The sequence below is a fragment of the Salipiger marinus genome (genome assembly GCF_035481585.1).
GTDB lineage: Bacteria > Pseudomonadota > Alphaproteobacteria > Rhodobacterales > Rhodobacteraceae > Salipiger > Salipiger marinus.
This window is the reverse complement of sequence record NZ_JAYKSL010000007.1, coordinates 1-114,275: the sequence shown is the minus strand read 5'-3', so window position 1 is coordinate 114,275 and position 114,275 is coordinate 1. Positions and strand designations below refer to the sequence as shown.

Genomic DNA, 114,275 nt, shown 5'->3' with positions numbered 1-114,275 from the left:
GCGGCGACTATCACACCGTCATCGACAAGGTGCTGGCCCATGCCGATTATGAGGCCTTGGTCGCCGAGCGCGACCGGCTGCGCGCGACAGGGCTTTGCGCGGGCATCGGCATCGCCGCCTGTTTGGAACCTTCGGGTGGCAATTCCTCGTTCGAGCCGCTGCTGAACGAAAAGAACCGCACCTCCACATGGATGGAGGCGGTGCGGATCAACGTGGATGCCACCGGGGCGATCACGGTGGCCATCCACACCACCTCTGCGGGGCAGGGGCATGAAACGCTGGTCTCCACCGTGGTGGGCGAGGCGCTGGAGGTCGACCCGGATCTGATCCGCGTGGTGCGTCCGGGCTCGCTGGAAAGCCTGCCGGGCAATTCGCCAGTTGGCAGCCGTATGGCGATCATGATGGGCGGCGCTGCGGTCAAGGCGGCAGAAACGCTGAAGGCGCAGGCCATTGCCATCGCCGCGCATCGCAGCGGTCTTGCCGCAGCAGATCTGCGCTGGTCCGATGCGGCGGTACACGGGCCTGAGGGTGTGGTGCTGAGCTGGGCCGAACTGGTCGACATCACCCATCGCCGCTTTCACGACCTGCCCGAGGGCATGTCGCCGGGTTTTGCGGCGCAGCACATCCTGCAGGTGCCGACCGGGACAGAGCTGCCAAAAGACGGGCGGGTGCAGATGTATCCTTGCTTTTCCTTCGAATTCCACCTTGTCCTGGTGGTCTTTGACCCGGTGCTCGCCAAGCCCGAGATCCGGCGATACGTCATCGGTCACGACTGCGGCACCGTCATCAACCCTCATATCGTCCGGGGCATGACGCTGGGTGGGATCGCTCACGGCATCGGCGCCGCCCTGCTGGAGGAATTCGCCTATGATGCGGATGGCCAGCTGATGACGCAGAGCTTTCTCGACTATCTCATGCCATCTTCGCACGAGATGCCGACGGTTGAGATCGTGCATCACTGCACGCCCTCGCCCCACACCGTCTTCGGTCAGAAAGGCTCTGGCGAAAGCGGTTATCTGGGGGCGCCCGCTGCCGTCTCCGGGGCGATCAACGACGCGGTGGCCCCCTGGGGCATCACCCTTTCCAAGCTTCCGATCCGCGCCAGTGCCATCAGCGACGCGCTGGCTGCAGCAGAAGAAACCCGACAGCAAGGCAAGACAGAATGATCATCGACAGTCACGCACATCTGGTTCCCCCCTCCCTGCTGGAGGAGATCCGCTCCCGCAAACACGACTTTCCCTCGCTTGAGGTGACAGAGGACGGCGACAGCCTTGCCTTTTCCTTCAGCGGCAACACCCGCACCCGGCCTGTGGCAGGCTTTCTGAGCAATGTCGAAAAGCGTCTCGCCTGGATGGACGAGAACGGCATCGACCGGCAGGTGGTGGGCGGCTGGCTCGACATGTTCGGCAATGACCTGCCTGCCGAGGAAGGGGCTGCATGGTCGCGGCTGATCAACAGCCACCTGCATGCAGCGGGTCAGGCGCATGAGGGGCGCTTCATCCCGCTGGCGACGGTGCCGCTGCAGGATGGCGCGCTGGCGGCAGAGGTGCTGCGCGAGGCACATGCGCATGGGTTCCGTGGCGCCATGATCGGCACCCAGCCCAAAGGTCGCGGCGGTGTGCTTGACGATCCCGATCTGGACCCGTTCTGGCAGGCGGCGCATGAGCTGGGCTCGGCCCTGTTCATCCACCCTGTGTTCGATGCCGGTGATGACCGGGTCAAAGCCTATGGCATGGAAAACGCCGTGGGTCGGATCACTGACACCCTGATCGCCGTATCGCGGCTGATCTACTCCGGAAAGGTCGAACGTTATCCGGGCGCAAAGTTCGTTATCGGCATCGGCGGTGCCGCGCTGCCCTTCGTCATCGGACGGCTGCGGCGCAACTATGCGCTGGCCAAGGACAAGCTGGCCGATCCCGACAAGGCGCTGTCGATGATGTATTACGACACGCTGGTGCATGAACCCGAGGCGCTGCGTCTCCTGGTCGACACGGTTGGCCCTGACCGGATCATGCTGGGATCCGACATGCCCTTCCCGATCGGCGATCCCGCTCCGCGGGAAATTCTGGCTGCCGCCGGGATCGAGGGCGATGCGCGGGACCGGATCGAATCCGGCACCGTGACGTCGCTGCTGAATCTGTGAACTCGGAGGAGGGACAGGCAGATGCAACTTGAACTCACCGGCAGTGAAACCGTTGGCGCCCCGCCGCAGCAGGTCTGGGACGCGCTCAACGACCCGAAGGTATTACAGGCCTGCATTCCCGGCTGCCGCCGCATGACGGAAACTGCACCCGACAGCTATGTGATGGAGGTTCATCTGAAGGTCGCCGCCGTGGGTGGCAGTTTCGAAGGTGCCGTGGCGCTGGAGGACAAGAAGGAGCCGGTAAGCGGCAACATCCGCGTCAGCGGTGAAGGCTCCATCGGCACCGGCACCGGGGCCGCCACGTTCACGCTAGAACCCGACGGGCAGGGCGGCACGGTGCTGCATTATGATGGCCGGGGCGAAATCGGCGGGTTGGTCGCGGGGGTCGGCCAGCGCATCCTGAAAAGTGTCGCCAAACATCTGGTGAAGCAGTTTTTCGGCGCTCTGAAGAAGCAGCTGGCCCCCGCGCCCGCTGCAGCACGATAAGGAGCCTGGCAATGCGTGACATGACGCAAAGCGCAAAGCTTCACCGCCAGCGGCGTGAGGGTGACGGGCTGCCGGTGGTGTTCCTGAACTCTCTCGCCGCCGATCTGGGCATGTGGGACGAGGTACTGGCGGGACTGCCGGGTCGCGCGGCCCTGACATGGGACATGCGCGGCCATGGCCGGTCGCCGATGACGCGTGAAAGCGGCGCGCCGGAGGTGTCGGCCCAGGATCTGGCCAATGACGTGCTGGACCTGATGCAGGCCGAAGGCATCGACCGCGCCGTGCTGTGTGGCCTGTCGCTCGGCGGGCTGGTTGCCATGGCGGCGGCGGAGATCGCGCCCGACCGGGTCGCGGGGCTGGTGCTTGCCAACACGGCAGTGGATTTTCCGCCTGCGTCGATGTGGCAGGACCGCCGCCACACCGCGCTCGACGAGGGCATGGCGGGACTGGCCGAGGCGACGCTGACGCGCTGGCTGACCGAGCGGTTCCGCGCCAGCCATCCGGAGCGCAGCGCACAGATCCTGCGGATGATCGCCGCCACCTCTCCGGAGGGGTATGCCGCCTGCTGTGCGGCGCTGGCCGGGGGAGATGGCAAGGCGGCGCTGCGCGACTTCGTCGGACCGGTGCTGGTGGTGGCGGGCGCGCATGATGTGTCTACTCCGGTGGCCCGTGCGCAGGAGATCGCGGATCTGGCACAGGCAGCAGAGCTTGTGACGCTGGATGCCGCGCATCTGTCTTCGGTTGAGGCGGGCGAGGCCTTTGCCAGCCATCTGGATGCGTTCCTGTGGCGGGTGGAGCGTGGCCGTGGCTGACCGTCGGCGCGTCATCATCGCCATTACCGGCGCCTCGGGCACGCTGCTGGGGGTGCGGCTGCTGGAACTGCTGCGCCCGCTGCCGGATGTGGAGACGCATCTGATCCTGTCGCCTGCAGCCCTGCGCACCATGGCGCTGGAAACTGATCTGGCGGTCGAAGATGTGCGGGGGCTTGCCGATGAGGTGCATGGCTTCCGCGACATCGGTGCTTCGGTCGCCAGCGGATCGTTCCGCCACGATGGCATGATCGTCGCGCCCTGTTCGGTCAAGACGCTGAGTGCCATCGCCCATTGCATGGCGGGCGATCTGATTACCCGGGCTGCGGATGTCTGTCTGAAAGAACGGCGGCGGCTGGTGCTGCTGTTTCGCGAAACGCCGCTGCATGCGGGGCATATCGACATCATGGCGCGGGCCACGGCCAGCGGCGCCATCGTGATGCCCGCCGTGCTGGGTCTCTATTACCGGCCGCAAAGCGTGGACGACGTCATCGACCATCTGGCCGGACGCGCGCTGGATCTTCTGGGGATCGAGGCGGGGCACGTGCGACGCTGGACCGGCGCCCGGCTCGATCCAGAACCCAGCGACAGGAATGAGGGCGGGCAAGACACCGCCGGGGAGGAAAACGACCATGACCAATCAGACACGGCGGGCCTATAACGACCTGCACGACCATATCGCCGAACTGGACCGTCAGGGCCTGCTGATCCGCGTCGACCGCGAGATCGACAAGGATGCTGAAATGCACCCGCTGGTGCGCTGGCAGTTCGTCGGGGGGATGAAGGAAGCCGATCGCAAGGCCTTTCTGTTCACCAACATCCGCGATGGCAAAGGCCGCGCTTACGAGATTCCGGTGATCGTGGGCGGGCTCGCGGCCAATCCGGCCATCTATGCCGTGGGCATGGACTGTCCGGTGGAGGAGATCGGCGCAAAGTGGAAAGACGCGCTGGCCCATCCCATTCCCCCGCGCGAGGTGGAAGCCGCGCCCTGCCATGACATCGTCGAGACCGGCGGGGTTCTGTCGCAGGAAGGTCACGGCATCGACATTCTGCCCATCCCGGTCTCCACGCCCGGTTTTGACAGCGCGCCGACCCTGTCGGCCACCAATGTCATCACTGTGGATCCCGAAACCGGGGTGCAGAACATGGGCACCTATCGCTGCGCGCTCAAGGCGCCGGATCGGCTGGTGGTGCGCATGGCGACCCGGGTCGGCGGCGCGGGCGGCTACCAGCATTACCTCAAGCATCAGCAGCAGGGCGATACCGAAATGCCGGTGGCCATCGTGCTGGGCTGCCCGCCCTGCGTGGCCTTCATGGGGCCGCAGAAGCTGCCGATCGGGGTGGATGAATTCGACGTGGCGGGCGGGCTTGCCGGACATGCGGTCGACGTGGTGCGTGCCCGCACCGTGCCTCTGCTGGTGCCCGCCGAGGCCGAGGTGGTGATCGAAGGCTATATCGACGTGACGCGGGTGGAACCCGAAGGCCCCTTCGGCGAAAGCCATGGCCATATCGCGCTGGAAGAATACAACATGCCGATGCGCGTGACCGCCGTGACCCGGCGGCGCGACGCGGTGATCCCGTCCTACATCAGTCAGGTCGCGCCCAGCGAATCCAGTGTCATCAAGCGGGTGGCTTATGAGCCGCTGTTCCTGTCCCATTTGCGCGACACGCTCAGCATCAAGGGCATCCGCAAGGTATCGCTGCACGAGCCGCTGACCGGGCTCTTGCGCGTCACCGTCATCACCGTCGACCGTGGCATCCCACGCACCGAAATCTGGCGGGCGCTTTATGGCGCGGCCTTCTTCAAGGGCGACTGTTCCAAGATCTGCATTGCAGTGGACGAGGATATCGACGTCGACAGCCCGGATTCCATCCTCTGGGCCATGTCCTACCGTACCAACCCGGTGCATGACATGCAGCTGCTGCCGCATCGCGGGCAAGGCCACGGCCCAAAGCGCGAGCACGCCGGCGAGGAAGATTCCACGCTGCTGATCGATGCGACGATGAAATCGCCGATGCCGCCGCTGGCCCTGCCAACGCGTCCCTACATGGAGCGCGCCCGCACCATCTGGGAGGAGATGGGGCTGCCGCCGCTCATGCCGCAGTCGCCTTGGCACGGGTATTCGCTGGGCGCCTGGCATGACTACTGGGAGGCGGCTGCCGACCGTGCGGCACGCGGCGGCTATCTTGAGAACGGGAAGATCAGCCTGCCGCAGCAGCGGCCCGGCCTGAAGCCCGAGACGAAGTTCGATCCCGACACCGGCGAGCCGATGTGAGCTTTCCGGAGGGGCAGCCAATGGCTGCCTCCGGCAATCCGCCCGGAAGAAGGCGGACCATCACCAACATCATCATTCATGGGAGGACTGACATGATCCGCAGGAGAGATTTGCTCAAGACGGGGGCCGCCGCCATGGCCCTGCTAAGCGCAGGGCCCGCGCTGGCCCAGGATTACCCCACCAAGCCCGTACACATGATCGTTCCGTTCGCGCAAGGCGGAGCAACCGATCAGGTGGCACGGCTGATCGCGGCACCGCTGGAGGAAAAGCTGGGCCAGCCGGTCGTCGTGGTCAACCAGCCCGGCGCGGGCGGAGCCGTGGGGCTTGCCAATCTCGCGCGGACCCGCGCAGATGGCTATACGATCGCCATCGGATCGGACTCCACTCTGGCCGCGCGGCCGCTGATGTCGGAAACTGGGTATGATTCCGACAGCTTCCAGATGATCGCCCGCGTGGTCGAGATTCCGTCCGGCGTGGCGGTGCGGGCTGACAGCCCGTGGCAAAGCCTTGGCGATCTTGTCGAAGCGCTGAAATCCGAACGTCTGACCTATTCCGGCTCCGGGGTCGCCTCGGGGCCGCATCTGGCCATGGCGGTGTTCCTTGACCAGCAGGGCGTTGAAGCGACCTTTGTCAATTCCGACTCCAATCAGGAGGGGATGGTGAAGCTCCTGTCCGGCGAGGTCGATTTCCTGACCGGCGGCGGCTCCAACTTCCCGGCCATGTTCAGCGAGAGCGGCGAAAGTGACATCCGCGTGCTGGGTCTGGCCGCAGGCGACCGCTGGCCCTTCCTGCCGGAGGTGCCAACCTACAAGGAGCAGGGCTTCGATTATCTGCGTTCGCAGTGGTTCGGCATCGTGGCGCCTGCCGGGGTGCCAGAAGAGGCGGTTGCCACTGTCTCCAGTGCCGTGGCTGAACTGGTCGAGGGCGAGGAGTTCCGCCAGCGGCTTGAGGAGTTCTATTTCAACCCCGCCTATCTGGACCCGGACGCCATGCGCGCACAGGTCGAGGAAGAAAAAGAGGGCATCCGGCCCGTGCTCGACAAGATCGGGCTGCTGGCCAACTGAGACGGCATCCGGCGGCCCGGTCGGGTCGCCGGTCCCGTCCCGTAACTGCGGGAGGAGATTATCATGAACTTGCGTCACCAGGATACGATCTCGGGCGTTGCACTGGCAGCGCTGGCCGCTGGGGTCATGCTCATGTCGCTTGGCATGGGCTCGGGGGCTGCAGGCGGTACGCTGGCCCCCAGCTTCTTTCCCATGGTCTGCGCCGCGGGGCTGGGACTCTGCGGAGTGATCCTGCTGGTCCGGGGCCTGCGGTCAGAGGGCCGGATGCCCCTGTTGCTGGACCAGCGCACCGCCATCGTCGGCCTGATGCTGGCCCTCGAGCTGTGGTGGTTTGACCTCATCGACTTCCGCGTCGCTGCCTGGGCCTTCACGCTCGTCACGATGCTGGTCTTCGGCATCCGCCGCCCGCTGCTGCTGGCGCTCTATCCCGTGGTGGTCTCAGCTGTGCTGTTTCTGACCTTCGCGCATGGCTTCAAAGTGGTGCTTCCGACATGGATCTGATCCAGTTTTCCGACGTGATGCAGGGGCTTAGCAATGTTGCCGACCCGTGGGTCATCACTTTCGTCTTCGTAGGCTCAGTGATCGGCATGATCTTCGGGGCAGCACCCGGGTTGACCGCACCCTCTGCCATCGCGCTGTTCCTGCCGGTGACCTATGCCATGGGCCCCACCTCTTCGATGGCGTTGCTGCTGGGCATCTACTGTTCGGGCTATTTCGCTGGCTCGATCCCGGCCATCCTCATCAATACGCCGGGCACCCCCAGTTCCGCGGCAACGGCACTGGACGGCTTCGCCATGGCGCGGGCAGGTGAAAGTGATAAGGCGCTGGTCACGGCGATCCTGTGCTCTTTCGTGGGCGGGCTGTTCTCGTTGCTGCTGCTGCTCAGCGTAGCGCCGCTGCTGGCCAAGGTGGCGCTCAGCTTCACCTCGGTGGAATATTTCGCCTTTGCTCTTGTGGGCATCGTCTGCGTGGCGGGAATCTCACGCGGGTCGATGGTCAAGGGGATGGCGGCGGCTCTGATCGGCATTCTCGCCAGCACCGTGGGTCTGGACCCCGTGTCGGGGGTGGGCCGTTTCATGTTCGGCGAGCCGAACCTGATGGCAGGCATTCCGGTCATCATCGCACTGATCGGCCTGTTCGCCATCGCGCAGATGCTGCTGCTGTGCCGCGACGGGAGCGACGATCAGGTGATCCTGCCCACCCAGCGCCGCGCGTCACAGATCGAGGTTCTAGGCGAGATCTGGCGCAACCGCTGGCTGGCCTTCAAATCTGCGCTGATCGGCAGTCTGATCGGAGTGCTGCCCGGCACCGGCCCCGCGGTCGCGTCGTGGATCAGCTACAGCGACGCGCTGCGCACCGCCAAGCCCGGCGACCGTTTCGGCAAAGGCGAGATCAAGGGCGTAATTTCCTGCGAGGTGTCGAACAACGCGGTCACCGGCGGCGCGCTGGTGCCGCTGCTGACCTTGGGCATCCCGGGCGATCCGGTGACGGCGGTCCTGATCGGGGCGCTGATGATCCAGGGCGTCCATACCGGGCCGTTCCTGATCCAGCAGAACGGTGATCTGTTCGTGTCCATCCTGCTTCTCCTGTTCGTGTCCAACGTGTTCATGGTCGCCATCGGCCTGTCAGCCCGCCGCATGGCCGCCAGCGTGCTGCGCATTCCGCCGGGGATCATGGTGCCCACCATCTGCATGATGGCAACGGCGGGGGCGTTTTCGATCCACAACAATGCATTTGATGTGCGGCTTGTGCTGATCTTCGGGGCGATCGGCTATCTGATGGTGCGCTTGGGCTTTCCGACCGCCCCGGCGGTCCTCGGCATCGTCCTGGGCCCGATCCTCGAAAAGAACCTGCGCAACGCGCTCACCGTCAGCGATATGGATTTCACCGTGTTCTTCACCCGCCCGATCAGCCTCGCTGCCTTTCTTGTGACCGCGATGCTGCTCTGGCTCTGGCTGGTTCCGCGCAAGCAGACTCAAGGGGGCAAGAACCCCGCCGGCTGATCAGCCGGAGATGGCCCGGAACCGGGCCAGCAGCGGCGCCAGCGCCGGATCCTCCGGCGCGACGCCCAGAGAGGCGGCAAGCACAGCCAAGTTGTGCTCTGCCGCCTTCGCGCAGTCAGGCTGTCGACCCCGAGGGCGGGGCAGGGCGTCCAGCACCTCCTGCACGACCTTCTCCGCTCCTAGCTCTAGCCGCTTCACCTCGTCGCGGAATCGTTCCTGCCGGTCTGGCACCGGGCCAAGTGACACGGCCTTGAGCCTGCGGCGCAGCGCGCGCAAAGGCTCCACCACCTCGTCGCGCCACCGTGCCACCGCCGCGTCGCTGCGGGCACTGTCCTGCGGGGTTAAAATGACCCCCTGCGATGCGAGGAACAGATGGTAGAGCAGCACGTTCACGTCGCCGCCCAGCCTGTCCTGCCAGTCCAGGCAGGCAGCCTGCGTCGCGGTATCCTGATAGAAGCCCAGAGAGAAGTCCCAGAGTGATGCGGTCATGCCTGCCTCCCAGTTGCTGCACGAGTGTGACGCGGATGGCGATTTGGAGCAACGGGCGCATCCTTTTACAATCGGTCGGCTGTCACCTAGCGGTCCCGACACGGCTCTTATTCCGCGGAGCCGTTGACTTGCCCCGGGATTTTTTCCTCCGCCGTCAGCTCTGAGCGGCGAGCCAATTGCGATCAGGTTGGTTGTCCCAAAAATCTTCCCAGCTTTGGTGCGATACGGGAGCCGCTCTCCGCCACCTCACATATGGCGGAGAGCGGCGGAGACGGGTCGAAAGGATAGAGATTCCCAAGGACCGGTCAGAAGTTGGATCGCCCCCGCCTTTCGCATGTGCTGAACGGAAAGGTGGGGGATGCGAAAGACATTGCCCCGTACGCCAAGCACAAGAGAAGATAGGAAATTCACGATACCATCGGCATCGACATTTCCAAAGACACACTTGACATCCACCGTCTTTCCGCCGGCAAGCACGTCCGGTTCGGCAATGATGACCTGTCCGGTCAGGGCACGGGCGCGGCCGGGGCCAGCACCTCTTCGAGCCAGTCGAGGAACACGGCAAGCCGCCGCAGACCCGAAGTGCGGGTCAGGAACAGTGCGGTGATGTCCAGCGGCGGCACGTCGAGCTTCCCCGCGAACAGCTCCACCAGCCGTCCGCTGGCCAGATCCTCCGCCACCATGAACTCCGAAAACCGCGCCACCCCCATGCCGCCCAGCACGAGGCTGCGCACCGCCTCGCCGTTTTCGGCATAGGCGGCGGCGGGCACCGTCACGGGCTGGCTCAGGCCGCGGAAGCGCAGCTGGTTGATATGGTCCGGGGTGGTGAAGCGCACCTGTTCCAGCCGCGCCAGATCCTCGGGCCGCCCCGGCAGGCCCTGCGCCGCCAGATAGGCGGGGGCGGCCACCAGATGCCACGAGGTCACGCCAAGACGCCGCCGCAGCATGTCGCTGTCTGAGAGCGTGCCGAAGCGGATCGCCACATCGGCATGGCTGTCGATCAGGTCGACCATGCGGTCGGTCATGTCGAGCGTGACCTCGACCTTGGGGTAGGCTGCGTGAAACTCCGCCAGCCGCGGCCCGAGGACATGCAGCATGAACGACACCGGCGCGTTGATCCGCAGCGGGCCGCGCGGCGCGCGGCTGCCGGTGGCAAGGTCGAACAGCCCCTCCGTGCGGGCCACGATGTCCTGCGCCGCCTGCAGAAGCTCGCGCCCTTCCGGGGTCAGTTCGATCATCCGGGTCGACCGGCGCAGCAGCGTCACGCCCAGCATCCGCTCCAGCCGGGTCACCGTCCGGCTCAGCGTCGAGGGCGCCACGCCAAGCCGCCGCCCGGCTTCGGCAAAGCCGCCATCTTCGACCACCGCGACAAAGGCGGCCAGATCGCGGGTCTGCGGCAAGTCGTGCATGTGACGCAAAGACCCCTCGCCTGTCTGCCTTCTCGCGCTTCAGTCTAGCCGGACCCGCCCCGCGCGAAAAGCCCCGGACCGGTGCCGCCCGCCGCGCTCAGCCGCCGGTGCCGAAATCGAAACTGTCCAGATCGCGGATATAGGCCTCGAAGAATTCGGTGAAGGTCTCGACCAGCGGCGGCAGCTTTTCATACGGCGGATAATACAGCATCAGGTTCAGCGGCGGGATCTGCCAGTCGGGCAGCACGATGTCGACCGTGCCCCGGTCCAGCCCGTCCCGCACAAGGAAATCCGGAAGATTGACCATGCCATTGCCCGACAGCGCCAGCGCATACAGGAATTCGCCGTTGTTCGACACCACGTCGGTGCCCGCCCGCACCGTGCGCCGCATCCCCCCACGGGTAAAGGTCCAGATCTCGGCGCTGCCCTTGTGGCCATAGGACAGGCACTGGTCGGGCTGCAGGTCGCCGGGATGGGCCGGGCGGGCGATGCGGTCGAAAAGGGCGGGCGCCGCCACCACCTGCCGTGGCACATGGCAGATCCGGCGCCAGATGGTCGATTTGTCCCCCGGAGGGTCGGAAATCCGGATCGCCAGATCGCAGCTGGCATCCAGAATATCGACAAGCGCGTCGGTCAGGTGCACGTCCAGCGCGATGTTGGGATAGGCGAGCCGGAAGCTGGCCACCAGCCCGGGCATCAGCCGCATGCCAAACGACATGGGCGCGTTGATCGCAAGCCGCCCGCGATCGGGCCGGGTGGTGCGGGTGACCTCCTCCGTGACCCGGTCGAATTCCTCGATCACCGGGCGGTAGCGCGCCGCGACCATGGCCCCGGCGCCGGTCAGCGACACCTGCCGCGTGGTGCGCAGCAGCAGCTGCTGGCCCAGATCGGCCTCCAGCTGCGCGATGATCCGCGTGATGGAGGCGGGCGTCATCCGCAGGCGGCGGGCCGCCCCGGCAAAGCTGCCCTGCGCCACCACGGTCAGGAAGACCCGGATCGGTTTCATGGTCTGCATGGGGGCATATTGTTATCATTCAACGCAACAGTAAATGCCATGCAGTTTCTATTCTTAAAAATGATCTTTGCGCCTACCTTGCTCTCAACAGGAATGACGTCTTGATGGAGACAAAGATGATCAAGGATATCAAAGGTCTGCACCACGTAACCTCGATGGCGGCGGATGCAGCGACCAACAACCGCTTCTTCACCGACACGCTGGGTCTGCGGCGGGTGAAGAAGACGGTCAATTTCGACGCGCCGGAGGTGTATCACCTGTATTACGGCGACGAGATCGGCACGCCCGGATCGGTGATGACCTATTTCCCCTTCGGCGACATGCCGCGCGGGCGCCGTGGCACCGGTGAGGTCGGGGTGACGGAATTTGCGGTCCCCGAAGGCGCGCTTGGCTTCTGGAAGGAGCGGCTGGCCCGGAGCGGCGTCAGGGGGCTGTCCGAAGGCAGCTTCCTTGGCGAAGCCCGCCTTGGCTTTGCCGGACCCGATGGCGACAGCTTCGCGCTGGTGGAAAGCGCCGCGCGCGGACGAACGGCTTGGACCGGGGCCGATGTGCCGCAGGATGCAGGCATCCTTGGCTTTCATGGCGCCCGGATGCGGCTGCGCGACAGCGCTGCCACGGCGGAACTGCTGAGCTTCATGGGCTATCAGAAGGACGAGACCGACGGGGCCGTGACCCGCTACCGGATCGAGGGCGGCAATGCCGCCGACACGATCGATCTGGAAACCGTGGCGGGCGGGCAGACTGCGGCGCAGGGCGCGGGATCGGTGCATCACATCGCCTTCGCGGTGGAAGATCGCGCGGCACAGGCCCGGGTGCGCGAGGCGCTTCTGGCCACCGGCTATCAGGTGACGCCGGTGATCGACCGGGATTATTTCTGGGCGATCTATTTCCGCACCCCCGGCGGCGTGCTGTTCGAGATCGCCACCAACGAGCCGGGCTTCGACCGCGACGAGGACACCGCCCGGCTTGGGCAGGCGCTGAAGCTGCCGACGCGGTACGAGCCGTTCCGCGACCGGATCGAGGATCTTTTGCCTGCGCTCGGAGCCTGAGCCATGAGCCTGAGCTATCATGCCCGCATGCGTGCCCCCGATGCGGGGGCACCGCTGATCTTTGCCTTTCACGGCACTGGCGGCGACGAAAATCAGTTCTTTGACCTTGTCCGGCAGATCCATCCCGGCGCGGGCATCGTCTCGCCGCGCGGGGACGTGTCCGAAGGCGGCGCTGCCCGGTTCTTCCGGCGCACCGGCGAAGGCGTCTATGACATGGCCGATCTGGCGCGGCGCACCGACCGGATGGCCGGGTTTGTCGCGGCGCAGAAGGCAGCGCATCCCGGTGTGCCGGTCTATGGCTTCGGCTATTCCAATGGCGCCAACATTCTGGCCTCGGTGGTGATGGCTGAGCCGCAGCTTTTTGACCGCGTGGGCCTGCTGCACCCGCTGGTGCCGTGGCAGCCCGCCCCGGTGGATCTGACGGGCCGCCGCGTGCTGGTCAGCGCCGGGCGCCGCGATCCGATCTGCCCGTGGCCGCAGAGCGAACGGCTGCTGCGCTGGTTCGCCGATCAGGGCGCCGAGGTCACCAGCGCGGTGCATGACGGCGGCCACGAGATCCGGCAGGCGGAGCTTGTGGCTCTGGCCGGGCTGCTGACCGGATGACCGCCGGGGCCTGCCACCTGCCGGACACGGGGGATCCGGCAGGACGGCACAGGCCCCGGCGCGAGGCTGCGGCGCCGCGGTCCTCTCGCGGCGGCAGGCTCTGCCGACCAAGGCAGAAGGGGGCAGCGCGGGCGGGGCGACGATGACCGGGCCGCGCTATATCTGGTGGACCTTCATCTCCTCCTCCAAGGACCGGATCGGGCAGGCCAAGGCGGACTGGAAGGCAGCCCGCTGGATCAACGGGCCATTCCGCCTGCCGCAGGGGAATGACGCGGAGGTCATTCCGATCAGCCCGGACCTGGACCGCACCCGCCCGCGCGAGCAGGGCTGAGCCTTGCAACAGGGGCCGCGCCGGGCCAGTCGTGCGTCTGGCGCAACGACCCTTTGTCAAGCTGTCTGTTCACGCAAAGCCTGTCCGAAGGCATCTTCCCGGCATTCGTCGCAACAGGAGATGCCTTGATGCCCCTTGCTCTTTGGGCGCTGACCATCAGCGCCTTTGCCGTCGGCACGACCGAGTTCGTGATTGTCGGCCTGCTTCCCACCATCGCCGCCGATCTGGGCGTGTCGCTGCCCTCTGCCGGGCTGCTGGTCAGCCTTTATGCCCTTGGCGTCACCATCGGCGCGCCGGTGCTGACCGCGCTGGCGGGCGGGCTGCCGCGCAAGACGCTGCTGCTGTCGCTGCTGGTGCTGTTTGTCGCCGGAAACGCCTTTGCCGCCTTTGCCCCCGGCTATGGCAGCCTTGTCGCCGCGCGCTTCCTGACCGGGCTTGCGCATGGCGTGTTCTTCGCCATCGCCTCGACCATCGCCACCAGCCTTGTGCCCCGGGAAAAGGAAAGCTCGGCCATCGCGCTGGTGTTTCTGGGCCTGACGGTGGCGCTGGTCACCGGCGTGCCGCTTGGCACATGGATCGGCCAGACCTTCGGCTGGCAGTCCACCTTTCTGGGCGTGGTCGTGCTGGGGCTGATCGGGCTGCTGGCCTCGGCCCGGCTGGTGCCGTCCAACCTGACGCAGGGCCCGCCCCCGACGCTGCGCGATCAGGCGCGGGTGCTGACCTCGCCCCGGCTGCTGCTGGTCTATCTGATCACGGCGGTCGGCTATGGCGGCAATTTCATCGCCTTCACCTATCTTGCGCCGATGCTGACCGATGTCACCGGTCTTGGAACTGGCGCGGTCAGCCTTGTGATCCTGCTTTATGGCGCCTCGGTGGCGGCGGGCAATATCATCGGCGGCAGGCTTGCCGACCGGATCGGCGCGATCCCGGCGCTGAGCGTGATCTTTCTGGGCCTGTCGGTGGTGCTTCTGGCGCTTGGCGCGGTGCTGACCTCGCCCCTTGCCGCCATCGCGGTGATCGCCGTCTGGGGCGGCTTCGCCTTCGCCAACGTGCCGCCGCTGCAGGCCTATACCGTGCAGATCGCGCGCGAGGTGGCGCCCGACGCGGTGGATGTGGCCTCGGGCCTGAATATCGGCGCCTTCAATCTTGGCATCGCGTTTGGCGCATGGGCGGGCGGGATTGCGGTGGAAAGCCTCGGCCTTGCCGCCACGCCCTATCTGGGCGCTGCGGTGGTCGTGCTGGGCCTTGGGCTGACCCGGCTGTCGGGCAGGCTTGACCGTGCCGCGCGTCCTGTTGCGGCGGAATGACAGGACGGACAGCTTGGCCCCCCGCCGCTGCGGGGGGTCACGGCGCGTGACTGCCCAGCGGACGCCCCTGCCCCGCCCCGGCCAGCTGCTGCAGCCAGCGGGCGAAATGCACCACCCGGCTGCGCGCCAGCCGTTCGGTGGAGATGTCCAGCCAGTAGCCATAGGGGCCGGTGACCACCACCGGATCGATCTGGATCAGCGCCCCGGACTGCAGCTCCGGTTCGATCATGTTGCGGTCGATCACGGCCAGCCCCGCCCCGGACACCGCCGCCTGCGTGACCATGTCCAGCGTGGCGAATTCCATCGCGTTTTCCGGCAGGTCGCGACGGTCATGCTGGGTGGAGGCGAACCAGTTGTCCCATGTCGGCAGCCGCAGCGCGCGGTCCAGCACATACAGAAGGCAGCTCTGCCGCAGCCGGTCGGGATCGGCCCAGAGATCGGGGGCGCAGACGGCGATATGCTGTTCGACCATCAGCCGCGTCGACACATGACGGTCGCGCGGATCGGCCCCGAAGCGGATCACGCAATCCACCCGCACGTTGTCATCGGCACTCAGATGCAGGGACAGATCCAGATCGGGAAAGCGCTGCCGGAACGACACCAGATGCCGCGACAGCCAGCGGGCGGAAAAGGTCGGCGGTGCCAGCAGCGTCAGCTTCTGGCGCGGCACGGTGGCCCGCGCTTCCATCACCGCCTCGTCCATGATGTCGAACGCCTCGGCGAGGCGTTCATGCAGCACCGCCCCGGCCTCGGTCAGTTCGATGGAATTGCCGATGCGGCGGAACAGCGGCAGATCAAGCGTGCTTTCCAGCTGCCGGATCTGGCGGCTGACCGCGCTTTGCGTCACGCCCAGCCGGTGCGCCCCTTCGGTAAAGCTCAGGCACTGGCCGACCGTGGCAAAGGCCCGCAGCGAGGTCAGGGTCGGGGAGGAGGGCATGAGAGAGGCAGCAGCCTTTGCACGGGAACGCGGGGCCTTCCCTTCGGAAGACCCCGGAACCTTGTGCCTGCGCCGGTCTGCCGTCAAGGCCCGGGGCGCCCGCGCCTAGAACGCGTCGCGACCGGGGGCCGCGTCGATCAGGTCGCGGGTATAGGGGTGGCGGGGCCGCGCCAGCACCTCGCTCGCCGGGCCGCGTTCCACCACATGCCCCTTGCTCAGCACCACGATCTCGTCGCTGATCTGGGCGGCCACGCGCAGGTCATGGGTGATGAAGACCACCGCAAGCGACAGCCGCTTGCGCAGATCCGCCAGCAGATCCAGCACCTGCGCCTGCACGGAGACATCCAGCGCCGACACGCTTTCATCGGCGATCAGCACGTCGGGCCGCATGGCCAGCGCCCGGGCAATGCCGATGCGCTGGCGCTGGCCGCCGGAAAACGCGGCGGGGCGGCGGTCATAGGCGCTGCGATCAAGCCCGACCAGTTCCAGAAGCTCCTTGGCGCGGGCCACCGCCTCGCTGCGGCTGGCGCCCGACAGGACGGCGGCGCGGGCGATCATCGGCCCGACCCGGCGGCGCGGGTTGAGCGAGCCGAACGGATCCTGAAAGATCATCTGCACCCGGCGCCGCATGCCGCGCAGGGCCTGTCCTTCCGCCGCCAGAATGTCCTCTCCGGCGACGGCGATGCGCCCGGAGCTGGGGTCAATGAGCCGGATCAGGGTCTTGGCGATGGTGGATTTGCCCGACCCGCTTTCGCCGACGATGGACAGAACCTGCCCCGGCGCCACCGACAGGCTGATGTCATGCAGCACCTGCACCGCGCCGTAACTGTGGTTCAGATGGCTGACCTCCAGCGCGGGGGCCACGCTGTCGGGCGCGGGGCGGTCATGCGGCACAAGGCTGGGCACCGCCGCGATCAGCGCCTTGGTATAGGCGTGCCGGGGCGATTTCAGCACCTGTTCGGCGCTGCCCAGTTCGACGATCTCGCCATGCCGCATCACCGCGATCCGGTCGGCGATGTCGGCCACCACGCCCAGATCATGGGTGATGAAGATGATGCCATGGCCGTGGCTGTCGCGCAGGTCGCGGATCAGCTTCAGCACCTGCGCCTGCGTGGTCACATCCAGCGCGGTGGTGGGTTCGTCGGCGATCAGCAGCTTGGGGCTCATCGCCAGCGCCATGGCGATCACCACCCGCTGGCACTGGCCGCCGGACAGCTGGTGCGGATAGGCGTGCAGGATGCGGTCGGGATCGGGCAGGTGCATCTCGTCCGCCAGCCGCCGCGCCTCGCGGGCGCGGTCGGTCTTTGACAGGTCGGAATGCAGTTCGAACACTTCCTCGATCTGCTGGGTCACGGTCAGCGCCGGGTTGAGCGAGGCCATGGGCTCCTGAAAGATCATGCCGATCTCGCGGCCCCGGATCTTCTGCCACTGCCGTTCCGACAGCTGCAGCAGATCCCGCCCGCCCATCATCGCGTGGCCCGATGCCACCTTCAGCCCCTTGGGGGCGGCGCCCATCAGCGTGGCGGTCAGCACCGACTTGCCGGATCCGGATTCCCCGACGATGCAGAGGATTTCCGCCGGTTTCACCTCCAGCGTCACGTCGCGCACCGCAAAGGGCCGGTCAGCGCCTTTCGGCAGGGAGACCGACAGGTTGCGGATCTGCAGCAGGGGGTGGGTCATGGGATCACTCATGCCTGGCGCTCCTTGGCGTCGTTGACTTCGCGCAGACCGTCCGCCAGCAGGCTCAGGCCCAGCGTCAGCGAGGAAATCGCGATACAGGGGAAGATCACCAGATGCGGAAAGGCGATGGCCATGCCCCGGCCTTCGTTGACCATGCCGCCCCAGTCCGGGGTCGGCGGCGGCAGACCCAGCCCCAGAAAGCCCAAGGTGCCGATGGTGATGGCGGTATATCCCAGCCGCAGGCAGAAATCGACGGCAAGCGGCCCGGTGGTGTTGGGCAGGATGTCGACAAAAAGGATGCGCAGCGTGCTTTCGCCCTGCGTGATCGCCGCCTTGACGAAATCGCGGCTGGCCACGTCGATGGTGATGGCGCGCACGATCCGGAAGATGGCGGGCGCCGAAGAGAAGGTGACCGCGATCACGATGTTCAGCGGCGAGGCGCCGATCACCACGATGATGACGATGTAAAGCACCAGCACCGGAAAGCTGAGCACGACATTGGCCAGATAGCACAGCACGGCATCGGTGCGCCCGCCCGCATAGCCCGCGACCAGCCCGAGGCTGAGCCCGAAGACATAGGCGGTCAGCGTGGCCAGCGTGGAATAGATCACCACGGTCTGCGCGCCCCAGATCAGCCGGGAGAAGATGTCGCGGCCCAGCATGTCGGTGCCCAGCAGGAAGAATTCGCCATTGGGTCCGCTGTTGAGCGGGCGCATCAGCGGCTGGATCGTCTGCAGCGGATCATAGGGGGCGATGAGCGGCGCAAGGATGGCGACCAGCAGCCAGCCAAAGGACAGCAGACCACCGATCAGGACCAGCGGCGTTGCAAGATAGCGGGACAGCGCCTTCATGCCTTGGCTCCCAGGTCGATGCGGGGGTTGAGCCAGCCATAGATCAGATCGGACAGGATCTGGCTGACCACGACGACAAGGACAGAGATCATGGCGCAGGCTTCGATCAGATAGATGTCCTGATTGAGCGCGGCGTCATAAAGCAGCGTGCCGAAGCCCTTGTAGGCATAGAACACCTCGACCACGATCACGCCCGACAGCAACCATGGCAGCTGCAGCATGATGACGGTCACCGGGGTGATGAGCGCGTTGCGCAGCGCGTGGCGCAGCACGATGCGCGACAGGCTGGCGCCCTTGAGCCGGGCGGTGCGGATGTAATGGGTGCCCATCACGTCCACCATCGACGCCCGGGTGACCCGCGCCAGATAGCCCATGGAATAAAGCCCAAGCACCGCGACCGGCAGGATCAGTTCGCGCAGCGAAAAGCCCGAGATCATGGTGCTGGCGCCGGGCAGCAGCCCCAGCCAGAACACGAAAATCCCCGACAGGAAGACGGCAGAGGCAAAATCGGGGATGGAGGTGGTCACCACCGAGATGACAGAGATCACCCGGTCCAGCAGCGAACCGGGGCGCATCCCGGCCAGCACGCCAAGGCTGAGGCCAAAGACCACGATGACCAGCAGCGCGCCCCCCGCCAGCACCGCCGAGGCGGCAAGGCGCGGCAGGATCATCTCCATCACCGGGGCGCGGAAATAGGTGGACTGCCCCCAGTCGCCGGTGACAAAATTCATGAGCCAGCGCAGATAGCGGATGAGGAACGGATCGTCATAGCCGTTCTGGGTCAGCCATGCCGCGCGCTGCTCGGCGGTGGAATACTGGCCCAGAACCTTGACCGCGACCTCCTCGATGTTCACCTCGAGTGCCAGAAAGATCAGGAACGAGACCGCCACCATCGTGGCGACCGCGATCGCGGTCTTTCGCATCAGAAAACTGCCCAGTGACACTGGAACTCCCCCCTCTTGTTGGTCCGGACGCGCTCCCCTGCGCGTCTGCGGGGGCCGGGCGCGCAGGCCCGGCCCCTGTGATGGCTGCCCTTACGCGAGCCAGACGCCATCCATGCGGAAGAAATCCGACGGATGCAGCACGAAGCCGCGCACGTTCGGCGCTGCCGCCGAAAAGCGGTTCGGCCAGTAGGGCTGCACCAGCACGGCATCGTCGCGCAGGATGGTCTCCACCTCGGTCATGGCGGCGCGGCGCTGCTCGGGATCGACCAGCGCCATGGCCTTGTTCAGCGCGGCGTCGAAGGCGGGATTGGCGTAATGGCTTTCATTCCATGCCCCGCCGGAGCGATAGGCCAGATCCAGCGTCATCGTGCCCAAGGGGCGGTGCGCCCAGTAGGTGACGCCAAAGGGCACCTTGTCCCAGATCGGCCAGTATTGCGACGCGGGCAGCACGTTCAGCTTCAGCCGGATTCCGGCTTCGGCCAGATTCTGCTGCAGCACCTGTGCGGTGTCCTGTTCCCATTTGCCTTGGGTGTTGCCCAGCGTCAGCTCCAGATCGAGCCCGTCGGGATAACCCGCCTCGGCCAGAAGCGCCTTGGCGGCGGCAACATCGCGGCCAATCGCCTCCACCGGCGCGTAATCGGCCTGCACCTGCGACACGTGGTAATTCGCGCCCAGATCCCCCTCGCCGCGATAGGCGATGGCCAGCATCTGCGCATTGTCGGCGGCCAGCTGCACCGCCTTGCGCACCCGGATGTCGTCAAACGGCGCCTGATCCACCTGCATGCGGATCGCCAGAGTATGGGCGGCCTTGCCGGTCAGGATCTGGATATTGGGCAGCGACTGCATCAGGTCATATTCGGCAATGGTCGCGCGATACAGCACGTCCACTTGCCCGCTCGACAGCGCGGCAAGATGGGTGGTGATGTCGGCGCCAAGGTCGATATATTGCAGCTCGTCCAGATAGGCGGGCTGGCCCCAGTAATCCTCGCGCTTGCGGAAGATGGCCTGACGGCCCACCTCGTGATTGACCAGCGAGAACGGGCCCGTGCCCACCGGGTTTTCCGCCCAGTTGCCGGAAAAGCCGCGATGCGCGATGGCGCAGGTGTGGGAATAAAGCTGTTCGGGCAGCGAGGCCACGGGCCGCGACAGGGTGATGCGGACCGCATGATCGCCGGTCTTTTCCACCTTGGTGATCGCCTCGAACGCGCTCTTGTTGGAGGATTGCGAGTCCGGCGCGATCCAGCGTTCGATGTTGAAGATCACGTCTTCCGGCAGGAAAGCATCGCCATTCGACCATGTGGCGCGTTCGTCGAGGTCAAAATCCCAGACGGTCAGATCGTCCGAAGCCGTCCAGCTTTTCGCCAGATAGGGATGGGTGATGTTGTTCTCGTCGACGAAGGTCAGGAATTCCAGACAGTTGCGGAAGAGGTTGGAGGATTCGATCCATGTCGCCATCATCGGATCGGTGATTTCCTGAATCTGGCAGGCAAAGCGCAGCCTGCCGCCGGATTTCGGCGTTTCTTGCGCGTGCAGCAGTCCCGGGGCCGCGCCTGCGGCGCCTACGGCGACCCCCAGCCATGCCATGCCGCGCAGAAAGCCGCGGCGGTCGATCCCGCCCGTGGCAAAGCGCTGCTGCAGGGCTTTTGCCTGCGGGTGCAGCGGCGTGCCGCTCAGTGTCTTGAACTCATCCATCCTCATCTCCCTTGGTCTGTCGTGTATGTGATGCCGTCCGTGCGGGCGCGGCGGACCTCCCCCGCCGCGCCTGCGGTCTGGTCAGGCCACGGCGTCGAGCCCGGTGGCAAAGCGGCCCGCCGCCGGACGCGGCGCGCGCGGAATGCGCTTTCCGGCGGTGTAGTCGTTGATCGGATCGCAGGGGGTATAATTCCGCTCGATCTCGAAAACCTCTTCGGCATCCAGATCGGTGGTCAGCGCGGCCAGCGCGCTGTCGACCTGCGCGCGGGTATCGGCCCCGACCAGCATCGCGGAAATCTCCGGCTTGCGCAGCACCCAGGCCTGCGCGACCTGCGCGGGGGTGAGGCCGCGCGCCTCCGCCACGCGGGCCACCGACATCGCCACATCGCGCGAGGCCGCGTCATTATACATCTCGGCGGTGAAGAAATCGGTCTTGTTGCGGATCGAGGACATGTCGCTGGTCAGGATGCCGCGCGCCAGCGGGCTGAACACCGACACGCCGATGCCCTGATCCATGCAGAACGGGATCATCTCGCGCTCTTCCTCGCGATAGGCGGCGTTGAGCTGCAGCTGCATGTTGATCGGACGCGCCCAGCCGTTGCGGTCACAGGCGGCGAGGATCTTGGCGAACTGCCATGTATACATGGTCGACACGCCGACATAGCGCGCCTTGCCCTGCCGCACGACATCGTTCAGCGCGTCCATGGTTTCTTCGATCGGGGTTTCCGTGTCGAAATAATGCAGCATGTAGATGTCGACATAATCGCTCTTCATCCGGGTCAGCGACCCTTCCAGCGCGTCGAACACATGTTTGCGGCTATGGCCGCTGTTGTTCACGCCCCCGCCGATCGGATAGCCAAGCTTTGTGGTCAGCACCAGTTCGTCGCGCCGGGCCAGACGGCGCAGCACGTTGCAGACGATCTCTTCCCCGGCACCGGCGGAATAGAAATCGGCAAGGTCGATGAAGTTGACGCCATGGTCCAGCGCATGGCCGATGATCGGCTCGGCTTCGGCCTCGTCGAAAATCCACGGCTTCCAGGATTTCGACCCCATGTTCATCGTGCCGAGGCAAAGCCGCGAGACCTTGAGGCCGGAGCGGCCAAGACGGGTATATTGCATTTGTTCAGTCTCTCGAAGATGTGGTTCACATGATCGCCGGAGAGGTCAGCCCCGGGGTGATGCGCGCTGCGGTCAGTCGCCGTAATGCACCCAGACGCCTTTGGTCTTGGTGTAGGACGACAGCGAATGGATCGCCATTTCCTTGCCCCAGCCGCTTTCCTTGAAACCGCCGAACGGCGCGGACAGCCCGTAACAGCCATAGCGGTTGACAAAGACCATCCCGGCCTCAAGCCGTTCGGCCATCCGGTGCGCGAGGCTGACATTGCCGGTATAGACCCCGGCGGCGAGGCCATAGGCGGTGTCATTGGCCAGCGAGACCGCTTCGTCGGCGGTGGCGAAGGGCGTGCAGGACAGCACCGGGCCAAAGATCTCTTCCTGCGCGATGCGCGCGGAATTCGGCACGTTGGAAAAGATCGTCGGGCGGATGAACAGGCCCTTGGCATTGTCGCCGCTGGTATCGGCCATGCCCCCGGCCACCAGTTCGGCCTCGGTCTTGCCGATCTCGATATAGTCCAGAATGCGCCGGAACTGCGCCTCGTTGCACTGCGCGCCCTGTTCGGTGCTGGCCAGCAGCGGATCGCCGCAGCGCACCGCGTCGGCTTTGGCGATCAGCTTTTCCAGAACATGGTCATAGATGCCCTTCTGGATCAGGAACCGCGTCGGTTCGGAGCATTTTTCGCCCTTCTGCGAAAACATCACATAAAAGGCGCGGTCGATCGCGGCGTCGAGATCGGGCGTGTCCTCGAAAAAGATGCAGGGCGACTTGCCCCCCAGTTCCAGCGTCACGGCTTTCAGGTTCGACTGGCCGGAATTCTGCACGATGCGCCGCCCGACCCCGGTGGAGCCGGTGAAGGACACCTTGTGGACATTGCGGCTCAGCGTCAGCTGGTTGGCGGCCTCGCCATCGCAGAGCACGAGATTCAGCAGACCCTTGGGCAGATCCAGGTCGCGGTCGATCAGTTCAAACAGATGCAGCGTGGCCAGCGGGGTATATTCCGAAGGCTTCATCACCACGGTATTGCCCATGGCGAGGGCGGGGGCGATTTTCAGGCTGGCCTGATAGAGCGGATAATTCCACGGCGCGATCAGCGCGCAGACGCCCACCGGATCCTTGGTGGTGAAATTCAGGAAACCGTCCTCGACCGGCGAGACCTCGCCATAGAACTTGTCGGTCCAGCCTGCGTAATATTCAAAGATCTCGGCGCAGGTGAAGATGTCGTCATTCAGCGCCTCAAGATAGGTCTTCCCATTGGCAAGGCTCTCCAGCAGCGCCAGCCGGGGGGCGTGGTCGCGGATCAGCCGGGCGATGGCCAGCAGCTGGTCGGCACGGGCCTTGCGCGAGGTCTTGCGGCTCCAGACCCCGCTCTGGTGGCAGCGATGCGCGGCTTGGGCCGCCGTCTCGATCTGGTCGGCATCGGCCAGCGCGATCTGGCACAGGGTCTGGCCGGTGGCGGGGTTTTTCACCTGCCACGCGGCCCCTGCCCCCGGCACCCAGTCGCCGTTGATATACTGTGTCTTGGCTGATGCGAGCCAGCGCGTGGCCCAGTCAAGATCCGTGTCCTGCAGCATGTCTTTCATGGTCGCCTTCGGGAATGGAGAGAATGTTTCGGGGGTCAGCGGCCTTCGGCCTCGGCGAGTTTGCGGCGCACGAGGTCAAGGTCACCGGCGGCGTCTTTGGCCACCTGCGCGGAATAGCTGTAGCCTTTCAGCTGCTTGAGCCGGATCAGCGAGGGCAGCAGGCTGGTGGCGTTGTCTTGGTTGCGCGCGATGTCGGGCCGCATGCCCTGCACGCAGTTGCGCCGGAGCGTGGCGATGCCGCTGTCCAGAACCGCGATCATGTCCAGCAGGCTGACGATCACCACCGCTTCCCACGGGTTGTAATCCATCTCGCCATGGTCCTGCGTCATGGCCATCGCCGCGCCGTGCCCCACCGCGATCATGCCGCATTGCGCCATGAATTCGGGCAGGGTCGGGTTGACCTTGCCGGGAATGGCGGAGGATCCGGGCTGCATCGCGGGCAGGCGAAGTTCCGACAGCCCGCCATGAGGGCCGGAGGCCATCAGCCGCAGATCCTTGGCAAAGCGGATCAGCATGCGCGCCAGCTGGTCGAGCGTGGCGCCAAGCGCCAGCAGCCGGTCATGCGCCTGACTGGCGGCAAACAGGTTGCCGGTGCGGACCAGATCCGCAGGCAGGCCCGCTGCGGCCAGATGATCGTTCAGCACCGGCAGGATGCGGGCAAAAAAGGCGGGGTCGCAGTCTTCGGCCCGGCCGATGATCGTGCCGCCCATCGACACCTCGCGCAGCGCGTCGGCATCCCGCGTCGCCCGGTCCAGATGGAAACGGAGCGTGGCAGAGACCCCGCCCAGATACTCCGCAAAGCCGATATCCACCGCATCCTGCAGGCAGGTCCGCGCCAGCTTGCGCAGCGGCGCCCATTCGGCGCCCAGCCGGTCCAGATCGGCGGCAAGCCCCTCCACCTCGGCGGCAAGCCCGGCAAAGACGTGGCGTGCTGCGATGTGGCAGGCGGTGGACAGGCAGTCGGCGGTCGAATGGTTCAGGTTCGCGTGGTCATTGGGATGGATCGGGGCATAGCTGCCATAGGCCGCGCCAAACCCCGCGCGGTTCGCCAGATTGGCCAGAACCTCGTTCAGGTTCATGTTGAACGAGATGCCGCCGCCGCCATGGACGGCATGCACCGGAAAGGCCTCGGGGCGGGGTGCCGCCAGCAGTTCCTGCGCGGCGGCCTGAAGCGCCGCGCCCATGGCAGGATCAAGCGCGCCGGTTTCCACATTGACCTGCGCCGCCGCCGCCTTGACATGCAGCATGGCGGTCAGCAGCGCCGGATAGTCGCAAAACCGGCCCTGCCCCGCCAGCGGATAAAGCTGGACGGCACGCTGCGTCTGGATGCCGAACACGGCCTCTGCCGGAACGGCAAGCATGCCGATGGTGTCGCGCTCCTCGCGCGTTGCCGTCTCGTGCGGTGTCATGAATCGGGCTCCCCCCTCGATGCCCGCAGAAAAGGCGATTTGAGCCTGCGGGACAAACGACTATTGTGCAAAGGTCATTCCAAAAAGGAATGACCCCGGCCCAAGCCCGGATTTTGTGTCAGAGGATATGCGAGGAAAGCTGCCGCGCCGCCTGCACCACGTTCTTGGAATAGACCCGCGCGCTCTGCACCGTCAGCGCCTCGCCGGTGAAGCAGGCGCTGATCGCCGCCACCGGCTCGCCCCGCCCGTTCACCACCGGGGCCGCCACGCAGCCGACATCCTGCTGGATCTCGTTGAGGCTGATCGCATAGCCAAGCCGGGCGGACCGCTGCAGGTCGCTGGCCAGCGCGGGCAGTTCGGCGGCGACACCGGGGGCCGCCAGCCCCTCGTCGCGCAGATAGCTCAGTTGGTCCTCCAGCGGGCGGGCCGCCAGAATGGCCTTGCCCGAGGCCGACAGGTGCATGGGCATGGTGCGCCCCACATAGGCGCTGAAGGTCTGGCTGGCCGGGGCGTCGAGCCGGGCAAGGATCACCACCTGATTGCCCACCGGCAGGCTGAGGAAGATCGAGCGGTGGATCTCGTTCTTCAGGATTTCGGCGATGGGGTAGAAATGCGGCACGAAAGGCTGGCGCGCATAGATCGCCGAGGACAGCTGGAACAGCCGCGAGCCCAGCACATAGGTCTTGCGCCGCCCGGGGGCGAGCGCGATCAGCCGGTGATGCAGCATCGCGTTGACGATCCGGTGCGCGCTGGCCTGCGCAAGGCCGGTGCGGTCGCAGATCTCGGACAGCTGCAGCGGCCATGACGCGGCTGACAGCACCTCGAGGATGGCGACGGAGGCGTCGATGGCCGGGGCGGCGGTTTTGTCCTGCTCTGTCATGGATGGTCCTGCTGCTGATCCGGGCTGTCTATCGCATAAGATTTCCATATCTGGAATAATAATTCCTGTTATGGAAATTCGTTGACAGTTTACCGCCTCCGCCCTCAGGTCCAGCCCGAAACCTGCCGGAGGGGCCGCGATGCGGATCGATCGCAACTTCATCAACAACCAGTTTCTGACCTCGGATGGCGAGGAACTGATCGCAGTGGTCAATCCGGCGACGGGGGCGCAGATCGCCCATGTGACCGCCGCCACCGCCGCCGAAGCCCGCGCCGGGGTCGATGCCGCCGCCCATGCGCAGCGCGGCTGGCGCAGGCTGACCAGCATCGAACGCGCGGGCCATCTGCGCGCCCTCGCCGACATGCTGGAGGCGCGCCGCGCCAAGATCGGCGAGGTTCTGGCGCTGGAATCGGGCAAAAGTCTTGAAGATGCCACCGCCGAAGTCTTCTATGCCGCCGAACTGACCCGCTATCACGCCGAATGGGCGCGCCGGATCGAAGGTGAAATCCTGCCCTCCGACAGCCCGGACGAGACACTGCTTCTGCAGCGCGAACCGATTGGCGTGGTCGTGGCGCTGATCCCGTTCAATTACCCGATCTATACGCTGATGCGGAAAATCGCGCCTGCGCTGATTACCGGCAATACGGTGGTGGCGCGGCCTTCGAACAATACCCCCGGATCGGCGCTGGAACTGGCGCGTGCGGTGCGTGACTGCGGCTTTCCGGAAGGCGCCATCAATATCCTCGCCATGACCCACCAGATTGCGCAGACCGTCTGCACCCATCCGAAAGTCGGGATGATCACCCTGACCGGCAGCGTTGGCGCGGGCCGCAAGGTGCTGGAATACAGTCAGGTGAACATCGCCAAATCCTCGCTGGAACTGGGCGGCAAGACCCCCGCGATCATTGAGGCAGATGCCGATCTAGACAAGGCCGCCGCCGCCATTGTCGCCTCGCGCACCACGCATTGCGGCCAGCTTTGCACCGCGGTGGAACGGGTCTATGTGCAGGAGAGCGTGCATGACCGCTTTGTGGATCTGCTGCGCGGGCATATGGCGGCGCGGGATTTTGGAGACCGGATGCGCCAGCCTTCGGCCATGGGGCCGCTGATCAACGCCAATTCCCGGCTGAACATTCACCAGATGGTGCAGCGCGCCATTGATGACGGCGCCAAGCTGGAAACCGGCGGGTTCATTCCCGAAGGTCCGGGCTGGTTCTATCCGGCGACCCTGCTGACGCAGTGCCGTCAGGATATGGAAATCGTTCAGGAAGAAGTGTTCGGCCCGGTCCTGCCGGTGCTTGGCTATGCCACCACCGCCGATGCGCTGGAGATGGCGAATGACCATCAGTTCGGCCTGTCTTCGGTGATCTATACCGAAAATTACCGCACCGCGATGCAAGTGGCCAACAACATCGAAGCGGGCGAAGTCTATGTCAACCGCACGCCCGCCGATCCCTATCAGGGATATCACGCGGGCTGGAAACGCTCGGGGCTGGGGGGGGATGACGGCAAGCATGGCATGCTGGATTTCACCCAGACCCGCCTTGTGATCCAGAGCTGGTGAGAGGGAGATCAGCATGAAACTCGTATCCTGCGAAACCTATATCGTCGCGGTGCCGCCGCCCCATATCGGCGGCATGTACTGGATTTTTGTCAGCCTGCGCACCGAAGACGGAATCGAGGGCGTGGGCGAGGTCTATGCCGCGACCTTCCACCCGAAGGTCATGGTGCCCGCGATCGAGGACGTGTTCGAACGCCTGCTCAGGGGCGAGGATCCGCATCACGTCGAGAAATTCTTCCGCCGCGCCTATTCCAGCGGATTCACCCAGCGCCCGGATCTGACCATGATGGGCATCGTGTCGGGGCTGGAAATGGCCTGCTGGGACATCATCGGTAAGGCGGCGGGCAAGCCGGTCTATGAGCTGATCGGCGGCAAGGTGCATGACCGGCTGCGGTGCTACAGCTATCTTTATCCCAAGAACGCCCGCGGCGAGCATGATTACAACAATCTCGACCTCAGCATCGACTGCGCGCTGGACTACATGGAACAGGGCTTCACCGCGCTGAAATTCGACCCCGCCGGGCCCTATACGGCCTATTCCGGGCATCAGCTGTCGCTGGAGGATATGGAGCGGTCCGAAACCTTCTGCCGGCGGATCCGCGAGGCGGTGGGCAACCGCTGCGATCTGCTGTTCGGCACCCATGGCCAGATGACCGTGTCGGGGGCGATCCGGCTGGCACGGCGGCTTGAAGCCTATGATCCGCTCTGGTTCGAAGAGCCGGTGCCGCCGGGCCAGAGCGAGGCCATGGGCCGCGTTGCCGATCACACCACGATTCCGATTGCGGCGGGTGAACGGCTGACCACGAAATACGAATTCCACGACCTGCTGCGCCACAATGGCGCGTCGATCCTGCAGATGAATCTGGGCCGCGTCGGCGGCATTCTGGAGGGCAAAAAGGTCGCGGCGCTGGCAGAGGTGCATTATGCGCAGATCGCGCCGCATCTTTACAACGGGCCGGTCGGCGCTGCGGCCAGCGTGCAACTGGCCACCGCCACGCCGAATTTCCTGATTCAGGAAAGCATCCGCCGCTGGGACGGCTTCCATGCCGAGGTGCTGGAGGAGGGGCTGACATGGCAGGATGGCTGGATCATTCCCTCCGACCGGCCCGGGCTTGGCATCACCCTGAACAAGGAGGTGATCGCGGCCCATTCGCCCTATTCCGATAAAAAGCTGCATCTCGCGATGTGGGACACGCCCCATGATTTCAAGGCGCAGTCCGATACCTCGTGGAAAGAGCCGCCCGAAAAGGCCTGAGCATGGATTACGATTACATCATCGTCGGGGCCGGATCCGCCGGATCCCTGCTTGCCGCGCGGCTGAGCGAGGATCCGGCAACCCGCGTCCTGCTGCTGGAAGCGGGCGGATCGGACCGGTCTTTCTGGTTCGACATGCCCGCAGGCTATGCGCGCAATTACTTCAACCCCGAAACCAACTGGATGTATTCCTCTGAACCGGAGCCGGAAATGGCGGGGCGGCGCATATACGCGCCGCGCGGCAAGGTGCAGGGCGGGTCCGGGTCCATCAATGCGATGATCTGGGTGCGCGGACAGTGCCGCGATTTTGACGACTGGGCGGCGGCGGGCAATCCGGGCTGGGGCTTTGACGACGTGCTGCCATGGTTCCGCAGGCTGGAACACCACCCGGCGGGCAATACCGACTGGCATTCGGCAGAGGGCCCGGTCGGCATCACCCCGATGAAGGGCAAGACACATCCGATCTGCGACCGGTTTCTGGCCGCCGCGCGCGAATTGCAGCTGCCGGTCTCCGATGATTTCAACGGCGCGCAGTTCGAAGGTGCCGGGATTTACGAGACCAATATCGCGGCGGGCAAGCGGCAGTCCAGCTCCAAGACCTATCTGACCCCGGCTTTGTCCCGCGCCAATCTGACCCTGCGCCTGAAGGTCGAGGTCACGCGGCTGGTGATCGACGACAGCGGACAGGTGACTGGCGTGGAACTCCGCTCGTCTGACGGAGTCGAAACACTCAAGGCGCGGCGCGAGGTGATCCTGTCGGCGGGGGCGATCGGGTCGCCCAAGATCCTGATGCTGTCGGGCATTGGCGATCCGGATGATCTGGCCGCGCAGGGCATTGCGGTGCGCGCGGCGCTGCCTGCGGTCGGCGCCAATCTGCAGGACCACCTTTGTGCCAGCTTCTATTACCGCTCCAGCGTGCCGACGCTGAATGACGAATTGCGCCCGTGGTGGGGCAAGCTCTGGGCCGGGATGCGCTATGTCCTGACCCGCAGCGGGCCGCTGGCGCTGAGCGTCAATCAGGCGGGGGGCTTTTTCCGCACCGACTCCGCCGAGGGCGTGCCGAACATCCAGCTTTATTTCAATCCGATGTCCTATCGCATTCCGGCCAATCCCAAGGCGCGGCTGGAGCCGGAGCCCTATCCGGGCTTCCTGCTGGCCTTCAATTCCTGCCGTCCGGACAGCCGGGGGCGGGTGACGCTGGCCTCTGCCGATCCGGCAGCGGCGCCGCTGATCCGCCCCAACTATCTGGCGACGGAGCGCGACCGGCGCGAGGTGATCGAGGCGAGCCGCCTGATCCGCCGGTTCATGCAGGCCCCGGCGCTGCGGGCGGTCACGGTGGAGGAGGTGACGCCCGGCCCCGGCTGCGAGAGCGACGCGCAGCTGCTGTCGCATCTGCGCGAGCAGGGCGGGTCGATCTATCACCTGTGCGGCACCTGCCGGATGGGGCCGGATGCGGCGGACTCGGTGGTGGATGCCGAACTGCGCGTGCATGGCCTGCGCGGGCTGCGGGTGGTTGATGCCTCGGTCTTTCCCAACATCACCTCCGGCAATATCAACGCGCCGGTCATGATGGTGGCCGAACGCGCCAGCGCGCTGATCCGGGGCAGCGCCGCCCTGCGGTAAGGCCGGGCGCAGGGCGGACCGCCCTGCGCCGCCTCAGGGCTCGTCCCTGCCAAAGCGCCGCGCGGCGGCAGGCAGGGCGGCGACGATCAGGAACACCCGCAGCACGTGATGGGCCGCGACCATGGCGGGATCGATCATCAGCGCCAGCGCCACCACGCCCAGTTCCGGCGCCCCGCCGGGCAGATAGGCCAGAAACAGCGGCGCCACCTCCTCGCCGGTCAGCGGCACCAGCAGCATGGCGCCCGCCAGCGATCCCACCGCAAGCGCTGCTCCCACCAGCGCCGCCAGCCCGCCATCGCGGGCGATCTGGCGCGGGGTATATTGCGCGAACCGCGCGCCCACGCCCGACCCGATCACCACCTGCGCCAGCACCGACAGCAGCGGCGGCACATGCACCGTCACCAGCCCGGTGGCATGCAGAAGCGCCGAGGCCAGCAGCGGCAGCATCAGCATGCCGGAGGGAAAGCGCAGGTGTTTCGCCGCAAACCAGCTGGCGAGGGCCGCCAGCGCCAGCAGCCCGTGCCGCAGCGGATCCAGCTGTTCGGCGCCGTGGAACATCGTGCTGTTGGCATCGGCAAGGTCGATCCCGGACAGGCCTTGGATGACCAGCGGCGCCGAGACCAGCAGCACCACCAGCCGCGCGGTATGGCAGAGCACCACGCGGTTGGTTTCCGCCCCGGCCTCCTCGGCGAGCATGGTGACCACCGACAGCCCGCCGGGGATCGCGGCGAACAGGGCCGTCTGCCGGGACATGTTGCCCCAGCGGCGGAACACGCCGTAGGCCAGCAGGAAAAAGCCGAGCGACAGCAGCGACATGGCGATCAGGCTCAGCACCCAGCTGCCCGACCGCGCCACCACGTCCTGCGTGAAGCCGGTGCCAAGCATGGTGCCGATGGCGACCATGGCGAAGCTGCGCCACGACGGCGGCAGCTTGGGCCGGAACCGGGTGGCCTGCGTGACCAGCGCCGAGGCGGCAAGGCTGCCCAGCACCCATGGCAGCGGCAGGTTCAGCGCAAAGAAGACCGCGCCGCCGCTGGCACCCATGGCGATGGTGGCAAGCCCCCGCAGGATGCCCGGGGGCAGCAGGCTCATGCGCCCGTCCGGCGCTGCCGGTGCCGCCGCAGCGATTTCAGCAGCGGCGCCCCGACCAGCACGAGGATCATCACCACAAAAAGCCCCATCGCGATCGGCCGCTCCATCAGATAGGCGAAGGGCCTGCCCCCCGAGATCTGCAAGGTCCGCACCAGTTCCCCTTCCATCATCCGTCCCAGCAGCAGGCCAATCACCGTGGCCGCCACCGGATAGTCATTGCGCCGCATCAGCCAGCCCAGCCCCGCAAAGGCCGCCACGGTGAGCGGCCCGGCGATGGTGCCGGTGATGCCATAGCCGCCCCATGCGCACATGGCCAGAACGCTGGGCACCAGATAGGCGAGCGGCACGCGCACCACCATCCCCAGCACCCGCAGCATCAGCAGCCCGATCACCGCCAGCAGCACGACCTGCCCCAGATTGCCGAGGATGATCGAATAGACGATGTCGGTCTGGTTGCGGATGAAGGACGGCCCGCCGATGATGTTGTGGAACGAGAACGCCGCCAGCAGCACCGCCGTGGCGGCACCCCCCGGGATCCCCAGCGCCAGCAGCGCCGTCATCGACCCCCCTTCGGAGCTGCTATTGGCGGATTCCGCCGCGATCACCCCGTCCGGGGCGCCCTTGCCAAAGATCTCGGGCGTCTTGGAGGTGCGCTTGGCCTCGCCATAAGAGACGAGGTTGGCCACCGAGGATCCCACGCCCGGGATCGCGCCGATCACTGCGCCGATCAGGCTGCCCCGGATCAGCACGCCGGGATGGCGGAAGGTCTCGGCGACCCCGCGCAGGATTTTCGGCAGCGAGATGTCGCGCTGGGTTTCGTCCTGCACCAGATAGCTGCCGCCGCGCAGGCGCAGCAGTTCGGAGGCGGCGAAGATGCCGATCATGGCGGGCACCACCGAAATCCCGTCCAGCAGATGCGGGTTGCCCACCGTGGTGCGCATGACGCCGGTGGTCGACATGCCGATCTGGCTGAGCATCAGCCCGAACGCGCCCGCCATCAGGCCCTTGGGCAGGCTGCTGTCGTTCAGCGTGGCGATCAGCGTCAGACCCCACAGCACCACGACCACCATTTCCATCGGGCCGATCTTCAGCACGAAGGCGGCCAGCGGGCCGATCAGCAGCAGCAGCAGGATGTAGCCGACAAAGGCACCAACCACCGAGGCGGCGAGCCCCAGCCCCAGCGCCTCGTTATGCTTGCCCTGCCGCGCCATGGGATAGCCGTCAAAGGCGGTGGCGATGGAGGAGGAGGATCCGGGGATGTTCATCAGGATCGCCGTGACCCCGCCGCCATAGGCGCCGCCGGTGAAGATCGAGGTCAGGAACAGCATGGCCTGCAGGAAATCCATGCCGAAGGTCACCGGCAGGAACACCGCCATGGCCATGGAGATCTGCAGGCCCGGGATGGAGCCGAAGATCAGGCCGATCAGCAGGCCGGGAATGACCCAGAGCCACGGGTCGATGCTGCTGAACAGCAGGCCCATGGCCTGCGAAAACGCGAAGGTGTCGATCATGTCACAGAACCAGCGTCAGCATCGGATAGGGGAAAAGCGCGCCGAAGGTCTTGACCAGCAGCAGCGTGAAGAGCGCGGCAAAAAGCGGCGGCTGCCAGAGCCCCTTGCCCCCGCTCATCACCACGCCCGCCCAGACGAAGGCAAAGGTCGCCACGTCAAAGCCCACATGCGTCAGCGCGTAGCAGAACACCGCAAACCCGGCGAGCAGCAGCAGATCCCCCCAGACCGAGGTGGTCTCGCCCGGTTCGGGGGCGGGACGGCGCAGGGCATTGACGATCAGCGCCACCGCCAGCAGCAGCATCGCGGCCCCGACGGGGGCGATCACCACAAGGTTGTTCAGCTTGGCCGACGCCTGAACCGCGCTCCAGCCGATATAGCCGGAAAGAGCCAGAATGATGCCGAGCAGGGCGGCATGGGTGGCGGGTAACCTCGCGCTCATCGCGGTCTCCTCCCGTGGGTTTGGCTGGAAAGGCGGGAGCCGAAGCTCCCGCCGTGGCATCACTCGTCGCCTTCGTAGCGCTTCAGGATGTCGAAGTTCGAGGTAATGATCTCGGACGTGCGCTCCGGGCCAAGCCATTCGGCGCCGATGTCCTGCGCCTCCAGCGAGGCGACAAATTCCGGATCCTCCAGCACGGCCTGATAGGCGTCGACCATCTTCTGGAAGCCGTCCGGGTTCTCTTCCTTGAAGGCGGCATGGGCGGCCAGCCCGCGCATGGATCCGGCCAGAACCGGCACGGCTTCGTGTCCGTCCTGTTCCAGTGCGGCGTTCAGCGTGGGCGCGTCCCAGTCCTTGCTGGCATTGTCGGCGGCCAGCGCCAGAGGCCGGATGTATTCGGCGATCGACAGCGTGCCATCGGCGGCCAGCACGGTCATGTCGACCTGCCCGCCCGCCACGGCGGTGCGCGCGGCACCCCCCGATTCATAGGTCACGACGCTGACCGCCGAAGGGTCGAGCCCATAGGCTTCGAGCGCGAGTTCAAGGTTGATCGCGCCGGTGGAGCCGGGCACCACCGAGACGCGCAGCGCGCCGGGGTTTTCCTTGGCCGCCGCCATGAATTCCGCCAGCGTGGTATAGGGCGTTTCGGCATTCACGGCGAAAAGGTCGTAGTCGTTCCACTGGCCGTTGATGAAGGCAAAATCCTCCAGCGTGTAATCGGCATCAAAGCGCAGCATCGCGTTGGCGATGTAGGGATGGATGGAGGTGGCAAGGAAGTAGCTGCCATCGCTGGGCATCTGGGTGAAGTAGGTATGCCCCACATGCCCGCCGCCGCCTTCCTGATTGATGACCGAAATCGGCACGCCCAGCTCTTCCTGCATGCGCTGCGCCAGCGCGCGGGCGGTCCGGTCGGCGGACCCGCCCGGCCCAAGCGCCACGACGAAGGTCAGCTTCTGCGGCGGCCAGTCGGTCTGTGCGGTGGCGGCCAGCGGCGTCAGCGCTGTGGCCAGCGTCAGCCCCAGTGCGGCGGTGGTGAAGTGGCGTCTTTGCATGGTCACGGTTCCTCCCAAGTGATCAAGCCGATTGATTGTAGTGCAATCTGATGGTCCTCAGTGTTAACGCTTTGCCTGTTTTTCTGTCAACCCTCCGCTTCTACTTGACAAACTAACGGATATAATTGATTTTTTCGCCAATCTGGTAGAGTCTGCCACAAAATCACTGTCTGTATGGGTGGTAAATTGTCAACAAAATCCGAAGAATCGCGGGGGCCGGTGCCCGAACGCCTCGCCACCGAACTGCGGGGGGATATTCTGGGCGGGCGGCTGCAGCCCGGCGCCCGGCTGGGAGAGGTGGCCTTGGCGGAGCGGTTCGAGGTCAGCCGCGGCCCGGTGCGCGCCGCGCTGAACCTGCTCAGCGAAACCGGCCTTGTGACGATTGTCCCCAATAGCGGCGCCCGCGTCCGCGTCATGAGCCGGGCCGATGCCCGCGCGCTTTATGAAGTGCGCGCGGCGCTGGAAAGCGAAGCCGCCATGCTCGCCGCCGCCAAGGCGGAGGCTGGCACCGCGCGGCGCTTTCGCGTGCTGCTAGACCAGCACGCGCAGGAGGTCGGCGCGCATCCGCAGGGCGCCTATCTGCAGGGGGCCGGGGATCGCGATTTCCATATGGTGACCGCGCAGATGGCCGCGAACCCGATCATCCTGCGCTATCTGACCCGCGAGCTTTATCCGCAGCTGTCGCTGCTGCGGGTCAAGCATCGCAACGTGACGGGGCGCGGCGCCAAGGCGCTGCGCGAGCATGAACGCATCGCCGCCGCCATCGCCGACGGGGATTCCGAAGTGGCGGGGCTGCTGATGCGCCGCCACATCCGCAACAGCTGGATCGCGCTCGAGGCGCAGCTCTCCGAGGCAGAGAAGGATACCGAATGACCCAGACCCGCATTCCCGCCGTGTTCATGCGTGGCGGCACCTCCAAGGCGCTGGTGCTCAAGCGCGCGGACCTGCCCAAGGATGAAACGCTCTGGCCGCAGATCTTTGCCGCCATGCTGGGTAGCCCCGATCCCAACCTGCGCCAGCTCAACGGCATGGGCGGCGGCATCTCGTCGCTCAGCAAGATCTGCGTCATCGGCCCCGCCACCCGCGACGATGCCGATATCGACTACACCTTCGCGCAGGTCGGCGTGGTCGATGACACCGTCGATTTCAGTGGCAATTGCGGCAACATGAGTTCCGCCATGGGCCCCTTTGCCTATGACGAGGGGCTGGTGGACGGCCCGCGCGACGGCGAGGCGGTGGTGCGCATCCACAACACCAATTCCGGCAAGGTCATCGTCGCCCGCTTCCCGGTGGCGCAGGGCGAGGCGGCGGTGACGGGCGAGGTCGAGATCCCTGGCGTCACCGGAACCGGCGCCTCGGTGGCGCTGGATTTCCTTGATCCCGGCGACACTTTCGGGCGCGGCACCCTGCCCAGTGGCGCAGGCTCGGATGCGCTGGTGCTGGCGGACGGGCGGCAGGTTCAGGTCACGATGATCGATGCCGCCGTGCCCGCCGTCTTTGTCAGCGCCGCCGATGTGGGCGGCGATACCGGCGCGCATCCCGCCGCGATTGATGCCGATGCCGCGCTGATGGCCCGTCTGGAAGAGATCCGGCAGCTTGCCTCGGTGCGGATGGGGCTGACCGACAGCCCGCAGGCGGCGGCGAAACGCATTGCCACGCCCAAGGTGGCCATGGTCGGCCCACCCGCCGCCTATGCCGACCTGACCGGGGCAACCCATGCGGCAGAGGCGCAGGATCTGCAGATCCGCATGATCTCTGCCGGACAGGCGCATCGCGCGGTGCCGGTCACCGGCGCGCTGGCGCTGTCCTGCGCTGCGGTCGTCGAGGGGTCGGTGGTGGCGGCCTGTCTGGCCCCCGGGGCTGATCCGCTGGCGCTCCGCATCGGCACGCCAAGCGGCATCGTCGGCACCGGTGCGCTGCGCGATCCGGCCTCTGGCACGATCACCGCCGCGCGCATCCTGCGCACCCAGCGGCGCCTGATGGAAGGCCGGGTGCTTGTGCCCGCCCCCGTCACCTCCCCCATTGAAACTGCCTGACGAAAGAGACCCTTCATGCTGAACCACGAGATCAACCGCGCCTTCAAGCACCGCATCCTCAGCGGCAGGCCCGTGCTTATGCCGGGTGCCGCCAACGCGCTGGCGGCCCGGATCATCGAGGACCAAGGCTTCGAGGCGGTCTATCTGTCGGGCGCGGGGCTGACCAACACCTATCTTGGCCTGCCCGATCTGGGCTTTGTCGGCCTGAACGAGATCGCGCAGCACACCGCGACGATCCGCGACGCGACCGAGCTTCCCATCGTGGTGGATGCGGACAATGGCTTTGGCAACGCGCTGAACGTGCGCCACACCATCCGCACGCTGGAACGCGCCGGGGCCAGCGCCGTGCAGCTGGAGGACCAGAAGACCCCCAAGCGCTGCGGGCATTTCTCCGGCAAGGAGGTGGTGCCGCTGGCCGAGGCGCGGACCCGCATCCGTGCCGCCGTCGACGCGCGGCAGGACGAGAACACGCTGATCGTGGCGCGCACCGATGCCCGCGCCACCGACGGCTATACCGAGGCGCTGGACCGCGCCGCCGCCTTTGTCGAGGAAGGCGCCGACATCACCTTTGTCGAGGCGCCGCAGTCGGTGGAGGAACTGCGCGGCATTCCCGCCGCGCTGAAGGGCACGCCGCAGCTGGTCAACCTTGTGGTCGGGGGGCGGACCCCGATCCTCGGGCTGGACGAGCTGGGCGAGATGGGTTTTTCGCTGGTGCTTTATGCCAATGTCGCGCTGCAGTCGGCGGTCTATGGCATGCAGGCGGCGCTGGGGCAGCTCAGGGCCGAGGGCCGCATGGATGAGGGCGGCCCGGTGGCGAGCTTTGCCGAACGCCAGCGTCTGGTCGGCAAGGATCTTTTTGACACGCTGGAAAAGCGCTACGCGGTCTGACCGCCCCGGCCGGATAAGAACGCCGTGCAGGTCGCCCCGGGCATGACTGGCCTAGCGTGCTTGCACGGCGATGCGCCCGGCAAGTGCTGCGGCGAAGGGCAGCAGAAATGCGGCGGCGGCGGGCAGGATCGCCGCGCCGAAAATCCCGTGCAGCGTCAGCCCGGCGGCAGGCCCCACGATCCATGCAAGCCCGGTCGCGGCGGAAAGCTGGCCCGCCGCCTGCCCCTGCGCCCGTGCCTCCAGCGACACCTGCGCCTGCAGGCTGGGGGTCAGCAGCCCCAGCCCGAAAGACAGGGTGCTGACCGCCGCGATGGTGCCCGCCACCCCCGGCGCCAAGGCCAGCGCCATCATCCCCGCCCCCGCCACCAGCGTGCCCGCCAGTGCGGTTGTTGCAGGCCCCAGCCCCGCCCGCGCCGCCAGACGGATGCCGCCCAGCGTGGCGATGGTGGCCACCAGCCCGGCAAAGGCGCCGCTGCGCACCGTCTCGCTGACCGACAGGGCGCCGCGTGCTTGCAGCAGGACCGGCAGCAGCGCATGGGCCATGGCCAGACCCGTCATCGCCAGCGCCGCGCAGATCACCAGACCGGAGGGCACCGTGCGCCGCATCCCCGCTGGCACCGTAGGTGGCGGGGGGGCCGCGTGGCGCGGGGGCGGGGCCAGCAGCACGCAGAGCCCACCCAGTGCCGCCACCACAAAAAGCGGCGCGATGGGACCGGCCAGCGGGATCAGCGGCAGCGCCAGTGCCGCCCCCGCCAGCGATCCCAGCGTGAAGGCGGTGCCCGGCAGCGACATGTCGCGGGTGCGGGTGGCGGGATCGGTGTCTGCCGCAAGATGGCTCACCGCCGCGGGCAGCGCGGCGCTGGCCACGCCGCCATAGAGCATCCGCGCCGCCGCCAGCGCCAGAAACAGCGCAAGGCCCATGACATGCCCGGCCTGCGCCGCCCAGAGCAGCAGCGCCAGCAGCAGAAAGGACAGCGCGCCCCCCGCCACGCCAATGCGGAAAACGCGGGCGGCGCCGATGCGGTCGGCCCGCGCGCCCCAGACCGGCGCCGTCAGCGGCACCATCAGCGCCCCCAGCGACAGGACCAGCCCGGCCTTGGCCTCGGTCAGGCCCACATCCAGCGCGACCGGCACCAGCACCGGCAGCAGCACCGCATTGCCGAAGGACAGGCTCGCCAGCCCCGCCCCCAGCACCAGCCGATCAGAGCAAAGCCGCCTCATTCCGGCAGCACCATCGGGCCGCGCCCGTCCGGCAGCGGAATGACGGTGAGCGGGCAGCCATAAAGCGCCTCAAGGCTGGCCCCGGTCACCACATCTTCGGGCGTGCCGTCGAACAGCACCTGCCCCGCGCGGATCCCCACCACCCGGTCGGCAAAGCGGCAGGCAAGGTTGATGTCATGCAGGACCATGACCACGGTCTGCCCGCTGTCCTGATTAAGCGCGCGCACCAGCCGCAGCACCTCGATCTGGTAGGGCAGGTCCAGAAAGGTGGTGGGCTCGTCCAGCAGCAGCACCGGCGTGTCCTGCGCCAGCGTCATGGCGATGAAGGCGCGCTGCCGCTGCCCGCCGGAGAGGGTGGCGGCGCGGCGCGCGGCAAGCGCGGTCAGCCCGGTGCGGTCCAGCGCGCGGTCGACCACGGCGCGGTCGGTGGCGGTCATCGGACGGAAGCTGCCCAGATGGGGGGTGCGCCCACGCTCCACAAGCCCGCGCACGGTGATGCCTTCGGGCAGGATCGGGCTTTGCGGCAGAAAGGCCAGCGCGCGGGCAATCTCGCGCCGCGACATCTGCGGCAGGGGCGTGCCGTTCAGGCTGACGCCGCCGCTGTCGGGGCTCACCAGCCCTGCCATGGCGCGCAGCGTCGTGGATTTGCCCGATCCGTTCTGCCCGATCAGCGCGGTGACCCGCCCGGGCGCGATGTCCAGCGCGATGCCGTCAAGGATCGCCCGCCCGGAGAGGTCAAGCCGCAGGTCGGAAAGGGTCAGGGCCATCAGCCACGCTCCCGTGTCGTGAGGATCAGAACCAGCATCGCCGGGCCGCCGACCAGTGCGGTGTAAAGCCCGGCAGGCAGGCTGCCGCCAAAGACCGTGGCACGCGCGGCCAGATCCGCCGCCAGCGCCAGCAGCGCCCCCAGCAGGGCCGCCTGCGGCAGGACCGGCCCGCCTTGGCGCAGCAGCGCCCGCGCCAGCGGCCCCGCCAGCAGCGCCACGAAAGGCAGGGGTCCGGTCAGCGCCACGGCGAAAGAGACCAGCACCGCCGCCAGACCCGCCGCCCCCAGCCGCAGCCCGCCCGGGGCCAGCCCCTGCGCCCGCGCCATGTCATCGCCCATGTCCATGCGCGCCAGCCCGAAGGACAGCCCGCCCGCCAGCGCACCGCCCGCCATGACCACCAGCGCCGCCATCGCCACGGCGCCCCAATGCGCGCTGGCAAAGCTGCCGGTCAGGAACCGCGCCGTCTCTCCGGCCTGCAGCCCGGGCGCCAGCGACAGCAGCACGTCGGTCAGCGCCAGCAGGGTCAGGTTCACCGCCACGCCGATCATCACCAGCGCCTGCGGCGGCATCCCGCCGCGCGCCGCAAGCCCGAGGATCAGCGCAGCGCTTGCCAGCCCGCCCGCGAGCGCTGCGGGCAGCACCAGCCCCAGCCCGCCGGTGACCGCGATGCTGGCCGCCACCGCCGCCGCCGCCCCGCCGCCAAAGCCCACCACATCCGGCGTGGCGAGCGGATTGCGCAGCACCGTCTGCAGCAGCGTGCCGGACAGGCCCAGCATCGCCCCCACCAGTGCGGCCAGCAGCACGCGCGGCAGGCGGATATGCAGCAGGATCGCGGCGCCGGTGGCGTCGCGCCCCGGCGCGCCGCCCGCCAGCAGCAGCAGCGCGGCCAGCAGCAGCCCCCCCAGCGCAAGGGCCATGGTGACGGTGCGCGCGCGGCTCATGCCTGCAGCCGCCGCGTCATCTGCCAGATCACCAGCGGCCCGCCGATCAGCGCGGCGCTAAGCCCGATGGGGATCGACAGGCCCGGGATCGCCACCCGCCCCCCCACATCGGCGGCCAGCACCAGCGCCGCACCCAGCAGGGCGGCGCGGAAGGTCAGCAGGCCGGTGCGCGCCTCGCCGCGCCCGCGGGCCAGCTGCGGCGCGATCAGCCCGACAAAGACCAGCGGCCCGGCAAGGATCACAGCCCCCGCCGACAGAAGCGCCACCGCCCCCAGCGACAGCGCGCGCGCCAGCAGGAGGGAGGTGCCAAGCGCGCGGGCGGCCTCGTCACCCATGGCCATGGCATCCAACTTCTGGGCTGCGGCGGCGGCGAGCGCCGCGCCGGGCAGCACCAGCAGCGCCCCCGCCGCCAGCGTCGGTGCGTCCACGGCGGCCACCGATCCCACGATCCAGCCGCGCCATGCGTCAAAGGCGAAGGGATCAAGCAGGATCATGCCGCGCAGCACCGCCGTGGCCATGCCTGCCAGCGCCGCGCCGCCAAGGATCAGGCCGATCCCGGTGTCGAGCCGCAGCCCCAGCGCAAGGATCAGCCCGGACACCACCGCCGCCCCCGCCGCCGCAGGTGCGATCAACCCCAGCCCCGACACCGCCCCGCCCAGCCAGAGCGTGCCGATGATCCCCAGCGCCGCACCCGCATTCACCCCCAGCAGGCCGGGTTCGGCGAGCGGATTGCGCGTCAGGCTCTGGATCACCGCCCCCGCCGCCCCCAGCGCACCCCCGGCCAGCAGCGCCGCCAGCGTGCGCGGCAGGCGCATCTGCGTCAGCAGGATGGTCTGGCTGTTGGCGGGATCGACCTGCCCCAGCGTGGCCAGCGCATCGGGCGGCAGCACGCCGCCCGCCCCCACCAGCAGCGAGACGAGTCCAAGGCACAGCAGTGCCGCCAGCGGAAGGCCGGTGCGGATCACGGCGCCAGCCCCGCCGCGCGGGCCGATGGCACGGGGGTGGCGGGGTCGCCATCCAGCGCGGGCGGAATCTCCTGTGCAAGCCAGTCCAGCGCATGACCGAGCGACAGCGCCGATCCATAGCTGAGCGCGGCGCTGATCTCGGGCGGGGCGACGAGTTCGCGCCCCTCTGCCGCCGCGCGCAGCGCCCCGCGCAGCGGATGGTCGCGCACAGCCGCCACGCCGCCGCCCAGATCGAGCCAGATCAGCAGATCCGCGTCAAGCGGGGCCGTCACCTCGGGGTCAAGCTCGGCGTAAAAGCTGCCGTGGTCGATGCGCCGCGCCGCCTGCGGCACCTCGAAGCCCAAGCGCGACAGCAGCCGCATCCGCGGATCGCGCGGGAACAGCAGCATGGGTCCGTCGGGCATGGCCATGGCCGCCGTCCGCCCCTGCCAGTCCGGGCGCGCCACCTCGGCCAGACGGGCGTCAAGCCCGGCGATCACCTCTGTCGCGCGCGCCTCGCGCCCGCTGGCCCGGCCGAAAACCTCGATCATGCTGCGCCAGTCATGGCCAAAATCCGCCACCCCCGCCTGCGGCGGCAGCACCGGGGCAAAGCGCGACAGGGTGCGATACTGCGCCTCGGTCAGGCCGGAATACATCGCCTCGATCAGATCGGGCTGAAGCCGCACGATGGCCTCCATGTCGATCTCGCCGCGCAGCGGCGTGCCGCCGGTGGCCAGCGGCGCCGCCCAAGGCCACAGGCCGCTGTCATCGCCGCCATACCAGACGCGATAGGCGACCGGCTGCACCCCCAGCGCCAGCCAGCTGTCGGCGCCGTTATAGGACAGCGAGACAATTCGCTGCGGCGTGCCCTCGATGCGGGTCGTGCCCCAGCGATGGGCGATCTCCACCTGCGCGGAGGCGGTCAGGGGCGACAAAAGCGCCGCACAGACACAGAGAAAGACGCGCAGAATCTCGACACCCATCGTTGCGGAGGCTATTCCTGAGTGAAACACTACGGTCGTGGTGTCACTTCAAGGCAGGCGGGTCAAGAAGCCGCCAACCCAGCTGGTCCGATCGTCCAAACCTGCTTCAAGGTGATCTCTGCATGGGGTTCCATCCGCATATGTATGCCTCCGTGCGGGGCTTCGATCTTGTCGATCCGCTGTGCAATCTGGTCTTTGACCAGATGACGGTCGATCTGTGGCGGGTGGTCGCGCAGGAGGGGGCGCGGGGCCGCTATGTGTCCATGCATCCGCGCATCGTGCTGCTGCTGCAGGGGGCCACGCTGTGCCTGCGCCAGAAGGACGGGCCGGAACGTCGCGCCGCCGCCTGTTTCATCCCCGCCGGGGTCGAGCTTTGGGGCCGGGTTGAGGCGCCCGGCGAGATGGCGCATGTGGACATCCACCTTGACCGCCGCGCGCTGCGGGGCCTGTCCGACCGGGCCGTGGCCCTGCCCGAGCCGATCCTGCTGCCGGATCTGGGGCCGCTGGCGCCGCTGGCGGATCTGCTGGCGCGCGAATGCCGCGATCCGCATCGCGATCCGGGCCATGTGGAACGGCTGGCCCAGCTGATCCTGCTGGAGCTTCTGCACCACGCCGCCCCGCGCGCGCCGGATCCCGCGCCAGAGCGGCAGGGCTGGGTCGCGGGGGTCGAGGCGCATGTGCTGAACCATCTGCGCGAAAAGCTGTCGGTGGACCGGCTGGCGCAGGTGGCGGGCATGTCGCGCACCAGCTTCAACCGCCGCTTCCGCGAGGTTCTGGGCAAGGCGCCCTATCAATGGGTGCTGGAAATGCGCTGCGCACAGGCGCAGCGGCTGATGACCAAGGGCCTGTCGCTGGCCGAGGTCGCGGATCTGTGCGGGTTTTCCGATCAGGCGCATTTCAACCGCGTCTTCAAATCGGTGACGGGCCAGACCCCCAATCTTTGGATGATCGGACCAGAGGCCGGGGCGCGCGGGTCGAATATCCAAGACAGCATATCCTGATAGTTTTTATCAGGCGCTATGACGGGCGGCCCTGGGGGCTGATGACTCGCGACCGACCACCAGAATAATAAAGGGACGCCGATGGCTTCGCAAAGTATGAAATGCCTCACGCTGACCGCCACGGCGCTGCTGCTGTGCGGCACCGCCCAGCCCGTGCTGGCGCAGGGGATGGATCTGGGCACGCTGGTGCTGGACACGTTCGAGGACAGCAATACCGAAGTCACCGCCGAGGACACCAATCCCGGCACCGCCACCGGCACCAAGGTTCCGGTGCGGCTGAGCGAGGTGCCGCAGGCCGTGGCCGTGCTGGGCCGCGACGAGATCGAGGCCTTTGGCGCCAACCGCGCCTCGGAGGCGCTGCGCTATACCGCTGGCGTGCAGACCGATGTCTTTGGCGATGACAATGATTACGACTGGCTGCTGATCCGCGGCTTTCAGGCCGACCAGACCGGCACCTATATCGACAACGCGCAGAACCTGTCCTTTGCCTTCGGCTCCTTCTACATCGATCCCTATACGCTGCAGCGGATCGAGGTGCTGCGCGGCGCCTCTTCGGCGCTTTATGGCGGCTCCAACCCCGGCGGGCTCGTCAACTATGTCTCCAAACGGCCCGGCGGGCATGTGGGCGAGGTCACGCTGGGCGCCAATGACGCGGGCGCGGGCTGGATCGAATTCGACCGCGGCGAGGATCTGGCAGAGGGCCGCGCGTGGCGCCTGACCGGACGGCTGGAGGCGGGCGACAAGTATGACGACCTGAACGAAGGCATCCGCGGCACGCTGGCGCCCTCGTTCAAGTTCACCACGCAGGGCGGCACCGAGATCACCTTCCTTGGCAATTTCCACCGCGCCAGCGAAAAGCACAACGGGTCGACCTTCCTGCCCTATTTCGGCACGGTAGAGAAGACCGACGAATTCGGCTATATCGACCCCGATGCCAATTTCTCGGATGGCGACTGGGACAGCTACGAACGCAAGCAGGCCACCGTGTCCGCCATCGCGGAGCATGAATTTGCCAATGGCTTCACCTTCACCGGCATCGGACGGCTGGGCTATGCTGATCTGGAGGAAAGCTACTATTATCCCTATGGCTATGCGGGCTTTGCGCAGACGCCGCAGGACGATCAGGGCACGCTGGCCATGATCCCCTTCCACCACGAGACCCTGACCAAGACCGCGCAGTTCGACGCGCGCTATTACGGCTCGGTCGTGGCGGGCGGGGCCACCCATGACCTGCTTTTCGGCATGGATGCGCGTCGCTATGTGATCGACGAGTTCCAGCAGTCCGGCAATGGCAGCAACACCGTGGTCAATCCCACCGAACCCGGCGACACGCCGGTGCTGGGCACACCCTTTGAGGACGGGATTTCCACGCAGAACCAGATCGGGATTTATGTGCAGGACCAGATCCGCTTCGGCGGCGGGTTCATCGGCACGCTGAACCTGCGCCGCGACTGGGTGCGCACCGAACGCTCCGGCACCGGCGCCTTTGACCGGGACGATGCCGAAACCTCGGGCCGCGCCGCCCTCGCCTATGAGTTTGCCAATGGTGTGACGCCCTATCTGACCTATTCGACCTTCTTCAATCCGATCATCGTTGCCCCCGCCGACGGCATCACCGAACCGGAAAGCGGCGACCAGTGGGAGGTGGGGGTGAAATGGGCCCCCGAAGGCGGGCGCTTCCACCTTGCTGCCGCCGCTTTCCAGATCGACCGAAACAACTACCAGACCGGCACGCACCCGAATTACGACCAGCTGGGCGAGGTGCGCTCCACCGGGGTGGAGATCGAGGGCGGCTATGCCTTCGACAACGGCTTCAGCCTGCGCGGTCAGGCGACATGGACCGATCTGGAGATCCGCGAGGACAGCAACGAAGATCTGGTCGGCAAGTCCCCGACGCTGGCCCCCGATTTTCAGGCGGCCTTGGCGGGCACCTATGATTTCGGCAACGGGCTGAGCCTTGGCGCCGGGCTGCGCTATACCGGGGAAAGCTACGCCAACGCGGACAACTCGCGGAAGGTGGACGATTTCCTGCTGGTGGACATGACCGCCGCCTATGAATTCGGCGATGGCTACGAGGCCCGGCTGGGCGTCACCAATGTCGGCGACAAGCGCCATGTCACCGCCTGTCGCGATCTCTTCGTCTGTTCCTATGGCAGCGGGCGCGAGATCTCCGTCGCCGTGACCAAGCAGTTCTGACCCAGCGCCGGGAGGATCCATGTTTCGCGCCACATTTCCCGAAGCCGCCCCCGTGCCGCCGCAGGATCTGACCGCGCCGCGCCCGGGCAACCTGTCGCGGGCGCGGGTGGTCTCGGTCACGCGCCTGTCGCCCAGCTACAGCCGCGTGACGGTGGCGGGGCCGGATCTGGCGCGCTTCGCAAGCGGCGGGCTGCATTTCCGCCTGCTGCTCGGCCCCGAAGGGGCGGGCTGGCCGCAGGTCGATGCGGGCGGTGCGCTGCACTGGCCGGGCGGCGCCAAGGCGTGGCATCGCCCGGTCTATACCTGCCGCAGCCTCACCGGGACCGAAAGCGGGGCAGAGTTGAGCTTTGACGTGTTCCGCCATGACGGCGGGCGGATCACCGCATGGTGCGACCGCCTGACCCCCGGCGCGGAGGTGGCGCTGACCGGCCCCGGCGGCGGCGGCCTGCCGCCCGCGCGTGGCTGGGTCGGGCTGGTGGGGGACGAAACCGCGCTGCCGGTGATGGCGCGGATCCTTGCCGCCCTGCCCCCGGCCACGCGCGGCCATGCGGTGCTGTTCGTGCCCGACCCTGCCGACCGGCAGGACATCCCCCATCCGGCGGGGGTCAGGCTGGACTGGGTGCTGCGGGGCCAGTGCGGGGACAGCCCGCTTGACCGGCTTGCCACGCTGGCATGGCCAGATGCCGACCGCTACGTGGTCTTTGCCGGAGAACAGGCGCAGGCCGTTCAGGCCCGGGCATGGCTGCCCCGGCAGGGGCTGGGCAAGACGGAGTTCGTCTCCGCCGCCTACTGGACCGCCGCCTGACCGCCCCGCGCGGCTCCGCCGTGGGACGGTCAGGAAAATCGCGGCCTGCGGCGCTGTCCCGCGCGGAGGCCTCTTGCCAAATCGCTCCGCGCCTCGCATGGGCTGGGCATGAAACCGCAAACCGCTCCTCTCGCGGCGCCCTTGGCCGCGCCCCAGCCCGACCGCCCCCTGCTGGGGGCGCTGCTGATGCTGGGCTTCTGCGCCACGGCGCCGCTGATCGACGTCGGCTCCAAGCTCGCGACGCGCAGCCTGCCCGTGGCGGAAATCACCGTGGCGCGCTTTGTGGTGCAGGGCGTGCTGATGCTGGCCTTGGCGCTGGTGCTGCGCATCCGCCTGCGCCTGACGCGGCGCGAACTGCTGCTGACCGTGGCCCGCGCGGCGCTGTCGCTGATCGCCACCATCGGCTTTGTCGGCGCCATGGTGCGCATGCCGATCGCCGATGCGCTGGCCATCGCGCAGATCGAGCCCTTCATCCTGATGTTTCTGGGCTGGGCGCTGCTGTCGGAAAGCGTGGGGCCGCGGCGCATTCTCGCCTCTGTCGTGGGGTTTGCCGGGGCGCTGCTGGTGGTGCAGCCCGGCCTTGCCACCTATGGCATCGCCGCGGTGCTGCCGCTGGTCACGGCGGTGTCCTTTGCCGGATACATGCTGGTCACGCGCCAGCTGCGCAGCCTTGCCCCGGTGGCGCAGCAGGCCACCACGGCCATGGCCGCCGTGGTGATCGGCCTGCCCTTCCTGTGGATCCTGCCTGACAGTCTGGGCGGCGGCGCGGTCTGGCCGGAAGGTGCGGCATGGCTTTATCTGGGCGGCATGGGGATGGCGGCGACGCTGGCGCATATCTTCCTGACCTATGCGCTGCGGCTGGCGCCTTCGGCCCTGATCGCGCCGCTGGGATATGTGGAGCTTGCCTCGGCCACCCTGCTGGGCTGGCTGGTCTTCGGGGATTTCCCGGCCCCCATGGTCTGGGCGGGGATCGCGCTGATCGTGGCCTCGGGGCTTTATCTCATCCACCGCGAACAGCTGGCGCATCGCCGCCCGCAGGGTCCGGCCAGTCCGCCGCTCTGACCCCGATCCGCCGCTAGGTGCTCGGCCCGCAGTCGCGGGCCAGCCGGTCAAGAAAGGCGTCGATGCGGGTGGCGCGGACGGCGCGGGGATGGAGCAGCGCCACGACATCGGCATCGGGCAGCGCCCAGTCCGGCAGCAGGCGGATCAGGCGGCCCGCCGCAAGGTCGGGTGCCACGCTCCATTCCGAGCGTTCGATGAGGCCATGCCCCTCCAGCGCCCAGATCCGCAGCACCTCGCCATCGTTGCAGGCAAAGTCCGGGCGGAGGCGCAGTCGGGTTTCGCGCCCGTCGCTGCGTGTCAGCCGCCACAGGCTTGCATCCGCCCGGTCCTCGCGGATCACGCCAACCCGATGCGCCGCGATCTCCTCCGGCTGCTCCGGCCTGCCGTGCCGGTCCAGATAGCCGGGGGCCGCCACCAGAAAGCGCCGGTTCGGCGCCAGCACCCGCTGGGTGATCCCCAGATCGGGCAGCCGCCCGACATGCACCAGCACGTCCCAGAGACCGGTCCGCATCGCGCCCAAGGGATCCTCGCTAAGCCTCAGGTCGCAGCGCAGGGCGGGATGTTCCGCCGCAAAGCGCATCAGCACCGGCGCGACATGCAGGCGCCCGTAGCCGAAAGGCGCGATGACGTTGAGCGGCCCTTCGATCCGGCCCGCGCGCGACGTCATCTCGTCTGACAGCGTCTCGATCTCGGCAAGGATCTCGCGGGCGCGCGCCACCAGATGCGCGCCCTCCGCCGTCAGGCGCAGCGGGCCGCGCCCGCGATCGACCAGCCGCAGATGCAGCCGCGCCTCGATCTGGGCCAGACGCTGCGACACGGCGGGCGGGGACACGTTCAGCCCGCGCGCCGCCCCGGCAAGGCTGGACGCGCCGGCAAGGCTGACAAGAAAGCGCAGATCGGCGAGGTCGAACATTAAGCCTAAGCTTAATCCAAGATTGCCCAAGGGTGAATGGGCACTGAAGGCGGTGCCGTGCTAGACCGGGCGCGTGCCACGAGGAGAGACCCATGACCGACGCCACCACCTTGCGTGACCTGACCACCCCGGCCCTGCTGCTTGACGAGGGGCGCATGATGCGCAACATCGCGCGGCTTGCGGGGCGCATGGACGGGCTCGGCGTTGCCCTGCGCCCGCATATGAAGACCGCCAAATCCTTTGAGATCGCGCATCGGGTGACCGGCGGCGCCTTCGGTCCGATCACCGTTTCCACCCTTGCCGAGGCGGAGGCGTTTCACGGCGCGGGCTATCGCGACATCCTTTATGCCGTGGGCATCGCCCCGGACAAGCTGCCGCGCGTGCAGGCGCTTGCGGCCAAGGGCTGCGACGTGACGGTGATCCTCGACAGTGCCGGACAGGCGCGGGCCGTGGCCGAGGCAGGCGTGCCCGCGCTGATCGAGATCGACAGCGACGGCCATCGCGGCGGCCTTGCGCCGGGGGATCCGGCCTTGCTGGAGGTCGGGCATCTGCTGGGCACCCAGCTGCGCGGGGTGATGACCCATGCGGGCGAAAGCTACGGCGTGCGCGGAGAGGCGGCGCACAGCGCCTTTGCCGAAACCGAGCGTGCCGCCGCCGTTGCCGCCGCAGGCGTGCTGCGCGGGGCGGGCCTGCCCTGCCCGGTGGTCAGTGTCGGGTCCACCCCCACCGCCCATGCCGCGCGCGATCTTGCGGGCGTCACCGAGATGCGGGCGGGGGTCTATATGTTCTTCGATCTGGTGATGGCGGGGATCGAGGTCTGCGCAGTGGAGGATATCGCGCTCAGCGTGCTGACCACGGTGATCGGCCATCAGAAGGCCAAGGGCTGGGTGATGATCGACGCGGGCTGGATGGCGCTGTCGCGCGACCGGGGCACTGCGGCGCAGGCGGTCGATCAGGGCTATGGGCTGGTCTGCGATGCCGAAGGGCGGGTGCTGCCGGATCTGATCGTGGCCAGCACCAATCAGGAGCATGGCATCGTGGCCCTGCGCCCGGGCGCGGCGGGGGTGATGCCCGATCTTGCCTTGGGCACGCGGCTGCGCATCCTGCCCAATCATGCCTGCGCGACGGCGGCCCAGCACCCGTGCTATCACGTTCTGGCGGAGGGACCGGAGGCGCTGCACGTCTGGCCGCGTTTCGGCGGCTGGTGAGACCGGCCCCCGCGCCCCTGCCCCGTCTCCCGGATCTGCCCGGGCGGGCGTGACCTCTGGTCAGGGCCGCGTCTTGGAACAGATCGCGGTCCGGGCGGTTGTGTGGGGAAGGCAACCGAAAGGACCACCCCATGAGCAACGATCAGGACAAAGGCAAGGCCAAGGATCTCAAGGGCTCCGCGAAGGAGACATTGGGCAAGGCCACCGGCGACAAGGACACCGAACGGAGCGGCAAGGCCGATCAGGCCGAAGGCAAGGCGCAGCAGGCCTTTGGCAAGGCCAAAGACGCGGTAAGCGGGAAGAAGTGACATGTTCAAGTTTCTTGGCGGTGCCGTCGGCATCATCTTCATCATCGGCCTGCTCGTGGTGATCGGGCTGTTTGCGCTGATCTTCTGAGCGCGATCCTGTAACTTTGCCGCCACGGCGGGCCATCCGCGTGGCGGCAGGGCCCGCCGCCGTGGCGGCGGGCGATCTGCGGCTCTGGATTTTGCGCAAGTCATGCTAGGTTTGTGGCAGGGCGCGCTGGCGATCTGACGTCAGGCGCGGTGGCAAAAGACGTGAGGTCGAGGATGGATCGCCCGGCAACGGGATCGGCGGAAGCTGGCACGACCGGAAGGGGGCTCTGCCCCCAGCCGCCTGCGGCGGCTTCCCCCGGGATATTTTTCCCAAGAAGAAGCGCATATTCTGGAGCAGACATTTTGGACAGTGCGGACTGATGGATCAGACTGATCCCGCCTCCCCGCCCGAGGAGCGTGCCGTGCTGCGCCCGGGCGAAACCTGCTGGCGGTTCGCGCAGGTGGACCGGCTGGCGGTCATCGTTGATGCGGAACCCTATTTTGCGGCGCTGCATACGGCGCTGCAGCAGGCGCGTCACAGCGTCATCATGATCGGCTGGGAGTTCGACACCCGGATTTCTCTGCTGCCCGATGCGGATGGAGAGCGCGTGCCGACGCGGCTTGGATCCTTCCTCAACTGGACGGTGCGGCAGACTCCCGACCTGAACATCTATATGCTTGAATGGGATATGGGCATGGTTCAGGCGCTGGGGCGGGGCACGACGATGTTCCGGATCGCGCATTGGGTCGCGGGCCGCCGCATCAACCTGAAGCTGGATCACGCCCATCCGGTGGGGGCGACCCATCACCAGAAGATCGTGGTGATCGACGACCGGCTGGCCTTCTGCGGCGGGATCGACACCACGACCGGCCGGTGGGACACGCGCGACCATCTGGATGCGCATCCGCTGCGCAAGGCCCCGACCACCGGAAAGCCCTATGACCCATGGCACGACGCCACCATGGCGGTGGAGGGCGAGGCGGCCCGCGCGCTGGGGGATCTGGCGCGCGAGCGCTGGAAGCGCGCCACCGGCGACGATCTGGAGCCGCCGCCGCCGGATCTGCCCTCCTGCTGGCCAGACGGTCTGCCCGCGACATTCGAAGATGTCAGGATCGCGATCTCGCGGACAGCACCCGCCTATGACGGGCGCCCGGCGGTGCATGAGATCGAGGCGCTGTATCTGGCGGTCATCGCGGCGGCAGAGCGCTGCGTCTATATCGAAAGCCAGTATTTCGCCTCCCGCCGGATCGCCGAGGCGATGGCGGCGCGGCTGCGCGAGCCGGAGGGCCCGGAATTTGTCATCGTCAACCCCGAGACATCGGATGGCTGGCTGGAAGAAGAGGTCATGGGATCGTCGCGCGCCCGGCTGCTGGATCTGATCCGCAAGGCGGATGCGCATGGCCGCTTCCGGCTTTACACGCCGGTCGCGCAGGAGGGCACGCCGATCTATGTCCATGCCAAGATCGTGGTGATGGATGACCTTCTGCTGCGGGTGGGGTCGTCGAACCTCAACAACCGCTCCATGGGCATGGACACCGAATGCGACATGAGCGTGGAGGCCCGTCCCGAGGTGCCGGAAGATGCCGGGCTGCGGTCCCGCATCACCCGGCTGCGCAACGATCTTCTGGCCGAACATCTGGACGTGACGGCGGAGGAGGTTGCGGCGGCGCTGGAGCGCGAGGGCGGCCTGATCGCGGCGGTCGAGGCGCTGCGCGGCGAGGGGCGGACGCTGGTGCCGTTCACCCCCCCGGAACTGACGCAGGTGGAAGAAGAGGTGCTGAGCGAGAACGAGCTGCTTGACCCCGAACGCCCGGCCCGGGGCACGAGCCCGCGCGACCTGCTCTCGCGGCTGCTGGACTAGGTCAGGCGGGCCGCGCCCCCTGTGAAGGATACGCGGCCGCCCCGGCGGCGATCAGGCCTTGGCGCGGGCCTCGGCGATGGCCTCCTCCAGCGTCTGCCGGTCCAGCGCGCCGCTGAACAGCGTGGTCTCGATGGCAAAGGCCGGAGTGCCGCGAAAGCCAAGCGCCACGGCCTGCGCATCGTTGCGCGCGAGCAGCGCATCCCAGCGGTCGCGGTCGGCGCGATAGGCCTGCATCGCTTCCGCCACGGGGACGGCCTCGGCCACGCGGGCCTCCACCTCGGCATGGCTCAGCCGGGCCTCTGTCGCCATCAGCGCCGCGCTCACCTCCTCATAGGCGCCAAGCGACACCGCGCCAAGCGCCAGCTGGCTGGCCAGAACCGAGGGCGCGCCGAAGATCGGCCAGTCCTTCATCACCAGCCGCACGTTGCCGTCTGCGGCCACCACCTCTTCGAGGATCGGATGCATGCGTTTGCAGAACGGGCACTGGTAGTCGAAATATTCGACCACGGTCACATCCCCTTCGGGATTGCCCTGCACCGGGGCATCGGGATCATAAAGCACGGCCTCGACCGTCAGGCCCTGCGCCTGCCCCGCCCCGGGCCAGAGCGCCAGCGCCCCGGTGCCGAGCATCAGGTTGCCGCCGCTGGCAAGAAGGCTGCGTCGTGTCAGTGTCATGGAAACTCTCCTGTCTGGAAGTCTGGAAGGGCCCCGCGCCATGAGGTCACGGGGCGGTGTCGCGAAGCGTCGCGATCTGCGACATCAGTTCGGCGCGGGAAATCTCGCCGAAATGCATGTCTGTGAGAGTGCCGGATGCGTCGAAAAACAGCGTTGCGGGCAGGCCAAGCGCCTCGAAACGGCGCATCAGGCTGGAGGTGGGGTCAAGCGAGACAGGCCCCGCGCCGAGGTTCAGCGTGTCAAGAAATCCGGCGACCTGCGCCTGCGTCTCGCCCTGATTGGCAAAGATCATCTCGGCCCCTTCCAGCGTTTCCGCGACCTCCATCATCATCGGCATCTCGCGGCGGCAGGGTGGGCACCAGCTGGCCCAGAGGTTGAGCACAAGCGGCTGGCCGCTGCGGTCGTCCAGCCGGACCGGCGCGCCCTGCAGCGTGGCATAGGTCGTGGCGGGCAGGCGGGGGCGGTCATCGTCGCGGGACATCTGCAGCACCATCTGGCTGGCCAGCCCCCCGGCAAGCGCCGCGCCGAGCAGCGGTGCCACGGCCCGCGGCTGACGGAGCAAGGCCAGAGCCGCGATCGCGGCAAGCCCCGCAAACCCGGCCCCCGCCGAGATGCCGCCCTGCCACAGCTTCAGCATGTCGAAGGGATGCGCCGAAAACACCTCCCAGTGCTGGATCACATATCCGGCCCGGGCCGTCAGCAGCCATGTCCCGGCGGCAGGCAGGGCCCAGTCCCGGGTCTGCGCGCGGCGGAACTGGCGACGGCTGAGCAGGTGGATTCCAAGGAAGAACACCATCGCGCCTGCAAGGAAGGCAAGCCGGTCGGTGGCGAAGGCGAAGGGCCCGATCTGCAGCCCGGTCATCGCGCCACCAGCCGGAGCGACCGCAGCATCGCGGCGCTGTCGGTATCGCCCACGATCCGGCTGCCCGGGGCCTCTGTTGCGGTCGCGTCCAGAAACACCATGGTCGGCGGCCCGGCGGCGCCCAGAAGATCAAGCAGGCTCTGGCTTTCGGGGCCAAACTCGGTCACGTCGACCTTGATCCGCGCCAGACCGCCAAGCGCGGCTTGAACCTGCGGATCGGCCAGAGGGCCGCGTTCGATGCTGCGGCAGGTGGTGCACCAGTCGGCGGTCACATAAGCCAGCGCCGGGCCGTCGCTTCCGGTCAAGGCCGCCTCCAGTGCGGCCTGCGTGCGCACCGTGGCGAAGGTGGCGTCCTTGGCAGGAGCAGGGGCACCCCCGGCAAGGAGCGCAAGCGGGCGGGCCGGATCATCGCCGCCCAGGGCAGCCCCCACGCCCTGCAGCGCCCCGGCAAAGATCAGGATCACGCCTGCGGCGCTGCCCAGCCGGGCTGCCCTGCCGTCGCGCGGGGCCTGAGCCAGAATGACGCCCGCGCCGATCAGCAGCGCCGACCACAGCGCCAGCGTCACCGGCCCGGGCAGCACCCGCCCGGCGAGCCAGATCGCGAAGCCAAGGAACAGCACGCCAAAGAGCCATTTTGCGCCGTCCATCCACGGGCCGGACCGGGGCAGCACGCGCGGGCCGAAGGCGCCGATGGCCAGAAGCGGCAGGCCCTGCCCCAGACCCAGCGCAAAAAGCGCCGCCGCCCCAAGCACCACATCCCCGGTCTGCGCGATGTAAAGCAGCGCGCCCGCGAGCGGTGCCGTGACACAGGGCCCGACGATGAGCGCGGAGGTGACTCCCAGCAGTGCCGCACCCCCGACGGAGCCGCGCCGCCCCTCCACCCGTTCCAGCCGCGCGGCCAGCGCACGGGGCATCTGCAGGGTGAAGACGCCGAACATCGAAAGGGCCAGCAGCACGAAGACCGAGGCCGCCACCGCGATGGCTGCCGGGGATTGCAGCGCGACCTGCAGGTTCTGCCCCGACCATGCCGCCACGACGCCTAGCCCGGCAAAGGCCGTGGCCATGGCCAGCACATAGCTGCCCGACAGCAGCAGCCCCCGGCGCAGCGTCGGGGGCTGTTGCTGCCCCATGACCATGCCCGCGACGATGGGAAACATCGGAAAGACGCACGGCGTAAAGGCCAGCAGCAGACCAAGGCCAAGGAACCCCGCCACCACAAGCGCCGCCCCGCCCCGCGCCGACAGCCCGTCCAGCAGGCCGGGGTCGTCGGCCAGCGTCAGCGTGGGGGTGCCGCTGGCCGAGGCCGCGCGCTCTGCCGGCTGAAAGCCGGCGATGCCGCTGCTGCCGGGCGCCTGCGGGGCGGCTGTCGCGCCGTCAATCTCGATCACGCGGGTCTGCGGGGGGTAGCAGATGCTGTCCTCCTTGCAGCCCTGCCATGTCACGGTGACCGGCCCCTGCGGTGCGGGGATCCGGGCGGTGACCGCGTCGTGATAGACCTCCACCGCGCCAAAATTGGGATCGTCCTTCATCTCGCCCGGCGGGGTCTGCAGCGGCAGGCTGGTGCCATCGGGCGCCGTGGCGCCGAGACGGTCGCGATAGAGGTAATATCCCTCCGCGATCTGCCATGACAGCGTAAGGCCCCCCTCCCCCCTGTCGGTGGACAGCGCGAAGGCCTCCTCGGCGGGAAGCGGATCGGAGGAGACCTGTGCCGAAGCCGAAGCGGCCCCGAGCATCAGAAGGGCCACCATGGCGGCACGAAAGGAGCGAAGCATCATCATGCTGCGCCGAATGCGGGGCAAACCTTAAGCAGGTCTTAGGGCATTGGAGCCCCCGGCGCGCCGCCGGGGGCCCTGTCAGGGGCGCGTGCCCTCTGGCGTGGCCGCCTTGCGGGTGGCGATGACCTCTTCCAGCCAGCCCTCGCGCATCTCGGGCACCGAGGCGAGCAGAAGCTCGGTATAGTCATCGAAGGGCGGCGACAGCACCTGCGCCTTGGGGCCCTGCCGCACCACCCTGCCGCGATGCATCACCGCGATCTCGTCGGCGATGGCGCGGACGGTGGCGATGTCATGGGTGATGAACAGATAGGCCACACCCTCTTCCTGCTGCAGCCGCTGCAACAGCCGCAGGATGCCGTCCGCCACCAGCGGATCCAGCGCCGAGGTGACCTCGTCGCAGATGATCAGCCGGGGCCGGGCGGCCAGCGCCCGGGCGATGCAGACGCGCTGTTTCTGCCCGCCCGACAGCTCCGCCGGGTAGCGGTCCGAAAAGCCCTTGCCCAGCTCGATCTCGTCCAGCAGCTCCGCCACACGGCGGTCCCGTTCGGCGCCGCGCAGGCCGAAATAGAATTCCAGCGGGCGCCCGATGATGGTGGCGACGGTCTGGCGCGGGTTCATCGCGGTGTCGGCCATCTGGTAGATCATCTGCAATTCGCGCAGGTCATTCTTGCTGCGCCCCGACAGAGCGGGTGACAGGTCGCGCCCGTCAAAGCGGACGCGGCCTGCGGCGGGCGGCAGCAGCCCGGTGATCACCCGCGCCAGCGTGGATTTGCCAGAGCCGCTTTCCCCCACCACGGCCAGCGTGCGCCCGGGCGCCAGATCCAGCGTGATGTCCTTCAGCACGTCGAGGGCAAGCCCGCGATAGCGCGCGGTCACCGCCTCGATCCGCAGCAGCGGATCCGCCGCTGCGGATTTTTCGGGATGGGTCACCTGCCGGACGGAAACCAGCGCGCGGGTGTAGTCTTCGCGCGGGGCGCCGATGATCTGCGCCGTGGCGCCGCATTCCACCATCTTGCCATGGCGCAGCACCATGATGTCATCGGCCACCTGCGCCACCACCGCAAGATCATGGGTGATGTAAAGCGCCGCGACCCCGGTATCGCGGATCGCCTCCTTGATGGCGGCCAGAACCTCGATCTGGGTGGTGACGTCGAGCGCGGTGGTGGGTTCGTCGAAGATCACCAGTTCCGGCCCGGGGCACAGCGCCATGGCGGTCATCACCCGCTGCAGCTGTCCGCCGGACACCTGATGCGGATAACGGCTGCCGATGGTGTCGGGATCGGGCAGGCCCAGCCGGGCGAACAGCGTGACGGCGCGCGCCTCGGCCTCGCTGCGGGATATGCCCTGCGCCAGCGTCGTCTCGATCACCTGCTCCATCAGCCGCCGCGCGGGGTTGAAGGCCGCCGCCGCCGACTGCGCCACATAGGTCACCGCCTTGCCGCGCAGCCGCCGCAGCCCGCGCGCGCCGCCGGACAGGATGTCGGTGCCGTTGAGGCGCACCGCCCCGCCGGTGATCCGCACGCCGCCGCGCCCGTAGGCCATGGCCGACAGGCCGATGGTAGACTTGCCCGCGCCGGATTCCCCGATCAGCCCCATCACCCGGCCCCGTTCCAGCCGCAGCGACACGCCGTCGACGATGGTCACGTCGCGCGGCTTTTCCCCGGGCGGGTAGGAGGTGGCCTCGATCCGCAGATCGTCGATTTCCAGAAGCGCGCTCATCCGCGGCCCCCCTTCAGGCTGGAGGTTCGGGTCAGGATCCAGTCGGCGACCAGATTGACCGAGATGGCCAGCGCCGCGACCGCCACGGCGGGAAACAGCGCGGCGGGCACGCCATAAACGATGCCGTCCTTGTTTTCGCGCACGATGCCGCCCCAGTCCGCCAGCGGCGGCTGCACGCCAAGCCCGAGGAACGAGAGCGTGGAGATGAAGAGCACCATGAAGATGAACCGCAGCCCCGCCTCCGCCACCAGTGGCGACAGGGCGTTGGGCAGGATTTCGCGGAAGATCACCCAGACCATGCCCTCGCCGCGCAGGCGCGCCGCCTCGACGTAATCCATGACCTCGATATCGGCGGCGACGGCCCGCGACAGGCGGAAGACCCGCGTCGCCTCGATCAGGCCCATGACCGCGATCAGCACCGGCAGGGTCACCGGCATCACCGACAGGATGACCAGCGCCATGATCAGCGCCGGGATCGACATCAGCAGGTCGACCAGACGCGACAGCGCCTGATCCACCCAGCCCCCCGAGACCGCCGCCAGAAAGCCAAGGAAGACCCCGGTGGCAAAGGCCACCAGCGTTGCCGCCAGCGCCACGAAGATCGTGATGCGCCCGCCCCAGATCATGCGCGACAGCAGATCGCGCCCGATGCTGTCGGTGCCCAGCCAGTGTTCGGGCGAGGACGGATCCCAGACGCCGCCCGCCACCTCGGCCATGCCATAGGGGGCGATCCACGGCGCCAGCAGCGCCGCGCCGAAAAAGGCTCCGGTGATGACAAGCCCGATCAGGGCCGAAAGAGGAATGCGGCTCATCTTGGGTGCCTCAGTCGCGGATTGGCAAGGATCGCCACCAGATCGGCAATCATGTTGAGCCCGATATAGACGGCGGCAAAGATCAGCCCGCAGGCCTGCACCACCGGCACATCGCGCTTGGCCACGTGATCGACCAGATACTGCCCCATGCCGGGATAGACGAACACCACCTCGACCACCACGACCCCCACCACGAGATAGGCGAGGTTCAGCATGATGACGTTGACGATGGGCGCCACCGCATTCGGCAGCGCGTGCCGCGCGATGATGGTGAAACGCCGCAGGCCCTTCAGCTCTGCCGTCTCGATATAGGCGGATTGCATGACGTTGAGGATGGCGGCCCGCGTCATCCGCATCATGTGGCCCAGCACCACCAGCACCATGACCAGCACCGGCAGGGCGATGGCCTGAAACTGCTGGCCAAGGCTCATGCCGTCATGGATGGAGGAGACCGAGGGAAACACCCGGAACTGCACCGCCAGCGCGAACATGGCGAGATACCCCAGCAGGAATTCCGGCACGGAAATGGTGGCCAGCGTCACCCCGGAAATCAGCCGGTCCGGCCAGCGCCCCTGAAAGCGCACGGCCAGCAGGCCGAGGGCCAGCGCCAGCGGCACGGCGATCGCCGCCGCAGTTCCCGCCAGAAACAGCGTGTTGCCCAGACGGCCCGCGATGGAACGCGCGATGTCCTGCCCGTTGCTGAGCGCGTGGCCCAGATCGCCCTGCAGGGCGTTTCCGAGCCAGTCGAGATAGCGGGTAAGCGGAGGCTGATCCAGCCCCAGCTCTGCCCGCAGGTTGGCCAGTGCCTGGGGCGTCGCCGACTGCCCCAGGATCGATTGCGCCACGTCGCCGGGCAGCATCTGGGTGCCGACAAAGATCAGCCCCGATGCCGCGAGCAACAACAGGCAGCCCAACGCGATGCGCTGGACCACCAGTTTCAGAAGAAACCCGTTCTGCACCCGGTCAGCCTCAGGCGAACCAGCACTTGTGCGGCGCGTAGCCGTTCATCAGGTCCTGGTTCGGATCGTCGATCCAGCCCTGCAGTTCGCTGGCATTGGCCGAGATGAAGTCGTTGAACATCGGCAGGATCAGCCCGCCTTCGTCCCGCACCAGATAGGCCATGCGCGAATACATCTCGCGGCGGCGGGTTTCGTCCAGCTCGCCGCGCGCCTCGACCAGCAGGCTGTCGAATTCGGCATTCTCGAAGCGGGTGTCGTTCCAGTCCGCGGTCGAGGAATAGGCGGTGGAATACATCTGGTCCTGTACCGGACGTCCGCCCCAGTAAGAGGCGCAGAACGGCTTGGCGTTCCAGACATCCGACCAGTAGCCATCGCCCGGTTCGCGCTGGATCTGCAGCGGGATGCCCGCCGCCTGCGCCGACTGCTGGAACAGCGCCGCCGCGTCCATGGCGCCGGCAAAGGCCACGTCAGAGCAGCTCATCACGATGGGAGAGCCGTCATGACCCGACTTCTTGTAATGGAAGGCCGCCTGTTCGGGGTCGTATTCCCGCTGCGGAATGCTGTCATCGAAGAAGGGATAGGCCGCGTTGATCGGGAAATCGTTGCCGACAGAGCCGTAGCCCATCAGGATCTTGTCCACCAGATCCTGCCGGTCCACCGCCAGTTTCAGCGCCATGCGCAGATCGGCATTGTCAAAGGGCGCGGTGTTGCAGTGCATGATGAACACGTAATGCCCGCGGCCCGACACGTTGGTGATCTGGACATTGGGCGCGCGGCCCATCAGGCCTGCCACCTTGGGGTCGATGCGGTTGATAAGATGCACCTGCCCCGACTGCAGCGCCGAGGTGCGCGCGGTGTTGTCGTTGACCACGAGGATCTCGACGGAATCGAAATGGCCTTGGCTTTCGTCCCAGTAATCGGGGAACTTCTCGAACACGGCGCGCACGCCCGGCTCGAAGTTCACGACGCGATAGGCGCCGGTGCCGACCCCTGCCGCCGGGGCTTCGGTGCCGCCCTTGGGCTGGATCAGCAGGTGATAGTCGGCCATCAGATAAGGCAGGTCGGCATTGGGCGTGGCCAGCGAGACCACGACATTGTCGCCATCCACCGCCATCTCCTCGATGCCGGTCATCACGCCAAGCGCGCCGGACTGCGAGCTTTCGTCGGAATGGCGGCGCAGCGTGGCCAGCACATCCTCCGGGGTCAGCGGCGTGCCGTCATGGAAGGTCACGCCCTTGCGGATGCGGAAGGTCCAGACCTTGGCATCGGGGGTGCTGTCCACCGCCTCGGCCAGACGCATCTCCAGCCCTTCGCCGGAGGGGTGAAGCTCCACCAGCGGCTCGCCGAACATCCGCAGCAGCTGGAAGGTCACCTGATTGGCGGCCAGCGCCGGATCAAGGCTGTCGGTGGAGCCGCCGCCCTGCATCCCGATCTTCAGCGTGCCGCCCTTTTGCGGGCCCTGCGCGCGCACGCCGGTGGCCAACAGGGTGCTGGCGGCGGCGGAGGTCAGGCCAAGCGCTGCCGCCCGGCCCAGAAAGTGACGGCGGCTGAGGCTGCCCTGCACGGTGCGCGACAGGAGGTAATTCAGTTCTTTGTTCATTTTCGGCTTCCCCGTTATATTTGGTGCACCAGCTCATGGGCCGGACACCTTGTTGATTGCGGTCAGTTAGGCATTGTCTTCAGACGTAATCAATCTCCTGCTTGAGCCCGCGTCCTTGCCGGAGGGCGGATCCTTCTCCGATGATGGCCAGCGCCGCGGTTTTTGTCACAGATGGTCCCTCGGCACGCTGTGGCTGACATCGCGGGCATGGATCAGGCGGTCATTCTCCCACGCTTCCAGACGGCCGCTGAGGTAAAAATGCCCGGCATCGGACCAGAGCGCGGTGTGCGCCTCGGTCCGCAGCCGCAGCCCGTCGCGCGCCACCACCTGCGTCCAGTGCGTTTCGGCGCGGGCAGAACCCGGATCGTCGGGATGGATCTGCCAGCGTTCGCGCAGCACCGATCCGGAGATCAGGCCATGCCCCGGGTCGCGCGCCTCGCCAAAATCATCCTCGATCACCAGCGTGACCAGCCCGCTCTGCCGGTCGATGGCGGTGCTGCGCACATGCGCCTCGGGGCGCAGCACCTCGAGCGCGAGGGGTTCTGCGGCTTCGGCCTCCGGGAAGGTGATCTGGTCTTCGCTGCCGCCGCCGGGGTGGCATGGCAGGTCAAGCTCGCCGCCGGTCAGCACCAGCGTCACCCGTTCCGGCGAGGGCCAGATCATCGGGAAATAGCTGCTGGACACCGCGACCCGCAGCCGGTGCCCCTCGGGCAGGCGCCACGCGATATGGTCCAGCGGCACCGTCACCTCCACCTCCTCGCCGGGCAACAGCGGTTCGGGCGCCTCATGCCCGTTGCGGTGGCAGAGGTTCAGCACGCCCCAGCTGATCCGGGTCGAGGCGCCATCGGGGTGCAGATGGTTGAGCCGCACCGCCACATGCGCGACGGGGCGGTCGCTTTTCAGCCGCAGCCGCAGCACCGGGGCGCCGAAAATGTCGGTCTGCGGCAGCGGTCCGGTGTCGAAACAGGCCGACAGCGCGTCATCCCGGCGCTGGTCGCCGGGCATTTCGGGGCCAAGGAAGATCGCGCAGAATTCACCGCTGTCGAGCCCGCAATCCTCGGGGCTGCTGAGCTGGCAGGCGAAGGCCTCGGGGGCGTCTTGCCCAAGGGTCAGCGTGCCATGGCCCTGCGGGGTCAGGCCAAGCGCCAGAGTGTCATGGCGCAGATCCGGCGCGGGCCAGTCCGGGGCGGTGATCCAGTGCCCCGGGCGGTGGCGATACCATGTCGCCGGACGGTCGCCATGGATCAGATAGGCGGCATAGGCGGGGTCGTCCGCACCATCGGCATCCTGCCCCTTGAGATGCCGGTCCCACCAGCGCAGCGCCTCCTGCAGGAAGCCGATGCGCGGCTCGGGGGCGGCGAAATGCGGGTATTTGTGAATCCACGGCCCGACGATGCCGCGCACCGGCGCGTCGATATTGGCGACCAGCTGCGGCACCGCGTTCTTGTAGCTGTCGCCCCAGCCGCCCACTGCCAGCACGGCGGCGCGGATGGCGCTGAAATCCTCGCAGACCGAGCCGTGTTTCCAGTAGGCGTCGCGGCGCTGGTGCTGCATCCATGGCAGGGCAAGGAAGGGCTCCTGTTCCAGCCGCTGCAGCCAGACCTCGCGCCAGTCGTCGCGGATCGCGGGATCGGGCGGGCGCGAGGAGAAGGACCACATCGTTCCCGCCCAGCCAAGGTTTTCCCCCAGCATGCAGCCGCCCTTGTAATGGATGTCATCCGCATAGCGGTCGACGGTGGAGCAGAGCGTGATGATGGCCTTCAGCGCGGGCGGGGCGAGCGCTGCCACCTGCAGCGCGTTGAAGCCGCCCCAGCTGATCCCCATCATGCCGACGGCGCCGCTGCACCAAGGCTGCCGAGTGATCCAGTCGATCACCGCGACCGCGTCGGCCTGTTCCTGCGGGGTGTATTCATCGGTCATCAGCCCGTCGCTGTCGCCATTGCCGCGCATGTCCACCCGCAGGCAGGCATAGCCATGGCCCGCCAGATAGGGATGGGTCAGCTGGTCGCGCACCGCCGTGCCGTCGCGGCGCCGATAGGGCAGATATTCAAGGATCGCGGGCACCGGCGCCTCGGGCCCCGCACCCTCTGGCCGCCAGAGCCGGGCGGCCAGCCGCGTGCCGTCGGGCAGCGGGATCCACAGATGCGGGATGTCCTCAACCGGATGCGGAAACTCCGTCACTGTCTTCATGCGGCGCCCTCGGGCTGCGGCAGCGGGCGCCCTGCCCCCACATGTCGCCCCGCCGCCGCTGGCCGGGGCCGGGCGGCATCGGAGGCGGCGCGGGCTGCCAGCTGCGCCAGCACCGGCGCCCCGGCGGGACAGGTCCGGCCCGCCGCCATGTCCACATGCAGCAGCATCTGTTCCAGCGTCGCGATCTCTGTCTCGCCGTCCGGGCCGGGGCGGACCAGCGAGATCCACAGATGCAGCCGCTTGTCGTCATGGCCCAGCACCTGCACCCGCCCGGTGATCCGGTCGCCCGCCCGCGCCTCTGCCAGATGGCGCAGATGGGTTTCGGCGGTGTAATAGCTGTGCCCGTCGCGCACATAGTCCAGCCCGGCGCCAATGCTGGCCAGAAACTGGTCCACGGTCTGCGAGCCGGCAAAAAGATAGCGGCTTTCCGTCATGTGGCCGTTGTAATCGATCCAGCTGGGAAGAACCACCAGTTCTGTCTCATTTGCGACATGTTGTGTCGCATCCTGCACATCCCTTTCGGCCAGAAGCCGGTCATGCGCGTTCAGGATCTGCCCCGCGCCCCAGTCGCGATCCTTCAGCGCGCGCAGGAACGCCACGAGGTTGTCATCGCGGATGCGTTCCAGATCGCGGATCGAATGATGCCCCGACTGCGCGTCGGACTGGCTGGCGATGCGGTCCACCAGCGCCTCGGTGAAGGGCGGGGTGTCGGTCAGCTTCGACCAGGGCCAGGCCAGCGCCGGGCCGAACTGCGCCATGAAATGCCGCATCCCGGCCTCGCCCCCGGCGATACGATAGGTTTCGAACAGGCCCATCTGCGCCCAGCGGAGCCCGAAGCTGAACCGGATCACGTCATCGATCTCTTCGGTGGTGGCGATGCCGTCATGGACCAGCCACAGCGCCTCGCGCCACAGCGCCTCCAGCAGACGGTCGCCGATATGGGCGTCGATCTCCTTGCGGACCAGCAGGGGGAACATGCCGATGTCCCGCAGCAGCGCCTGCACCTGCGCCACCTCTTCGGGCGGCGTCGCGGCAGAGGGCACCAGTTCCACCAGCGGCAGCAGATAGACCGGGTTGAACGGATGCGCGACAAAGATCCGCCCCGGGGCGCGCGCGCCCTGCTGCAGTTCCGACGGTTTGAAGCCAGAGGTGGAGGAGCCGATGGGCGCGTCGCTGGCCGCCTGAATCTCGGCCAGAACCCGGTGTTTCAGGTCGAGCCGTTCCGACACGCTTTCCTGCACATAGTCGGCCCCGGTCACCGCCTCGGCGAGGGTGGTGGCGAAGCTGAGCCTGCCTTCGGGCGGCAGGCCGGTATCAGAGAGCGCAGGCAGGGCGGCGCGGGCATTGGCGATGACCTCGCCCACCCGGCGTTCGGCCTGCGGATCGGGGTCAAAGACCGCCACATCCCAGCCGTTCAGCAGGAAGCGCGCGGCCCAGCCGCCGCCGATCACGCCGCCGCCGATGATGGCGGCCTTGCGCGGGCTCCGGGTCTGCGGCGCGGTCATGCCGCGGACCTTGCTGCAGGGGCGCGTTTGGTCAGGCCCAGCCGGGCGCGCACCTCTGCCGGGCCCACCACATGGCCGCCCATCGTTTCGATCAGGGTCACCGCCCGTTCTACCAGCTGGGCATTGGTGGCCATCTGGCCGCGCGCCAGCCACAGGTTGTCTTCCAGACCCACCCGGACATTGCCGCCCGCCAGCACCGCCGCCGCCACGTAATCCATCTGGTTGCGCCCCAGCGAAAAGGCCGACCAGTGCCAGTCGGCGGGCACGTTGTTCACCATGGCCAGAAAGGTGTTCAGGTCATTGGGCGCCCCCCACGGCACCCCCATGCACAGCTGCACCAGCGCGGGCGCGTCCAGCGTGCCTTCCTCGACAAGCTGGCGCGCGAACCACAGATGCCCGGTGTCAAATGCCTCGATCTCTGGCTTGACGCCCAGCCGGGTCATCATCGCCCCCATCGCCCGCAGCATTCCGGGCGTGTTGGTCATCACGTAATCGGCTTCGGCAAAGTTCATCGTGCCGCAGTCCAGCGTGCAGATCTCCGGCAGGCAGTCGGCCACATGCACCATGCGTTCGGTGGCGCCGACCATGTCGGTGCCTTCGGCCCGCAGCGGCAGCGGCGTCTCGGTGCCGCCCAGCACCAGATCGCCGCCCATGCCTGCGGTCAGGTTCAGCACCACATCGGTGGCGCTGTCGCGGATGCGCTCCGTCACCTCGCGATAAAGCGCGGGATCGCGGGAGGGGCGACCGCTTTCGGGGTCGCGCACATGGCAATGCACGATGGCGGCCCCGGCCTGCGCCGCCTCGATCGCGGCGGTCGCGATCTGCTCGGGCGAGCGGGGCACATGCGGGCTGCGGTCCTGCGTCGCACCGGACCCTGTGACGGCACAGGTGATGAATACCTCCCGGTTCGGGGCAAGCGGCATCGGGATCTCCCTTGGGTTTCGGTGGCTTCAGCGCGGAAGGATACGTGGCTTGCCAGCCTTTGCTTGACGGAATACGCTGCATACATGACAAACCACGCCGCCCTGCCCCCCATGTCCGCTGCCCCGCTGGAGGTCGGGCTGCTGGTCATGCCGAATGCCGCGCTGCTGACGCTGGGATCGGTGGTGGATCCGATGCGGGTGGCGAACCGGCATCTGGGGCAGCAGGCCTATCGCTGGCGCATCCTGTCCGAAGACGGCCAGCCGGTGCCGCTGACCTGCGGCGTGCGCCTGCCGGTCGATGCGGCGCTGGCAGCTGGCGCCGACCCGCTGTCCGGCCCCCCGCCCGAGGTGCTGATCGTGCTGGCGGGCTATGGCGCGCGCGACATGGCGCGGGGGCGCATCCTGCCGGAACTGCGCCGGGCGGCGCGGGGGGCACGGCTGCTGGTGGCGGTGGACAGCGGCAGCTGGCTTCTGGCGGCGGCGGGGCTGATGCAGGGCCGCCGCGCCACCACCCACTGGGAGGATCTGGAGGATTTTGCCGCCCGTCATCCCGAGGTCGATCTGGTCGCCGACCGCTACGTGATCGATGGCAGGCTGGCCTCTGCCGGGGGGGCGGGCCCGGCGCAGGATCTGATGCTGGCGCTGATCGAGGCGCGCCACGGTCCCGCGCTTGCGATGGAGGTGGCGGGCACCTTCATCCTCAGCCGCCGCCCCGCCAGCGAAAGCCAGCGCCTTGCCATCGCCGCAGGCGCCCCCAGCGGCGGCGATCCGCGCGTGGCTGCCGCCATCGCCCGGATGGAAGACCGTCTGGACATGCCGGAGCCGGTCAGCGCCACCGCCCGCGCCGTGGGCCTGTCCCTGCGCCGCCTGCAGGTGCTGTTTGCGCGGGAAATCGGCATGAGCCCCAAGGATTACGCGCTGGAACTGCGGCTGCAGGCGGCGCGGCGGCTGGTTGTCGACTGCCGCACACCCCTGTCAGAGGTGGCGCTGCGCTGCGGCTTTGCCGCGCAATCCGCGCTTAGCCGCGCCTTCCGCAGCCGCTTTGGCGAAGCGCCTTCGGCCCTGCGGCGCCGGAACGGCGCGCGCTGACGGGTTCAGCCCAGCAGGCCGCGCAGCCCGTGCAGCAGCGCGGCAAAGCCCGCCTTCGCGCCGGGGCTCATATGCCGGGCGCGCAGCCAGCCATGCACCATCTGCGGCTCGCAGCGGTAACTGCAGGCGACATCCGCCGCGATCAGCCGGGCCGCAAAGGCCGCCGCATCGTCGCGCAGCGGATCGAACCGCGCCGCCGAGACAAATGTGGGCGGCAGACCGGACAGATCCTTGGCCCGCAGCGGATGCGCCACCGGATCCTCGGGCGGGGCCTGCAGGATGTCGCGGTAATAAAGCACGTCCTGCGTGCTCAGCCCCGGCGCCTCCGCCATCTGGCTGTAGGAGCCGCCGTGCGGATCGCCCCCCAGCGCGGGATAGACCAGCGCCAGACCGCGCAGCCGCCCCGGATCCTGCTGCAGCGCCAGCCCCGCCGCCAGCTGTCCGCCCGCGCTGTCCCCCGCCAGCACGACCTGCCGCCCCGTCCGCAGCAGCGCGCCCAGAACGGCGGCACCATCCTGCGAGGCGGCGGGCCAGCGATGCTCCGGCGCCAGCCGGTAGTCCACCGCGATCAGCGCCACGCCAAGCGCTGCGGCAATCTCGCCGCAGATCGCGTGGTGGCTGTCGCGCGATCCCACGACGAAGCCGCCGCCATGCAGGTAAAGCACCGTGGCCTCATGCCGGATCTGCGCGGGCTGATAGCGCCGGACGGGCACGCCCGCCTCGGTCCCGTCTTGCCAGTCCAGCCCTTCGGGCAAAGGCCGGTCAAAGGCGCGGCAGAGCGCGTCATACCAGATCCGCTGCTGCGTCACGGGTGCCGCGACCGCATCATCGGGGTAGAACCGCGCGACCTGCCCGATAAAGTCGAGGATTTCGGGTTCGGTGGGCATGGGCGGCATGGGCGGTTCCTTCGCGGCAAGACAGAGGGCGGTCTGGCCGCGCCCCGGCCCGCAGCAAACAGGACTTCGCGCCCAGTGTCGACGGCGCAGTGTCCGTGCGGATCCGGGCACAGATCCCGCACCTGTGTTCAGAAGGACACACAGGCCGTTGCGGGGATTGGCAACAATTTGCCTGCCGGGCTACATCTGATAGCCAAAAAATAGGCACCCGCGGCACGCAGCGTCCGACATGGGCAGGTTCTGTTGGCCAAAAAAGTGTGGGCTCAAACATGGAAGTCAAGAATGTGGGGTTGAGGAAAGCTGCGCTGATTTCGGACGATGACGAGTTTTTCCGTCTCGCGCTCAGCAGCCTTCTGACAGCCCGGCTGGGCTTTTCGGATGTCATCGAAACCGAAACCTTTGACGGTGCCGTGGATGCGCTGTCCAATCGCAGCGATGTCGAGATTGCCCTGTTCGACCTGAATATGCCGGGCATGAACAACTGGCAGAATTTGCGCACCGTGCGGGACTGTTTCCCCGAGGTGCGGGTTGCGGTCGTTTCCGGATCAAAGGCGCGCAGCGATATCCTGATGGCGCTCAGCATCGGGCTGCATGGCTATATCAGCAAGGGGCTTGGCGTTTCGGAGCTTGCGCGCGCATTGCAGGCCATCTGCGACGGTGCCGTCTATCTTCCCAGCTTCCTGCCCGACCTGCCGATTACGGAAAACGAGATGTTTGCGCCCCCGGAACCGGAGACGCAGCCGTCAGAGCCGATGGGGGCTCTGGATGATCTGACCTCGCGCCAGCGCGAGGTTCTGGAAATGCTGGTCAATGGCATGTCCAACAAGGCGATCGCGCGGGCGCTTGATCTGAGCGAGGGCACGGTCAAATTCCATCTCTCGGCGGTCTTCCGCATCCTGCGCGCCTCCAACCGGGTGGAAGCGGCGACATCCGGATCAAGGCTTTTGGGCAGGACACGGGCGCCGGGCTGATCCCATATCCCGCAGTCATTCCGACAGCAGGCTCTGCACCAGATCAAGACAGGCTTTCCTTCTGAACGGCTTGGCCAGAAAAGCGGTATCGTCGCCAAGGCCCTGAAGGTCGATATCCCCGGTATAGCCCGACACATACAGCACCTTCAGATCCGGCCTGATCGTGCGAGATGTCTCTGCCAGCGCAATCCCCCCCATGCCCCCCGCCAGACAGATATCCGTGACAAGTAGCTGGGGCGTGACGCCGCCTTCGAGGCGGGAAATCGCCTCCTGTCCGGTTGCCGCCAGCGTGATCCCATATCCGGCAGATCTCAGCAGTTCCGCCATATAGCTGCGGACAAAATCGTCATCCTCGACGACAAGGATTTCAGTGCCTGCGGTCATAGCGCACTCCCTGAAGGTTGGCGGCAGAAAGGGACGTCAGAGGCATGAGGGCGGACCACGTCAGGCATCCAGCACCTTGCGGACTTTCGAGGACAGATCCGACCGCCGATAAGGCTTGTTCAGCAGCTCCACGCCCCGGTCGAGCCGACCATGATGGACAAGCGCGTTTTCCGGATAGCCGGAGGTGTAAAGAGTCCGCAGCCCCGGCCTGACCTGCTGCGCCGCATCCGCGACCTGACGCCCATTCATGCCGCCCGGCAGGACAACATCCGTCAGCAGCAGATCAATATCGGGCCGTTCCTGCAATACCGTCATCGCGGCAGCCCCTGCCGTTGCCACGACAACGTCATACCCCATATCCGACAGCTGCACCGACAATTGCTGTCGGATCAGATCGTCATCCTCGACGATCAGAATGGTTTCATCGCCATGATCTGTCGGCAACGGCGCGACCCGAGGGGCCGTGTGCACCCGGCTGCCGGAATAGATCGGGAAATACATCCTGATCGTGGTGCCTTCGCCGGGCTCGGAATAGATGCGGACATGGCCCCCCGTCTGCTTGACAAAGCCATAGACCATGCTCAGCCCAAGCCCGGTGCCCTGTCCCACAGGTTTGGTGGTGAAAAAGGGTTCAAAAACCCGATCAAGATCATCCTTGCCAATGCCGCAGCCATTATCACTCACAGAAATTGCAACATAGTCGCCCGGGTTCAGATCGGAGTCCGGCATCGGGTCGCCCTCATCCAGACAGACATTGCTCGTCTCGATCAGCAGAGAGCCGCCATCAGGCATCGCGTAGCGGGCATTGACGGCGAGGTTCAGCAGCGCCCCTTCCAGCTGGGCCGGATCAACCTCGGTCTGCCACAAATCCGCAGAGCGGATCAGCCGAATATCCACGTCTTCGCCAAGCGTGCGGCGCAGCATCGCCTCCAGCCCCGCGATGACGACATTCACATCGGACACCTTCGGCTGAAGCGCCTGTTTCCGGGAAAACGCCAGAAGGCGGCTGGTCAATTCCACCGCGCGGTCAACTGCCATTGCGCTCATGTCAGCATATTGGCGCAGCGGGCTGTCATCTTCGAGCTTCTCAAGCAGAAGCTCCGTATTGCCCATGATGATGGTCAATAGGTTGTTGAAGTCATGGGCGATACCCCCGGTCAGCTGGCCGACCGCCTCCAGCTTCTGCGACTGCCGGAAGCGGTCTTCCATCGCAAGCCGTTCGGAAATATCAGAAATATTTCCGAGGATCCGGACAGCCCGACCGTCTTCGTTCCGGATTGCAAAGGCGCGGTCTTCGACCGTCGCCCAGCTGCCGTCCGCGCGGCGAAAACGGTACCGATCCCGCATCTCATTACATTGACCCGAAATGAGCTGGTCGAAAGAATGCGTGACGCGCGCCTTGTCCTCCGGGTGAACGTGGGCATCCCAGACATCCAGCAGGGCGCCGTCTGGCAAAACCTGATGGCCAAACAATTCGGTCATGCCGTGGCTCCACCATTGATGGCCATCTGACAGATTCCATTCCCAGACCGCGTTTCCCTTGGCCTGAGAAATCATGCGGAACCGTGCTTCGGAAAGCCGCAGCGCCTCTTCGGCCAGATGACGTTCGGTGACGTCACGCTCAATGGCGACAAAATGAGTGAAGACGCCGTTTTCGCCGGGGATTGGAATTATGTCGATATCGGCCCAATATTCGCGGCCCGATTTGGTGTAGTTGATAAGCTCCGTTCGGACAGGACTAAAGGTATCAAGCGCAGACTGGATCCGGCTTAGCTCAGCGGCCTGGGTCTTTGGTCCATGCAGGATCTGGGGCGTCTGGCCAATCGCCTCCTCACGTGTGAATTCCGTAATCCGCTCGAACGCGTCATTGACGTAGACGATTTTGGGCTGACCGCCAGTCTCCGGGTCGCCTGTCCCTGTGATGATGACAATATCGTTGATATGGGCAACCGCGGCATCAAGCAGCCTGAGCTGCTCGTTGCGACGTCGCTCTTCGGTGATATCGGTGAAGTAGACCGCCAGCCCGCTATGCGTCGGATGCGCCGTAACAAGAAGTGTGCGGTTTAGCGGCGGGAAGATCTGTTCAAACCGCACGGTGCCGCCAATGTCGAAGGCGTGCTCATATTGGTGTTTGGCATCAAGTCTAATCAGATCAGGAATTTCATCAAAAACGCACTGCCCAAGCAGGTCTTGACGGGACCTATTCAGAAAAATCTCCGCGCGGCTGTTGAGGTAGGTAAACCGCCACTCCTCATCAAGCATGAAAAAGGCATCGCCGATATTTTCGAGAGTCTCTGCAAGCCGGGAACTCAGCTCTGCCACCTGTCTTTGCGCCGCAGTCAGTTCAGAGATGTCCTGAATCGCACCTTGCAGCGCGATGATCTTACCGGACTGGTCCCGCACTGCTTCGCCAAGGCAGCGAACCTTGATCCGGTTTCCTTGCACTGTCACAAGGTCACGCACGATATCGAAGGCAATGCCGTCATGGGCGCAGCTGTCAAACGCGGCACAGGTCATTTCCCGATCATGCGGGGCGAAATAGCCAATGAAGTCTTCGAATGTTGGTGTTGTGTCCTCGGAAAGTTCAAGAATGGCGGCAACACCCTCCGTCCAGAAAACGCACTGATCCGGCAGGGAAATCCGCCATCCCCCGAGTTTTACCGCCTGCCCGGCAATTTCCAGTAGCTTCTCTGATTTCTCTGCACGTTTGCGGGTATGAACGAGTTCGGAGACATCCTGAAACGATCCTTGGACCGCTACAATGCGCCCGCCGTCGTCACGTTCAGCCTCGCCCGTGGTGCGGATCCAGACATGGCGCCCTTTTGCGCCTATGATTTCGCAGATTTCGTCATAAGCCTCTCCCTGGTCGAGGCAGGCTCGGAAACGTTCTGCGATACGATCACGATATTCCGGCGTAAAATAGGAGATCGCTCCCAAGACAGACGGTGAAAACGCGTCAGCTTCATCATGAATACGGGCGGTTTCACGAGACCATTCAAGAAGATCTGCCTTCACATCATAACGCCACGCCCCGAACTTCGCCAGATTCCCAGCAATTTCCAGCATGCGGGTGGCTTGGGCCAAGGCCGCTTCGGCTCCCACACTTTCGGTGACGTCGCGAACGACTCCACGAAGCACGACGCCCTCCGGGGTTTCTACCTTTTCGGATTCACCCGCGATATGCGCGATCTTTCCATCTGGATGCAGGACGCGGTGCACAAAGGAAAGATGAGTAACTTCAGACGCCATGAACTCCGCGAATTTTTCCCGCAACTCTGCGCGGTCTTCCGGATGTATCAGCGCGGCATAGGCTTCGAAGTCATGTCCGAATTTTTCCGGCGTCGTATCGTACATGTCATAGACGCTGTCGGACCACTGAATGTGGTCCCGAGCAATGCTGTAATCCCATGTTCCGGTCGACAGCAGCCTTTGTGTGGTGCGAAGTCTGGTTGCCAATTCCTCCAGACGAAGGTTGTCGGATTTCAGCTCATGGGTATAGGTAACGAGGTTCAGCTTTGCTGCCTCAAAATCAGAGGCTTTCTCGCCATAATCTTGACCGTCAATCGCCGTGGTTACATCCTGTATCTGAAGAATGAGAAAGAGCTGCCTTTGGTCAGGCCCCTCAACCGGTGTGCTCTTCAAAACCCAAAGCCGTTCATTCTGGTCAGGCAGCATGAACTTCTGAATTTCCGAAAGATCCGGATTTCCAGTGGCCATGACCCGCGCAAAAGACGCCTGCAGATCGGAGTGATGCGTATCATTTGGCTGAGGCGGCAGGATCGTGAACAGATTTTGCCCGACCGCATCAGCACGTTTGATGTGCATTGCGGCCAGATAGGCGTCGCTTACGGCGATCACATCGAAGTTTTCCGGAGAGAACACAAGAAACATGCCCGGGATGTTGTCGAACATGATCTGAAACTGTCTGGCGAGCGCGTCGCTGGCCCGGCGGGCCGACTGCTCTCGCGCCAGCGCCTCGCGCATTCTCTGCTCGGCATGCACATGGCGGGTGACGTCGCGCGCGGAAATCAGCTCGGCAGGCCGTCCATGATGCAGCACGGTGTGGCCGATGATGTCGACATGGATGATTTCGCCGGATTTCAGACTGTGTCGCCAGACCCCCGCCTCATCCCGCCCTTCGGAGACGGCCTTGACGTTTTCCTCCAGCGCCGCGCAATCTTCGGGTGGCCGGATGTCCTTGATCGTCATTCCGAGAAACTCTTCGAGAGAGTAGCCGTATTTCACGATCGCTGCATTGTTTACGGAAAGAAACTGAAACGTTTCCACGTCGTAAACCCACATCGGGTCAGGGTGGGACAGAAACAGACTGTCTGTAGTTATGTCCAAAATGTGGCCCTTGCACGCGGTTTGTGGAGGCGCTTCATGAAAAAAAAGCGCGCTATCCTCAGACGGTGGCGCAAAGGGTATGACGATGCAAGCTCGCGCCTGCTGCTCAGCCCGAGATGCCGCGTGCGGGTGCGCAGCGGATCAGACTGGTCAGAGCGCGGTTTTAGCGTGTTGCGGCAGATAAATTTATGGTGTTGCCGCGCGCTTCTTTAACTTCAGAATGACCTCAGGTGCGGGACTTGGCTGCCCCGCATTATTCAGACATGTTTCGCGTCATTACAGCAAAGACGCGATGGCGTTCCGGGTTGCCGTCGTGGTTTCGAGGGTCCGGCTATATTCCTTGCCGAAGGGGCTGCCTTTGGCACAGGCATGCTGCAGATCAACGCAGGTGTCCCGCAGCGCGGTGAAACCCATCAGCCCGGCGCGGGCCACGAGGAAGTGCGCCCGCCGGAAAATCTGCTCTCGGTCAAGGTCTTCCGGCGCGACATTCGGAAAGCTGTCCTGCAAACAGGATGACAGCTCCTCCAGCGCCAGACGGGTGCGATCTTCTCCAAAAAGTTCTCGAAGTTCTTCAAAAATCTCGGGGTCGAAAATGTCTCTAGACACAGAATCCCTCAAGGCAAAATCTGGGGTTACGTGATCCCGTTCATATAGCTCAGACTTAGCGCCGGACAGGTCTTCGGGGTACTTTTTAATAGCCATAGCAGCATACCTGCATACGTTACAGAATGTGACCATATAACGACTTTTTCCGCCAGTATAGCCCGAATCTCTGCCTCCGTGCCGGTTCGCGCCTATCGGCGTCGAGGAGTGGTCTGGAATGGCGTCGGAGGCTGGGTTTGCCTTTGGATGGGGTCGTTTGCAGGTCTGGAAGTCGCCAAATGACCTGCGCTCTTGTCCTGTCGGTCACGTGACAGGCGGAGTAGCCTTGTTGGCACTTGGGTTTGGCGCGGTCTGGGGATCCTATTTGCGCCGTGTCACATCACGTTTGATCTTAAAATACGTCTAAATTTGGGCGAAACCATGCCACACCAAGCCGACACTCAAACCCGGGTCAGAGCCCTTTTCAGTTCGTCGGGACCTCGGCGGGGATATCCTCTGCTCCTCCCATTTCCGTATCTTCGCAGAGACCGGCGCCGCAGTTGTAGGACTGCAGCTGCACACCCCGGCGCACCGTCACCATTCCGGGTTTCTGCGCGCTGACATGCACCATCACATTGGCGATCACGCCACCCTTATCGTCCAGCGCAATCAGATTGGTCGTGCCGACCATGCGCCCCGTAAGGATAATGGTCTGCTCATTGGCCAGACTCGCATCGACGATTTCGGATTTGCCGACCGCGATTGCGCTCATTTCCCCATCAATTTGCAGAACGCTGGCAAAGTCTACCGTCAGAGACACGGTCCGGAATGGCGATTCCCTGCTGGCGGGCGCGGATATGGCATTTGATGCCAGCACGCTCTGCGCGGAGGAGACGACGACCACGGCATCAGCACAGGCGCCAGAGGCGATGACTGCCGAAAGAAGAAATCCGCCAGCGAAGGATCGGGGAAACTGCATCGGTTTTCCTTTCATATGGCGGTTGACTGGAAACGGGGTGGACCCCCGGTGTGCGGGGGCTTGGTCAGCCAAGGGGAATGCGGCGGCTTACCGTCAGCATGATCCCGCCATCGGTGAGAGTGGGGATGAACAGGGTCAGCGGGTAGCGAATCAGCATGGTCATGTAGGCGACCCCGTCGACCTCTTCGCGGTCTAAATCGACCTCCAGATCCTCCGACGTGCCGAAGGTGATGGCGTCACGAATCGTCGCCTTGACCGCGTCTTCCGTCACCGCTTGGTTCATGAGGATTGTCCGCGCGGCGACATCCGCCGCATAGGAGATGGCGCTGCGCATGTAGAAGCCTCGGCCAAATTCCAGGATCGCCAGCAGAAGCGAGATGGCGATCAGGCCCACAAGCGCGAATTCAACAGCGGCGGCACCGCTCTCTGACCGCCACAGCTTCGTGAGACGGGCCCTCACCTGACCTGAACCTGGATGGATTTTGACTGCAAGAAGCGCGGCAGCAGCAGGCCAGCATAGGTCTTTTGCGCCGAAAGCACGTAGAAGATCTGGGTCGGCGTCCCACCTTCGCAGGTGGTCGAGCAAGCGACGGCGACATCCGGCTCTTCGGCGCAGCTGCAGAGCGTGCCCACATCAAGGGCAAGCGTGGCATCGTCGCCTTGGGTGCCTGCGGTGGCAAGGGTCATGTTCTGTGCCGCAGTTGTGCGCAGGATCTGGTCAATGGCAGAAACGCCGATGTCATGGGTGGCGCCCTGTGCCCCGGCCCGCAGGATATGGCCGATGGTCATGCGCTCTGAAATTGCCAGTCCCAGATCGGTCATTGCCAGCAGCGACAGCACCAGCATGGGGGCGATCAGGGCGAATTCGACGGCGGAAACACCCCTGTCATCACGCAGGGCGGCAGTGCCCGCGCGGACCATGGGTCGCGCGCCAAGCTTGGGATGTCGAACCAGATGACCCATCGCCTGCCCTCCCGTTTTGCTTGCGGCCTGTTTGGCGCGGACAGGGGCAGCGCGCCCCGCATGGTCCTGCGTCCGCGGCCAATCTACAGGCAAGCCGGGCGCGAACCTACCTGACCGGACAGGCTGGCCAAACGGATAGGTGCTTGTCGCGGGATCTCAATAAAACAAGGGAATTTCGGCGGCTGCAGGCCGTCTGGTGCGCCAAACCGGTGCCCGTTGCGACCAAACCGGCCCAAACGCCCTGGCCAGCTGTCCAGCCCATCAAGCCAAGTAGCCGCGCCGGTTCTGCCGTGCAACCTTCACCGGGACGCTGATGGTTCGGCGTCCGCCACGGCCGGACTGCCGCAGCTGGTGTCATCTTGGGCTCTCTCTCTCAGCACACCCAAAAAAGGGGCAACCTATGACAAACTTCATCTCCCGTTTCAAAAAAGACGAATCCGGCGCCACTGCGATCGAATACGGCCTGATCGCCGGCCTGATCGCTGTTGTGATCATCACCGCGCTTGGCCTCGTCGGCGACGACCTGGATGCCGCCTTCCAATACATCGCTGACTCCCTCACTCCGCCGGCGGCTACCTAAGACACGTTAATCGGGACTGTCGGCGGAGACCGCTCCGCCGATAGCCCTGATCCCGACAGGAAAACCGGAGGTGGCTGTGGTCTTCACCTTGCTTGGCTGTGCTGTCTTTGTCCTGCTCCTCCTGCAGGCAGGGCTCGGCGATCTGGCTAGGATGCGGATCCCGAACCGGCTCGTGCTGGCCCTGCTGCTGGGCTACGCGGTGCTGGCGCCACTTTCCGGCTTTTCCCTGCTGGCGATCTCTTTCGGCCTTGGGGGGGCTGCCGTCATCTTCTGTCTTGGCCTGTGCCTTTTCGCCTGCGGGTGGATGGGTGGGGGAGATGTCAAGCTGATGGCGGTAGTCTCCCTGTGGCTGGGACTGCCCCATCTGGGGGATTTCCTGCTCTGGACCTCCGTGTTTGGCGGGCTTCTGACGCTGGGTCTGATGATCTGTCGCGCGCGCCCCCTGCCCGAGGCTCTGGCCGGACGCGCGCTGTCGCTGCGCGCGGGCGAGACCCGGGTGCCCTATGGCGTTGCGATCGCGGCGGCGGGGCTTTTTGTGTTTGCGTCGACGCCATGGACCGCGCCGCTGTGGTGACGCGGGACCGGACTGCGCCCGCCCTGTTCTGGAAGGACGTACCATGCTGCGTGGATTGATCTTTCTTGTCGCCCTCTCGGCCGGTGGCATCGCGGCCTGGATCACGCTTGGCACCTCTGGGGCCGTGACCGCCGCCACCAACCGCGACGGCACGGTCGACTCCCTCGGCATGACCGAAATTCTGGTGGCCGCCGTCGATCTGCCTTCGGGCGCGGTGATTGATGCCTCCTCCGTAAGCTGGCAGCGCTGGCCGGATGGCGCGATCAACCCTGCCTTCATCACCCGCGCCCAGCGGTCCAGCGCCCCGCAGTCGCTTGCCGGGATGATCGTCCGCAACGGCATGGTGGCGGGCGAGCCTGTCCATGACAGCAAGCTGTCCACCGGGGATGCGGGCGCGCTTGCGGTCATGCTGGCCTCTGGCAAGCGCGCCATCGCGGTGCGCATCAATGCCGAAAACAGCGCGGGCGGTTTCGTGCTGCCCAATGACCGGGTCGATGTGCTGCTGACCACCAGCCGCGTGGACGCAAGCGGAAACACCCAGGTCAGCAGTCGGCTGATCCTGAAGAACATCAAGGTTCTGGCGGTGGACCAGACCATCGACGGGTCAAACGAAGCCGTGGTCGGCAAGACCGCCACGCTGGAACTGAGCCCCCCCGAGGTCGAGATCGTCACGGCGGCCCAAGTGTCGGGCGCGCTGTCGCTTGCCCTGCGGTCCCTTTCCGACATCGCCGAGGAATCGATGGTGATGGTCGAGGAGAAAAAGACGCTGCGGATCTTCCGCGGCGGGCAGATCGAAGTGGTTGCGCTGGAGTGATCCGGTCGGCCCGGCTTTGGACCCTGACTTCGGAGCGAACATGAAACACACGCCGCTTGAGCTCCGTCCCGACGCGCTGGTCGGGCAGCCGCAGTCCCAGCCGGTGGGCACGACGCCCCATATCTCGCTGCATGCCTTCTGCGAAACCTCCGCCGTCGCCGCCTCCATGGGGCGGGTGGCCAGCGACCGGCGCCTGTCCCGCGCCCGGGTGAGCGTGACCATGGGCGGCATCGCTGCCGCCACCAGCTATTGCAGCGGCCAGCCGACGCCGGATGTGATGATCCTCGAAAACGGCGGCAGCCGCGCCGACCTGCTGGCGGCGCTGGCGGATCTGGCGCCGGTCTGTGACCCGGCCACCAAGGTCATCGTGGTGGGCGCCACCAATGACATCGCGCTTTACCGTGAACTGGTGGCGGAAGGTGTTGCGGAATATCTGCTCGCCCCCGTCGACGCGCTGGCCCTGATCGGCGCGGTGCTGCGGCTTTTTCCGAATGAAGGCGCCGCGCATATCGGCAAGATCCACGCGGTGATCGGCACCAAGGGCGGCGTGGGCTCTTCGGTGCTGGCGCAGAATCTGGCATGGACCATGTCGCAGGGCAGCACCGCCACGCTGCTGGCCGATCTGGATCTGCAGTTCGGGACTGTCGCGCTCAACTGCAACATCGAATGCCATACCGGCTTTGCCGACCAGCTGCCCGAGGGCCAGAACCTTGACGGCACCCTGCTGGAACGGCTGCTGTTCAAACACGGCCCGGATCTGAGCATCCTGCCCTGCGCCACGGCGGCGCAGATTGCCCGCGATCCGGATGTGGACGTCATCAGAAAGATGCTGGATCTGGCGCGGGCCACCTTTCCGCATGTGGTGCTGGATCTTCCGAACGCATGGTCGCCGCTGGTGCGCAGCACGCTGGTGGCGGCGGACAACATCCTGCTTGTCGCAGAGCCGGATCTGGCCAATCTGCGCAACGCCCGCGGCATGCTCGATTTCCTGAAAATGACCCGGCCCAATGACGACCCGCCGCAGCTGATCCTCAACCGGGTCGGGCTGCCGAAGCGCCGGGAAATCAAGCCGGAGAAATTCGCGGCGGCGCTGGAAACCGACCTTGCGGCAAAGATCGCCTTTGATCCGGCGCTGTTCAGTTCGGCCACCGCCAATGGCCAGATGATCGAGGAAGTGTCGAAAACTGCCCCCATGACCCGCGTCCTGCAGCATCTGGCCGAACAGCTGACCGGGCGGACCCATGCGACCAAACGCCGGGGCCTTGGCCGCCTCTGGGGCCGCTAGGCGCCAGTCACGAAACGGATCGCCCCCGCGGGGGCCTGACCACAGACCAGACCCAAAACGAGGACACCGCAGCATGTTCGGCAAGAAAAGCGATCTCGCCCCCGCAGACAGCGCCGCCCCCTCCTCCGGCGTGCGCCACCTCAAGATCATTCCCGACAGGGCCGCCGTGACCATCACCCCCACGACGGAGGCACCCACGACCACACCGCAGAAGGCCAAGGCTTATTACGATCTGAAAAAAGAGATTTTCGAGGCCCTGCTCGAAGCGATCGACGTGGCGCAGCTGACCACGATGGATGTGGCCGAAGCGCGCAGCGAAGTCAGCGGCATCGCCACCGACATTCTGGCGGCGAAACGGGCGGTGATCTCGACCGCGGTGCAGGACGAGCTGGTCTCCGACATCTGCAACGACGTGCTGGGCTACGGACCGCTGGAGCCGCTGCTGGCCCGCGACGACATCGCGGATATCATGGTGAATGGCGACAATTACATCTTCATCGAAGTTGCGGGCAAGGTCATCCAGACCGACATCCGCTTCCGCGACAACACCCAGCTTCTGAATGTCTGCCAGCGCATCGTCAGTCAGGTCGGGCGGCGGGTGGATGAATCAAGCCCGATCTGCGACGCCCGCCTGCCCGATGGCAGCCGCGTCAATGTCATCGCCCCGCCCCTAGCGCTGGAAGGACCGACGCTGACGATCCGCCGCTTCAAGAAGGACAAGCTGACGCTGGACCAGCTGGTCGATTATGGCGCGATCACGCCAGAGGGCGCCGAAATCCTCAAGATCATCGGGCGGGTGCGCTGCAACATCATCATTTCCGGCGGCACCGGCTCGGGCAAGACCACGCTGCTCAACTGCCTGACCCGCTATGTCGACCCGGACGAGCGCATCATCACCTGCGAGGATTCCGCCGAGCTGCAGCTGCAGCAGCCCCATGTCGTGCGTCTGGAAACCCGCCCCCCGAACATCGAGGGCGCGGGCGAGATCACCATGCGGCAGCTGGTGAAGAACTGCCTGCGGATGCGCCCGGAACGGATCATCGTGGGCGAGGTGCGCGGCCCCGAGGCTTTCGACCTGCTGCAGGCCATGAACACCGGCCATGACGGATCCATGGGCACCCTGCACGCCAACAGCCCGCGCGAGGCACTGTCGCGGATCGAATCCATGATCACCATGGGGGGCTTTTCGCTGCCGATGAAGACCATCCGCGAAATGGCGGTGTCGTCCATCGACATCATCATTCAGGCGGCGCGCCTGCGCGACGGCTCGCGGCGGATCACCCACATCACCGAGGTGCTGGGGCTGGAAGGCGACGTGCCGATCACGCAGGATCTGTTCATCTACGACATGAGCGGCGAGGACGCGCAGGGCAAGATCATCGGCCAGCACCGGTCTACCGGGATCGGGCGTCCGGCCTTCTGGGACAAGGCCCGCTACTATGGCGAAGACCAGCGCCTGTCCGCCGCGCTGGAGGCGGCGCGGGTCAAGTCCAGCTAATCCCGCCGCCTCTGCAAGGAGCCTCTCCGATGTCCCCGGCTGTTACCCTGATCCTGACCTTCGCGCTTGTGGCGCTCTGCGTGGGCGGTCTGCTTTTCGCGATGTTCCAGCCGCAGCTGGTCAGATCGGCGCGGGCACGGCAGCGCGTCGGCATGGTCATCACCCATCGCCCTTCCTCCGCCCGGCCGCAGGAAGTGGACGAGGGCGCAAGGCGCCGCCGCTCCGTCGAGGAGACGCTGCGCGAGATCGAACAGAAGCAGAAGGCGCTAAGCCGCAGCCGCGCCCGCAAGAGCCTGCAGCACCGTCTGCGCGAGGCGGGGCTGGACTGGACCAAGCGGACCTATCTGGGGATATGCCTTGCAACCGCGGGCCTGCTGTTCCTGCTGCTGTGGGCGGGCTTCGGAGTTTCCCTGATCACCACCGCGCTTCTGGCGCCGCTTGGCGGCCTGCTGCTGCCGCGGGCCTATCTTGGGCTGCGCCGCAAACGCAGGCTCGCGGCCTTTGCGGTGCAGTTTCCCGATGCGGTCGATGTCATCGTGCGCGGCGTCAAATCGGGCATGCCGCTCAGCGACTGCATCCGGGTGATCGCCGTCGAGGGGCAGGAGCCGGTGCGCAGCGAATTCAAGACGGTGCTGGACGACCAGACCATCGGCGCGCCCATGCCGGAAGCCGTGCAGCGTATGGCGCAGCGGGTGCCGCTTCCGGAAACCAACTTCCTCTCCATCGTCATCACCATCCAAAGCCGCAGCGGCGGCAACCTGACCGAAGCGCTTGGCAACCTGTCCACCGTGCTGCGGGAGCGCAAGAAAATGCGCGCCAAGATCAAGGCGATGAGTTCAGAGGCCAAGGCGTCGGGCGGGATCATCGGGGCGCTGCCGCCCATCGTCGGAAGCCTGCTGTTCCTGACCAGCCCCGACTATATCTCGCTGCTCTTCACCACGACGACGGGCAACATGGTTCTGGCGGGCAGCGCGGTCTGGATGGGCATCGGCGTGCTGGTGATGCACAACATGATCAATTTCGATTTCTAGGGGCGCAGGGATGAGCTTTGATCCCCTTGGCTTTGACCGCGATCTTCTGGTCACCATCGCGGCGGTGCTTGCGGTGGTCTGCGGCATTCTGGCGGCAGGCTGGCCCTATCTGGTGCGCGACGATCAGGAAGAGCGCATGCGCCGCGTGGTGCAGTCCTCCACCCGGCCCCGCCTGACCGATCCGGCGCTGTCGACCGAAGGCAGGCGGCGCACCCTGCTGCGGAGCGAGCCCAGCAAGATCCTGTCCGCCATCGTCGAACGTTTCAACCTCGCCCGCAAGCTGGAGGGGGGCGCCACGCTGCAGCTGCTCCGCTCCGCCGGGTTCCGGGGCCGCGCCCCGGTCATCACCTTCCTTGCAATGCGCGTGCTGATGCCGGTCATCGTCTTTGGCGTGGCGTCGTTTTACATCTTCGTGGTGATCAAGCCGGATCTGCCGCTGCTGGCGGAACTGGGCATCGCCGTGGTGCTGAGCGGCCTCGGCTATTACCTGCCCACGGTCTATGTCAAAAACCGCATCACGAAGCGCCAGAAATCGATCCGGCGGTCATGGCCCGATGCGCTGGATCTGCTGCTGATCTGCGTCGAATCCGGCATGAGCAGCGAACATGCCTTTCGCAAGGTGGCCGATGAAATCGGCGACCAGTCCCGGGAGCTTGCCGAAGAACTGTCGCTGACCACGGCAGAGCTCGCCTTTCTGTCGGACCGCAAGACCGCCTATGAAAACCTTGGCAAGCGCACCGATCTCGACGGGGTGAAATCCGTGGTCTCGGGGCTGATGCAGTCGGAAAAATACGGCACCTCGCTGGCCCATGCCCTGCGGGTTCTGGCGCAGGAAAACCGCAACATGCGCATGAGCGAGGCCGAAAAGAAGGCCGCCGCCCTGCCGCCAAAACTCACCGTGCCGATGATCCTGTTTTTTCTTCCGGTGCTCTTCGCGGTCGTGCTCACCCCGGCGGTGATCCAGATCATGAACAACTAGACGCCCCGCCCTGCTTGGATTTCAGGACATGTTCACCCGCCCCAAAACCCCCGCTCTCGCTCCCTGCCCCCCGCGCCGCAAGGGCTGGCGGCGGCGCCTTGCCCGGCACGTGTCCGGGTTTGCCGCCGACAGCCAAGGCGCGGTGGCCATTCTTGCCGCGCTGACGATGCCGGTTCTGGTGCTGGGCATGGGGCTGGGGGCAGAGGCCGGATACCAGTATATGGTGCAGCGCAATCTGCAGCACGCCGCCGATCTTGCCGCCCATGCCGGTGGCACAAGGCTGCGCGCGGGCGACAGCAAGGCGGCGATCGATGCCGCAGCGCTGCATGTGGCCACGCAGGCCGAATTTGCCGTCGACGAGGGCAGCTTCGTGCTCAACACGCCCCCCGCCACCGGCCCCAATGCCGGCAGTGCCGCAGGGGTCGAAGTGCTGCTGACCAAGACGCAGCCGCGGTTCTTTTCCGCGATCATCGACAATGAACCGTTGGTGATCTCGGCCAGAGCGGTGGCTGCCGTGGTCACCACCGGCTCGGCGGCCTGCGTGCTTGCCCTGTCCCCGACCGGATCCCGGGCGGTGACGGTCAGCGGCTCCACCAATGTCTCGCTCGAAGGCTGCGATGTGGCGTCGAATTCCAACGCCTCGGACGCCTTCTGGATGGCCAATTCCTCGGCGCGGCTGACCGTGGGCTGCGTGCATACCGTGGGCGGCGCCGTGACCAGCAGCAACCTGCAGCTTCTGGACTGCCCGGCGGTCAATGAATACACCCCCGTCGTCCGCGATCCCTATGCCCATCTTGCAGAGCCCAGCATCAGCGTGCCCTGCGAAAACGACACCAAGGCCTCGGTCTTCACCCCCAGCTTCGCCCATCCCAGCGGCGTGCCCGCGATGCGCTTCTGCGGCGGTCTTGATGTCAAGAAACAGGTCACCTTCAACCCGGGGCTCTACATCATCGATGGCGGGGATCTGACGCTCAATGCCAATGGCGAGGCCATCGAGGGCGGCGTCGGCATGGATGTGCAGGGCGCGACCTTCTACCTGACCGGAAATGCGCAGCTCAAGCTGACGGGCAATGGCGGGCTCAATATGCAGGCCCCCACGACCGGCCCCTTCAGCGGCATTCTGGTCTTTGGCAGCCGCAGCCAGCACGGGGTGACCCACGAAATCCGGGGCAACTCCGGATCGACCACGCAGGGCGCGCTGTATATGCCCACCTCCGAGATCGTGTTCAGCGGCAATTCGACCACCGTCAACGGCTGCACGCAGGTGATCGGCCTGACGGTCGAATTTACCGGCAACTCCACGCTGCGCTCCACCTGCACGACCTTCGACGCCCCAAGGATCGAGACAAACGTGCTGGTCAGCCTCGTGGAATGACAGACGCCCTGCCCTGCCGGGATGCTGCGGAACAGCTTTACAAAACTAGAAATATGGTTATGTTTGTGACATGACCAGCACCAGCCCCACCGCCCGCGCCCTTGCCGCCCTTGGCCATGATGCCCGGCTTGCGATCTTTCGCCTGCTGGTGAAAGCCGGAGAGGACGGGCTGCGCGTCGGCGATATCGGCGACCATCTGGGCATGGCGCCCTCGACGCTGGCGCATCATTTGTCCACCCTCGTCGAGGCCGGGCTGGTGCGGCAGGACAAGCAGGGGCGCGAGGTGTTCAACCGCGTCGATTTCCCCGCCATGCGGCAGGTGCTGACCTTCCTGACCTCGGAATGCTGCAGCGGCGTGGCCATGCGCCGGGCGGAGGATGCCGCATGATCGGGCGCCATTTTTTCACTCTAAAACAACCATAAATCCGGATATGTGGTCATGACAGAAACCAGCTTTGCCTCCCCCAGCCTGCGGTCCGTCCTGCGCCATCTGTGGCAGGACCAGCGCGTCTGGCTCGCCACCGCCGCGATCCTTGGAACCGTGGCCCTGTTCGACCCGTCTCAGGCCGCGCAGAGCGCGCGGTTCGCCGGTCAGGCGCTGCTGACCACCGCCCCCTTCCTGATCCTGTCCATCGCCCTTGCCGCATGGGCCGGGGCCACCGGAGCCGATAATCTGATCGCCCGCGCCTTCACCGGGGCGCCGGCCCTGATGATCGCGCTTGGCGCGCTGGCGGGGGGGCTGTCGCCCTTCTGTTCCTGCGGGGTCATCCCGCTTATTGCCGCGCTTCTGTCCATGGGTGTGCCGCTTTCGGCGGTGATGGCCTTCTGGCTGGCCTCGCCGATCATGGATCCGTCGATGTTCGTGCTGACCGCGGGGGTTCTGGGTCCGGAATTTGCGGTGGCCAAGACGCTGGCCGCGCTGGGGCTGGGGCTGTTCGGCGGCACCGTGACGCATGTGCTGAGCCGGGGCGGCGCCTTTGCCGCGCCGCTGCGCGACGGCATCGGCAGCGGCGGCTGCGGCGGGGCGCGGATCCGCGCGCCAAAGCCCGTGGTCTGGCCGTTCTGGGCCGAGCCAGACCGCCGGGCCAAATTCGGCAGGACAGCGCGGAGCACGACGCTGTTCCTCGCCAGATGGCTGATGCTGGCCTTCGTGCTGGAAAGCCTGATGCTGGCATGGATCCCCGCCGAAACCGTGACCGCGACGCTGGGCGGCGACGGCCTGCTGCCCATCTTGACCGCGACGCTGGTGGGGGTGCCCGCCTATCTCAACGGCTATGCGGCGCTGCCGCTGGTCGGCGGGCTGATCGAACAGGGCATGGCCCCGGGCGCGGGCATGGCCTTTCTGGTCGCGGGTGGCGTCACCTCCATCCCGGCGGCCATGGCGGTCTGGGCGCTGGCCCGGCCACAGGTCTTTGCGCTTTATATCGCACTGTCACTGATCGGCGCCTTCACCTCGGGCCTGCTGTTCCAGATCTGGACCACTCTGGCATAACGCAAGGGCGGGGCCGGCGCCCCGCTCCCCTCTTCCCCGCCTCTGCTGACGGGCAGCCAAGACCCCCAACATGTCCTCCGGATGATCCGCAGCACGGCCTGCGGATCCGTCTTTTTGGGGGCAAGTCAGCCCCTCTGCAGCCGCCGGAACCTCGGGCCGCCGGCCCCGATCTTGGCGGTGAAATCGGCCGGAATCATATATACGGCTACGCCGATATGAATGGCATTTCACGGGTAATTCGAATCACCCAAGGCTGTCATTTATGCAATGCCATATTTTAATTAATAATTGGAACCTAACTTAATACCGCCTAAATTCCCAAACTTCTGCCCCAATCTGGACAACATCTTCGCCCATCCCTGAAATAATCCCGCGAATCTTCACGTATTTGGTGTTTTGCGAGATTCGAAATTGACTCAAATTGATTTCTGGTCCGCACTAAGGGAGCGACCACAAATTGTTCTGGAGCGTTCAATGGCGTATGATGTCTATGGAGTTCTCGATCCTCTGGGTGCGGGATTGATTCAGGTTGATGCCAGCACCCAGCTGAGATCGGATGTCGAGTTGACCGACGAAAGCGACGGCACCTCGGACGATCAGTCCGTTCTGGGCGATGTCGATGATGACACGTTCAGCTATCCCGGCCTCCTCGTCGGGGATGTGGAGCATGAATACCGCGGTGCCGCCGTGGACGAGAGCGGCAATGTCATCGGCTTTTTCGCCTCTGAAGTTGGTCTTGGCGGGCTTCTGGGCACTAAATTCTTTGTCCCCGAAGGCACCACCGTTCCCGATGGCCTGAGCGTGACGCTGCTGGGGGGGGATACCGCCGATCCCAGCACGCAATGGGACATCGCCGCCGAAGCGCCGGTCTGTTTTCTGGAAGGCACGCATATCGCCACGCCCGAGGGCGAGCGGACTGTTGAATCGCTGCTTGTCGGCGACACGGTTCTGACCGAGGACGGTCGCGAAATGACCGTGCGCTGGATGGGATATCGGACCTGCGCCTTGCCATTTGTCGATGCCCGCCGTGCAATTCCAATTCTGATCCGACAGGGCGCCCTTGGCGGTGGCCTGCCGCACCGCGATCTGTGCGTGTCGCCGACCCATGCCATTCATATGGATGGCGTGCTTATTCAGGCAGAAGCGCTGCTGAATGGCGATTCCATCCGGCAGATGCCGCTGAGCCGGGGCGAGCCGTTCACCTATTTCCACATTGAGCTTGACGAGCACGCGCTGGTGCTGGCCGAGGGTGTCGCCTCCGAAAGCTTTGCCGACGGAATTTCGACGCTGCGCTTCGACAACTGGGAGGGCCGCCAAGCCCTGCGCGGGGACCAGACGATCCCACAGATGGACCTGCCGCGCCTCAAGGCGGCGCGTCAGCTGCCGCGCGCCCTGCGTGACCGGATGATGCTGCGCAAGACGGTCTGAGGCGGCCTGTACGACGGTTTCGGGCCGGGGCGGCAGCGCCCCGGCCTTTGCTTTTGCTCAGCCGAAATACCGGGCCGGATCGAAGCTCAGCCAATCGGCAGCGGGTTCCTGCGTAAAGGGGCAGTCAAGGGCGACCCATGCGCGGGCGCGATGCGCTGGCAGGGCGCGCAGGCTTTCGGACAGCGCCGCTGCCGCTGCCGCCCGCGTCAGCGCGCCCTTGCCCAGCGACAGCCAGTCGGCATCCGCCTCGTCGCGCAGCACGCTCTGGACCGCATCGCGCAGCGCCAGCCGCGCCAAGATGCTGCCGGGCGCGCAGCCGACCAGCCCCGGCTCCACCAGCCCCATCCCGTCCTGCTGCACCAGCACCGAGGCGCCTTCGGTCAGGGCGGCAAGGCTCTGCTGGCAGCGCGCGTCGGGCGCGGCCCAGAGCCCGCCCTCGCGCAGCAGCACGGCAGCCCGGACCAGCGCCGCGCGCGCGGCGGGCGTACGCGCCCGGGCAAAGGCCTGTGCCGCCACCGGATCCCCTGCCCGCCGCAGATAGGTCTGCGCCATGGCGCGGGTGACCAGCCGATGCTCCCAGTCCGGGTGATGGCGGCGCCAGCTGTCCATCAGCCCGATCAGGTCGCGCCCCGGCACCGGACCCTCCCAATACTGCACGATCCGCTGCGGGATGGGCGCGGCATGGTCCGGGCGGGCATGTGGCAGATCAAGCACCATCAATGCCAGCATCAGCGACTGCGGCTCCGCCTCTGCCAGCCGGGCAAGCCCTGCCGGATCACAGCCGCGCGCCTGCGCGATCAGGGCACGGTCGGCCACCAGATCGTCCACCAGCGCCAGCAGATGCCGCAGCGCGCGTTTGCCGCCCCGGGCGCGGCGGACCTCGCGGCGCAGCGGCGCCAGCGTGGCATAAGCCTCGGGCCAGAGGCGGGCGCGGATCTGCGCCTCTGCCAGCGCGCCCAGCCTTTCGGGCGAGTCCGCTGGTCCGGCCTGCAGCAGGTGCAGCGCCTTGTCGTGACGGCCCTGCGCGCCCAGAATGGCGGCGCGCAGCCGCAGGCCCCGCTGCGGATCGGTCTTGGCGGGCAGCGCCGACAGTTCGGCCTCGGCGGTGGCGATGTCGTCGCGGGACAGCGCCCGCGCCACCGCGATTTCTGTCCGCTCCGGCAGATCGCGGGGCGGCACCTCGCGCGTCAGCAGCGTGTCGCAAAGCGCGCCCTCGCCGTTCTGCCACGCCGCGCGCAGCCGGGTCATGCTCAGATCGGGAAGCGCGCCCAGCCGGTCCTCGGCACAGGTCATCGCCAGCGCCGACGCCGTGTGGCTGACCTGCTGGCGCAGCACCGCAAAGACCCGGTTCCATGGCCGGATGCTGCGCGGCGCCACAGCCATGGCGCGGCGGTGACAGGCCAGCGCGGCGCGGGGATGGCCCCGCTCTGCCGCGAGGCCCGCCAGCCCCATCCATGCCTCGACGGTGGGATCCTGCGCCAGCAGCAGCCGCTGGAGCCGCCATGCCCCGCGCAGGCTGCCCGCCTGCCGCGCAACATCCACCGCGCGGCGCAGCCCCGCAGGATCAAGCCCGCCAAGCGCTGCGGCAAGCGCGAGCAGCGTCATGGTCTCTGCAGGCTGGCGGGCGTCGGCGTGGCGGGTGGCGCGCGCCATCAGCCGCGCCAGCTTCTCCTCCGCAGGCGCTGGTCCGCGCAGGTCGCGCAGCCCTGCGGCCAGAACACGGGAACAGTCAGGCCCTGCCTGAAGACCCCCCTCCCCCCCAAGCAAAGCGGGCGCGGGCGGGGCAAAAAACGCGGCATCATGTGTCATTCCGCAAGCTTAGTCAGCGGCATGGCGCAGGGGCAACAGCTTTGCCCGCGCCATAGTCCATATGTCTAAAGCCCGGTGCGGCGCTGCCCGAGGCTACCAGTTGGTGAAGGCACCGTCAGAGCGGCGCAGATGCGGCACCTCCGACCAGCGAAAGGGGGCGGCGACGGCCAGCGCCGCCTCGTCGATCTCGATGCCAAGCCCGGGTTCGGTGGGCACCGGAAAATCCGCGCCGTCAAGCCGGAGGCGGTTCCGGAAAACCGGCGAGTCCTGCCGCGCTGCGTTGTCGTCGCCGGGGGTTTCCCAGCATTCAAGGAAGGCGTGGTTGGGAATGACGGCTGCCATATGGACGGTGGCGGCGGTGCAGATCGGCCCCAGCGGGTTATGCGGCATCACGTCGATGCCATGCGCCCGGCACCAGCCCGCGACCTTCATCGCCTCGGTGAAGCCGCCGACATTGCACAGGTCGATCCGCGCAAAATCGCAAAGCCCCTGCTCCACATAAGGCAGGAACTGCCAGCGCGAGGTGAATTCCTCGCCGATGGCCAGCGGCGTGCGGATCAGGCGGCGCAGCGCGGCATAGGCGGAAGGCGTCTCGTCGCGGATCGGTTCCTCGACAAAATCCAGCGTGGCTTCGGGGCAGCGCGCCATGAAGGCGGCGGCCTCGGCCACGCTGAAACGGTGATGCAGGTCCGACCCCAGCATCACGCGCGGCCCAAGCGCGGCCCGGCAGGCGGCGAGGATGCCGGGCCAGCGCCCGATGGTGTCGTGCGGGTCAAAGATTTCGGGCGCATCGGTGCGCCAGCCAAGGCGGAGGCAGGTCCAGCCCGCCGCCATCGTCTCCCGGGCAAGATCGATCAGGTGATCGCGGTCATCGGCGCGCACGCAGCCGAAGGTGGGCACGCGCGACCGCAGCGCCCCGCCGAGGATCTGATGCACCGGCACGTCCAGCGCCTTGCCCGCGATGTCATGCAGCGCGATGTCGAGCGCGGAGATCAGCGCGGCCGACACCCGGTCGCGCGCGATGCCCGGCTGCAGCGCCAGCGCTTCCCACACCGCCGAGGGGCGCAGCGGATCGCGCCCCTCCAGCCAGTCGCCCAGATCGGCAAGCGCCCCGGCCACGGCCTGTTCGCGGGTGGTAAGCCCGGATTCCCCCCAGCCCGTCACCCCGCAGGCGGTGGTGACCTTGACCAGAAGCTGGTTCCTGTCGGCGATCCAGACCGGATAGGCGGCGACCGAGGCGATCTTCATGGCGGCTCTCCCTTACCAGTTGGTGACGGAGCCGTCGCGGCGGCGCAGCATGGGCGGGGCGGTGTATTCGAAGGGCGCGGCCTTCAGCCGCTCCTCGTCAACCTCCACGCCCAGCCCCGGCCCCTCGGGCACGGGATAGGAGGCGCCGTCAAGCTCAAGCTGCACCGGGAACAGCGCGCGGTCGTCGAAGCCCAGCCGTTCCACCGGGGTGGAGCGGCATTCAAGCCATGCAAAATTCGGCACGGCGGCGGCCAGATGGACGCTAGCCGCCGTGCAGACCGGGCCCAGCGGGTTATGGGGCATCAGGTCGACATAATGCGCCTCGGCCCAGCCCGCGACCTTCATCGCCTCGGTGAAGCCGCCGACATTGCAGATGTCGATCCGCGCGAATTGCAGGATGTCGCGTTCCACATAGGGCAGGAACTGCCATTTGGAGGAGAATTCCTCGCCGATGGCGAAGGGGATCTCGGTCATCCGCCGCAGGCTCTCATAGGCGGAGGGCGTTTCGTCGCGGATCGGCTCCTCCAGAAAGTCGATCGTGCCGCGCGGCAGTTTCTGGCAGAAAGAAGCGGCCTCGGCCACGGTCAGGCGGTGGTGATATTCGACCCCCAGCACCATCTCGGGGCCCAGTTCCTCGCGGGCGCGGGTGACCCAGTCGGCGGTGGTGGCGATGGACTCGCGCGGCTCGAAGATCGCCTCGTTCTCCTGCCCGTCCGCCATCAGCCGCACGCAGGTCCAGCCCGCCTCCGCCAGCTGGCGCACCTGCCGGATCATCTCTTCTCCGGGCGGGGCAGAGGTGGTGGCGAAGGTGGGCACGCTGTGCCGGTGCCGCCCGCCCAGAAGCTGGTGGACCGGCACGCCAAGCGCCTTGCCCTTGATGTCGTGGAAGGCGATGTCGAGCGCGGCAATGGCGGCGCTCAGCACGCGCCCGCCCTCGAAATACTGGCTGCGATACATCTCCTGCCAGAGCGCGCCCGCGTTCATCGGGTCGCGGCCAAGCAGGAACTGCGTGTAATGCGCGATGGCGCCCATCACCGCCTTCTCGCGATAGGACATGCCGGATTCGCCCCAGCCATAGATGCCCTCGTCCGTCTCGACCTTGACCAGAAGTTGGTTCCGCACGCCGACGCGGACAGGGTAGCTCTTGATCGCGGTGATCTTCATTCAATACCTCGGAAGTTTTGGTGGCGCGGCGCTCAGTTGAGCAGGTCCGGCAGCCATGTTGTCAGGGGCGGGAACAGCACGAGCAGCACGATCACGGCCAGCTCGGCCAGCACGAAGGGCAGGATCGCCCGCACCAGCGGGCCCATCTTCACGTCGCCGATCTTCATCAGGATGAAGAGGACGACGCCGAAAGGCGGGGTGATGAGCCCCATGGCAAGCGTCAGCATGACCACCAGCGCCGCCTGAACCGGGTCGATCCCCAGCTGCAGGATGGTCGGCATGACCAGCGGCACAAAGATGATGAGTGCGGCACCGATGTCGATGAACATGCCCAGCACCAGCATCAGCAGCATGACCCCGAACAGGAACAGCGTGGGGCTGCCCTCGAAATAGGGGGCGACCGCAGTGACCATGGCGCCGATGCCCAGCAGGTTCAGCGCGTAGGACAGGATGGAGGCGGCGGCGACAAGCAGGTAGATCGCAGCGGTCATCCGCCCCGACACCTTCACCGCGTCCCAGAGGTCGCGCAGCGTCATCGACCGCAGCACCACCAGACCCAGCAGGGCCGCCACAAAGACCGCGATCCCGCCGCCTTCGGTGGCGGTAAAGGCGCCGGTCACCATGCCGCCCACGATGATCACCGGCAGGGCCGCCACAAGCACGCCTTCGAACAGCAGCCGCCCGATCTGGTCGCGGTTCACGGTGATGACCGATTTCGGCAGGCCGGAGGTCAGCGCGGTGATCAGGATCACCAGCAGGCAGGCGCCACCGAGCATGAGCCCGGGAATGATCCCCGCCACAAAAAGATCCACGATCGACAGCCCGGTGACCGCCGCCATGATGATGGCAAGGCCGGAGGGCGGGATGATCGGCCCGATGATGGAGGAGGCGGCGGTGACGGCGGCGGAATAGGGCCGCGAATAGCCCTCTTTCGGCATGACGTTCATGAAGAACCGCCCCAGCGCGCTGGCATCCGCGATCGCCGCCCCCGAAATGCCGGCAAACAGGATCGAGGTTCCCACATTGGTATAGGCGGTGCCGCCGCTGAACCGGCCCGTGGCCAGTGCGGTGAGCCGGATCAGCCGTTCGGTGATGCCGCTGCGGTTCATGATCTCGGCGGCGAGGATGTAGAAGGGCATCGCGATGAACACGAAGCTGTCCACGCCCCCGAAGAACCGGGTGATGATGACGGGAAGGGGAATCCCGGCCAGCCAGACGCCCAGCGTGCCGCCAAGCCCCAGAGCGAAGGCGATGGGAACGCCGGTGAACACCAGCAGGAAGCACAGAGCCGCGACCCATGCCATCAGTAGGCCTCCTCTTCGTGACGGGTCTCGCCGAAGCCGGTCAGCCAGCACAGCACGATCTGGACGAGCATCAGGGCGCCGCCCACGGGCAGGGCCATGTAGGGCACGATCATCGGCAGGCCGGAGGCCGCGGCACTCTGGCGGGCGTTGTTCAGGGCGGCGGGCCAGCCATACCAGACCAGCAGCGCCGCAAAGATCCCGGCGATGCCGAACAGCAGGCTGCGCAGCAGATGCGCGCCGCGCGGCGACAGCGCGTCCAGCAGCGTGTCCACCGCCATGTGGTCGCCGCGCTGAATGGCGGCGGTGCCGCCCAGCATCATGACCCAGAGCATCGAATAGCGCATGACCTCCTCCGCCCAGTTGAGCGAGGATCCGGCGGCATAGCGCCCGACGACCTGAATGAAGTTGAGCAGGCAGACAGCGGCAAAGATCGCGGCGGCCGCGGTCTCGCAGACCGCCGCAAGCCGGCGCGTCAGGGAATGGAGCGACATGGTGAGGGTCCGGAGCTTGGCGCAGGCAAGGCAGCGCCGGGCGACAGGGTCGCCCGGGCCTTGCGCGCGGGGGTTACTCGGTCGGGCCGTAAAGTTCGGTTTCCGCCTGTGCGACCGCAGCCTCGATCCGTTCAAGGATGTCGTCGCCGACCTGCTCGCTCACGAAGGCGCGCACCGGCTCATAGACCGCATCGCGGAACTGCTGCTTTTCGTCCGGGGTGGAGACATGGACCTGCACGCCCTTCTCCTCCTCGATCACCCGGATCGCCTGCCAGTCCCCGGCGGTCTTTTCGACATTCTCGATGCTGGCGAACAGCTTGGCGCCATCGGTGACGATCTTCTGATGCGCGGGCGACAGGCCGTTGAACCAGTCGTCATTGGCGATGACGATGTGCAGGCCGAAGACATGCTCGTTGAGCGTCATGAAATCGGACACATCCGCCGCACCGCCAGCCAGATGCACCGGCGGCGGGCTTTCAAGCCCGTCCACCACGCCCTGCTGCAGCGCCATCACCGCCTCGGACCCGGCAATCGGGGTGGCATCGGCGCCAAGCGCCTCGACCATCTCCATGTAGACCGGGCTTTCCATGGTGCGGATCTTCATCCCCTCAAGGTCGGCGGGGGTGACGATCTGCTTTTCATTGTTCATGAAAGAGCGGAAGCCGTTCTGCGACAGGGCCAGCGCCTTCATCCCGGTCTGCGCGTGAATGTCCTCAAGCGTCCAGCGGCCGAATTCGCCCTGCATGACCTGCCATGCCACCGGGGCCGACTGGAACAGGTACGGCATCGACCAGGCCTGGATCGGCGGATAGAAGCCCGCAAAGGCGCCATCCGAAGGCAGCGTCATTTCCAGCGTGCCCTGCTGGACCATCTCGGTGGTCTCCCGGACCGATCCCATCTGGTTGCCGGGGAACAGGCGCACGGTCAGCTCGCCGTTGCTCTTGTTCTCCACGTAATCCTTGAACGCCGTGGCGGCGTTGAATTCGGGGTTGTCCCCTTCGAACATCTCGAAGGCGAACTTGATCTCCTCCGCAAGCGCGGGCGGAGCGGCAAGCAGCGCGATGGCCGCAGCGGTGAAGGTGGTTCTGAGTGTAAAGGTCAACGCGATTCCTCCCAAAATCTGTCGATGCGTGGACGATCTCACATGGATTACACATAATCAAGACTCTTTTCACCACTCAAATATCGGCTATGATCGCAAGCTCTTGAACAATGGGACCGTGATCATGTCTGATGCTGAGCTTCGAGGGAGGGCTGGCGTGCCGGGGCACCCGCAGGCCGAGGACACCGAACCAGCGGAGGCCACCCCCCTGCATGTCCGGATGCGGGGCGACATCGTAAGCGGTGCGCTGCCTGCGGGCTCGCGGCTGAAAACGCAGGATCTGGCGCGGCGCTACGATGTCAGCATCAATCCCGTGCGCGAGGCCCTGCACCAGCTCAGCGGCGAAGGCTTCGTGATCCTGTCGCGCAACCGGGGCGCGCGCGTGCGCATGCTTGACGAGGCGTTCGTGCGCAACATCTTCGACATCCGCGCCCTGATTGAACCCTACCTGATCCGCCTCTTCGTAGGCCATGCCTCGCGGGAGGAGATCGCGCGGATGGTGGCGATTCAGGAGGAGATCGAGGCACTGGACGGTCCCGATCAGGTCCGGCTCGACGTGCTGGACGACGCCTTCCATCAGGTCACCTATGGCAACCATTTCAACAGCGAGGCGCTGGCGATCCGCGAACGGCACGGGCAGGTGGTTCATGCGCTGGCGCTGCGCTATCCCGCCAGCCCCGCCCGCCGCCGCGCCCAGAACGAGGAACATCGCCGCATCATCGCCGCGATTGCCGCCGCAGATGAAAACGCCGCCGCCGCCGTGGTGGAAGAACATGCGCGGGGGGCCGAACGCCACCTGCTCGAACAGCTGCGCCGCGACCGCGCCAACGGCTGAGCCGCGCCCCGCCGGGGCACGGCCCCGGCCCGTGGGCTGTGCGCGCTTCCGCCGACCGTTCATCAAAACCCTGACGCGGCCCGCCGCGAGGCGGGATCAGCCCCGGCCTGCCCGCCTCCGCTGACCGGGGCGCGGCACAGATCCCTTTTGCCGCGCGACGCCCGCTGCGGCTATGGTTACGCTGCCGCAGGCGCCCCTTCGAACCCGTGCCGGGGCATCGCGTCGCCTGTCATGTGCGGGAACGCGGAAAACCCGACGCTGCGGGCCAGCGGTGACGCTCAGCGCTCGATGGCTTCGAGCCCGCACCATTCGGCGATGAACAGCGCCATGGTGGTTGTGGTGCGGCGCAGCGACTCCACGCTCACCCGTTCGTCGACGCCATGGATGTTTTCCGAAATCGGCCCGTAACACAGCGACGGGATCCGGTTGTAAAGCTGGTAGACCCGGCAGTCGAGATAGCCGGGCGTCACGAAGCTTGCCAGTTCCTCGCCGGTGGCGGCGCGATGGGCCGCTGACAGCACCGCCTCGGCCTCGGATCCGGGTTCCAGCGCGTAGCCTTCCGCGAAAAAGCCGTTGAAGGTGACGCGCGGCGGCCACGCCTTCAGATAGGGATCAGCTTCGGCAAAGGCGCGGATCGTGTCCTCGATCTCGCGCGCGGCCTCGGCGGCCTTGATGCCGGGATAGATCGCGATGCGGCAGTCGACCCGGCACCATGCCGGCACGGAAGAGGCCCAGTCCCCGCCTTCGATCCTGCCGATATTGAGATTGATCGGATGCTCCACGTCTTCGAAGAACCGGTGCTCCGCCTTCTCGGCGTTCCACGCCTCTTCCAGCTGCCGCAGCGCCCCGATCACGCGATAGGCGGCATCTATGGCATTGGCGCCGCTGCCCATTTCGCGCACATGCACCGGCATGCCCCGCACCTCGACCTGAAACCAGAGCGTGCCGACATTGGCACGCACCAGCATCTCCTCCTCGGGTTCCGGGATCAGGACCGCCTCCGCGTCATAGCCCCGCAGATAGGTCATCAGGGCACCGTTGCCGGTCGATTCCTCTTCCACGACGGTCTGCAGATGCACCCGCGCGGCGGGGACAAATCCCGCGCGGCGCAGCGCGTCCAGCGCGAAGAAGATCTGCGCCTGCCCGGCCTTCATGTCGGCGCCGCCGCGCCCGTAAAGCCAGTCGCCCTCCACATGCGGCTCGAAGGGCGGATGGCGCCACATGTCCTCCGGCCCGGCGGGCACCACATCCACATGCGCCTGCAGGATCAGCGACCGCCCCACCTCCTGCCGGGGGCGATGCGTGCCGACCACGATCTGCGCCGTCGAATGCTCGGGGCTGTATCTGCCCGCGCCCTCATGCGCCTCGATAGCGGCGCGATCCATCTCGAACCGGTCCATCTCGTAGCCGCGCCGCGCCAGTTCTGCGGCGACAAACTCGACCACCTCCTGCTCCCTGCCGCGGGTGGAGGGGAAGCGCACCAGAACCTTGGTAAATTCGATTTGCTCCGCAAACCCCTCCTCGACCGCGGTTGTGATGGCCGATTTCACCTGCTCCGACATGCGCATCTTCTGGGTCCTGCTGCTGATCCGTGACACGCGGAGTTTTGGGGGTTCTGCACGCAATGTCACGCCTTTATCGACCGGACCCGGCCCCGGACCACCCGGAGGCGGCGGCGAAGGCCGGGCCGTTGCCGTTGCCGGTCCCGCAGATGCGCCCCATCTAGCTGGAGACGATCACGGAGAAGACGATGAACATCAAAGACGTGGCCACCCGCTCGGGCCTGCCCGCCAAGACCATCCGCTATTACGAGGAGATCGGCCTTGTCCGCCCGCAGCGCGGCGCCAATGGCTACCGCCGCTTCCGCGATACCGACCTGCACAAGCTGACCTTCCTTGGCCGCGCCCGGTCGCTGGGCTTCACCATTGAACAGTGCCGCTCCCTGCTCGCGCTTTACGAGGACGAGGGCCGCGCCAGCAGCGACGTCCGGCAGATCGCCCGCGACCATCTTGCGGAGATCGAGCAGAAGATCGCCGAGCTTCAGGCGATGCAGACCACGCTCACCACGCTGGTGGAGGCCTGTTCCGGCGACCAGCGCCCGGACTGCCCGATCCTGTCGGGCCTGTCGCAGCCTGCCGGGGGCTGAGCCGGTCAGCCGTTCCGGGCGCCAATGAGAAGATCCGCCGCTTTTTCCGCGATCATGGTCACCGGCGCATGGGTGTTGCCCGACACGATGGTCGGCATGATCGAGGCATCGGCGACGCGCAGTCCGGCGATGCCATGCACCCGCAGGTCGGCATCGACCACCGCCATGGCGTCCTGCCCCATGCGGGCGGTGCCGACGGGATGGAAGATGGTGGTGCCGACCTGCCCGGCGGCCTGCACCAGATCGGCATCGCTCTGCATCCGGGGGCCGGGCAGAACCTCCTGCGGGTCGTGGGGCCGCATGGCGGCGGTCTGCATCAGCGCCCGGGCAAGGCGCAGGCTTTCCACCGCCACGATGCGGTCCTGCTCTGCGGTCAGATAGCGCGGGCGGATGGCCGGGGCGTCGCCCGCTCTGGCGCTGCGCAGATGCACGCTGCCACGGCTTTCGGGTCGCAGGTTGCAGACCGACACGGTCAGCCCCGGATAGGGATGCAGCGGCGATCCGAAGCTGTCCAGCGACAGCGGCTGCACATGGAATTCGACATTCGCCGAGGCTTCGCGCGGCGAGGAGCGGCAGAAGATGCCAAGCTGGCTGGGTGCCATGGACATCGGTCCGGACCGGCGCAGCAGGTATTCCAGCCCGATCCCGATCCGGCCCGGCAGGCTGGCCACCTGGTCGTTGAGGGTTCTGGCGCCGCTGATCTTCCAGACCGTCCGCAGCTGCAGATGGTCCTGCAGGTTCTCTCCCACCCCCGGCAGCGCATGGCGGGGCGTGAGGCCATGCTCCGACAGCAGGTCGGGATCGCCGATGCCCGACAGTTCCAGAATCTGCGGCGTGCCGATGGCCCCCGCCGACAGCACCACCTCCCGCCCGGCATGGGCGCGATGGTGCCGCCCTTTCAGCAGGTACTCCACCCCCGTGGCGCGGCGGCCCTCCAGCACCAGCCGTTCAACCTGCGCGCCGGTCTCGATCCGCAGGTTCGGACGTTTCCGCGCCGGGGTCAGGAAGGCCTTGCGGGCATTCCAGCGCAGCCCGCCGCGCTGGGTGACCGGGAAATAGCCGGTGCCTTCGTTGTCGCCGTCGTTGAAATCCTCGGTCCGCGGGATGCCGATTTCCTCGGCTGCCGCCGCCGCCACGTCAAGGATGGGCCAGTTGAGGCGCTGCTGCTCGACCCGCAATTCGCCCCCCCTGCCGTGATGCGCATCCGCCGGGCCCCAGTGATGTTCGGATTTGCGGAAATAGGGCAGCACCTCGTCCCAGCCCCAGCCCGCATTGCCCATCTGCCGCCACTGGTCGTAATCCCGCGCCTGACCGCGCATGTAGATCATGCCGTTGATCGACGAGCAGCCGCCCAGCATCTTGCCGCGCGGATAGTTCAGCGCCCGCCCGCCCAGATGCTCCTCGGCTTCGGTGCGGAAACACCAGTCCATGCTGGGATTGCCCATGGCGTAAAGATAGCCCATCGGCACATGCACCCAGAAGCGGTTGTCGCTGCCGCCCGCCTCCAGCAGCAGCACCCGGCAGCGCGGATCCGCGCTCAGCCGGTTGGCCAGCACGCATCCGGCCGATCCGGCGCCGACGATGATGTAATCATAGCTTCCGCTGTCGATCCGCTCGCTCACGGGGCCGCCTTTCGCATATCTGTCTGGTCCTGACCTGCCGACCCGCCGCCGGGGGACCATGTCATGACACTGTGGTTCAGCCCGGACCGGTCCCTGCCCGCCCCCGCCCTGCCATGGCGCATCCGGCTCAAGCGACCTGCCCTGTTCGCGGGATCCTGCAAGCGACCGCAGCCTCAGTAGACGGCGATCTGCGGGAAGGCGATCAGCAGGCCGACCGCAATCACCTGCAGGCAGATGAAGGGCACCAGCGACCGGAAGATCTCGCCCAGCGTGATGTCGGGCGGGGTCACGCTTTTCAAGTAGAACGCCGCCGGGCCAAAGGGCGGGGTCAGGAACGACACCTGCATGTTCATGGCAAAAAGCACGCCGAACCAGATCGGATCCAGCCCCAGATCGCGGATGACCGGCACAAAGATCGGCATGGTCAGCAGCGCGATCCCCACCCAGTCAAGGAACATGCCCAGCACGAACAGGATCAGCATCATGGTCAGGACGATGACCGTGGTGTTGTCCGACACCCCGGCAATGAGCGACGAGATGAAATCGATGCCGCCCATCAGGTTGTAGACCCCGACCAGCGCACTGGCGCCGATGCCGATCCAGACGATCATGCCGACGGTGGTCAGCGTGTGCAGCGCCGCGTCGAGCAGCATGGCGAAGCTGAATTCCCGCCGCAGCAGGGTCGACAGGATCACCCCCGCCACCCCCACGGCAGAAGCTTCGGTCACCGAGGCGATCCCGCCATAGATGGAGCCCAGCACGAAGACCACGACGAGGCCGGGCAGGATCAGCCCGCGCAGCAGCTTCAGCTGCTCGGCTGCGGGCATCTTCCGGGTCTCGGGGGGCGGGGCGGCGGTGGGATCGGTATAGGAGCGGAACACGACATAGGCGACATACATCGCGGCCAGCATGAAGCCCGGCACGAAAGCGGCGGTAAACAGCTCGCCCACCGAGACATTCGCCGTCAGGCCATAGATGATCAGCACGATGGAGGGCGGCACCATGGTGCCGAGCGAGCCGCCCGCGCAGACCACGCCGATGGCAAGACGGCGGTCATAGCCCTGCCGCAGCATCTGCGGCAGCGCCACCAGACCCAGCAGCACGATCTCGCCGCCGATGATGCCGCTCATGGCGGCCAGAATGACGGCGACGAAGATCGTCTGGACCGCCACGCCGCCTTTGACCCGGCCCGCCACCAGTTTCATCGCGTCGAAAAGGTCGCGGGCGATCCCGGACCGGTCGAGGATCGCCGCCATCAGCACGAACATCGGCACGGAGACGAAGACGAAGGAGGAAACGAAGGAATAGACGCGGCTGGTGATCAGCGGCACCGCCATCGGCCCGAACCAGCCAAGCGCGAACAGCAGCGCCACCAGCAGCGTCACCAGCGCCAGCGGCATGCCCGTCAGCAGCAGGACAAGCAGCAGGCCGAACATCAGCAGCGTGCCGCCCTCGATTCCGAGGCTGGAGAGATCCAGCACCGAAGAAATGACATCCATCACCGGTCCGCCCGTTCTGGGGCCCGTGCGGCCCGCATGTAGCTGAAAGTCAGCAGCAGGAACTGGCCGCTCATGACGATGAGCACCAGAAACAGAAAGATCTTGATCAGCGCGGGCGCGGGCGAATTCCACGCGCTGCCGCTGGTTTCAAGAAAGAAATCCCCCGAAGGCCGGAAGATCGCCTTGCGCACCATGTGCCATGCGGCCCAGGCGAAAAACCCGGTGGAGATCATGCAGGTCAGCGAGATCACGGCGTTGAGCACCTGCAGCGCCCGGCCCCGGACAAGATCATAAAGCAGCACGACCCGGATGTGCGAATTGCGCGCCACACAGAGCAGGCCGCCGAAGATGAAGGTGATGGCGCTGAGAAAGGTCGAGGTCTCATGCGCCCATGTGGTGGGCGCGTTGAAGAAATACCGCGTGATCACCTCCAGCACGAGGATGGCCATGGCCAGCACGATGCCAAGCGCAAAGACCGCCGCGACCCGGTCGATGCTCCGGCCGATCCGGCCCGCTTCCGGCAGGGTTCTGGGGTGAGAAAGCGCCGCCTCGGGGATCCCCGGGCGCGCGACAGGGTCAGGCTCCGCCATGTGAAGTCATCCGGTTGATTGCAGGGGGGAACGGGACGGGCGACATGGTCGCCCGTCCGCGGGTCACTCAGTCCAGCAGGCCCTGTGCCTTGAGATAGCTCGTCAGGGTGTCATAGACCTGCTTGGCATTGTCGGACTGCGCGGCCACATTCTCCCACTGGCCCATGGCGATGGTGCGGAAGCGGGCGCGTTCCTCGGCGGGCCAGTTATGGACGGTGATGTCGGGATTGGCCTTGGCCTCGGCGACCGCCTCCAGATCCTTGATCGACAGCTGCGACACCATGTCGGTGGCCAGATCCCGCACCGAGACGGTCATGATTTCCTGAAGATCCGCCGGAAGGCTGTTCCAGACATCCAGATTCATCGACACTTCCACCAGCGGCATGGAATGGAAGCCGGGATAGACCGGATGGTTGCCCGCCTTGTGCAGCCCCTGCGACTGGTTGGTCGAGAAGACGGTGGAATCCGCAGCGTCAATCACCCCCTTGTCGAGCGCGGTGAACACCTCGGCATAGGGCAGGTTGACGGGAACCGCGCCAGCGGCGGCAAAGACCTGCTGGATCAGCCCTTCGGGCGCGCGCACCTTGAGACCTTCAAGGTCATCCACCCCGTCCAGCGGCCGTTTGGACACAAACCCTTCCAGCCCGGTCGTGGTCGCGCCGACAAACTTGAGGTTATACGGCTCCTCAAGCGCGGCCATCATCTCGTTGCCGCCGCCATAGCGCATGAAGCGGAACATCTCCTCGGGCGAGGACCATGCGCCGATCGGATTGGCGGCAAGGCCAAAGGCCGGATCCTTGCCGGAGAAATAGCTGACATCGGTGATGTGCCCGTCCAGAATCCCGGCCCCCACGGCATCCTGCGTCTCGTTATATTCGACGACGGCGCCCACGGGCAGCAGCTCGATCTCGATGCGGCCGCCGCTCATCACGCCGACGCGCTCCGTCCATTCGTTCTGGATCTGGAAATTGGGATTTCCCGCCGGGTCCACCGACTGGAAGGTGAACGAGAAGTCCTGCGCCTGTGCAGCCCCTCCCGCCGTTGCCGTCATCATGGCGGCAAGCATCGTCATCCTGATCGTTCTGGCCATATCTTCTCCTCCCTATGGATCAACTGGCATCTCTGGCCTGCCCCGCCTGTCGCGGGACATGGCCGCCCCCGGAACGTGCACCGCTCCGGGCCTCCTCCCCGCCCGGTCCCCGCCTATTCGGCGGCCGGAACCAGGATGTCCTCCGGCCTGTTGACCAGATTGCGGATGCGCCCCTCCCGCAGCCGCAGCATGGCCGTCTCCACCGACAGCCGCCGCGCATCCGCGACGCTTTCCGGGCTCGACCATGCCGCATGCGGCGTCAGCAGCAGCCTTTCGCCAGTCAGCGGATCGCTCCGGTCCGCATAGGCGCGCGAGATCGGATCATCCGGCGCGGGCGGCTCGACCGGCAGGACATCCAGCGCGGCCCCCGCGATCACCTTGTCCCGCAGCGCCTCCAGCAGCGCCGGCACATCCACGATCGCGCCGCGCGCGGTATTGATGACGATGGCGCCGGGCTTCATCTGCCGCAGCGTCTCGGCATTGATCATGCCGCGCGTTTCTTCGGTCAGCGGACAGTGCAGGCTGACGATGTCGCTGACCTCCAGCAAGGCCTGCAGGCTTTCGACCCGCTGCACCCCGAGCGCGATTTCGGTGCCGCGCGACACATGCGGGTCATAGCCCACCACATGCAGCCCGAAAGCCTTGGCGCGCAGCGCCGTCGCCGTGCCGATGCGCCCCAGCCCGACGAGGCCAAGCGTGCGCCCGCGCAGCCGCCCGGTCAGCGGCGCGCGGGCATGGTCGAACCCCTCCTGCGGCGAGGCGACCAGCGCGCGGTGATAGGAGGTCAGCCCGCGCTTGAAGTTCAGCATCATCGCGATGGCATGGTCGGCCACCTCGCTGGTGCCGTAATCGGGCGTGTTGCAGACCGGAATGCCCTTGGCGGCGGCGGCCTCCAGATCGATGTGATCGAAGCCCACCCCGGCCCGGACGATGATCTTGCAGCGCTCGAGCTTGGAGATGACCTCCGCGCCCACCGGCATCTCGTGCCAGACCACCAGCGCATCGGCCTGCCGCCAGTCCTCGGCGGGGATCGCGTCGGGCTGTCTTGCACGATGGATGCTCCAGTGCACGTCGGGGCCCGCCGTCTCGCGCTCGATCAGGGCGTCGTCAGGATACTGCGCATCTGGCGTCAGGAGACGGAACCGGGTCATTTGCTGGGCATCCTTTCCTCAAATTCGTCTCATCTAGAATTCTAGTATTTCATTTTACCTGTCAAGTGGCGTAAATGGACTTGACCGGTGGGCGGCGATAGAACGGGGTTCAGCGCGCCTCCGGACCCCGGACGCGCATGAGGCGAGTCCCGGACTTTGACCCGGAGGAGAGCGACGTGTCGCTGAGCAAACTGGCTTTCACGCGCATCCGAGACGCGATCGTCTCGGGTGATCTGGCCTTCGGAGAGCGCCTGTCGGAGGTGCAGATCGCCGAGGCTCTGGAAATGAGCAAGGCCCCGGTCCGGACCGCCTTTCTGGAACTGCGCGACCGGCGGCTGGTGACCATCGTGCCGCAGGCGGGCACCTATGTCTTTTCGCCAAGCCGCGAGGACGTCCACGAGATGAGCAGCTTCCGCGCCATTCTGGAAACGGCGGGGATGCGCCTGTCGCTGCAGGCGGCGCGGGCCACCGTTCTGGACACGCTCGCCACGACCATCCCGCGCATGGAAAAGGCCTTGGGCGAGGGGAACTGGAAAGACTACGAGGCCGCCGACATGGAATACCATCTGGCCTTCATCAACAATTCCGGCAACAGCTACCTGCCGCAGGCCTATGACCTGACCGCCCCGGCCATCAAGGCCCTGCGCGTGCGGCTTCAGGCCGGCACCGGCGCCTATCGCAAGCAGTCCTTCGGCGAGCACAAGCAGATCCTGCGCCACCTCGAAGCCGGTGACCCCGATCAGGCCGCCGAGGCGCTGCGCGCGCATATCATGGTGATCAACGAGGCCAAACTGGACCTTCCCGAAAAGCGCGGCTCGCGCGCCAAGGCGCTAAACCGGTCGCTGGAAGAATACCGGCAGATTTTCCGCTGATGCGGCGGGCGCTTTTTGTCGCAAGGGACGTTATTTCACAACTCTGGCCGTCGAGGATTCCCCTCACGAATCCATGCAGTTAGGTGACGTGTATTAGCAAATCTGCGCCCACCCAATACCGCACGACGAACTGGTCCAGCTACACTGCTTCGCTTTACAAGTGCGGATCACTGCTGATCTGGCTGGACAAGGAGATGTTCTGGCGCGCGCCGCATGACGGCAGCCCCGGTCGGCCTGCGGTGTTCTCGGATGCGGCGATCCAGTTCTGTCTGACCATCAAGGTTCTGTTCAAACTGCCGCTCCGGCAAACGACGGGTATGGTGGCCAGCCTGTTATAGATGGCGGGTCTGGATTGGGCGTTGCCCGACTACACCACCCTGTCCCGGCAGCAGAAGACGCTGGCCGTCCAGATCCCGTATCGGCGCGCTGATGGCCCTCTGAACTTGCTGGTGGACAGCACTGGGATCAAGTTTCTCGGTGATGCGAATGGCATGCCCGCAAGCACGGCATTCAGAGTCGACGCCAGTGGCGCAAGGTCCATCTGGCCATGTACACCGCTCATTCGGGCTCCGGGCGGTGAAGTTCACCCCTAGCCGCGATGGCGACAGTCCCGTGCTACCGGAACTGCTCTATCAGTTCCCCGAGGGTACAGAGATCGGCACGGTGACCGCCGACGGTGCCCATGACACCCGCCGCTGCCACACCGTCATCATTTACCACCAGACCACTCCGATTATCCGGATCCGCAAGAATTGCGGCCTTGGAAAGAAAACTTCCCGTCCGCGATCGCCCGAAATGTAACCTTGCGCGCCACACGGCACTACGGCAGGGCGTTCTGGAAGCGCTGGACCGGATATCATGCCCGAAGCCAGATTGAGGCGAAAATGCGCTGCCTGAAGGCGTTCGAGGAATGCATCGCCGCAAGAGACCCGAACTACCAGATCACCGAAATCTACATCCGCATCGCGCTCATGAATGGCTTCAACGCCCTCAACATAGCCGAGATCCCGCCTGACGCCACCTCAAGCGCCGCCTCGAGATTTTCCAGGGCGGGAACGATCTGCCGCACTGGGCCTCAATCCGGAACGACAAAGTCCGCCCCCTGCGGAGCGGCCCTGTCTTCGGTCAGATGTATGTGTCCGGCGGATCAGCCGTTGTCGTCGACCCGCACCTCGGTCGCCGTCCGCAGCGCTGCGGCGAATTCCTCTTCGGACATGTTCAGGACCAGTTCTTCGTCCGCATTCACCGACAGGCGGTTCACCGAAACGGCCGCGTTTTCGATGGCGCGCTCGTCAGCGCCTTCCATTTCGCCATCAAGGTCGATGATCACGCGGCTGGCGGTCATGTCCCGCTTGGACACGGTGCCGATCACCTCGCCATCGCTGCTGCGCACCACGGCGTCATTGGTGAGTGCGGCATCCAGCTGCGCAGACACATCCGACGCGGCGCTGTAGGCGTCATCGGCACCCACGGCTTCCACCCCGGCCTGCGCGGCATCCGTGGCGCTTTCGCCAACGGCATAGGCGGTGTCTGCGATGGCGCCCGCAGCTTCGGACGCCTGTTCCGTAACGCTGGCCCGGTCATCGGCCTGCGCTGCGGCGCCAGCAAAAACGAGGGTCAGGGCGGTTGTGGTGGTGGCAAGAAAACGCTTGGTCATTTTCCGGTTCCTCCGTCTTGATCTGCATCGGTCCCGTCTTCGGGTCTCGTTTCTCAATGCAGAGCGGAGGGTTGGGGTTCCGATCCGTCTTGCCTGCCCCCTCGTCACCCAGATGCAATGGCGCCCCCTGCCCCGCTCAGATCTCGCGCAGATAGGCCCAGGACACGAAGCCTTCGAGCCCGGGCGCGCGGTCCAGCGCCACCCTGCACCAGCGCGTTCCGCCGGTCTGCGTGCAGTCCTGCAGCCGAAGCACGGTGCCGTTGGGCAGACCAACATAGGTTTCGAACCCGGTCCCCGGCCCGCCGCGCAGCTTCAGGAAATCGCCCTCTTCGACGCCATGGACTTCGTAGCGCGCGCCCAGGGCCCCGGCACCCGGGGCAGTGCCCGCACAGCCTGCCAGCACGCTCAGGGCCAGAACGCTTGCGATGATCTTCTGCATGGGGCTCTCCTGCTTCTTGCTTGTGCGGCGGGTCTAGTCCGAGGCGCGGCGTGATGGAATGCCCTGTCAGGCCAGCGCGGGATTGCATCTTGGGTATGGACGCGCAGAAGAGGTCAGTCCAGCGCGTCCAGCAGCCTGTGCCAGTCCTGACGTCCGCCAAGCACGCGCAGCACATCCAGATGGCGGTCGGCGATGCGGTAGATCACCAGATGGGGCCCGGTGGGATGGATGCGAACCGGGGGAGAAAACTCGTCCCGTTCGCGGGCGATCAGGGGCATTTCACGCAGAAGCCCGAAAGCGGCCAGCAGCCCGTCCAGGTATCTGTCCGCCTGTTCGGGCGACCATGTTTCTGCGCCAAACCGCCAGATGTCTTCCAGATCGGCCTGCGCCCTTGGGCGGAGCCTGATCCCTGTCAGGTCATCCGCCATAGGTGCGGCGCATCCGGTCCTTGAACGCCGTAGCGTCAAAGGGCTGGGCTTCGCCGCTTTCGATCCCGTCGCTGATGGCGGTCTGCAACTGGGCGACCGCGCGGGCGCGGTCCTGATCGCGGCGGATCAGATGACGCACATAGTCGCTGGCATTGCTGAAGCTGCCATCGCGGGCGCGCTCCTCCACCCAGGCTTTCATCGGGTCCGGGATCGACACGTTCATCGTTGCCATCACATATCTCCCATGGATCGGGCGTGCCCTGAATATGGCAATCCTTGTCATGTCCGTCCAGTCTTCATGAGGGGCAGGGCAAAGCAAAAGTTGACAGCTGTCAACTCGCCCCCCGTGCCAAGGCGTGCAGCATCGGCATGGGGGAAAATCCGCTTCCAGCCGCCTTGCGGGCAAGACTGCGCAAATAGCCCCCCGGATTGCGAATTTTACTGAACTTCTGCAGCATCGCGGCCACGGTGATCGAGGCGCCAGAGGCGGTCATTGTCGCGCAGGCCTGTCGCCATGTGTCGACAGATATGCCCATCATCGGGGCAATCCGCGCGGCTTTTTCTATGAAATCTCCCCAGCGTCGGATGGGGGAGGGATCGTAAACCGCCAGTTCCGTGCAAAGCGCGGTCACCATGGCCAATGACGGCTGGCTAGTTTTGGGCGCGGTCGTTTCTGGTTCAGATTCAATAAGGGATTTATCTGAATCCTGTATGTGCCGCTCATTCTGGCTGTCATTGCCGGTCAGATCTTGTGTCTCGGCTGTGGCAGCTGGGGTGAGGTCGGCAAGCGCCGCGCGCAGGTCGGCAAGCAGGATGGTTAGTGCATCGATGTCAAGCTTGCGGCGCAGGCGCTGCCGGATGGCGTTCAAATCAGCGCAGTCACTGGCATAGGCGGGATGTGCCGCAAGCGCCTGCAGCGTGACCATGACCGCTTCGCGCAGCTCCTTCCGTCGGGCGTCTTCCTTGAGGATGCGATCTGCCTCGGCGGCGATGACGTCGCTCTGGCGGAGCAGGGGGCTCAGATCGAAGCCGAAGGGGATCAGCCCGCTTTCGGTGTGGCGGGCATAGCGCTTGCGGTTCGGGGAATCGCGGCGTGTGATCAGCCCGGCTTCGACCAGCGACGACAGATGGCGCCGCAGCGTGCTTTCGGGCATGCCGTTGGCCCGGTCGCCGAGCACCCGGTTGGAGGGAAAGACCACCGTCTCCGCCGTCAGATCGTCGCTCCGGTGAAAGCTCAGCAGCGCGGACAGCACTGTCAGCGCGCGATCCGACAGGCCGAAGCTTTTCCGGGCCGTGGTCAGGTCGCGCAGGATGCGCCATTTGTTTTCTGGCGATTGGACAGCCGTCTCTGGCCGCCGCCGCTGGGGCGTCGATATGTATGTCTGCATCTGCTGTCACGCAGGCAACAGAAAATCATCCCGCTGACTCGTCGAGCGGTTGACAGCTGTCAACAAAGAGAGGTAGCTTCGAAGTGCGAGTAAGAAACGGGCCTCTCGGGACGTCAGTCTTGGGGGGTCTTTTCTTTGGCCTGTCTTGTGCCTCCTGTGTTGGTTTACTGCTCGTCTTCGCCAAGCGCCGCGAGGTAATCGCGGTGCAGACGGTCGAAGTTTTCTATCAGCCAGATGTCGAACCCGTCTTCCGAGGTCACGGTCAGCGTGGTCTGGCCGCGCTTGCGCCGGACCTGCGCCAGCGCGCGCCCATCGGCATCAGTGACGACTTCGGGTGTGGCGGCGGGTTTGGGCCGGGCGAGGGCGGTGTAGACCGCCTTGAACCGGCTGTCAGATGTCTCGCCATGGGCCAGCGCCGCAACCTCCTGCGGGGTCCGGTCGCCAAACAGCTTGGCCAGCGCCATCCACCGGTCTCGACCGGCAGAGGGGGCGGCGCCAATGGCGCGGATCACCGGCTCTGGCACGGCATCCGCCACGGTCAGCATGCGGCTGACCACGGTCTTGTCGATATGCAGCGCGTCGCAGATCACCTTGCGGTCAAAACCGCCCTGTTCCATCTGCTGGGCAAAGCGCGCCTTTTCGATGAAGGTCAGATCGCGCCGGGCAGAGTTTTCCTGCCCCTGCGCCACGATCAGATCCTTGTCGGACAGATCGCGCACCATGGCGCGCACCGGCTGGTGCAGCTGTTTCAGCGCGGCGACCCGGCGGCGGCCATAGACGATTTCGAAGCGGCCTTCGGTGCTGGGGGAATGCCGCAGCATCACCGGCACCTGCTGGCCATATTCGCGGATGCTCTCGCAAAGCGCGGCGATGCCCTCGGGATCGCTGTCCAGCCGGTCGTCGAGCCCGGCATCGTCGATCAGATCGGGCGGCACCTCGACCAGCGCGCGCATCTTCAGATCGGCAAGGGACTGGCTGACCGCGCCGATGGCGCCGGCACTCCGCCGGGGCTGGGCCGGGGAGGGGGGGGAATCCTCCCCGCCTTTCATCAGGTTTTCGAGGAGGTTCTTGCGTGCCATCTCAGCGCCCCCATGCTTTCTGGATCAGATCCTCGATCTCGCCGGTGGAGGCGTTCAGGCTTTCCATCGCGCGCTCATAGGTCGACCGGGTGAACTGGGTCCGCTCCACCTCGTAAAGCGTCTGCTTGGTGATCCCGGCATCGGAAATGGCGGTGGATTTCAGCACCGGATGGTTCAGCACATGATCGCCGAACATCGACCGCATGAAACTGACCATCTGGTTCTGCGGCCCGTCGCCGGGTTCGTACCGGGTCACCAGATAGCGCAGCCAGTCATAGGACATGTCGCCCCCCGCCTCTGCCACGACGCCCAGCAGGTTCGAGGTCATCAGCAGGAACTGGCACATGGACATGACATCCAGCATCTGCGGATGCACCGTCACCAGCACCGCAGTGGCCGCCGACAGCGCCGACATGGTCAGAAAGCCAAGCTGCGGCGGGCAGTCGATCACCACCACGTCATAATTCGCCTCTACCTCGCCCAAGGCTTCGCCGATGCGGGTAAAGAACAGCTCCCCCGACCGCTGCGACAGCGCGCGCGGGGTTTCGTGCTCGAATTCCATCAGGTCCAGATTGCCGGGCACGATGTCCAGATTGGTGAAATAGGTCTTCTGGATCACCTCGCTCAGCGGCACCGGGTCATCGTAGCGGATCGCGTCATACAGCGTGCCGCCGTCCAGCAGATCGAATTCCGGCTGGAACCCGTGCAGCGCCGACAGCGAGGCCTGCGCGTCGAGATCAATGGCCAGCACCCGGTAACCGTCCAGCGCCAGCTTCTGCGCCAGATGCGCCGAAGTGGTGGTCTTGGCCGAGCCGCCCTTGAAGTTGATGACGGAGATCACCTGAAGATGGTCGCCCTCGCGCCGTCCCGGCAGGTAGGATCCGGGCGATTTGGTGCCCTTTTCCAGCATCTGGCGCAGTTCCTGGATATTCTCCGGGGAATAATAGCGGCGGCCCCCGGCGCGCGTTTCCGGTTCGGGGCCGCGCCCGTCCAGATGCAGCCGCCGCAGATAGGCGTCCTTGACTCCCAGAAGCTGCGCTACCTCGCCGCTGGTGAACTTGCGCAGGGTGCGTTTGGTGTCGGGCGGAAACAGCTGCTGCCGATGCGCCTGAAGCCGCTTCGACAGGTCGGCCGCATGCTGCCCGACCAGGAGATCGATCCTGTTCGCTTGGTTCATTTACTGCCCTCTGAGCCGTAAGCCGTGTGTTACACTTTGCGGCGTCTTATTCGCTTGTTGCCGTAAGTATTGGCCCGAGCGGCGCGAGTCGAGCAAGCATTTTCTGCCCCATCTTGTGGATAACTGCGCAAAAACCGCAAGGATTTCGCCGGATCCGGGGGCATTTGGCGCCCCAGGCGGGGCAGGGGGCAGATCTGCGGGGTCAAAACCGGAGGATGGAAGGGCAGGGGGAGGAGTGATTCCATCCCCTGCAACGGCCCGCCGCTGGCCTGTTGCGGTCAGCGGCGGGCGCGGGATCAGCGTGCAAAGTCACTCGCCATAGGGCACCCAGACGGTTTTGACCTGCGTGGCGCGCTGCAGGAACAGCCTGCCCTGACCTTCGGCGCCGGTCCAGCCGCGCGCGGCGCCGTCTTCGGTCCATGTCTGCTTGAGGTTGCCGGCGGAGGCGGTTTCGACCGCCTTGGCACCGGCTGCCGTGCCGAAATACCAGACCGCCGCCACATCGTCATGATCGGCCAGCGTTTTTGCCAGCACGTCGCGCTCGCCGGTGACGATATTGACCACGCCGCCCGGCAGGTCGGAGGTGTCCATCACCTGATAAAGGTCGGTCACCGCCAGCGGATGGGTCTGCGACGGCACCACCACCACGCGGTTGCCCATGGCGATGGCGGGCAACACCAGCGACACGAAGCCCAGAAGCGGCTGTGCGGTGGGGCAGAGGATCCCCATCACCCCCAGCGGTTCGTTCATCGCCAGCGTCACATGCGCGGATTTGGTGGACTGCACCGCGCCATCGAACTTGTCGGCCTGCGCGGCATACCAGAACACCCGGCGGATCGCGGTCTGTACCTCGGTGCGGGCGCTGTCGCCGCTCTGGCCGAAGCTGCGCAGCCGGTCCTCGAATTCGGTGGCGCGGGCGGCAAGGTTCTCGGCAAGATAATACAGCACCTGCGCGCGGTTATGCCCGGTCTGCGCGCCCCAGCCCTTGGCGGCATGGGCGGCCTCCACGGCATTGCGGATGTCCTTGCGGCTGCCAAGCGGTGCCAGCCCCACCGCCCCCTGCGCCCCGGTCACCGCATAGGAATAGCCGCTGTCCGGACGGGCCTGCTTGCCGCCCACATAAAGCTTGGCGGTGCGGTCGATGGCCATAACGGGCAGGCCCTGCGCGGGGGTGGCCTCCAGCGGGGCAGGGGGGGCCTCGGGCTGTTTCGGTTTTGGGGCGGGGTGGGTCAGATAGGCCGCCATGCCCGCCCGCGCGCCCTCGCGCCCGAACCCGCTTTCGCGCATGCCGCCAAAGGCCGCGCCCGCGTCAAATAGATTGGCGGCGTTGATCCAGACCACCCCGGCCTTCACCTTCGCCGCCATGTCGAGCGCCAGATTGACATTTTCGGACCAGACCGAGGCGGCAAGCCCGTAGCGGCTGTTATTGGCCAGCGCCACCGCATCTTCGGGGGTGCGGAAGGGGGTCAGCGTGACGACGGGGCCAAAGATCTCCTCCGTCGACAGGACCGAGGCGGGCGCCACGCCGGTGACCAGCGTCGGCGGATAGAAACAGCCCTCCGGCGCCTCGCCCTGATGGATCTGCGCCCCCTCGGCCCGGCCCTGATCGACCAGCGCGCGGATACGCTCCAGCTGCACGGGGTGGACGATGGCGCCAAGATCGGTGGATTTCTCCATCGGGTTGCCGGTGATCAGCGTGGCCATGCGCCGCCGCAGCAGCTCGGTAAAGCGCGGGGCCACGGCTTCGGCCACCAGAATGCGCGAACCTGCGCAGCAGACCTGCCCCTGATTGAACCAGATCGAATCGACCACGCCTTCGACCGCCGCATCCAGGTCGGCATCGGCAAAGACAAGGAAGGGCGACTTGCCCCCCAGTTCCAGCGTCAGCGCCTTGCCGGATCCGGCGGTCTGGCGGCGGATCAGCCGCCCCACCTCGGTCGAGCCGGTGAAGGCGACCTTGTCCACCCCCGGATGGCCGGTCAGGGCGGCGCCGGTCGCACCATCGCCGGTGACGATGTTCAGCACGCCCTTGGGCAGACCGGCCTCGCGCGCGATTTCCGCCAGCGCCAGTGCGGTCAGCGGGGTGTATTCGGCAGGCTTCAGCACCACGGTATTGCCCGCCGCAAGCGCGGGTGCGACTTTCCATGCCAGCATCAGCAGCGGGAAATTCCACGGGATGACCTGACCGCAGACCCCGTGCGGGGTGGCGCCGGGAAATTCATCGGCGAGGATCTCGGCCCATCCGGCGTGATGGTAGACATGGCGCACCACCAGCGGCAGGTCGATGTCGCGGCTTTCGCGGATCGGCTTGCCGCTGTCGAGCGTCTCCAGCACCGCCAGAAAGCGGGCATGCTGCTGGATGTGGCGGGCCAGCGCGTAAAGATGCCGGGCGCGGTCATGTCCCGGCAGGGCCGCCCAGCCGGGCTGTGCCGCGCGCGCGGCGGTTACCGCCGCGTCCACATCGGCCTCGCTGCCCTGAGTGACATGGGCCAGAACCGCGCCGGTGGCGGGATCGGTCACCGCAAAGCTTTCGCCCGGTGCGGTGAAGGCGCCATCGATGAAATGGCCGAAGCCCGCCTCGTGCCGGTGCAGCCAGTCGCGCACGATGGCGCTGTCTTCGGGGGCGGGGCCGTAATCCATGGTGTGCAGAATATCCGTGATCGAGGTCATTTCCGGGGCTCCTCAGGCAAGGGCGTGGCGGGACGAGGCGGCGTAGCGCCCGGTGACATGGTGATCGAGCTGCCGTTCGATATCGCCCAGCATCGACGAGGCGCCCAGACGGAACAGATCCGGCTGCAGCCAGTCGCGCCCCATCTCCTCGCGCATCAGGACCTGCCAGTTCAGCGCGTCCTTGGCGGATTTCATCCCGCCCGCAGGCTTGAACCCGACACGGTGACCGGTGGCGTCGCGGTAATCGCGCAGGGCGCGCACCATCACCAGACTGACGGGCAGGGTGGCGTTCACCCCTTCCTTGCCGGTCGAGGTCTTGATGAAATCCGCCCCGGCCATCATCGCGACCATGGAGGCGGAATAGACATTGCGCAGCGTCTGCAGGTCGCCCGTGCCTAGAATGGCCTTCAGATGCGCCGCCCCGCAGGCCTCGCGCATGGCTGCCACCTCGTCATAAAGCGCCTGCCAGTTGCCGGTCAGCACATGTTCGCGGGTGATGACGATGTCGATCTCCTCGGCACCCTCGGCCACGGCATAGCGGATTTCCTCCAGCCGCAGGGGCAGGGGCATCAGCCCCGCCGGAAAGCCGGTCGCGACGGAGGCGACCGGAATGCCGCTGCCCTGCAGGGCGGCCACCGCCGCACCAACCATGGTGGGATAGACGCAGACGGCGCCGGTGGTCAGCCCCAGATCCGCGATGCCCAGCCCTTCGATGATATGCGGGGCCAGCGGCTGGCGCGCCTTGGCGCAAAGCCGCCGCACCCGTTCCGCCGTGTCATCGCCGGAAAGCGTGGTCAGGTCGATGCAGCGGATGGCGTTCACCAGCCACGCCGCCTGCCACTCCTTCTTGACCGAGCGTCGCGTCACCAGCGTGGCCGCGCGCCGCTCTGCCGCGCTGCGGTTGACCGCATGACCCTCGAACAGGGCCGGATCCAGCGGCTGGCCCGGGTTGCGATGGCTGTTGGCGCCGGGCTGCCCGCCGCTCTGGGGCATGGCCTGCGCGGCTCTGGCGGGGTTAACGGTCATGGGCATGCTCCAGTGCAAAGGTTGCGGTGGCCTCGTCGGTGACGAGAACGGTGATAAGCCCGGCCCTGAGCGTGCCAAGCGTGACGTCGTGTTTTTCCTGACCCGAGACGATGCCGATGGACCGCCCGTGCTGCCTGAGATTGCTCAGGGTCAGGCCGATGGTGCGGGCGTCAAGATCGGGATCGACGATCTCGCCCTGTCGGCTGATGAAATGGCCCAGCACGTCGCCCACCGCGCCCGCCCGCAGCAGCCCGGCCATTTCGGGCTTCAGGATATTGCCCGACCGCTGCAGCACCGAGCCCTCGCCCGCCACGCCGAGCGAAAAGGCCAGCACCTGCGCCGCCTCGGCCTGCCGCAGCACATCGGCAACGATGCGGTCCTTTTCCAGCACCTCCCGGGTCAGGATCTCGCCGACGATGGCCGGAACCGGCAGCGGGATCATCCGGCCCCGGCCCTTGCGGGCAAAGGTTTCGGCCACGTCGTTGTGATGGGCGATGCCCGGCACTGGGGCCACGGTGCCGTTGATCTGCACCACGCTGATCCCCTCGGCCCAGTCTGACGGCAGCCAATGCGCCACCGCCGCCATGGTGCGGCCCCAGGACACGCCGATGCTGCTGGGTTTGGGTTTCAGCGCGGCCAGATACTGGCCCGCCGCCTGCGCCACGCCATCGGGCCCCTCTTCGGCGGGGCCGGGCACCACCACCGCATCCTGCAGCCCGAAGGCATGGATCAGCCGCGCCTCCAGTTCGGGATGGCGCAGGGTGCGCGGCACGATCTCGATCCGGACGATGCCCAGATCGCGCGCCTCCTGCAGCAGGCGGCTGACCTGCCAGCGGTTCAGGCCGGTTTCGGCGGCGATCTCTGTCAGCGTCTTGTTCTGCTGATAGGTCATGCGCGCGATGCTGACCATCAGCTGGTCGCGCCCGCCTTCCTGCGGCAGCCGGTTCGAAATGCGGTCGGTGTCGTCGCTCATGCCGGAGGCTCCGCCAGAATCCCATCCGCCAGATCGTGCAGAATTGGCGCCAGAACGTCCACCGCTTGCCGGTATTGCACAAGCAGACGCCGGTATTGCGCCGACCGCGCCGGGTCGGGCCGGATCTCCCGCACCGGTGGGGCCAGCGCCGCCGCCGCCTCGGCCAGACCGGGCCAGCGCCCAAGCCCCACGGCGGCGGCCACCGCATTGCCGTAAAGCGTCAGGTTTGCCTCGCTTGTTTCGATGCCGATGGCAGAAGGGCATGACAGCCATATGCGGGCGGAATGGCAGCTGGCGGAGCGGGTCGTCTGCCCATCGCACAAAGAAATGCTACCGGATCACTGCCCAGACTGTGGAAGCTATCTGCGGATCTCGTTCAGGATGCGCGATGGCCGGTTGCTCCCATTCTGCCAAAAATGCGATGAGCTAATGGGATGAACTGCCTTCCCACCAAACCGCTGCT

At 66.4% G+C, this 114,275-nt stretch carries 105 protein-coding genes and 1 pseudogene (1 of these 106 running past the window's edge); 44 read left to right on the top strand and 62 right to left on the bottom strand.

Translation table 11 applies throughout. The features are described 5' to 3' along the window. From VK682_RS11310 to VK682_RS11270, 9 genes are all read left to right on the top strand, one after another. On the top strand, window positions 1-1,166 hold the 3' portion of the coding sequence (locus VK682_RS11310; protein WP_324781865.1) for a xanthine dehydrogenase family protein molybdopterin-binding subunit. It extends 1,243 nt beyond the left edge of the window; 1,166 of the gene's 2,409 nt are visible here — the last part of the coding sequence; the start codon falls outside the window, past its left edge; it ends in the stop codon at window positions 1,164-1,166. Continuing rightward, window positions 1,163-2,143 carry an amidohydrolase family protein gene (locus tag VK682_RS11305; protein ID WP_324781864.1) on the top strand — a complete coding sequence of 327 codons (981 nt, stop codon included), beginning with the start codon at window positions 1,163-1,165 and terminating at the stop codon, window positions 2,141-2,143. Before VK682_RS11310 ends, VK682_RS11305 begins: the two co-directional genes overlap by 4 nt. Window positions 2,144-2,164: 21 nt before the next feature. Next, complete coding sequence (locus VK682_RS11300; RefSeq protein WP_324781863.1) at window positions 2,165-2,629, top strand: SRPBCC family protein; 465 nt, start codon at window positions 2,165-2,167, stop codon at window positions 2,627-2,629. An 11-nt stretch (window positions 2,630-2,640) separates the two neighbouring features. Further along, on the top strand, window positions 2,641-3,441 hold the full coding sequence (locus VK682_RS11295; RefSeq protein WP_324781862.1) for an alpha/beta fold hydrolase: 801 nt from the start codon (window positions 2,641-2,643) through the stop codon (window positions 3,439-3,441). Beyond that, window positions 3,434-4,099, top strand: coding sequence for a UbiX family flavin prenyltransferase (locus VK682_RS11290; RefSeq protein WP_324781861.1), 666 nt, complete (start codon window positions 3,434-3,436; stop codon window positions 4,097-4,099). Before VK682_RS11295 ends, VK682_RS11290 begins: the two co-directional genes overlap by 8 nt. Then, window positions 4,071-5,714, top strand: a complete 1,644-nt coding sequence (locus VK682_RS11285) for a UbiD family decarboxylase (protein ID WP_324781860.1) — start codon at window positions 4,071-4,073, stop codon at window positions 5,712-5,714. Before VK682_RS11290 ends, VK682_RS11285 begins: the two co-directional genes overlap by 29 nt. A gap of 92 nt (window positions 5,715-5,806) precedes the next feature. Further along, the gene (locus tag VK682_RS11280; protein WP_324781859.1) at window positions 5,807-6,778 is read left to right on the top strand and encodes a Bug family tripartite tricarboxylate transporter substrate binding protein; all 972 of its coding nucleotides are present in this window, start codon (window positions 5,807-5,809) and stop codon (window positions 6,776-6,778) included. Window positions 6,779-6,841: 63 nt separating this feature from the next. Beyond that, on the top strand, window positions 6,842-7,279 hold the full coding sequence (locus VK682_RS11275; protein WP_324781858.1) for a tripartite tricarboxylate transporter TctB family protein: 438 nt from the start codon (window positions 6,842-6,844) through the stop codon (window positions 7,277-7,279). Then, window positions 7,270-8,781, top strand: a complete 1,512-nt coding sequence (locus VK682_RS11270) for a tripartite tricarboxylate transporter permease (protein ID WP_324781857.1) — start codon at window positions 7,270-7,272, stop codon at window positions 8,779-8,781. Before VK682_RS11275 ends, VK682_RS11270 begins: the two co-directional genes overlap by 10 nt. Here the strand turns inward: VK682_RS11270 and VK682_RS11265 are convergent, their stop codons facing one another. The 3 genes from VK682_RS11265 to VK682_RS11255 form a co-directional block, all read right to left on the bottom strand. Next, window positions 8,782-9,270, bottom strand: coding sequence for a TIGR02444 family protein (locus VK682_RS11265; protein WP_324781856.1), 489 nt, complete (start codon window positions 9,268-9,270; stop codon window positions 8,782-8,784). Window positions 9,271-9,776: 506 nt separating this feature from the next. After that, window positions 9,777-10,679, bottom strand: a complete 903-nt coding sequence (locus tag VK682_RS11260; RefSeq protein WP_324781855.1) for a LysR family transcriptional regulator — start codon at window positions 10,677-10,679, stop codon at window positions 9,777-9,779. Between the two features lie 97 nt (window positions 10,680-10,776). Next, window positions 10,777-11,694, bottom strand: coding sequence for a LysR family transcriptional regulator (locus VK682_RS11255; protein WP_324781854.1), 918 nt, complete (start codon window positions 11,692-11,694; stop codon window positions 10,777-10,779). A 116-nt stretch (window positions 11,695-11,810) separates the two neighbouring features. Between VK682_RS11255 and VK682_RS11250 the strand changes: the two genes are divergently transcribed. From VK682_RS11250 to VK682_RS11235, 4 genes are all read left to right on the top strand, one after another. After that, entirely contained in the window at window positions 11,811-12,743 is a 933-nt protein-coding gene (locus tag VK682_RS11250; protein WP_324781853.1) for a VOC family protein, read from the top strand. Window positions 12,744-12,746: 3 nt separating this feature from the next. After that, on the top strand, window positions 12,747-13,346 hold the full coding sequence (locus VK682_RS11245; RefSeq protein ID WP_324781852.1) for an alpha/beta hydrolase: 600 nt from the start codon (window positions 12,747-12,749) through the stop codon (window positions 13,344-13,346). 142 nt (window positions 13,347-13,488) lie between these two features. Further along, window positions 13,489-13,677: a pirin-like C-terminal cupin domain-containing protein gene (locus VK682_RS11240; protein ID WP_324781851.1), complete on the top strand. Its 189-nt coding sequence runs from the start codon at window positions 13,489-13,491 to the stop codon at window positions 13,675-13,677. 128 nt (window positions 13,678-13,805) lie between these two features. After that, window positions 13,806-14,984 (top strand): MFS transporter, encoded by a 1,179-nt coding sequence (locus tag VK682_RS11235; protein WP_324781850.1) that lies wholly within the window; start codon window positions 13,806-13,808, stop codon window positions 14,982-14,984. Window positions 14,985-15,021: 37 nt separating this feature from the next. Here VK682_RS11235 and VK682_RS11230 read toward each other — a convergent pair whose 3' ends face one another. The 9 genes from VK682_RS11230 to VK682_RS11190 form a co-directional block, all read right to left on the bottom strand. Beyond that, window positions 15,022-15,921, bottom strand: a complete 900-nt coding sequence (locus VK682_RS11230) for a LysR substrate-binding domain-containing protein (RefSeq protein ID WP_089849564.1) — start codon at window positions 15,919-15,921, stop codon at window positions 15,022-15,024. A 105-nt stretch (window positions 15,922-16,026) separates the two neighbouring features. Continuing rightward, window positions 16,027-17,613 (bottom strand): dipeptide ABC transporter ATP-binding protein, encoded by a 1,587-nt coding sequence (locus tag VK682_RS11225; protein ID WP_324781849.1) that lies wholly within the window; start codon window positions 17,611-17,613, stop codon window positions 16,027-16,029. Beyond that, window positions 17,610-18,452, bottom strand: coding sequence for an ABC transporter permease (locus VK682_RS11220; RefSeq protein ID WP_324781848.1), 843 nt, complete (start codon window positions 18,450-18,452; stop codon window positions 17,610-17,612). Before VK682_RS11220 ends, VK682_RS11225 begins: the two co-directional genes overlap by 4 nt. Then, window positions 18,449-19,375 (bottom strand): ABC transporter permease, encoded by a 927-nt coding sequence (locus tag VK682_RS11215; protein ID WP_324781847.1) that lies wholly within the window; start codon window positions 19,373-19,375, stop codon window positions 18,449-18,451. The genes VK682_RS11220 and VK682_RS11215 overlap by 4 nt, the downstream gene beginning before the upstream one ends. Window positions 19,376-19,486: 111 nt before the next feature. Then, window positions 19,487-21,088: an ABC transporter substrate-binding protein gene (locus VK682_RS11210; RefSeq protein ID WP_324781846.1), complete on the bottom strand. Its 1,602-nt coding sequence runs from the start codon at window positions 21,086-21,088 to the stop codon at window positions 19,487-19,489. 81 nt (window positions 21,089-21,169) lie between these two features. Continuing rightward, window positions 21,170-22,207 carry an aldo/keto reductase gene (locus VK682_RS11205; RefSeq protein WP_324781845.1) on the bottom strand — a complete coding sequence of 346 codons (1,038 nt, stop codon included), beginning with the start codon at window positions 22,205-22,207 and terminating at the stop codon, window positions 21,170-21,172. Window positions 22,208-22,279: 72 nt separating this feature from the next. Continuing rightward, window positions 22,280-23,785, bottom strand: a complete 1,506-nt coding sequence (locus VK682_RS11200) for an aldehyde dehydrogenase family protein (protein WP_089849555.1) — start codon at window positions 23,783-23,785, stop codon at window positions 22,280-22,282. Window positions 23,786-23,820: 35 nt separating this feature from the next. Next, complete coding sequence (locus VK682_RS11195; protein ID WP_324781843.1) at window positions 23,821-25,194, bottom strand: lyase family protein; 1,374 nt, start codon at window positions 25,192-25,194, stop codon at window positions 23,821-23,823. A 118-nt stretch (window positions 25,195-25,312) separates the two neighbouring features. Beyond that, window positions 25,313-26,074 carry an IclR family transcriptional regulator gene (locus tag VK682_RS11190; protein ID WP_089849552.1) on the bottom strand — a complete coding sequence of 254 codons (762 nt, stop codon included), beginning with the start codon at window positions 26,072-26,074 and terminating at the stop codon, window positions 25,313-25,315. 139 nt (window positions 26,075-26,213) lie between these two features. Between VK682_RS11190 and aldA the strand changes: the two genes are divergently transcribed. The 3 genes from aldA to VK682_RS11175 are packed head-to-tail and all read left to right on the top strand — an operon-like array spanning window position 26,214 to window position 30,512. Then, entirely contained in the window at window positions 26,214-27,638 is a 1,425-nt protein-coding gene (gene aldA / locus VK682_RS11185; protein WP_324781842.1) for an aldehyde dehydrogenase, read from the top strand. A 13-nt stretch (window positions 27,639-27,651) separates the two neighbouring features. Further along, on the top strand, window positions 27,652-28,890 hold the full coding sequence (locus VK682_RS11180) for a mandelate racemase/muconate lactonizing enzyme family protein (protein ID WP_324781841.1): 1,239 nt from the start codon (window positions 27,652-27,654) through the stop codon (window positions 28,888-28,890). A gap of 2 nt (window positions 28,891-28,892) precedes the next feature. Further along, window positions 28,893-30,512, top strand: coding sequence for a GMC family oxidoreductase (locus VK682_RS11175; protein WP_324781840.1), 1,620 nt, complete (start codon window positions 28,893-28,895; stop codon window positions 30,510-30,512). 33 nt (window positions 30,513-30,545) lie between these two features. On the opposite strand, the gene VK682_RS11170 is transcribed toward VK682_RS11175, so the two are convergent. From VK682_RS11170 to VK682_RS11155, 4 genes are read right to left on the bottom strand one after another with little or no spacing between them, the layout of a single operon-like run. Then, window positions 30,546-31,604 (bottom strand): AbrB family protein, encoded by a 1,059-nt coding sequence (locus VK682_RS11170; protein WP_324781839.1) that lies wholly within the window; start codon window positions 31,602-31,604, stop codon window positions 30,546-30,548. Then, window positions 31,601-33,115, bottom strand: coding sequence for a tripartite tricarboxylate transporter permease (locus VK682_RS11165; protein WP_089849542.1), 1,515 nt, complete (start codon window positions 33,113-33,115; stop codon window positions 31,601-31,603). The genes VK682_RS11170 and VK682_RS11165 overlap by 4 nt, the downstream gene beginning before the upstream one ends. Window position 33,116: 1 nt before the next feature. Continuing rightward, window positions 33,117-33,554, bottom strand: a complete 438-nt coding sequence (locus tag VK682_RS11160) for a tripartite tricarboxylate transporter TctB family protein (RefSeq protein ID WP_089849540.1) — start codon at window positions 33,552-33,554, stop codon at window positions 33,117-33,119. A gap of 59 nt (window positions 33,555-33,613) precedes the next feature. Continuing rightward, window positions 33,614-34,603: a Bug family tripartite tricarboxylate transporter substrate binding protein gene (locus tag VK682_RS11155; protein WP_324781838.1), complete on the bottom strand. Its 990-nt coding sequence runs from the start codon at window positions 34,601-34,603 to the stop codon at window positions 33,614-33,616. 219 nt (window positions 34,604-34,822) lie between these two features. On the opposite strand from VK682_RS11155, the gene VK682_RS11150 reads away from it, so the two are divergent. From VK682_RS11150 to VK682_RS11140, 3 genes are read left to right on the top strand one after another with little or no spacing between them, the layout of a single operon-like run. Then, window positions 34,823-35,476, top strand: a complete 654-nt coding sequence (locus VK682_RS11150) for a GntR family transcriptional regulator (RefSeq protein WP_242656773.1) — start codon at window positions 34,823-34,825, stop codon at window positions 35,474-35,476. Next, window positions 35,473-36,639: a 2-methylaconitate cis-trans isomerase PrpF family protein gene (locus VK682_RS11145; RefSeq protein ID WP_324781837.1), complete on the top strand. Its 1,167-nt coding sequence runs from the start codon at window positions 35,473-35,475 to the stop codon at window positions 36,637-36,639. The genes VK682_RS11150 and VK682_RS11145 overlap by 4 nt, the downstream gene beginning before the upstream one ends. 15 nt (window positions 36,640-36,654) lie before the next feature. Beyond that, window positions 36,655-37,527: an isocitrate lyase/PEP mutase family protein gene (locus tag VK682_RS11140; RefSeq protein ID WP_089849532.1), complete on the top strand. Its 873-nt coding sequence runs from the start codon at window positions 36,655-36,657 to the stop codon at window positions 37,525-37,527. 51 nt (window positions 37,528-37,578) lie between these two features. Here VK682_RS11140 and VK682_RS11135 read toward each other — a convergent pair whose 3' ends face one another. Genes VK682_RS11135 through VK682_RS11115 form a run of 5 tightly spaced genes read right to left on the bottom strand, consistent with a single transcriptional unit; the run spans window position 37,579 to window position 42,383 of the window. Beyond that, window positions 37,579-38,748 carry an MFS transporter gene (locus tag VK682_RS11135; protein WP_324781836.1) on the bottom strand — a complete coding sequence of 390 codons (1,170 nt, stop codon included), beginning with the start codon at window positions 38,746-38,748 and terminating at the stop codon, window positions 37,579-37,581. Beyond that, window positions 38,745-39,515 (bottom strand): ABC transporter ATP-binding protein, encoded by a 771-nt coding sequence (locus tag VK682_RS11130; RefSeq protein ID WP_324781835.1) that lies wholly within the window; start codon window positions 39,513-39,515, stop codon window positions 38,745-38,747. The genes VK682_RS11135 and VK682_RS11130 overlap by 4 nt, the downstream gene beginning before the upstream one ends. Then, a complete protein-coding gene (locus VK682_RS11125) occupies window positions 39,515-40,456 on the bottom strand; it encodes an iron chelate uptake ABC transporter family permease subunit (RefSeq protein WP_324781834.1) in 942 nt (313 codons plus the stop codon). The genes VK682_RS11130 and VK682_RS11125 overlap by 1 nt, the downstream gene beginning before the upstream one ends. Then, complete coding sequence (locus VK682_RS11120; protein ID WP_324781833.1) at window positions 40,453-41,421, bottom strand: FecCD family ABC transporter permease; 969 nt, start codon at window positions 41,419-41,421, stop codon at window positions 40,453-40,455. The genes VK682_RS11125 and VK682_RS11120 overlap by 4 nt, the downstream gene beginning before the upstream one ends. Then, window positions 41,418-42,383 carry an ABC transporter substrate-binding protein gene (locus VK682_RS11115; protein WP_324781832.1) on the bottom strand — a complete coding sequence of 322 codons (966 nt, stop codon included), beginning with the start codon at window positions 42,381-42,383 and terminating at the stop codon, window positions 41,418-41,420. The genes VK682_RS11120 and VK682_RS11115 overlap by 4 nt, the downstream gene beginning before the upstream one ends. Window positions 42,384-42,505: 122 nt before the next feature. On the opposite strand from VK682_RS11115, the gene VK682_RS11110 reads away from it, so the two are divergent. The 4 genes from VK682_RS11110 to VK682_RS11095 all read left to right on the top strand — a co-directional run bounded on the left by VK682_RS11110 (window position 42,506) and on the right by VK682_RS11095 (window position 47,447). Further along, window positions 42,506-43,384: a helix-turn-helix domain-containing protein gene (locus tag VK682_RS11110; RefSeq protein WP_089849521.1), complete on the top strand. Its 879-nt coding sequence runs from the start codon at window positions 42,506-42,508 to the stop codon at window positions 43,382-43,384. Between the two features lie 81 nt (window positions 43,385-43,465). Beyond that, on the top strand, window positions 43,466-45,580 hold the full coding sequence (locus tag VK682_RS11105) for a TonB-dependent siderophore receptor (RefSeq protein ID WP_324781831.1): 2,115 nt from the start codon (window positions 43,466-43,468) through the stop codon (window positions 45,578-45,580). Between the two features lie 19 nt (window positions 45,581-45,599). Further along, window positions 45,600-46,385, top strand: coding sequence for a siderophore-interacting protein (locus tag VK682_RS11100; protein ID WP_324781830.1), 786 nt, complete (start codon window positions 45,600-45,602; stop codon window positions 46,383-46,385). Window positions 46,386-46,493: 108 nt separating this feature from the next. Continuing rightward, window positions 46,494-47,447, top strand: a complete 954-nt coding sequence (locus VK682_RS11095; RefSeq protein WP_089849515.1) for a DMT family transporter — start codon at window positions 46,494-46,496, stop codon at window positions 47,445-47,447. Window positions 47,448-47,460: 13 nt separating this feature from the next. Here the strand turns inward: VK682_RS11095 and VK682_RS11090 are convergent, their stop codons facing one another. Then, complete coding sequence (locus VK682_RS11090) at window positions 47,461-48,360, bottom strand: LysR family transcriptional regulator (RefSeq protein WP_324781829.1); 900 nt, start codon at window positions 48,358-48,360, stop codon at window positions 47,461-47,463. Between the two features lie 92 nt (window positions 48,361-48,452). Here VK682_RS11090 and VK682_RS11085 point away from each other — a divergent pair, with 92 nt between their 5' ends. The 4 genes from VK682_RS11085 to VK682_RS11075 all read left to right on the top strand — a co-directional run bounded on the left by VK682_RS11085 (window position 48,453) and on the right by VK682_RS11075 (window position 51,765). Continuing rightward, on the top strand, window positions 48,453-49,568 hold the full coding sequence (locus tag VK682_RS11085) for an alanine racemase (protein WP_324781828.1): 1,116 nt from the start codon (window positions 48,453-48,455) through the stop codon (window positions 49,566-49,568). Window positions 49,569-49,699: 131 nt separating this feature from the next. Next, window positions 49,700-49,876, top strand: coding sequence for a CsbD family protein (locus VK682_RS11080; protein WP_089849509.1), 177 nt, complete (start codon window positions 49,700-49,702; stop codon window positions 49,874-49,876). Between the two features lies 1 nt (window position 49,877). After that, window positions 49,878-49,964: a small membrane protein YohP gene (locus tag VK682_RS27435; RefSeq protein ID WP_446000284.1), complete on the top strand. Its 87-nt coding sequence runs from the start codon at window positions 49,878-49,880 to the stop codon at window positions 49,962-49,964. Between the two features lie 319 nt (window positions 49,965-50,283). Continuing rightward, window positions 50,284-51,765: a phospholipase D-like domain-containing protein gene (locus tag VK682_RS11075; protein ID WP_324781827.1), complete on the top strand. Its 1,482-nt coding sequence runs from the start codon at window positions 50,284-50,286 to the stop codon at window positions 51,763-51,765. Window positions 51,766-51,816: 51 nt separating this feature from the next. Here the strand turns inward: VK682_RS11075 and VK682_RS11070 are convergent, their stop codons facing one another. The 10 genes from VK682_RS11070 to bcoG all read right to left on the bottom strand — a co-directional run bounded on the left by VK682_RS11070 (window position 51,817) and on the right by bcoG (window position 64,785). After that, window positions 51,817-52,440, bottom strand: a complete 624-nt coding sequence (locus VK682_RS11070; protein ID WP_324781826.1) for a DsbA family protein — start codon at window positions 52,438-52,440, stop codon at window positions 51,817-51,819. 46 nt (window positions 52,441-52,486) lie between these two features. Further along, window positions 52,487-53,302 (bottom strand): prolipoprotein diacylglyceryl transferase family protein, encoded by an 816-nt coding sequence (locus VK682_RS11065; protein WP_324781825.1) that lies wholly within the window; start codon window positions 53,300-53,302, stop codon window positions 52,487-52,489. After that, a complete protein-coding gene (gene dsbD, locus VK682_RS11060) occupies window positions 53,299-55,074 on the bottom strand; it encodes a protein-disulfide reductase DsbD (protein ID WP_324781824.1) in 1,776 nt (591 codons plus the stop codon). Before dsbD ends, VK682_RS11065 begins: the two co-directional genes overlap by 4 nt. A gap of 81 nt (window positions 55,075-55,155) precedes the next feature. After that, on the bottom strand, window positions 55,156-56,796 hold the full coding sequence (locus VK682_RS11055; protein ID WP_324781823.1) for an ABC transporter ATP-binding protein: 1,641 nt from the start codon (window positions 56,794-56,796) through the stop codon (window positions 55,156-55,158). Further along, complete coding sequence (locus VK682_RS11050; RefSeq protein ID WP_324781822.1) at window positions 56,793-57,608, bottom strand: ABC transporter permease; 816 nt, start codon at window positions 57,606-57,608, stop codon at window positions 56,793-56,795. Before VK682_RS11050 ends, VK682_RS11055 begins: the two co-directional genes overlap by 4 nt. Further along, window positions 57,605-58,567 carry an ABC transporter permease gene (locus VK682_RS11045; protein ID WP_324781821.1) on the bottom strand — a complete coding sequence of 321 codons (963 nt, stop codon included), beginning with the start codon at window positions 58,565-58,567 and terminating at the stop codon, window positions 57,605-57,607. The genes VK682_RS11050 and VK682_RS11045 overlap by 4 nt, the downstream gene beginning before the upstream one ends. A gap of 10 nt (window positions 58,568-58,577) precedes the next feature. Beyond that, entirely contained in the window at window positions 58,578-60,167 is a 1,590-nt protein-coding gene (locus tag VK682_RS11040) for an ABC transporter substrate-binding protein (protein WP_324781820.1), read from the bottom strand. A 165-nt stretch (window positions 60,168-60,332) separates the two neighbouring features. Continuing rightward, entirely contained in the window at window positions 60,333-62,357 is a 2,025-nt protein-coding gene (locus VK682_RS11035; RefSeq protein WP_324781819.1) for a CocE/NonD family hydrolase, read from the bottom strand. Continuing rightward, the gene (locus VK682_RS11030) at window positions 62,354-63,862 is read right to left on the bottom strand and encodes a carnitine 3-dehydrogenase (RefSeq protein ID WP_324781818.1); all 1,509 of its coding nucleotides are present in this window, start codon (window positions 63,860-63,862) and stop codon (window positions 62,354-62,356) included. Before VK682_RS11030 ends, VK682_RS11035 begins: the two co-directional genes overlap by 4 nt. Then, window positions 63,859-64,785 carry a 3-dehydrocarnitine:acetyl-CoA trimethylamine transferase BcoG gene (bcoG, locus tag VK682_RS11025; protein WP_089849489.1) on the bottom strand — a complete coding sequence of 309 codons (927 nt, stop codon included), beginning with the start codon at window positions 64,783-64,785 and terminating at the stop codon, window positions 63,859-63,861. Before bcoG ends, VK682_RS11030 begins: the two co-directional genes overlap by 4 nt. An 84-nt stretch (window positions 64,786-64,869) precedes the next feature. Between bcoG and VK682_RS11020 the strand changes: the two genes are divergently transcribed. Next, window positions 64,870-65,874, top strand: coding sequence for a GlxA family transcriptional regulator (locus VK682_RS11020; protein WP_324781817.1), 1,005 nt, complete (start codon window positions 64,870-64,872; stop codon window positions 65,872-65,874). A gap of 5 nt (window positions 65,875-65,879) precedes the next feature. Here the strand turns inward: VK682_RS11020 and VK682_RS11015 are convergent, their stop codons facing one another. After that, the gene (locus tag VK682_RS11015) at window positions 65,880-66,770 is read right to left on the bottom strand and encodes an alpha/beta hydrolase (RefSeq protein WP_324781816.1); all 891 of its coding nucleotides are present in this window, start codon (window positions 66,768-66,770) and stop codon (window positions 65,880-65,882) included. Between the two features lie 269 nt (window positions 66,771-67,039). Here VK682_RS11015 and VK682_RS11010 point away from each other — a divergent pair, with 269 nt between their 5' ends. Further along, window positions 67,040-67,741 carry a LuxR C-terminal-related transcriptional regulator gene (locus VK682_RS11010; protein ID WP_089849485.1) on the top strand — a complete coding sequence of 234 codons (702 nt, stop codon included), beginning with the start codon at window positions 67,040-67,042 and terminating at the stop codon, window positions 67,739-67,741. 15 nt (window positions 67,742-67,756) lie between these two features. On the opposite strand, the gene VK682_RS11005 is transcribed toward VK682_RS11010, so the two are convergent. From VK682_RS11005 to VK682_RS10980, 6 genes are all read right to left on the bottom strand, one after another. Then, window positions 67,757-68,125, bottom strand: a complete 369-nt coding sequence (locus tag VK682_RS11005; protein WP_089849483.1) for a response regulator — start codon at window positions 68,123-68,125, stop codon at window positions 67,757-67,759. 60 nt (window positions 68,126-68,185) lie between these two features. Continuing rightward, a complete protein-coding gene (locus tag VK682_RS11000) occupies window positions 68,186-72,472 on the bottom strand; it encodes a hybrid sensor histidine kinase/response regulator (RefSeq protein WP_324781815.1) in 4,287 nt (1,428 codons plus the stop codon). A 276-nt stretch (window positions 72,473-72,748) separates the two neighbouring features. After that, complete coding sequence (locus VK682_RS10995; protein WP_324781814.1) at window positions 72,749-73,174, bottom strand: Hpt domain-containing protein; 426 nt, start codon at window positions 73,172-73,174, stop codon at window positions 72,749-72,751. 364 nt (window positions 73,175-73,538) lie between these two features. Further along, window positions 73,539-74,033 carry a pilus assembly protein N-terminal domain-containing protein gene (locus VK682_RS10990; RefSeq protein ID WP_324781813.1) on the bottom strand — a complete coding sequence of 165 codons (495 nt, stop codon included), beginning with the start codon at window positions 74,031-74,033 and terminating at the stop codon, window positions 73,539-73,541. A gap of 64 nt (window positions 74,034-74,097) precedes the next feature. Then, window positions 74,098-74,493 carry a TadE/TadG family type IV pilus assembly protein gene (locus VK682_RS10985; RefSeq protein WP_324781812.1) on the bottom strand — a complete coding sequence of 132 codons (396 nt, stop codon included), beginning with the start codon at window positions 74,491-74,493 and terminating at the stop codon, window positions 74,098-74,100. After that, window positions 74,490-74,996, bottom strand: a complete 507-nt coding sequence (locus VK682_RS10980) for a TadE/TadG family type IV pilus assembly protein (protein WP_324781811.1) — start codon at window positions 74,994-74,996, stop codon at window positions 74,490-74,492. The genes VK682_RS10985 and VK682_RS10980 overlap by 4 nt, the downstream gene beginning before the upstream one ends. Window positions 74,997-75,396: 400 nt before the next feature. On the opposite strand from VK682_RS10980, the gene VK682_RS10975 reads away from it, so the two are divergent. The 11 genes from VK682_RS10975 to VK682_RS10925 all read left to right on the top strand — a co-directional run bounded on the left by VK682_RS10975 (window position 75,397) and on the right by VK682_RS10925 (window position 86,052). Then, a complete protein-coding gene (locus tag VK682_RS10975; RefSeq protein ID WP_324781810.1) occupies window positions 75,397-75,576 on the top strand; it encodes a Flp family type IVb pilin in 180 nt (59 codons plus the stop codon). A gap of 76 nt (window positions 75,577-75,652) precedes the next feature. Continuing rightward, window positions 75,653-76,150: an A24 family peptidase gene (locus tag VK682_RS10970; protein WP_324781809.1), complete on the top strand. Its 498-nt coding sequence runs from the start codon at window positions 75,653-75,655 to the stop codon at window positions 76,148-76,150. Window positions 76,151-76,193: 43 nt separating this feature from the next. After that, window positions 76,194-76,964, top strand: coding sequence for a Flp pilus assembly protein CpaB (gene cpaB, locus VK682_RS10965; RefSeq protein WP_165616789.1), 771 nt, complete (start codon window positions 76,194-76,196; stop codon window positions 76,962-76,964). A gap of 40 nt (window positions 76,965-77,004) precedes the next feature. Beyond that, window positions 77,005-78,249 (top strand): CpaE/TadZ family protein, encoded by a 1,245-nt coding sequence (locus VK682_RS10960; RefSeq protein ID WP_324781808.1) that lies wholly within the window; start codon window positions 77,005-77,007, stop codon window positions 78,247-78,249. Between the two features lie 73 nt (window positions 78,250-78,322). After that, window positions 78,323-79,747: a TadA family conjugal transfer-associated ATPase gene (locus VK682_RS10955; RefSeq protein ID WP_324781807.1), complete on the top strand. Its 1,425-nt coding sequence runs from the start codon at window positions 78,323-78,325 to the stop codon at window positions 79,745-79,747. Between the two features lie 29 nt (window positions 79,748-79,776). Then, on the top strand, window positions 79,777-80,778 hold the full coding sequence (locus VK682_RS10950) for a type II secretion system F family protein (protein WP_089846542.1): 1,002 nt from the start codon (window positions 79,777-79,779) through the stop codon (window positions 80,776-80,778). Between the two features lie 10 nt (window positions 80,779-80,788). Further along, window positions 80,789-81,757 carry a type II secretion system F family protein gene (locus VK682_RS10945; protein WP_324781806.1) on the top strand — a complete coding sequence of 323 codons (969 nt, stop codon included), beginning with the start codon at window positions 80,789-80,791 and terminating at the stop codon, window positions 81,755-81,757. A gap of 28 nt (window positions 81,758-81,785) precedes the next feature. Then, window positions 81,786-83,132, top strand: coding sequence for a pilus assembly protein TadG-related protein (locus VK682_RS10940; protein WP_324781805.1), 1,347 nt, complete (start codon window positions 81,786-81,788; stop codon window positions 83,130-83,132). A gap of 70 nt (window positions 83,133-83,202) precedes the next feature. Then, on the top strand, window positions 83,203-83,520 hold the full coding sequence (locus tag VK682_RS10935) for an ArsR/SmtB family transcription factor (protein ID WP_324781804.1): 318 nt from the start codon (window positions 83,203-83,205) through the stop codon (window positions 83,518-83,520). A gap of 51 nt (window positions 83,521-83,571) precedes the next feature. Then, complete coding sequence (locus VK682_RS10930; RefSeq protein WP_324781803.1) at window positions 83,572-84,624, top strand: permease; 1,053 nt, start codon at window positions 83,572-83,574, stop codon at window positions 84,622-84,624. A 474-nt stretch (window positions 84,625-85,098) separates the two neighbouring features. Beyond that, on the top strand, window positions 85,099-86,052 hold the full coding sequence (locus VK682_RS10925) for a Hint domain-containing protein (protein WP_324781802.1): 954 nt from the start codon (window positions 85,099-85,101) through the stop codon (window positions 86,050-86,052). Window positions 86,053-86,109: 57 nt separating this feature from the next. On the opposite strand, the gene VK682_RS10920 is transcribed toward VK682_RS10925, so the two are convergent. From VK682_RS10920 to VK682_RS10895, 6 genes are all read right to left on the bottom strand, one after another. Beyond that, on the bottom strand, window positions 86,110-87,861 hold the full coding sequence (locus VK682_RS10920; RefSeq protein WP_324781801.1) for a glycosyltransferase: 1,752 nt from the start codon (window positions 87,859-87,861) through the stop codon (window positions 86,110-86,112). A gap of 93 nt (window positions 87,862-87,954) precedes the next feature. Beyond that, complete coding sequence (locus VK682_RS10915; protein WP_324781800.1) at window positions 87,955-89,109, bottom strand: mandelate racemase/muconate lactonizing enzyme family protein; 1,155 nt, start codon at window positions 89,107-89,109, stop codon at window positions 87,955-87,957. Window positions 89,110-89,121: 12 nt separating this feature from the next. Then, window positions 89,122-90,273, bottom strand: coding sequence for a mandelate racemase/muconate lactonizing enzyme family protein (locus VK682_RS10910; protein ID WP_089846527.1), 1,152 nt, complete (start codon window positions 90,271-90,273; stop codon window positions 89,122-89,124). Window positions 90,274-90,305: 32 nt separating this feature from the next. Further along, window positions 90,306-91,577 (bottom strand): TRAP transporter large permease, encoded by a 1,272-nt coding sequence (locus VK682_RS10905; RefSeq protein WP_089846525.1) that lies wholly within the window; start codon window positions 91,575-91,577, stop codon window positions 90,306-90,308. Further along, window positions 91,577-92,068, bottom strand: coding sequence for a TRAP transporter small permease (locus VK682_RS10900; protein ID WP_089846523.1), 492 nt, complete (start codon window positions 92,066-92,068; stop codon window positions 91,577-91,579). The genes VK682_RS10905 and VK682_RS10900 overlap by 1 nt, the downstream gene beginning before the upstream one ends. 73 nt (window positions 92,069-92,141) lie before the next feature. Then, window positions 92,142-93,170, bottom strand: a complete 1,029-nt coding sequence (locus VK682_RS10895; protein ID WP_324781799.1) for a TRAP transporter substrate-binding protein — start codon at window positions 93,168-93,170, stop codon at window positions 92,142-92,144. Between the two features lie 157 nt (window positions 93,171-93,327). Between VK682_RS10895 and VK682_RS10890 the strand changes: the two genes are divergently transcribed. Further along, window positions 93,328-94,005 (top strand): GntR family transcriptional regulator, encoded by a 678-nt coding sequence (locus VK682_RS10890; RefSeq protein WP_324781798.1) that lies wholly within the window; start codon window positions 93,328-93,330, stop codon window positions 94,003-94,005. A gap of 278 nt (window positions 94,006-94,283) precedes the next feature. Here the strand turns inward: VK682_RS10890 and VK682_RS10885 are convergent, their stop codons facing one another. Beyond that, window positions 94,284-95,573, bottom strand: a complete 1,290-nt coding sequence (locus VK682_RS10885; RefSeq protein WP_324781797.1) for an ArgE/DapE family deacylase — start codon at window positions 95,571-95,573, stop codon at window positions 94,284-94,286. 182 nt (window positions 95,574-95,755) lie between these two features. Between VK682_RS10885 and cueR the strand changes: the two genes are divergently transcribed. Further along, a complete protein-coding gene (gene cueR / locus VK682_RS10880) occupies window positions 95,756-96,151 on the top strand; it encodes a Cu(I)-responsive transcriptional regulator (RefSeq protein ID WP_324781796.1) in 396 nt (131 codons plus the stop codon). A gap of 5 nt (window positions 96,152-96,156) precedes the next feature. On the opposite strand, the gene VK682_RS10875 is transcribed toward cueR, so the two are convergent. The 5 genes from VK682_RS10875 to VK682_RS10855 form a co-directional block, all read right to left on the bottom strand. Then, complete coding sequence (locus tag VK682_RS10875; protein WP_324781795.1) at window positions 96,157-97,773, bottom strand: GMC family oxidoreductase; 1,617 nt, start codon at window positions 97,771-97,773, stop codon at window positions 96,157-96,159. Between the two features lie 173 nt (window positions 97,774-97,946). Then, a complete protein-coding gene (locus tag VK682_RS10870) occupies window positions 97,947-99,272 on the bottom strand; it encodes a TRAP transporter large permease (RefSeq protein ID WP_089846513.1) in 1,326 nt (441 codons plus the stop codon). After that, window positions 99,272-99,862 carry a TRAP transporter small permease subunit gene (locus VK682_RS10865; protein ID WP_324781794.1) on the bottom strand — a complete coding sequence of 197 codons (591 nt, stop codon included), beginning with the start codon at window positions 99,860-99,862 and terminating at the stop codon, window positions 99,272-99,274. Before VK682_RS10865 ends, VK682_RS10870 begins: the two co-directional genes overlap by 1 nt. Window positions 99,863-99,929: 67 nt before the next feature. Beyond that, window positions 99,930-100,952 carry a TRAP transporter substrate-binding protein gene (locus tag VK682_RS10860; RefSeq protein ID WP_207543610.1) on the bottom strand — a complete coding sequence of 341 codons (1,023 nt, stop codon included), beginning with the start codon at window positions 100,950-100,952 and terminating at the stop codon, window positions 99,930-99,932. 113 nt (window positions 100,953-101,065) lie between these two features. Beyond that, on the bottom strand, window positions 101,066-102,103 hold the full coding sequence (locus VK682_RS10855) for a C-terminal binding protein (RefSeq protein WP_324781793.1): 1,038 nt from the start codon (window positions 102,101-102,103) through the stop codon (window positions 101,066-101,068). A 176-nt stretch (window positions 102,104-102,279) separates the two neighbouring features. Between VK682_RS10855 and VK682_RS10850 the strand changes: the two genes are divergently transcribed. After that, on the top strand, window positions 102,280-102,975 hold the full coding sequence (locus tag VK682_RS10850; protein ID WP_324781792.1) for a GntR family transcriptional regulator: 696 nt from the start codon (window positions 102,280-102,282) through the stop codon (window positions 102,973-102,975). A gap of 92 nt (window positions 102,976-103,067) precedes the next feature. Continuing rightward, window positions 103,068-103,982, top strand: a pseudogene (locus VK682_RS10845) (IS5 family transposase); the annotation flags it as partial. Between the two features lie 140 nt (window positions 103,983-104,122). Here VK682_RS10845 and VK682_RS10840 read toward each other — a convergent pair. The 11 genes from VK682_RS10840 to VK682_RS10790 form a co-directional block, all read right to left on the bottom strand. Beyond that, window positions 104,123-104,632, bottom strand: coding sequence for a hypothetical protein (locus VK682_RS10840; RefSeq protein ID WP_324781791.1), 510 nt, complete (start codon window positions 104,630-104,632; stop codon window positions 104,123-104,125). A gap of 136 nt (window positions 104,633-104,768) precedes the next feature. Further along, complete coding sequence (locus tag VK682_RS10835; RefSeq protein ID WP_324781790.1) at window positions 104,769-105,071, bottom strand: SH3 domain-containing protein; 303 nt, start codon at window positions 105,069-105,071, stop codon at window positions 104,769-104,771. Between the two features lie 113 nt (window positions 105,072-105,184). Beyond that, window positions 105,185-105,499 (bottom strand): type II toxin-antitoxin system RelE/ParE family toxin, encoded by a 315-nt coding sequence (locus tag VK682_RS10830; RefSeq protein ID WP_324781789.1) that lies wholly within the window; start codon window positions 105,497-105,499, stop codon window positions 105,185-105,187. Next, on the bottom strand, window positions 105,489-105,731 hold the full coding sequence (locus tag VK682_RS10825) for a type II toxin-antitoxin system ParD family antitoxin (protein ID WP_324781788.1): 243 nt from the start codon (window positions 105,729-105,731) through the stop codon (window positions 105,489-105,491). Before VK682_RS10825 ends, VK682_RS10830 begins: the two co-directional genes overlap by 11 nt. A gap of 100 nt (window positions 105,732-105,831) precedes the next feature. Continuing rightward, window positions 105,832-106,887, bottom strand: coding sequence for a plasmid replication protein RepC (gene repC / locus VK682_RS10820; RefSeq protein WP_324781787.1), 1,056 nt, complete (start codon window positions 106,885-106,887; stop codon window positions 105,832-105,834). A 164-nt stretch (window positions 106,888-107,051) separates the two neighbouring features. Beyond that, window positions 107,052-107,966, bottom strand: coding sequence for a plasmid partitioning protein RepB (repB, locus tag VK682_RS10815; RefSeq protein WP_324781786.1), 915 nt, complete (start codon window positions 107,964-107,966; stop codon window positions 107,052-107,054). 1 nt (window position 107,967) lies between these two features. Further along, window positions 107,968-109,143, bottom strand: a complete 1,176-nt coding sequence (gene repA / locus VK682_RS10810) for a plasmid partitioning protein RepA (protein ID WP_089849649.1) — start codon at window positions 109,141-109,143, stop codon at window positions 107,968-107,970. Window positions 109,144-109,452: 309 nt separating this feature from the next. Next, complete coding sequence (locus tag VK682_RS10805) at window positions 109,453-111,813, bottom strand: aldehyde dehydrogenase family protein (protein ID WP_324781785.1); 2,361 nt, start codon at window positions 111,811-111,813, stop codon at window positions 109,453-109,455. Window positions 111,814-111,825: 12 nt separating this feature from the next. Then, entirely contained in the window at window positions 111,826-112,806 is a 981-nt protein-coding gene (gene deoC, locus VK682_RS10800; protein ID WP_324782004.1) for a deoxyribose-phosphate aldolase, read from the bottom strand. Between the two features lie 22 nt (window positions 112,807-112,828). Beyond that, window positions 112,829-113,812 carry a sugar-binding transcriptional regulator gene (locus VK682_RS10795; protein WP_324781784.1) on the bottom strand — a complete coding sequence of 328 codons (984 nt, stop codon included), beginning with the start codon at window positions 113,810-113,812 and terminating at the stop codon, window positions 112,829-112,831. Beyond that, the gene (locus VK682_RS10790) at window positions 113,809-114,135 is read right to left on the bottom strand and encodes a hypothetical protein (RefSeq protein WP_324781783.1); all 327 of its coding nucleotides are present in this window, start codon (window positions 114,133-114,135) and stop codon (window positions 113,809-113,811) included. Before VK682_RS10790 ends, VK682_RS10795 begins: the two co-directional genes overlap by 4 nt. Between the last annotated feature and the right edge of the window lie 140 nt (window positions 114,136-114,275).

Coding starts and splice junctions, on each gene's coding strand:
- VK682_RS10960 (WP_324781808.1), top strand. CDS start 77,005: ATGAAACACACGCCGCTTGAGCTCCGTCCCGACGCGCTGGTCGGGCAG.
- VK682_RS11280 (WP_324781859.1), top strand. CDS start 5,807: ATGATCCGCAGGAGAGATTTGCTCAAGACGGGGGCCGCCGCCATGGCC.
- VK682_RS11305 (WP_324781864.1), top strand. CDS start 1,163: ATGATCATCGACAGTCACGCACATCTGGTTCCCCCCTCCCTGCTGGAG.
- VK682_RS10860 (WP_207543610.1), bottom strand. CDS start 100,952: ATGGCCAGAACGATCAGGATGACGATGCTTGCCGCCATGATGACGGCA.
- VK682_RS10955 (WP_324781807.1), top strand. CDS start 78,323: ATGTTCGGCAAGAAAAGCGATCTCGCCCCCGCAGACAGCGCCGCCCCC.
- VK682_RS10900 (WP_089846523.1), bottom strand. CDS start 92,068: ATGTCGCTCCATTCCCTGACGCGCCGGCTTGCGGCGGTCTGCGAGACC.
- VK682_RS11170 (WP_324781839.1), bottom strand. CDS start 31,604: ATGAGCCTGCTGCCCCCGGGCATCCTGCGGGGGCTTGCCACCATCGCC.
- VK682_RS10925 (WP_324781802.1), top strand. CDS start 85,099: ATGGCGTATGATGTCTATGGAGTTCTCGATCCTCTGGGTGCGGGATTG.
- VK682_RS11215 (WP_324781847.1), bottom strand. CDS start 19,375: ATGCGAAAGACCGCGATCGCGGTCGCCACGATGGTGGCGGTCTCGTTC.
- cpaB (WP_165616789.1), top strand. CDS start 76,194: ATGCTGCGTGGATTGATCTTTCTTGTCGCCCTCTCGGCCGGTGGCATC.
- VK682_RS10950 (WP_089846542.1), top strand. CDS start 79,777: ATGTCCCCGGCTGTTACCCTGATCCTGACCTTCGCGCTTGTGGCGCTC.
- VK682_RS10865 (WP_324781794.1), bottom strand. CDS start 99,862: ATGGCGGAGCCTGACCCTGTCGCGCGCCCGGGGATCCCCGAGGCGGCG.
- VK682_RS11225 (WP_324781849.1), bottom strand. CDS start 17,613: ATGAGTGATCCCATGACCCACCCCCTGCTGCAGATCCGCAACCTGTCG.
- VK682_RS10915 (WP_324781800.1), bottom strand. CDS start 89,109: ATGAAGATCGCCTCGGTCGCCGCCTATCCGGTCTGGATCGCCGACAGG.
- VK682_RS11220 (WP_324781848.1), bottom strand. CDS start 18,452: ATGAAGGCGCTGTCCCGCTATCTTGCAACGCCGCTGGTCCTGATCGGT.
- VK682_RS11265 (WP_324781856.1), bottom strand. CDS start 9,270: ATGACCGCATCACTCTGGGACTTCTCTCTGGGCTTCTATCAGGATACC.
- VK682_RS11230 (WP_089849564.1), bottom strand. CDS start 15,921: ATGCCCTCCTCCCCGACCCTGACCTCGCTGCGGGCCTTTGCCACGGTC.
- VK682_RS11080 (WP_089849509.1), top strand. CDS start 49,700: ATGAGCAACGATCAGGACAAAGGCAAGGCCAAGGATCTCAAGGGCTCC.
- bcoG (WP_089849489.1), bottom strand. CDS start 64,785: ATGCCGCTTGCCCCGAACCGGGAGGTATTCATCACCTGTGCCGTCACA.
- VK682_RS11090 (WP_324781829.1), bottom strand. CDS start 48,360: ATGTTCGACCTCGCCGATCTGCGCTTTCTTGTCAGCCTTGCCGGCGCG.
- VK682_RS11245 (WP_324781852.1), top strand. CDS start 12,747: ATGAGCCTGAGCTATCATGCCCGCATGCGTGCCCCCGATGCGGGGGCA.
- VK682_RS10805 (WP_324781785.1), bottom strand. CDS start 111,813: ATGACCTCGATCACGGATATTCTGCACACCATGGATTACGGCCCCGCC.
- VK682_RS11235 (WP_324781850.1), top strand. CDS start 13,806: ATGCCCCTTGCTCTTTGGGCGCTGACCATCAGCGCCTTTGCCGTCGGC.
- VK682_RS11035 (WP_324781819.1), bottom strand. CDS start 62,357: ATGAAGACAGTGACGGAGTTTCCGCATCCGGTTGAGGACATCCCGCAT.
- VK682_RS11190 (WP_089849552.1), bottom strand. CDS start 26,074: ATGACAGAGCAGGACAAAACCGCCGCCCCGGCCATCGACGCCTCCGTC.
- VK682_RS11050 (WP_324781822.1), bottom strand. CDS start 57,608: ATGAGCCGCATTCCTCTTTCGGCCCTGATCGGGCTTGTCATCACCGGA.
- VK682_RS11300 (WP_324781863.1), top strand. CDS start 2,165: ATGCAACTTGAACTCACCGGCAGTGAAACCGTTGGCGCCCCGCCGCAG.
- VK682_RS11260 (WP_324781855.1), bottom strand. CDS start 10,679: ATGCACGACTTGCCGCAGACCCGCGATCTGGCCGCCTTTGTCGCGGTG.
- VK682_RS10920 (WP_324781801.1), bottom strand. CDS start 87,861: ATGACACATGATGCCGCGTTTTTTGCCCCGCCCGCGCCCGCTTTGCTT.
- VK682_RS11030 (WP_324781818.1), bottom strand. CDS start 63,862: ATGACCGCGCCGCAGACCCGGAGCCCGCGCAAGGCCGCCATCATCGGC.
- VK682_RS11110 (WP_089849521.1), top strand. CDS start 42,506: ATGGGGTTCCATCCGCATATGTATGCCTCCGTGCGGGGCTTCGATCTT.
- VK682_RS10980 (WP_324781811.1), bottom strand. CDS start 74,996: ATGGGTCATCTGGTTCGACATCCCAAGCTTGGCGCGCGACCCATGGTC.
- VK682_RS11240 (WP_324781851.1), top strand. CDS start 13,489: ATGACCGGGCCGCGCTATATCTGGTGGACCTTCATCTCCTCCTCCAAG.
- VK682_RS10835 (WP_324781790.1), bottom strand. CDS start 105,071: ATGCAGAAGATCATCGCAAGCGTTCTGGCCCTGAGCGTGCTGGCAGGC.
- VK682_RS11115 (WP_324781832.1), bottom strand. CDS start 42,383: ATGGGTGTCGAGATTCTGCGCGTCTTTCTCTGTGTCTGTGCGGCGCTT.
- VK682_RS11055 (WP_324781823.1), bottom strand. CDS start 56,796: ATGAGCGCGCTTCTGGAAATCGACGATCTGCGGATCGAGGCCACCTCC.
- VK682_RS11095 (WP_089849515.1), top strand. CDS start 46,494: ATGAAACCGCAAACCGCTCCTCTCGCGGCGCCCTTGGCCGCGCCCCAG.
- VK682_RS11135 (WP_324781836.1), bottom strand. CDS start 38,748: ATGAGGCGGCTTTGCTCTGATCGGCTGGTGCTGGGGGCGGGGCTGGCG.
- VK682_RS11210 (WP_324781846.1), bottom strand. CDS start 21,088: ATGGATGAGTTCAAGACACTGAGCGGCACGCCGCTGCACCCGCAGGCA.
- VK682_RS11165 (WP_089849542.1), bottom strand. CDS start 33,115: ATGATCGACACCTTCGCGTTTTCGCAGGCCATGGGCCTGCTGTTCAGC.
- VK682_RS10825 (WP_324781788.1), bottom strand. CDS start 105,731: ATGGCAACGATGAACGTGTCGATCCCGGACCCGATGAAAGCCTGGGTG.
- VK682_RS27435 (WP_446000284.1), top strand. CDS start 49,878: ATGTTCAAGTTTCTTGGCGGTGCCGTCGGCATCATCTTCATCATCGGC.
- VK682_RS11040 (WP_324781820.1), bottom strand. CDS start 60,167: ATGAACAAAGAACTGAATTACCTCCTGTCGCGCACCGTGCAGGGCAGC.
- VK682_RS11125 (WP_324781834.1), bottom strand. CDS start 40,456: ATGAGCCGCGCGCGCACCGTCACCATGGCCCTTGCGCTGGGGGGGCTG.
- VK682_RS11275 (WP_324781858.1), top strand. CDS start 6,842: ATGAACTTGCGTCACCAGGATACGATCTCGGGCGTTGCACTGGCAGCG.
- VK682_RS11205 (WP_324781845.1), bottom strand. CDS start 22,207: ATGCAATATACCCGTCTTGGCCGCTCCGGCCTCAAGGTCTCGCGGCTT.
- VK682_RS11255 (WP_324781854.1), bottom strand. CDS start 11,694: ATGCAGACCATGAAACCGATCCGGGTCTTCCTGACCGTGGTGGCGCAG.
- VK682_RS10855 (WP_324781793.1), bottom strand. CDS start 102,103: ATGACCCGGTTCCGTCTCCTGACGCCAGATGCGCAGTATCCTGACGAC.
- VK682_RS11180 (WP_324781841.1), top strand. CDS start 27,652: ATGAAACTCGTATCCTGCGAAACCTATATCGTCGCGGTGCCGCCGCCC.
- VK682_RS11155 (WP_324781838.1), bottom strand. CDS start 34,603: ATGCAAAGACGCCACTTCACCACCGCCGCACTGGGGCTGACGCTGGCC.
- VK682_RS11160 (WP_089849540.1), bottom strand. CDS start 33,554: ATGAGCGCGAGGTTACCCGCCACCCATGCCGCCCTGCTCGGCATCATT.
- VK682_RS11065 (WP_324781825.1), bottom strand. CDS start 53,302: ATGACCGGGCTGCAGATCGGGCCCTTCGCCTTCGCCACCGACCGGCTT.
- VK682_RS11195 (WP_324781843.1), bottom strand. CDS start 25,194: ATGACACCGCACGAGACGGCAACGCGCGAGGAGCGCGACACCATCGGC.
- VK682_RS11015 (WP_324781816.1), bottom strand. CDS start 66,770: ATGCCGCCCATGCCCACCGAACCCGAAATCCTCGACTTTATCGGGCAG.
- VK682_RS11070 (WP_324781826.1), bottom strand. CDS start 52,440: ATGACACTGACACGACGCAGCCTTCTTGCCAGCGGCGGCAACCTGATG.
- VK682_RS11200 (WP_089849555.1), bottom strand. CDS start 23,785: ATGAAAGACATGCTGCAGGACACGGATCTTGACTGGGCCACGCGCTGG.
- VK682_RS11085 (WP_324781828.1), top strand. CDS start 48,453: ATGACCGACGCCACCACCTTGCGTGACCTGACCACCCCGGCCCTGCTG.
- VK682_RS10945 (WP_324781806.1), top strand. CDS start 80,789: ATGAGCTTTGATCCCCTTGGCTTTGACCGCGATCTTCTGGTCACCATC.
- VK682_RS11100 (WP_324781830.1), top strand. CDS start 45,600: ATGTTTCGCGCCACATTTCCCGAAGCCGCCCCCGTGCCGCCGCAGGAT.
- VK682_RS11285 (WP_324781860.1), top strand. CDS start 4,071: ATGACCAATCAGACACGGCGGGCCTATAACGACCTGCACGACCATATC.
- repB (WP_324781786.1), bottom strand. CDS start 107,966: ATGGCACGCAAGAACCTCCTCGAAAACCTGATGAAAGGCGGGGAGGAT.
- cueR (WP_324781796.1), top strand. CDS start 95,756: ATGAACATCAAAGACGTGGCCACCCGCTCGGGCCTGCCCGCCAAGACC.
- VK682_RS11145 (WP_324781837.1), top strand. CDS start 35,473: ATGACCCAGACCCGCATTCCCGCCGTGTTCATGCGTGGCGGCACCTCC.
- VK682_RS11020 (WP_324781817.1), top strand. CDS start 64,870: ATGACAAACCACGCCGCCCTGCCCCCCATGTCCGCTGCCCCGCTGGAG.
- VK682_RS10885 (WP_324781797.1), bottom strand. CDS start 95,573: ATGCGCATGTCGGAGCAGGTGAAATCGGCCATCACAACCGCGGTCGAG.
- VK682_RS10975 (WP_324781810.1), top strand. CDS start 75,397: ATGACAAACTTCATCTCCCGTTTCAAAAAAGACGAATCCGGCGCCACT.
- repA (WP_089849649.1), bottom strand. CDS start 109,143: ATGAACCAAGCGAACAGGATCGATCTCCTGGTCGGGCAGCATGCGGCC.
- VK682_RS11130 (WP_324781835.1), bottom strand. CDS start 39,515: ATGGCCCTGACCCTTTCCGACCTGCGGCTTGACCTCTCCGGGCGGGCG.
- VK682_RS11140 (WP_089849532.1), top strand. CDS start 36,655: ATGCTGAACCACGAGATCAACCGCGCCTTCAAGCACCGCATCCTCAGC.
- dsbD (WP_324781824.1), bottom strand. CDS start 55,074: ATGCTTCGCTCCTTTCGTGCCGCCATGGTGGCCCTTCTGATGCTCGGG.
- VK682_RS10795 (WP_324781784.1), bottom strand. CDS start 113,812: ATGAGCGACGACACCGACCGCATTTCGAACCGGCTGCCGCAGGAAGGC.
- VK682_RS11295 (WP_324781862.1), top strand. CDS start 2,641: ATGCGTGACATGACGCAAAGCGCAAAGCTTCACCGCCAGCGGCGTGAG.
- VK682_RS10930 (WP_324781803.1), top strand. CDS start 83,572: ATGACAGAAACCAGCTTTGCCTCCCCCAGCCTGCGGTCCGTCCTGCGC.
- VK682_RS11105 (WP_324781831.1), top strand. CDS start 43,466: ATGGCTTCGCAAAGTATGAAATGCCTCACGCTGACCGCCACGGCGCTG.
- VK682_RS10870 (WP_089846513.1), bottom strand. CDS start 99,272: ATGGATGTCATTTCTTCGGTGCTGGATCTCTCCAGCCTCGGAATCGAG.
- VK682_RS10935 (WP_324781804.1), top strand. CDS start 83,203: ATGACCAGCACCAGCCCCACCGCCCGCGCCCTTGCCGCCCTTGGCCAT.
- VK682_RS11175 (WP_324781840.1), top strand. CDS start 28,893: ATGGATTACGATTACATCATCGTCGGGGCCGGATCCGCCGGATCCCTG.
- VK682_RS11010 (WP_089849485.1), top strand. CDS start 67,040: ATGGAAGTCAAGAATGTGGGGTTGAGGAAAGCTGCGCTGATTTCGGAC.
- VK682_RS11250 (WP_324781853.1), top strand. CDS start 11,811: ATGATCAAGGATATCAAAGGTCTGCACCACGTAACCTCGATGGCGGCG.
- aldA (WP_324781842.1), top strand. CDS start 26,214: ATGCGGATCGATCGCAACTTCATCAACAACCAGTTTCTGACCTCGGAT.
- VK682_RS11270 (WP_324781857.1), top strand. CDS start 7,270: ATGGATCTGATCCAGTTTTCCGACGTGATGCAGGGGCTTAGCAATGTT.
- VK682_RS10940 (WP_324781805.1), top strand. CDS start 81,786: ATGTTCACCCGCCCCAAAACCCCCGCTCTCGCTCCCTGCCCCCCGCGC.
- VK682_RS10830 (WP_324781789.1), bottom strand. CDS start 105,499: ATGGCGGATGACCTGACAGGGATCAGGCTCCGCCCAAGGGCGCAGGCC.
- VK682_RS10910 (WP_089846527.1), bottom strand. CDS start 90,273: ATGAAGATCACCGCGATCAAGAGCTACCCTGTCCGCGTCGGCGTGCGG.
- VK682_RS10905 (WP_089846525.1), bottom strand. CDS start 91,577: ATGGCATGGGTCGCGGCTCTGTGCTTCCTGCTGGTGTTCACCGGCGTT.
- repC (WP_324781787.1), bottom strand. CDS start 106,887: ATGCAGACATACATATCGACGCCCCAGCGGCGGCGGCCAGAGACGGCT.
- deoC (WP_324782004.1), bottom strand. CDS start 112,806: ATGCCCCAGAGCGGCGGGCAGCCCGGCGCCAACAGCCATCGCAACCCG.
- VK682_RS10995 (WP_324781814.1), bottom strand. CDS start 73,174: ATGGCTATTAAAAAGTACCCCGAAGACCTGTCCGGCGCTAAGTCTGAG.
- VK682_RS10990 (WP_324781813.1), bottom strand. CDS start 74,033: ATGCAGTTTCCCCGATCCTTCGCTGGCGGATTTCTTCTTTCGGCAGTC.
- VK682_RS11075 (WP_324781827.1), top strand. CDS start 50,284: ATGGATCAGACTGATCCCGCCTCCCCGCCCGAGGAGCGTGCCGTGCTG.
- VK682_RS10840 (WP_324781791.1), bottom strand. CDS start 104,632: ATGACCAAGCGTTTTCTTGCCACCACCACAACCGCCCTGACCCTCGTT.
- VK682_RS11005 (WP_089849483.1), bottom strand. CDS start 68,125: ATGACCGCAGGCACTGAAATCCTTGTCGTCGAGGATGACGATTTTGTC.